This window comes from Rhodovulum sp. FJ3 (assembly GCF_032918305.1).
Lineage (GTDB): Bacteria > Pseudomonadota > Alphaproteobacteria > Rhodobacterales > Rhodobacteraceae > SAT37.
The window spans coordinates 170,549-282,374 of sequence record NZ_JAWJUU010000003.1; the positions used below are offsets into that span (position 1 = coordinate 170,549).

Genomic DNA, 111,826 nt, shown 5'->3' on the forward strand with positions numbered 1-111,826 from the left:
CATGCTATCGGGCACGGTGCCCATGACGAAACAGTTGAACAGTGTGACGCTGCGCGCGGTGCCGGCACCGGCGGTGATGCGACCTGCGGGCAGGTATTTGAAATCTTCCAAGGCCTCAAAGAACTTCGGCTCCCACGCGGCGGGGTCCTGTTCGACCTCGGCCAGCGAGCGCGCGATACGACGCCACGTGTCTTCGACCGTTTTGTCCTCGATCGTGCCATCGGCGCGTTTCAGGCGGTATTTCATGTCCCAGATGGACTCGGAAATCGGGGCGGTAAAACGCGACATCGAGAGTTCCTTCACGAAGTTCTGAAAGGGCCGCCAAGATACGAGCTTGGCTTGATCTGCGCAAGTTCTAGGTTATTTTGATCCATGTTCAACATCATCTTGGGGCAAACGTGAAAAAAAATCGACACGTTAATCTGGTCAAACTCAGCGTCGGCACCGAAAGCGTGGACGATCAAATCGCGTGGCAGACCGCGTGGCGCTTGCAGACCGGACAGGAAAATCCCCGTCATATCACACGGATGTGGCCCAAACGGGGGGACGAGTTGTTGAACGGCGGTAGCCTCTATTGGGTGATCAAGGGCGTGATCCAGTCGCGTCAGCGGGTCATCGGTCTGGATGAAATTGTGGGCGATGATGGAATCACCCGCTGTGGAATCATCCTCGACCCCGAAATCATCCGCACCACCGCCGCGCCGCGCCGTCCGTTTCAGGGCTGGCGCTATTTGAACGCGGATGACGCGCCCGCCGACCTGCCCAAAGGCCGCACGGCCGAGCCCGATCTGCCCCCCGAACTGTCCGCCGCCTTGGCCGACATCGGCGTGCTGTAAGGCGCAAGATTTTTCACACACAAACTAAAGAGAGGCGGAATCCACGGGATTCTACCCTTAAGAGTGCGCACTTATATTCTTTAGACAAATAGCCTACCCCCTCTGGAATCGACTACACTTAAAGATGTGAGTTTTCCCAGTCAGTACATCTAAAACTCACGAAAGTCGCTTTTGGTTTGGTTGCGTTTCGATGTCTACGACTTGTCTTTATCGCTATGACGGTCCGCTTGCCCAACAGGATGTGTTGGAGGGGCATCGGTTCGACACACACCACCTGACCCAAGTGCAGTATGAGGGAACGCGCGGCGGCCCATCGGGCGTGTCGGTTTCCGGTGTGCCCGTGACAGTGGCAGGTCACGGCACCCTGACGACGGGGGCCGCCGCCAATTCCCAACCCACCCTTGCGTTTCGTGATGGCAACGTCACCTACATGGCCCTGCCCGATGGCCTGGTTCAGCCCTATGCCGGTCCCCCACCCGGGGGATCGCCCGGTGGTGGCGGCGCGCCCAGCGGCGGAGGGACCACAGGCGGCCCACCCGACTCTGTTCTGGACCTGACCCCCGGCGATGTCGGCGCGCCGAACTGTTTCCTAGAGGGCACCCGCATTCGCGTCCCTCTTGGCTATGCGGCGATCGAACATCTGAGCCGTGGCGACAGCATTATCGACGTCAACGGCAAGCGTCACTCGATCCTCTATATCGCCAAGGCCGAGATCACCCTGATCCCCGGCATGGAACACCTCTATCACCGCTGGTTTCCGGTGCGCATTCCCGTCGGCACCTTTGGCGAGGGTCGCCCCTATCGCGATACCTACCTGTCCCAGCAACACCGCATTCTGGTTGATGGCCCCGAAGTCGAACTTGTCCTTGCAGAGCAGCAGGCACTCGCCCCCGCCTGCGGCTTTGTTGACTTCGGGGCCTCATTGGAAACGTCGCTGCGCAAGATCACCTACTACCACATCCTGTGCGAGGAACATGTGGTCCTGATGGCAAACGGGATGCCGTGCGAGACGTTATTCTTGGGGGATTTGTTGATGCGCGGTGCGAAAACGGCGGCCAAGGACGAGGCCCAGCATTTCTTTGGCGATCTGGTCGCGCGTATCTCGCCCGAACGGATGGCACGTATGCGCCCCGCCGCGCCCTTGCTGCGCAAGTTTGAGGTGCGCGCAGCCTATGCGCACACCCTGTGATCAGTCGTTGATCTGCAATTTGGCCGTCAGGTCGTCAAACGCACGACGCATGTTGTCGTCCCACCCCGAGCGGCGACCACGGAACAGCGTGGCTTGGCTCTTGTGCACGCAAGCATCGCCGAGGATTTTCAGGTGGTTCGCGCGCAGGGTTTCACCCGTGCTGGTGATGTCGGCAATGGCCTCGGCAGTGCGGTTTTTCACCGTGCCTTCGGTTGCGCCCTGACTGTCGACCAACTGATAGTCCGCCACACCCGCATCGCGCAGGTATTCCCGCACCAACCGGTGGTATTTCGTCGCGATCCGCAAACGGAAGCCGTGTTCGGCACGGAAGGCCGCCGCCGCCGCATCCAGATCGTCCAGTGTATCCACATCGACCCAGAACTTGGGCACGGCGATGATCAGGTCGGCATGCCCAAACCCCATCAGGGCCAGTTCGCGCACCTTGTTTTCCCAATCGGCGATCTTTTCGCGCACCAGATCGGACCCCGTCACACCCAAATGGATGCGACCGGCGGCCAGTTCGCGCGGGATTTCACCGGCGGAGAGCAGGACCAGTTCGACACCCTCAACCCCGTCCACGGCGCCCGCATATTCGCGGTCCGATCCGGTGCGGCGCAGGCCTACGCCGCGCTCGGCGAACCATTCGAATGTCTTCTCCATCAGCCGCCCCTTGGACGGCACGCCCAGTTTCAGGGTCATGACCGGGCCTCCTGCAATGTGGTGATCACCTCGGGACGGGCGACGCCGCCCACGGCGGGAATGGACCGTCCCCCGCCCAGCACACGGGTCAGCGCGTCATAGCGCCCGCCCGTCGCAACCGACGGCAGGTCGGGCCGGTCGGCGGCGTAAAAGCCGAAGACGAACCCGTCGTAGTATTCCAGCGTAGTGCGGCCATAGCTGGCCTCAAAGTCCAGCTCGGACACATCGACGCCGCGCGCCGACAGCGCGTCCAACCGGCGGCCCAACTGGGCCACGGCGGGTTCGATCGCGGGCATATCCACGGCCACATCGCGCAATTGTTCCAATGCGTTGTCCGATGTTTCGCGGATCGACAGGATGTGGTTCATGATCTCCAGCTCACCCGCGCTCAGCGGGTCTTGGGCGGCATCATCGACCAATGCGGCGACGCGGGCGGCGACGTCCTCGCGGCTGCGCAGACCGATTTCGGGACCGGCCTGATCCAAAATCGCCTCAACCCCCGAGGTCCCCACGGCCTCCAGCAGTTTCACGCGGCTTTCCGGCGCTGCACGACGTCCGCCGAACCGGTCCAGCAGCGCGCGGAACCGGCGCGGACGCCACAGATGGCGGCGCAACGCAGCGCGGCGGCGGTCGCTGGTCGACAGGCTATCGACCACGGCCAGCAGGATGCCGATATCCCCCGTCGCGGCGCGCAGGCCCAGATCAAAGGGCGACAGCGCCTTTTGGAACAGGGCGAACACCTCGGCATCGGCGGCGGCGGCATCGGTCGGATCGAACAGTTCGAACCCCACCTGCAGGTATTCGTTCGCACGGCCGGTCTCGTGATCCTGTTTGCGGAACACCTCACCCAGATAGGTATAGCGCGCGGGCTCGGCCCCCGTTTCCATGTGCATCTGCACCACGGGAACGGTGAAATCGGGGCGCATCATCAACTCGCCGCGCAGCGGATCGTTGGTCACATAGGCGCGCGCGCGGATGTCCTCACCATACAGGTCCAACAGCGTCTCGGCAGGTTGCAGGATGTCGGCCTCAACCGGCATCGCATTCGCGGCCAGAAACGGCGCGGCAATCTGTTCGGCAACCGCGCGGATCGCGGCCTTGTCCGAGGTGATCATTCCCCTGCCCCTTCGATGATGCGGCGCACCTCGGCGACCATATCGGCGCGGGCGACCTCAACCTGTGCGGGCTGGGATTTCCATTCCTCAAGCGTCGCACTGGCCGCAATTTTCGCGCCAAGCACCAGATCCTTGATCTGGACCACATCGCGCGCAGCCTCGTCGCCGCCTTGGATGATGGCCACGGGCGATTGACGTTTGTCGGCGTATTTCAACTGGTTACCGAAGTTCTTGGGATTGCCAAGGTAGACCTCGGCGCGGATGCCTGCGGTGCGCAGCTCGCCCACCATGGCTTGATAGTCGGCCATGCGGTCGCGATCCATCACGGTCACAACGACGGGGCCATCCATGGTGGCACCGGCACGCCCCTTGGCGCGCAGCGCGGCCAACAGGCGATCCACGCCAATCGACACGCCGGTCGCCGGAACGACCTGACCGGTAAAGCGTTTGACCAGATCGTCATATCGACCGCCACCAGCGACCGAACCGAACTGACGCGGGCGACCTTTTTCGTCGAGGATTTCAAAGGTCAACTCGGCCTCGAACACCGGACCGGTGTAATAGCCCAGACCACGCACGACGGACGGGTCAATTTCGATGCGATCCGAGCCGTAGCCTTGGGCGTCCAACAGCGCGGCGATCTGTTCCAGTTCGGCGACGCCTTCCTGACCCGTGGCCGAGTCCCCGACCAATTCACGCAGACGCGCACAGGTGGCCGCGCCGGTGTCGCGCTTGGCCTCCATAAAGCCCATGACGGTATCGGCTTGGGCGTCGGTCAGACCCGCGCCCTTGGTGAAATCGCCCGAGTCGTCCTTGCGCCCCTCGCCCATCAGGGCGCGCACGCCCTCAGACCCAAGACGGTCGATCTTGTCGATGGCGCGCAGCACGATACCGCGTTCCTCTTCGAACTTGGTGGGGTCAGACGGGTCCAGAACGCCCGCGACCTCCATCACGCCGTTCAGAACCTTGCGGTTGTTGACGCGCACGATGTAATCGCCGCGCGGAATGCCGACGGTCTCAAGCGCATCGGACAGCATCGCACAGATTTCCGCATCCGCCGCGACCGAGGCCGAGCCAACGGTATCTGCATCGCATTGATAGAACTGACGGAACCGCCCCGGACCGGGCTTTTCGTTGCGCCAGACGGGACCCATCGCATAGCGGCGATAGGGGTTGGGCAGGTCATTGCGGAACTGCGCGGCCACACGGGCCAAAGGCGCCGTCATGTCATAGCGCAGCGCCAGCCAATCGCCGTCGTCTTCTTCCTGCCACGCGAACACACCCGCGTTCGGGCGATCCACATCGGGCAGGAACTTGCCCAGCGCCTCAACCGTTTCCACGGCAGAGGTTTCCAGCGGGTCAAAGCCATAGCGATGATAGACCTCGGCAATCTTGTCGAGCATCTCTTTACGTTCAGTTACATCCGAACCGAAATAGTCCCGAAAGCCCTTGGGCGTCTCTGCCTTGGGGCGGGGTGCTTTCTTTTGCTTGGCCATCGCGTCTTTGTCCCTTAGGTGGGTTTGCGGGCGGCATAACGGATGCAGGTTCAAGGGGCAAGTACACCCGCCCCCAGCATGAAAGGAAATGCCATGTCAGACACGCAAGTCACACAGTTGGAAGAAAAGGTCGCGCATCTAATGGCGACGGTGGATGATCTGTCGGATGTCGTGGCGGCGCAGGCCAAGGAAATCGACGTCCTGACGCGTCGCGTTCGCATGTTGATGCAGCGCGAGGCCGAACGCGAATATGACAGCGAAAGCTCGGTCCCGCTGGCCGATCAACGCCCGCCCCATTACTGAGGCGCGCGTCCAAGGTCAGGACATCTTGCGCCCGACGAAATCCACCACGGCATAAAGGACGTCCGAGTTGTATCCCGGGCCGAATACATCGTCATAGTCGGCCACGTCCAAAACATCGAACAAGGCAAACCGCGCGTGCAAATCGGCGGTCGAAAACCCGTTCACCCCGCACCCTTGGTGGCGTTCGGACAGGCCGTGGATCATCAGCAACCCACCCTCGCGCACAAAACCCGGCAGCGTCTGCAACGCCAGATGGCGCTGTGCCGCGCTCTCGAATTCGGGGAAGACGAGCAACACCAGATCATACTCGGCCCCGCGCGACGACAGCGCCTGCATAGTTTCGTCGCGCAGCAGGCTGCACGGTGTCATCTCGCGCATGTTCAGCAGATCCACCGACAGCCCCATGTCACGCAGGCTATGCGCCACCGCAACTTCGCCAAGCACCAGAGCATTGGCAGCCCCCTTTGTCAGAAAGCCGAACTTGCGCAAAAAGCCCAAGTTGCCATTGCTGATACGGGGAAGCGCAGTCTCTGGGCGCAACGATTTCATTTCACCTCCTGCGCGGTGGGTTCATCTTTGACGTGTCGGGTATCAGGGTGCAGAGACGTGCCCAAGATATGGTCGGCACGGTGGATAACATGTTCTGCACGGCCCACAATTAAGGGATCGGGCCTACCGATAGCGTGGTGATCTTTCCCAGGGTAGTCAAGAGAATTAAGGAAATGTCTCATACACTCTAGGCGTGCACGCTTCTTGTCATTGGATTTAATGATGGTCCACGGCGCATCGGCGGTGTCGGTGTAAAAGAACATCGCCTCTTTGGCCTCGGTGTAATCGTCCCATTTATCAAGGCTGGCCTTGTCAATCGGGCTAAGCTTCCATTGCTTCAAGGGGTCGGTTTCACGCGACTTGAAACGGGCCTGCTGTTCCTCTTGGGTGACCGAGAACCAGTACTTGTAAAGATGGATGCCTGAGCGGACCAACATCTGTTCAAACAACGGGGTCTGGCGCATGAATTCCAGATATTCGTTCGGGGTACAGAACCCCATCACACGCTCCACCCCCGCGCGGTTGTACCAAGAGCGGTCATAGAACACCATTTCTCCGACGGTGGGCAGTTCGCGGATATAGCGTTGAAAGAACCATTGGCCCTTTTCTTCCCATGTGGGTTTGTTCAGGGCGACCACACGGGCCGAACGCGGGTTCAGATGCTCCATGAACCGCTTGATCGTGCCCCCCTTACCGGCGGCATCGCGGCCCTCGAACAGCAGAACAAATTTCTGTTCGGTCTCCTGTGCCCACAATTGAACCTTTAACAATTCCGCCTGCAGACGCGCCTTTTGCGCCTCATAGCTGCGGCGGGACAGTTTGCTTGTATAGGGATATTCCCCGTTCTCAAAAGCGCGCGCGATCATCTCGGGGTTCGGGGGCGTTTTCACCGCCGTGGCCGTCCCGTTTGCAACGGGGGTGGGTGTCGTCCGACTCTCTGCGCCTTGTGTCATATCTGTCCCTTTCCTGAATGGAACAATTCTATCACTTGGGCGCAGAGCCCACTTTGACACCGGTCAAGTTTAAACAGCCACCAAACCGTGCACGGGCCATTGCCCCTTGGGCGCGGTCCTGCTCTAATACGGAACCAAACCAATTATTGATCGAGCACACCCATATGTCCGACGACCTTCTTGCAGGGACCGAACCCGACGACTACGACGCCTCTTCGATTGAGGTGCTTGAAGGGCTAGAGCCCGTCCGCAAACGCCCCGGCATGTATATCGGCGGCACGGACGAGCGCGCGCTGCACCATATGGTGGCCGAGATCCTCGACAACTCGATGGATGAGGCCGTCGCGGGCCACGCCAACCGGATTGAGGTGGAACTGCACGCCGACAGCACGGTCACCATCCGCGACAACGGTCGTGGTATCCCGATTGATCCCCACCCCAAGTTTCCGGACAAATCCGCGCTTGAGGTGATCCTGTGCACGTTGCACGCGGGCGGCAAGTTCAGCGGCGAGGCCTATCAGACCTCGGGTGGTTTGCACGGCGTGGGTGCGTCGGTTGTGAACGCCCTGTCGGATTCGATGATCGTTCAGGTCGCGCGCAACAAAGAGCTGTTTGAGCAGCGCTTTTCGCGCGGCATCCCGCAAGGTCCGGTCGAAAAGGTCGGCGCCGCCCCGAACCGACGCGGCACCACCGTGTCCTTCCACGCGGACGCCCAGATTTTCGGGTCGCACAAGATGAAACCCGCCCGCCTGATGAAGATGGTCCGCTCCAAGGCGTACCTGTTCTCGGGCGTTGAAATCCGGTGGAAATCGGCAATCGACGACGGGGAAACCCCGACCGAGGCCACGTTCCATTTCCCCGGCGGTCTGGCGGATTATCTGACCGAAACCTTGGGCAAGGCCGCGACCTATTCCGACAAACCCTTTGCAGGACGCGTTGATTTCAAAGAGAAATTCAACGAACCGGGCAGCGTGGAATGGGCCATCAACTGGACGCCCTCGCGCGACGGGTTCATCCAGTCCTATTGTAACACCGTCCCCACGCCCGAGGGCGGCACCCATGAGGCCGGTTTTTGGGCCGCGATCCTGAAGGGCATCCGCGCCTATGGCGAATTGGTCAACAACCGCAAGGCCACCAATATCACGCGCGACGATCTGATCACCGGCGGCTGTGCGCTTGTGTCCTGTTTCATCCGCGAGCCCGAATTCGTCGGTCAGACCAAGGACCGTCTGGCCACCACCAACGCGCAAAAGCTGGTCGAAGGCGCGGTGCGCGATCACTTTGACAACTGGCTGGCCGCTGACACCAAATCGGCCGGTGCAATCCTTGATTTCCTTGTACTGCGTGCCGAGGAACGTCTGCGTCGCCGTCAGGAAAAGGAAACCGCCCGTAAAACCGCGACCAAACGTCTGCGCCTGCCTGGCAAGCTGGTCGATTGTTCGGCCACCAACCGCGACGGCACCGAACTGTTTCTGGTCGAAGGCGACTCGGCCGGCGGGTCGGCCAAAATGGCGCGTGATCGTCGCACACAGGCCCTGTTGCCGCTGCGCGGTAAGATCCTGAACGTGCTTGGCGCGGCAAGCTCCAAACTGGGCAGCAACGCCGAAATCAACGATCTGTCACAGGCGCTTGGCGTCGGTCTGGGCACCAAGTTCAACATCGACGATCTGCGCTATGACAAAATCATCATCATGACCGACGCGGATGTCGACGGCGCCCATATCGCCAGCCTGTTGATGACGTTCTTTTTCACCCAGATGCGCCCGATGATCGATCACGGGCACCTCTATCTGGCCTGCCCGCCCCTGTTTCGCCTGACCCAAGGCGCGAAACGCGTCTATGCGCTGGACGAGGCGGAAAAGGAAATGTGGATGGAAAAGGGTCTGGGCGGCAAAGGCAAAATCGACGTCAGCCGATTCAAGGGTCTGGGCGAGATGGACGCCAAGGACCTGAAGGACACCACGATGAACCCCGCCTCGCGCAAGTTGATCCGCGTCAGCATTGATGAGGACGAACCGGGCGAAACCGCCGATCTGGTGGAACGTCTGATGGGTAAAAAGCCCGAGATGCGGTTCCAATACATCCAGCAGAACGCGCAATTCGTGGACGAATTGGACATCTGATCAAATCCCCGGCCGGTCACACCCGCCGGGGATTTTTCTTTACTTCACCGCTTCTTCGGCAACGCTCAGGAAAATCGCGTCCAACTCGCTTGCCGCCGCCACGAGATCCGCGCCGCCCTCTTCCATATAGGGGGCAAAGACATAGGACGGGGTTTTGTAGCTGAGGAAACCGGTGCCGTCGGGCTCTTCGGTGACGTACACGCGGATCGGGGCCTCGATCATCGCGGCCGTGCTGAGCCCCAGAATGCGCACCGCATAGACGTTATTGAACAAGCCGATCACGCGGTTACCGGGGATCGTCACCCCGCGCGACGCGGCGGCACCAGTCGGGCCCGCCTGTGTGACGACGCCCAGTTTGTTGTGACCGGCGGCGGCCTTAACCGCGTCGATCAATTCGGCATAGGGCTTGTCGCTGTCCATGGTGACCCAGCCCTCGCGCGGTTCAACCGATTGGGCCCACGCGGGCGAGGTAAGTAATGTAAAAGCCAATACAAAAAGGCGGCGCATCGCATTCTCCCAACTAGATACGTGCACGCTAGCAGGGTCGTGGATCACCGGTGGTCACGTTCGCGCGAAGGCGGGGCGCGACGGCGCATTACCGCTGAATGCTCTCCAGATAATGCGCGAGCGAGACCAGAGGTTCGGGCGTCGGCGTTTGAATCCCGCCCTCATATTCGACCAGAACCGTCGGCCCGTCCAACAGCGACCCGAACTCGGGCATGACCGATCCATGCTGATCCGCGCGGGTATAGCCGTCGATGGTCGACATGACCTGTGTGAACGGGAATTCGCCGCCGTTACGCTGTGCGATCAAGGTCAGGTCCGGCGCGTTCAGGTTCAGATCGACCGACACCGGCCCGTTGCCGCGCGCATCAACGCCGTGACAGGCCGCGCAATAGGCGTCGAAATCGGCCTGCCCCGCCTGTTCCTGTGGCACACAGGCCCCCAAAACCATTGCACCTGCCAGAAGGGGAAAAAGGAATGTGCACTGCATAAGGGACCTCCGGGGACTGGTGTTTTTATCCTTGTGACACGTCACGTCGCGCTTGCCAATCGCCGACAAACCTGCCCCGATCACATCGTGTGTTTCCATTGCGTTGGAGGAGAGCCATGGACGCGACCACCCTGAAATACGCCGCCGTGATGATGGCGGCGGGCTTTGGCATTCCGATCCTTGCCGCATTGAATTCCCAGTTGGGCGGGCGTCTTGGCAATCCGGCGGCGGCGGCGTTTTGTCTGTTCATCGTCGCGTTTCTGGGCACGTCGGTGGTTCTGGCACTCACGGGGTTTTCGACCCTGTCAGGGGTGTTCGCGGCGCCGAAATACCTGTTTCTGGCAGGGTTGTTGGTGGCGTTCTATGTCCTGACGATCACGTGGATCGCGCCCAAATTCGGGGTCGGGAATGCGGTGTTCTTTGTCCTGCTCGGACAACTGATTTCCGCCGCCGCGATTGACCATTTCGGCCTGATGCGCGCCCTGCCCCAGCCGATCACCCTGACCCGCGCGGCGGGGATTGCCACCATGGCGGTCGGGGTGTTCGTAACGCTAAAGGGCTAGGGTCAGTCCAGCGGATGCAACTGTCCGGCGCGCAGTTCTACGCGGCGATCCATCTGGGCCGCCAGATCGTGGTTATGCGTCGCGATCAGGGCCGACAGACCGGTCTCCCGCACCAGTTCGACCAATGCGCCAAACACGCGGGCCGAGGTGTCGGGATCAAGGTTTCCCGTGGGTTCGTCCGCCAGCAACACCTGCGGGTTGTTGGCCAGAGCACGGCAAAAGGCGACGCGCTGTTGCTCGCCCCCTGACATGGCGGCGGGGCGGTGATCCGCGCGCTCACGCACGCCCACACGGTCCAGCAGCATCAGCGCGCGGTCCTCTGCCGCGCCCTTATCCACGCCATTGGCCAGTTGCGGCAGGACCACGTTTTCCAGCGCGCTGAACTCGGGCAGCAGATGGTGGAACTGATAGACGAACCCGATGTTGCGGCGGCGCGCGGTGGTGCGGCTGCGGTCGCTGTCACCGGAAAAGTCGCGCCCGCCGATGATGATCTGGCCGGTGTCCGGCTGATCCAACAGGCCCGCGATATGCAACAGGGTCGATTTCCCCGCCCCCGAGGGCGCGACCAATGCCGTCACCTGACCGGGCATCAGGGCCAGAGACGCCTGATCCAGAACGCGGATTTCGTTGGGACGACCCGCGTTATAGGTCTTGGAAATCCCGACCAGTTCCAATGCAGCATCGTTATTCATAGCGCAGCGCCTCAACAGGGTTCATACGGGCCGCACGGCGCGCGGGAAAAATCGTGACCCCGAACGACAGGCCAAGGGACAGCGCGACAGAGGTCAGGACATCGCTCAGTTCAAGCTTGGCCGGCAATTGATAGATGCCGCGAATGGACGGGTCCCACACCCCGCCCCCGCCGATGTAGTTCACAAAGGAAAAGATCGGATCGATATAGATCGCGAACAAACAGCCAAGGATCACGCCAAATGTCGTTCCGATCACACCGACCAGCGATCCACAGATAAAGAACACCCGCAGGATGGACCCCTCGGTCAGGCCCATGGTGCGCAGGATGCCGATGTCACGGCCCTTGTTTTTGACCAGCATGATCAGGCCCGAAATGATGTTCATCGCCGCGATCAGGACAAGGATCGACATGATGACGAACATCACGTTGTCCTCAACCGCCAGCGCCCGCAACAACGCCCCCGATGAATCCTGCCACGTCCACAGCAACGTGCGCGGCCCACCGGCGGCCAACAGGTCGATGGTCAGCCGGTCCACAGTCTCGGGATCGGTGACCATCACCTCGATCTCGTCGGCCGCGCCGTCGCGGTTGAAATAGATCTGCGCCTCGTCGAAGGGCATATAGATACGGGTGCGGTCGATGTCATAGCGCCCCGCGGTAAAGATATAGGCCACATCATAGGCCGCCACGCGCGGCGAGGTGCCAAAGGGCGTCTTGACCCCGTCGGGCGAAATTAGGCGCAGCTTGTCCCCCACCTGCACGCCCAATTCGCGCGCGATGCCAGACCCAATTGCGATGCGTTGATCGCCAAAATCATCGATGCTGCCGCGCTTGGCCTCGGGGTTGGCAATGCGGGGGATGGTTTTCAGGTCCTCGGGCGTGATGCCGAACACCTCAACCCCGCTGTTGCGCCCCTGCATGGTCGCCATGACCTGCCCCTTGACCAAGGGCGCGGCGCGGGTCACGTCGGGCAGATCGGCAATCCGGTCGGCAATGGCGCGGTAATCTGTGATGGCGCGGGTGGTCTGGCCGTCCTCGGTCACATAGACCGACGAATAGACCGTCACATGGGCGTTGGCCCCAAGGATCGTGTCCACCAGTTCCGCCCGAAAGCCCGAACGCACGGCAAGTGTCGCAATCAAGGCCATCACGGCCAAGGTGATCCCGACAAGCGAGATGATGGTCATCACACTGACCCCGCCCTCGGCACGGCGGGCGCGCAAAAAGCGCATGGCGATCATCCATTCAAAGGCCGAAAATGGCGCGGGGGTCTTGGCCACGGCTGCTCCTGTTCGTTTTGGCAAAAGTGGCCGCACACCCGCAGAAATTCAAGCGGCAAGGGCCATTCATGACGGCCCTTGCGCGGAATTCCCCGATCTTACATCCAGGTGTGGAAGGCGCGTTGCGGCATCGGTTGGGTCAGGTCGGCGCCCACATGGGGGCCATAGATGCGGGCGATTTTCTCGACGGCCATTTCCGGCGTCATCTCTTCGCTCTCGCCGGTGCGGCGGCAGGTGACTTCGACCACACCGTTTTTCAGACCACGCGGGCCAACGGTGATGCGCCACGGCAGACCGATCAGGTCCATAGTGGCGAATTTCGCGCCTGCGCTGTCCTTGCGGTCATCGAGCAGCGGCTCAAGGCCCAGCGCGGTGATCGATTTGTAGAGGGCATCGCACGCCTCATCCGCCTCGGCCACGCCGGGTTTCAGGTTGACGATCCCGCAATGGAACGGCGTGACGCCCTCGGGCCAAATGATGCCCTTGTCGTCATGGCTGGCCTCGATGATCGCGCCCAGCAGACGCGACACGCCAATCCCGTGGCTGCCCATGTGGACGGGAACGCGCACACCGTTTTCGTCGGTGACCATCGCGCCCATTTTGTCCGAATACTGGGTGCCGAAATAGAAGATCTGGCCGACCTCGATCCCGCGGGCCACGCGGCGGCGGTCCTCGGGAACTTGGGCGGTGAACTCGTCCTCGACGTGGGTTTCGTCGGTGCGGGCATAGCGCGAGGTGAATTCCTCAAGCACGGCCTGACACTGGGCCACGTCATCATAGTCGATTTCGCGGTCACCAAAGGTCAGATCGGTGATCTGGCTGTCATAAAAGACCTCGGATTCGCCGGTCTCGGCAAGGACAAGGAATTCATGCGTGTAATCGCCACCGATGGGGCCACTGTCCGCGCGCATCGGGATTGCCTGCAGGCCCATGCGTTCATAGGTGCGCAGATAGCTGACCAAGTGGCGGTTATAAGCGTGCAGCGCGTCCTCTTTGGTCAGGTCAAAGTTATACCCGTCCTTCATAAAGAACTCGCGCCCGCGCATCACACCGAAACGGGGGCGGATTTCATCGCGGAATTTCCACTGGATCTGATAGAGCGTCAGCGGCAGGTCCTTGTAGGACGTCACGTTTGAACGGAACACATCCGTGAACATTTCCTCCGCCGTGGGCGAGAACAGCATGTCACGGTCATGGCGGTCCTTCATGCGCAGCATCTCGGGACCATAGGCGTCATAGCGCCCGCTTTCGCGCCACAGATCGGCGGTTTGCAGCGTCGGCATCAGCATCGGGATATGGCCCGCGCGCTGTTGTTCCTGATGGACGATGTTTTCCAGCTTGCGCAGGATTTTGAACCCCATCGGCAGCCAAGAATAGATACCGGCCGAGGCCTGTTTGATCAGACCGGCGCGCAGCATATAGCGGTGGCTGACGATTTTCGCCTCAGAAGGGGTTTCCTTGAGAACGGGTAGAAAATAGCGGGACAGGCGCATGTGATGATTGCCTCATCAAGTGTTAGCTTTGCACCCGTCTATGACATCACGGCCCACCGCACAAGAACCGCTGCCCCTTGAAACACACGCCACGATAGGCAAAGTAACCCCCAAGCACAAAAACAGAGGTGAAAATGGCGCTGCCCGTCAAAGAGCAGGTGAAATACTGGACCGTTGCGACCGTGGTTTTCCTTGGGGCACTGTGGTTTCTGGGCGGGATGTTGTTGCCGTTCGTGTTGGGCATGGCGATTGCCTATGTTCTGGACCCCGTGGCGGACCGGCTGGAAAACATCGGGTTTTCACGAATATGGGCAACGGTCACGATCACCTTGGTGGCGGCGTTTCTGTTTATCCTATTGGCGCTGTTGGTGGTGCCCGAGGCCGTGCGCCAGATGGGGGCGTTGATCAACGTCGCGCCCGAAATGGTCGACAATTTCCAGACCTTTATCAGCGAACGTTTCCCGTCCCTGATGGCCGAGGGATCCACCTTGCGCCAATCCCTTGGCGGTGTGGCCGAGGCGATCCAGTCCAAGGGTGGCGAGCTGTTGAACGGGGTGCTGGCCAGTGCGCTGTCGCTGTTGAACGTGGTGGCCTTGATCGTGCTGGTGCCGGTGGTGACGTTTTATTTGCTGCTCGACTGGGACCGGATGGTTGGTCAGATCGACGAATTGCTGCCGCGCGATCATGCGCCGGTGATCCGCAAACTGGCCCGCCAGATCGACGAAACCCTTGCCGCGTTTATCCGTGGCCAGGGCACGGTCTGTGTGATCCTTGGCACCTATTACGCGGTTGCCTTGATGTTGACGGGCCTACAATTCGGCCTGATCGTCGGGTTTTTCGCAGGCATGGTGTCGTTCATCCCCTATGTCGGCGCGATTGGCGGCGGGGCCTTGGCCATCGGTCTGGCCCTGTTCCAGTTCTGGGGCGATTGGTGGTGGATCGGCGCGGTCGCGGGCGTGTTTTTCATCGGCCAGATCCTAGAGGGCAATGTGCTGACCCCGAACCTTGTGGGCGGCTCAGTCGGGCTGCATCCCGTGTGGTTGATCTTTGCCCTGTCGGCCTTCGGGATGATCTTTGGCTTTGTCGGGTTGCTGATCGCGGTGCCGGTCGCGGCCTCGATCGGGGTGATCGCGCGCTATGCCATCGGCCAGTACAAAGACAGCCGCCTCTATAAAGGCCAGTCGGACAAGCAAGAGGCCGAGTGATGGCAGAACAGTTGATTTTCGACCTGCCCCACCGGACCGCGCGGGGCAAGGAGAACTATTTCGTCTCGCCGGCCAATGCCATGGCCGTTGTACAGGTCGAGGACTGGCGCAACTGGCCGTCGGGCAAGATGATCCTTGTGGGCCCCGAGGCCTCGGGCAAAACCCATCTAGCGACCGTTTGGGCGGATCAGACCGGCGGACATATGATCGATGCGCGCGATGTCATCGACGCCGATATTCCGGACCTCGTCGCCCACCCCGCATTGATCGTTGAAAACGCCGACCGCATTGCCGGTGATCGTGCCGCCGAAGAGGCGCTGTTCCACCTGCATAACCTTGCGCTGGCCGAGGCGCGCCCGTTGTTGTTGTCCGCGCGCAGTGCGCCGATGCAATGGGGGCTGATCCTGCCCGATCTCCTCAGCCGGATGAGCGCGACCGCCACCGCGACCCTTGGCGCGCCAGACGATGCGTTGCTTGCGGCGCTGTTGGTGAAACAATTCGCCGACCGCCAATTGACCGTGCCGCCGCGCCTGATCCCCTATCTGGCGGGCCGGATGGAGCGCAGCTTTGCCGCCGTGAAAACAGTCGTGAACGCCCTTGATGCTGCCGCCTTGTCCACGGGACGAAAAATCGGCGAACGCCTTGCCGCCGAAGTGTTGGAGAATGCTTTCCCCCAGACGTGATTAATGCCATGATCCTGTTACATTTTCACAGCATATCACCGACATGACAAATCCCGCCGATTTCCTGAACGCCCCGTTCCCCGAACCCACCGAATTGCCCGCCACCCAGTGCACCGGCCCGAAACGGTTCGGGAACCGTGAGCTGAGCTGGCTGCAATTCAACTGGCGTGTTCTGGATGAATCCCGCAACCCGCAGGTGCCCCTGTTGGAACGTGTGCGGTTCGTGTCGATTTCGGCGACCAACCTTGACGAATTCTATACCGTGCGCGTGGCCGGTCTGCGCGAACTGGCGATCAAGGGCATCACCACCACCGCCGCCGACGGTCTGACCCCCGCCCAGCAATTGGTCCTGATCGACAAGGACGCCCGCAAATTGCTGCAGGCCCAGCAAACCGTCTGGAACCGCCTGAAACGTGAGCTTGAGGATGAGGGCATCCACATGCTGACGCGCTCAAAACTGACGAAACGCGATTTCGCCTATCTGGAGGGCGTGTTCCTCAATCAGGTGTTTCCGATCCTGTCGCCCCTTGCGATTGACCCTGCCCACCCGTTCCCGTTCATCCCGAACACGGGCTTTTGCCTTGCACTGCAACTGGAACGCGACCGCGACGGGCGTCCGTTGCAGGCGCTCTTGCCGATCCCCCACCAGATCGACCGGTTCATCCAACTGCCCGCCAAAGAAGGCGAGATGCGGTTCCTGCCGCTCGAAGAGGTTTTGCTGATCCATATCGGGTCGCTCTTCCCCGGCTATCACACCGTCGGCAGCTGTACCTTCCGTGTGCTGCGCGACAGCGATCTTGAGGTCGAGGATGAGGCCGAGGATCTGGTGCGGGAATTCGAAACGGCCCTGAAACGCCGCCGCCGTGGTGAGGTCGTGCGCATGAAGCTGTCCTCGGGCGCGCCCGAAGAGTTGCGCGCGCTGATCATGCGGGAACTCAACATCACCGAGGCCGAGGTGATTGAGGTGCGCGGATTGATCGGCGTTGCCTCCCTGTCGGAACTGGTGGTCGATAGCCGCCCCGATCTGCTCTGGCCGAATTTCACGCCCCGCATCCCCGAACGGGTGCAGGACCATGAGGGCGACATGTTCGCGGCGATCCGGCAAAAGGACATGCTGCTGCACCACCCGTATGAAACATTCGATAGCGTGATCCGGTTCCTGCAACAGGCCGCGCGCGATCCCGATGTGGTGGCGATCAAACAGACGCTCTATCGGACCTCCAAGAAAAGCCCGATCGTCGAGGCCCTGTGCGAGGCCGCCGAGGACGGGAAATCCGTCACCGCGCTGGTCGAGCTGAAGGCGCGGTTCGATGAGGCCGCCAATATTCAACAATCCCGCCGTCTGGAACGCGCGGGCGCGCATGTGGTCTATGGGTTCATCAACTACAAAACCCACGCCAAGATCAGTACCGTGGTGCGTCGTGAGGGCGATCAACTGGTGACCTATACCCATTACGGCACCGGCAACTATCACCCGATCACCGCGCGGATTTACACCGACCTCAGCCTGTTCACCTGTGACGCCGCCCTTGGGCGCGATGCGACCAAGGTGTTCAACTATATCGGCGGCTATGCCGAGCCTGAGGCGCTTGAGAACCTGTCGATCTCACCGATCACGTTGAAACCTACCCTGCTGGAACGGATCAACGCCGAGGCCGAGTTCGCCCGCCAAGGCAAGCCCGCCGAAATCTGGGCCAAGGTCAATTCCCTGATCGAACCCGATGTGATCGACGCCCTTTATGCGGCCAGCAACGCAGGCGTGAAAATCAACCTCGTCGTGCGCGGGATTTGCGGCATCCGTCCAGGCATCAAGGGCCTGTCGGAAAACATCCGTGTCAAATCCATCGTCGGGCGGTTTCTGGAACATTCGCGCATTGCCTGTTTCGGCAATGGCTCGGGCCTGCCCTCGAAAAACGCACGGGTCTATATCTCGTCTGCGGACTGGATGGGCCGGAACCTGAACCGCCGTGTCGAGACCTTGGTGGAAATCAAGAACCCGACCGTCAAGGCGCAGATCGTGGATCAGATCATGGCGGCCAACCTTGCCGATACCGCACAGAGCTGGATCATGAACCCCGACAACAGTTTTACCCGCCATGCGGTGGACAAGGGCGCATTCAATTGCCACCGCTTCTTTATGGAAAACCCGTCCCTGTCGGGTCGAGGCAGTGCGGGCGCAACGGATGTGCCGCAACTGGCCCACTCCAAGGATTGACGCCCGCGCCCGGCTGTTGTCATTGTCAGTGAATGACAAAAGGAAGGTCAATGGACGGCAACGTCGATTCCCACGCCGAAGATTGGGGGCCCTTTGGGCGCCCCCTGTTTGAAGACCCCCAAGCCCGCGCCCTGTCGCGGGTCGGTGTGGTCGATGTCGGGTCGAACTCGGTCCGGATGGTCGTCTTTGACGGCGCGGCGCGCAGTCCCGCGTATTTCTTCAACGAAAAGCTGATGTGCGGTCTGGGCGCGGGTCTGGGCGAAACCGGTCACCTGAACCCCGAGGGCCGCGCACGTGCCCTGCGCGCGTTGAAACGGTTCGCCGTTCTGGCCGAGGGCATGGGTGCAACGCCCCTGTCCGTTGTGGCCACCGCCGCCGTGCGCGACGCCAAGGACGGGCCTGAGTTTCAGGCCGAGGTCGAACGCGAAACCGGTATCAAACTGTGGGTGATCGACGGTCAGGAAGAGGCGCGCCTCTCGGCCCAAGGGGTTCTTTTGGGCTGGCCCAAGGCCAAGGGATTGATCTGCGACATTGGCGGGTCGTCCATGGAACTGGCACAACTCAAGGACGGGCGCGTTGGCCAACGGGTGACCTCGGCGCTTGGGCCGCTGAAACTGCGCGATTTGCCGGGCGGTCCCGATGCGATCAAGGACGAGATCGCCAAAACCATGGACCGTCTGGCCGACAAGGTCGGCAAGGATCACAAACGCATCTATCTGGTGGGCGGCTCATGGCGGGCCATCGCGCGTCTGGATATGGAGCGGCGCGGCTATCCGATGACCGTTCTGCACGAATACCGCATGACCACCGACAGCATCCGCGAGACCGTGGACTGGCTAGAGGGTCAGGACCTAGAGGCCCTGCGCGCACAGGTGTCGATTTCCAACGAACGCATGACCCTTGTGCCGCTGGCCGCGCAGGTTCTGAAGGCGTTCGTAAAGACGTTCAAGCCCAAGGAAATCCACATCTCCAGCTACGGCATCCGCGAGGGTCTGCTCTATGAACAGATGCCCCAGCGCCTACGCGAACGCGATCCGTTGATTGAGGCCTGCCGCTTTGCCGAGGCGACGTCGGCCCGTTTGCCGGGGTTTGGGCGCAGCCTGTATAATTTTGTCCTGCCCCTGTTTGAGGGCGCGGATGCGGACCGGACGCGCCTGATCAAGGCCGCCTGCCTGCTGCATGACACGGCGTGGCGCGCGCATCCCGATTACCGCCATGAGGTCTGTTTCGAAAACGCCACGCGCGCGAACCTTGGCGGGCTGGATCATGAGGGACGGGTCTATCTGGGTCTGGCCCTGTTGCACCGGTATAAAAACAACCGCAGCGGCAGCCGCTTTGAACCCCTGTTCGAGTTGCTCAGCGAGGAACAAATCGCCTCGGCCGAGGCCTTGGGCAAGGCGATGCGATTTGGCGCGATGTTCACCACCGACGCCCTGACCCAAACGGCCAAGTTCAAGCTGACCGATACGACCCTGCGCCTAACGCTCAAGGCCGATGCCGCAGATCTGTTTGGCGAGGTCGCCGAGGCGCGCTTGGCCTCGCTTGCGAAATCCATGAACGTCGAACCCGAGGTCCGGATCAAGGACGATTAAATCTCGATGTCTGTCTCGTCGCTGTCCGGCAGCGGGTGATCGGATTTGCGCCGGATGATGATGTCGCCGTTCGGCAAACGCTCGGGCATCTCATAGGCGTTGATGTCGTCGATCAATCCCAACAGTTCGGCAATTGCCGGTTCAACCGCCGTGGACAGATCGCGCAGGGCGGGTTCCATTTCCTCGGCCAGCCCCTTCATGAACAGGCGCGCGCCCTGCTCTAGCAGGCTCAGGCCTTCATCCATATTGCTCTCTTCGGCCTGCATCGGCAGGGCGCTGAGGCACACAATCGCAACTGACAAACAAAACCGTTTCATGCCCCTGAATATAGGCGAAATCGGCGCATTTGTAACCTTAGATCGCGATGTCCAAGGTCACCGGAAAATGGTCGGACGCATCCAGCAGCGCCTGCCGCAACTCGGGCACCGCATAGATATCGGGATCGTCAAACGGATGCCACACGCGCCACTGTCCACCGCGCGCCGCCAGATCGGGCGAGACCATGATGTAATCCAACAGTGCCGACAGGTAACTGCGCGTTTCCACGTTATAAAACCGCGCCGTGCTGATCGTCGCACTTAGGGGTGTTTGCAGGGCCTGTCGCGCATTCGGATCATAAAGCATCGCGGATTGATCCATCTCGGGCAGGCCCAGAACAATCTCGACGCCCGAATGCCCGAACAGCTTTTCATACTCGTCCAACCCCGGACCGTCGTTGAAATCGCCCAGCACAACGACCGACTCGCCCGCATCCAGATGCCCGACAATCCGGCGGCGCAGCCAGATACATTGCGCCAGTTGCTTGCGCCGGTTGTCGATGGAAATGCGCATGACCTCCTCAGGGGTGCGCGCGCCATGCGGGGCCTTGGACTTGGCGTGCACCCCGATCATCCGCAACCGCGTGCCGGTCCGCGTTTCGATGGACAGTTCCAGCGGTGGTTTACTGAACGTGACCTCTTCGGCATCCGTATCGACATCCAGATCCATCCGGAACACCCCGTCAAATCGCGGCGCGTGCGGCTCATAGATCGCGCCGACGGGATCGTGGCGCGGGGTCAATGCGTCGGGATCATACAACAGCGCGATTTCCTGCTGGGTATCGTTGGAAAACCCGATCATCGCCGCGCGGGTGCGCAGATCGAACGCCGCCGCAAAACTCTCCAACGCCGCGACGGTGGACCGCCGGTCGCTGTGATCGGGGGCCTCGATCACCATGACCGCATCGGCATCCATCGCCGTCAGCACCTTGGCTACGGCGGTCAGTTGCTGTTCGCGGGTCACATTGTATCGCTTGGACCACTCCCCATCGGCCAAGGGCCGGTCGCGTCGGTCAAACAGCGCGTTGAACCATTCCACATTATAGGTGGCGATGCGCATCCATCACGCCTGTGCGGCGGTGGCGATCTCATCCCACGCCTTGTTGATCGCGATCAGACGTTTTTCGGCCAGTTTAATCGCCTCTTCGGGCAGGCCCCGCGCCATCATCCGGTCGGGGTGGTTGTCGCGCACGGCCGCGCGCCACGCCGCACGCACCTCATCCATGGGCGCATCTGGCGCGACACCCAGAACCGCATAGGGATCGGGGTCAACATCCGGCACAAACCGCGTTTTGAGGGACCGGAAACAGGCATCCGACAGGCCAAAGATCCCCGACACTCGGGACAGGAAAATATCCTCGTTCGGGTGATATTCCCCATCCGCCATCGCGATATAGAACAGCCCCTCCAACAGGTCGGTCAGGGGGTCTGTTTCATCCCCAAACATTCGCGAAATCCGGCGCGCGTATTCCTCAAATCCCGCCACATCTTGACGGGCCAGATTGAACACTTTGGCGGCGGCGGCTGTGTCCTTTTCGGGGATGGTGAACACCTCACGGAAGGCGGCCACCTCATCGCGGGTCACCTGCCCGTCCGCCTTGGCCATCTTCGCCCCCAGCGCGATCACGGCAATGGCAAAGGCCACACTGCGTTCAGGCGGGGTGCGCAAGCGTTCAAACACCGCGGTCAGGCCTTCGCCCGCCGTCAGCGCCGCCAAAGCATCGGATATGCGGGACCAAATCGACATGGCGCCACCATATGTCGCCAAACCACCGGTGTCAGCGGCGAAATCCATACACCGGTAAAATCTTGCCTAACGAATTGAAGCGGCACAAAAATCGACCACTGGAAACGCGGCATCCATGTCTTGGACAGGCCCAACCACAGGCACCCACAATCGCGCAAAACGGCGGGCACCGCCGTTTTTCAATTCGGTTTACGTCAGAACACGCAGGCCAGCGGGCGTTTGAATTTCGGCCCGAAACGCAGGCACGTCATCCGCCACGACCTTAACACGCGGATCGGTCAGCCGCCCGTTCAACGCCGCGCGCACCGCCGCCGCCTCGGAATGGATGACCTCCAACGACACCAATCGACACCCGACATCGGGCAAGACCACAGACGGATGGCGCCCCCCGTGCCATTCAATCAACGCCGGATGCGCCCCGTCAAACGGCAATACCCCATCCGCAGGCACACCCATGGACCACTGCAAATCGCCCCGCTGAAACGCCATCGACTGTCCGGCGCCGTCCACGGACGCGGCCAGTTCCCGCTCCAGATAATCACACCGGACGATCCAGTTGCTCAGACGCGGCGCACCCGCAAACCGGTCAAGATCGAACCAGCGCGGATGATCCGGCGCGGGGGCCTCGGGGTTGATCGCGATGACCTCCAGATAGACGCCCTCCCCCAAAGACAACAACCGGTTATGCGTGCCCATCTTGTCGTGCTGCCCACCGGCGGTCAGGTCTACGCCCAACGCGGCCTCAACCGCCGCGACGCCTTCGGTCAGCGTTTCCGCAGCAACCGCAATGTGATCCAGTTCGAACATCTCTGACCCCTGCCCTGTTTCCCCGACCTTGACCGAAATCCGCGCCCGCCACAACAAACGACAAGGGCGGCGCAGGTCGCCCCACACCGCCCAATTCTCAACCGCGCAGTACAGTCTTAGCTGCGCGCCTCACGGATCAGGTTCAGGATATCCTGCGCCGCCTTGGGAATGTTCGTGCCAGGACCAAAGATCGCCTTAACCCCCGATTTGAACAGGAAATCATAATCCTGCTGCGGGATCACACCGCCGCAGACCACGATGATGTCGCCCGCACCGGCGGCCTTGAGGGCCTCAACCAGTTTCGGGGCCAGCGTCTTGTGACCAGCGGCCTGCGACGAGATGCCGATGACATGGACGTCGTTGTCCACGGCATCCTGCGCGGCTTCTTCGGGCGTCTGGAACAGCGGCCCCACATCCACGTCAAACCCGATGTCGGCAAAGGCGGTCGCGATCACCTTGGCGCCACGGTCGTGACCGTCCTGCCCCATTTTCACGACCAGCATCCGCGGGCGACGGCCCTCGGCCTCGGCGAAATCGTCGACCGATTTCTGGATCGCGGCAAAGCCCTCGTCGCCCTCATAGGCGGCGCCATAGACACCGGCCAGCGTTTTGACCTCGGCGCGGTGACGGCCGAATGCTTTTTCCATCGCCATACTGATTTCCCCTACGGTTGCACGGGCGCGCGCGGCCTCGACAGCAAAGCGCAGCAGGTTGCCCTGACCGGACGCCGCCGCCTGTTCCAGATCACCCAGCGCCTTGTCACAGGCTGCCTGATCGCGTTCTGCGCGGGTGCGCTCAATACGGGCGATCTGGCTTTCGCGGACCTTTTGGTTGTCGATCTCAAGGATGTCGATCTCATCCTCTTTTTCCAGACGGAACTTGTTCACGCCGACGATGACCTCATCGCCACGGTCAACCGACGCCTGATAGCGCGCGGCCGCCTCTTCGATGCGCAGTTTGGGCATGCCAGAGGCAACCGCCTTGGTCATGCCGCCCATCTCATCGATCTCTGTGATGATCTTCCACGCCTCTTCGGCCAGATCATTGGTCAGCTTCTCGACATAGTACGACCCCGCCAGCGGATCGACGACCTTGGTCACCTTGGTCTCGTTTTGCAGGATCAACTGGGTGTTGCGCGCGATACGGGCCGAGAATTCGGTCGGCAGCGCAATCGCCTCGTCAAACGCGTTGGTATGGAGCGACTGCGTCCCACCCAGAACCGCCGACATCGCCTCATATGCCGTGCGGACCACGTTGTTATAGGGGTCCTGTTCCTGCAGGCTAACGCCCGAGGTCTGACAGTGGGTGCGCAGCATCAGGGATTTCGAGTTCTTGGGGTTGAACTCGCTCATGATGCGGTGCCACAGGAAGCGCGCCGCGCGCAGCTTGGCGATCTCCATGAAGAAGTTCGTGCCGATCGCAAAGAAGAACGACAGACGACCCGCAAAGGCATCCACGTCCAGACCGGTTTCCAAGGCGGCCTTTACGTATTCCTTACCGTCGGCAAGGGTGAAGGCCAGTTCCTGAACAAGGTTCGCGCCCGCCTCTTGCATGTGATAGCCCGAGATCGAGATCGAGTTGAATTTCGGCATATCGGTCGAGGTGTACTCGATGATGTCCGAGATGATCCGCATCGAGGGTTCGGGCGGATAGATATAGGTGTTGCGCACCATGAACTCTTTCAGAATGTCGTTCTGAATGGTGCCCGACAGCAGCTTGCGATCGACGCCCTGCTCTTCGCCGGTGACGATAAAGTTCGCAAGGATCGGGATCACCGCGCCGTTCATGGTCATCGACACCGACACTTGGTCAAGCGGGATGCCGTCGAACAGGATTTTCATGTCCTCGACACTGTCGATGGCCACGCCCGCCTTGCCGACATCGCCCTCAACGCGTTCGTGGTCGCTGTCGTAACCACGGTGGGTCGCAAGGTCAAAGGCGACCGAGACACCCTGCTGACCGGCGGCCAGGGCCTTGCGGTAAAAGGCGTTCGATTCCTCAGCCGTGGAGAAACCGGCGTATTGGCGGATGGTCCACGGACGACCGGCGTACATGGTCGCCTTGGGGCCACGGGTGAACGGGGCAAAGCCCGGCATTTCGCCCATATGCGGCAGGTTCTGGATGTCGTCCTCGGTGTACACCGGTTTGACGGCGATGCCTTCGGGCGTGTCCCAGTTCAACGCGTCAAGCGGTTTGCCGCGCAGCTCTTTCTCGGCCAGCGCACGCCATGCCTGTGTCTTATCCGTCATGGGATCAGTCCTTTCCTAACGTCGCGTGCGGGATAAACCCGTGAACGCCTTCGCTTTTTGCGCCATGGTTCCTATATTGGATAGGGAACGGAGGACGCATGAAATCACTTGGTTTTCTCTTGATGGCCGCCTTGGCCCCGTTTTCGGGCCATGCTGCCGGTTTGGACGAAATTCCGCCCGTCGAGGTCTGGCAGGCCGCGCCGGACACGATCTTTGACGCGTCCGATGTCACACTGGATGACTTTCTCTGGACGGCGCGCCCGATTGTGGTCTTTGCCGATACGCCTGCCGATCCGCGGCTGGTGCAACAGCTTGATCTGCTGACCGAACGGATGGGCGCCTTGATCGACCGCGAGGTGGTCGTGATCGTCGATGCCGACCCGCGCAACCCGTCGCCGGTGCGCACAGAGCTGCGCGCACGCGGGTTCATGGTGGTGCTGATCGCCAAGGACGGCTCGGTCGTGTTGCGCAAACCCGATCCGTGGGATGTGCGCGAATTGTCCCGCGCCATCGACAAAATCCCCCTGCGCCAGCAAGAGCTTAAATTCCGCTGAGCCCCTCGCGGACAGGGGTTTGCCGCGCCCCACGGCCCGCACCCGATCATGGTCGCGACGGGGGTCGCAACCATGGCGGGGTCAAACCGGTATTGGGACGCGGCAAGGATCATAGGATCACTCGAATTCCATGATCACGTCATCAACGGCCAAGCTGTCCCCAGCGGCGGCGTTGATTTTGGTGACGACGGCCTTTTTCTCGGCGCGCAGGATGTTCTCCATTTTCATGGCTTCGACCGTGCACAGCGCCTGACCCTCTTGGACCTCGTCGCCGACCTCGACGTCGACCTTTACGATCAGACCGGGCATCGGGCAGAGCAACAGTTTCGAGGTATCCGGCGGCAGTTTCTCCGGCATCAGCGCGGCCAGTTCGGCCTGACGCGGGCTATAGACCTTGACGTTCAGGTCCGCGCCACGGGTGCGGATGCGGAAACCGGTCGAGTTCACATCGACCTTCAGCACCAGTTCGGTCCCGTCGATGTCGACCTTGGCAAGGCTCTGACCCGGGGTCCAATCCGAGGTGACGCGCACGCTGCCACCTTCGGCAAAGGACACGGTTGCGCCGCCATGGTCGGCGTCGATCGACACGGCGATCTGTTCGCCCTGCGCCACGACAACCCAATCCGAACCGACGGTGCGTTCGTGGTTATCCATCCGTCCCGAAACGCGGGCGCGGCGGATTTCGGTGACGCGGAACATCGCCGCGGCGGCCGCCGCTACCTTGCGCAGATCATCGGCGGGCAAGGTCACGCCGTCGAACCCGTCAGGGTATTCTTCGGCGATAAAGGCCGTGGTCATGTCGCCCGAGATGAATTTCGGGTGATCCATCACCGCCGACAGGAACGGCAGGTTGTGACCGATGCCTTCGACCTCAAAGCTGTCCAAAGCAACGCGCATTTCCTCAATCGCGGCTTCACGGGTCGGGGCCCATGTGCAGAGTTTCGCGATCATCGGGTCATAGTACATGCTGATCTCGCCGCCTTCATAGACGCCGGTATCGTTACGCACGATGCTGTCGTCGCGCACGTGCTCTTCGGGCGGACGATAGCGGGTCAGGCGACCGATCGAGGGCAGGAAGTTGCGATAGGGATCTTCGGCGTACAGACGGTTTTCAATCGCCCAACCGTTGATTTTCACATCGTCCTGCGTGATCGACAGGGGTTCACCATTGGCGACGCGGATCATCTGTTCCACAAGGTCGACACCGGTGATCAGCTCGGTCACGGGGTGTTCCACCTGCAGACGGGTGTTCATCTCGAGGAAGTAGAAGTTCTTGTCGCCATCCACGATGAATTCGACCGTACCGGCACTGGTATAGCCAACGGCCTTGGCCAACGCGACGGACTGTTCGCCCATGGCCTTGCGGGTGGCCTCATCAAGGAAGGGCGACGGGGCCTCTTCGACGACCTTTTGGTTCCGGCGCTGAATCGAGCATTCGCGCTCGTTCAGGTAGATGCCGTTGCCATGCGCGTCGCACAGGACCTGAATTTCGATGTGGCGCGGTTGGGTGACGAATTTCTCGATAAAGATACGGTCGTCGCCAAAGCTGTTCGCGGCCTCGTTCTTGGACGACTGGAACCCTTCGCGGGCCTCTTCGTCGTTCCATGCGATGCGCATACCCTTACCACCGCCACCGGCAGAGGCCTTGATCATCACCGGATAGCCGATTTCGTTGCTGATCTTGACGGCCTCGTCGGCGTCCTCGATCAGACCCATGTAACCGGGAACGGTCGACACGTCGGCCTCTTGGGCAATTTTCTTGGACGTGATTTTATCGCCCATGGCTTCAATCGCGCCTTTGGGCGGGCCGACAAAGGCCACGCCAGCGGCCTCAAGCGCCTCGGCGAACTTGCTGTTTTCCGACAGGAAACCGTAACCCGGGTGCACCGCCTCGGCGCCGGTTTCGCGGATCGCCTCCATGATCTTGTCGATCACGATATAGGACTGGTTGGCCGGCGGCGGGCCGATGTGATAGGCCTCATCCGCCATTTTCACATGCAGCGCGTTCTTGTCCGCATCCGAATAGACCGCAACCGTTTTGATACCCATTTTACGGGCTGTTTTGATAACACGGCACGCGATTTCGCCGCGGTTCGCGATCAGGATCTTGTTGAACATTATCCGTCCCTTCCCTCATTGGGTCGGGCCCGTCCGGGCCAGACCAAAGCAAACAAAAGGCCACCGGGACGACACGCCCCGATGGCCCAATTCCACACCAAACCCCGCGCGGATACGCGGTCGTTGGTCGATGTCTTAGTTACAAACCCCTGAGTCGTCGCACAGCGCGCCGCCAGCAGCACCGATCGCAGCGCCCGCAGCGACGTTTTCGTCCAGCGCATCCGCGATGAGCGCGCCCGCAGCGGCGCCCGCAAGCGCACGCTCGCCGTCGGTTTCCAAACACCCAGCCAGCGACAACGCGATGGCCGGAAGGGCAAGTAATTTGATGATTTGCATTCTGCTCTGCCTTTTGAGGGATTTTCCTGACCTTCAATATGGGCATCGCTTGGCGCAAAGAAAAGAGCATCCCGCAGACCGGCGAACCCATCGGCAAACCCTTGCCGATAAGGGGTTTCGCAGGTGCTCGCGACACCAGACCGCGACGGGAAAAAGGCTGGTCTGACCGTGGAAGAGTCAGACCAGTCATAAGGGGAAGGGTAACGGTTACGTGGGAGCGCCAAAGACCCAAACGCGGTCATCAGCGGCCACATCATCACCTTGCGACAGTTTTCAAAGGCACAACAGGGCGCAATCCCGACGAGCGGGATTTGGGCCGAATTCTGCCCACAGGAGACTGTCGCAAGCGAAATCATGCCCAGTCGTCCTCGTCATCATCATAGTCGTCGAAATCGTCCTCATCCGCGTCAAAGCCCTCTTCGTCGGGGGCAAAGGCCTCGGGGAAAGACGCCTGCGCGCGGGTCACGTCGATTTTCAACAACGCATCATAGCTTGCCGGATCGAACGGTTCCTCGGCGGGCACGACTTCGCGGCCAAACAGCCACGACAAACGCCCCGCGTCCAGATTGCCACGTTCAAACGGCTCTTCACCGAAATAGACCCACAGTTCGCGCATAAACGCGGCGTCCGCGCGCCGGTCAGGTGCACGGCGGTCGGCATAGCGTTCGCGCACAGTCAGGGGCGTTGCACCCTTCTTGTTATTGCGCCGGATGGTGAATTGATAATCGGTGCCGGTCAGACGGCTTGGAAAACCACGGTGTTTTAGCATTTCTGTCCCCTTGCCAACGCGCAAAACGTTTCGGGGGACCGGATATGGTTTTCCGGACGGGCCCGAGCAGCACTGCGCGGGCTAGACGGGGCGGGCAGGTGTGCCCGCCCCCGCCATGAATTAGTACTTGGTCGATACGGGCTCAGATACGATGGGATCCGGCTCAACGTAAACAACTTCTTCTTCAGCGGCGCATGCAGCGGTGAAGGCAACGAGGCAGATGGCGACCATCGCTTTAACAGTTTTCGACATGTTTCACTCCTGTTCCAATGTCCGAAAGGTCGTTCGGACACACACGTACCCGTAGACCAAAATTTGGTTTTCGGCCCCAAATCAACGGGGCACAGGGTGACGATAACTGAACTATATGCGGATGCACGTGAATTTTCGGGGGAATCGGCGGAAATTAGCCGCTCTCCCACGCTCGTGATCAGGTGATTTGCATACGACCCCACCATCAGAACGGGTCCCATTCACAGGTGTTGTTCTTCGGCGTGAAGGCCTCAAAAAACTGGGTGGCGTTTGGGGTGAATTCACCAAAGATCACCGGCTGATCGGACATCGAAATCACGATCTGGGTGGCGCTCAGGCCCAGTTCATCCAGTTTGGGCAGGGCATAGGTCGCACAGAGATGCGCCATATCTGCCGAGGCCTGACGTGGGGACACCAGCGGGTTGGCGCGCGCAATGGCAGGCGCAAGAAACCGGAACCGGACCACGCCCTCAGCATCCAGAGGCGCGTCGCGGATGATATCGGCCAAGGTCACCGCCTGCCCCGACGGCACATCAATCTTGGCCCCACCGAACGCCGCAGACGCGCCAATGCAGGCCGCAAAGGCCGCGCCAAACAGATGTACGCCCCCCACCCTGATCATCTTATGCGTCCGCCACTCTGGCATGGTTGCTCCAGCGCCGGATCAAATCGGGGTCCCCCAACAGTCCGGCGCTTTTCTCTTCGATCTGCGCCTTGGGATAGGCACCGCGCCCAGAAATCTGACCACCGGCGGTGACTATCAGGTGCGGGCCGTCCTCCACGACCCGCACCGCAGGACAGAACCCGCGCACGTGCCGCAGCAGGCGCCAGAGATCCTGTCGAATTTGATGGGCCAAGCGGCCCTTGCGCAGGCGGGGCATCGTCGCGCTTGCCGACACGTCAAACCGTACCGGCAGTTGGCGGGACACGGTCAGTGTCCCGTCATGGCGTTCCGTATGCCAACCCGCACCCATTCCCCTGCCTTACAGCGGAATGTTGTCGTGCTTTTTCCAGGGGTTCTGCACCTTTTTGTTGCGCAGGCTGGCAAAAGCACGGGCCACACGTTTGCGGGTGCTGCGGGGCTGAATCACCTCGTCAATGAACCCGCGCTCGGCGGCAACAAACGGGTTGGCAAAGCGCTCTTCGTACTCGGCGGTGCGGGCCGCGATCTTGTCCGCGTCACCCAGTTCCGAGCGATACAGGATTTCGGTCGCGCCTTTGGCCCCCATCACCGCGATCTGTGCGGTCGGCCAAGCGTAGTTGAAATCGCCGCGCAGGTGCTTGGACGCCATAACGTCATAGGCCCCACCGTATGCTTTGCGGGTAATGACCGTGACCTTGGGCACTGTCGCCTCACCGTATGCAAACAACAGTTTCGCACCGTGTTTGATCACGCCGCCATATTCCTGCGACGTCCCCGGCAAGAACCCCGGAACGTCGACCAGCGTCAGGATCGGGATTTCGAACGCGTCACAGAAGCGGACAAAGCGCGCGGCCTTGCGGCTGCTGTCGATGTCCAGACAACCGGCCAGAACCATCGGCTGGTTCGCGACAACGCCCACGGTCTGACCTTCGATGCGGACAAAACCGGTGATGATGTTTTTCGCGTAATCCTCTTGGATTTCGTAGAAATCGCCCTCATCGGCAACCTTCAGGATCAGCTCTTTCATATCGTAGGGCTGGTTCGGGTTGTCGGGGATCAGCGTGTCCAGCGAGTCCTCGATCCGTGCAGGCGCATCAAAGAACGGGCGCACGGGCGGCTTTTCGCGGTTGTTCAGCGGCAGAAGGTCGACCAGACGACGCACCTCGGCCAGGGCTTCGACGTCGTTTTCAAACGCGCGGTCGGCAACGGAGGACTTTTTGGTGTGGGTGCTTGCGCCGCCCAGTTCCTCGGCGGTGACGACCTCATTCGTGACGGTTTTCACAACGTCGGGGCCGGTCACGAACATATAAGAGCTGTCTTTGACCATGAAGATAAAGTCGGTCATCGCGGGCGAATACACCGCACCACCGGCACAGGGGCCCATGATCACCGAAATCTGCGGGACAACACCCGAGGCCATGATGTTGCGCTGGAACACTTCGGCATAACCAGCCAGCGAGGCAACACCCTCTTGGATCCGCGCCCCGCCCGAGTCGTTCAGACCGATAACCGGCGCGCCGTTCTGCATCGCCATGTCCATGATCTTACAGATCTTCTGGGCGTGGGTTTCCGACAGCGAACCGCCAAACACCGTAAAGTCCTGACTGAACACATAGACCAGACGACCGTTGATCGTGCCCCAGCCGGTGATCACACCGTCGCCTGCGGGACGGCTTTCCTGCATGCCGAAATCGGTACAGCGATGCGCGACGAACATGTCGAACTCTTCAAAGCTGTCCTCGTCCAGCAACAGTTCAATCCGCTCACGTGCGGTCAGTTTGCCTTTGGCGTGCTGTGCGTCGATCCGTTTCTGGCCACCGCCCAGACGGGCATCGGCGCGGCGGTCTTCGAGTTCCTGCAGGATATCTTTCATCGGCGGTGGTCCCCCTTCCGGTTTTGGGGCAACCTAGTCGAGCGGGCGATCACGACAAAGCGATTTTCGGAATATTTGCAAATTATTGGCAAGCGCACCGCGGCGAATTGCAAATTCGCAAACACAGCAAACTCCCTGCACAGACACCCCTGCACCATTACACCGTTTACCACATGGACAAAAATGGCCCTCAGACCTATCTGTGGCAAATGAACGCACAAGCTCCTGCGCGGTTTCTAGACCGCGCCACGCCACCTCATATCTCGACACTTGTTCTGATGGCCGGCATCTCCGCGCTGTCCATGAACATCTTTTTGCCGTCCCTGCCGGCAATGACCGAGCATTTCCAGACCGAGTATCACCTGATGCAATTGTCGGTCGCGCTGTATCTCGGGATGGTGGCGGTGCTGCAAATCCTGATCGGGCCAATGGCGGACAAATTCGGTCGCCGTCCGGTGGTGATCTGGTCCTCGCTGATCTTTTTGGCGGCGACACTGGGCTGTATTTTCGCGTCAAACGCCTATGTTTTCTTGGTGTTTCGCATGATCCAAGCGGCAATTTCGACGGGTCTTGTCCTGTCGCGCGCCATCATCCGCGACACCACCGACCAGAGCAACGCCGCCAGCAAGATCGGCTATGTCACGATGGGCATGGCCGTGATCCCGATGTTCAGCCCCGCGATTGGCGGCCTTTTGGATCAGGCGTTTGGCTGGCAGGCGAACTTTACCATGCTGTTCGTGTTTGGCGCGCTGGTTCTGGGTCTGGCATGGCTGGATCTGGGCGAGACCGGCACCCCCAGCACAATCACCCTGTTGGCGCAGTTCCGCCAATATCCCGACCTGATCACCTCGCGCCGGTTCTGGGGCTATAGCCTGATCGCGGCATTCTCGTCGGGGGCGTTTTTTGCCTATCTCGGCGGGGCCCCATTCGTGGGGGACTCGGTCTATGGGCTGACCTCGTTTCAGCTGGGCCTGTACTTTGGTATCACCGCGCTTGGCTATATGATCGGCAACTTTTTGTCAGGCCGCTACTCGGTGCGGGTCGGAATTGACCGAATGATTCTGATCGGATCCCTGATCATTGTGTCTGGCCTGTCGCTGTCCCTGATCGTGAACCTCTCGGGCGCACAGCATCCGATGCTGTTTTATGGGTTTATGATCTTTGTCGGGCTGGCCAATGGAATGGTCCTACCCAACGCGACCTCGGGCCTGCTGTCCGCACGCCCGCACCTGATCGCCACGGCAAGCGGCCTTGGCGGGGCGATTATGATCGGCGGCGGCGCGGCCCTATCGGCACTGGCGGGCGCGGTCTTGCAACCCGGATCGGGCGCGGCACCCCTGTTGGTGATCATGCTGGTCTCGGCGGTGGGCGGGCTGCTGTCCTATGGCTATGTCGCCTATATCAACCGCGTGGACGGGGCATTGGCCACACAGGGCGGCCACGGCTAGGGCTTGCCCTCACACCTTTGCAAAGCGATAATAGCGCCAAAGCAAAGATGCAAAGGCACACCAGATGGCCAATCAGAAACTCTATGCCGGCGTCAAGCTGCGTGAGACCCGCACGCGGCTTGGCCTGACGCAAAAGGATTTCGCCACCAAACTGGGCGTCAGCCTGCCCTATCTAAACCAGATGGAGAACAACAACCGCCCCGTTTCAACCGGTGTGGTGTTGGCCTTGGCCCAAGAGTTCGGGTTTGATGTGACCGAGCTCTCGACCGGCGACGCGGAACGTATTGTCAGCGATATGCGCGAGGCCTTGGCCGATCCGGTATTCGGCGAGAACGCTCCGCCGCTTGCAGATTTGCGACTTGCAGCATCAAACGCCCCTGCCCTTGCCCGCGCGTTTCTGGACCTGCACCGCGCCTATAGCCAAACCCACGAACGTCTTGCTTCTCTTGACGAAGCTCTGGGTCGCGAAGACGCCCGCGTACAGGCCAGCCCATGGGAAGAGGTGCGCGACTTCTTTCACTATTGCGACAATTACCTTGATGCGGTGGATCGCGCGGCCGAACGGTTCGCGACACAGGGCGGCACGCGTCTGGACCCGATGACCGTGGCGATTGCCGCGCTGAAATCGGCGGGGATTTCGGTCGAGTATGACCACGGATCGTCCCTGCGCGGCTATGATCCGGCAACCAAGGTCGTGACCCTGTCGGCCACCGCCGCGCCCGAAACCCAACGGTTCCAATTGCTGCATCAGGTCGCCCTGTTGACCCAGCCGAAACTGATCGACGCCACGCTTGATTTCGCCCGTTTCCAGAGCGACGAGGCCCGCGCGATTGCCCGCATCGGTCTGGCCAACTATTTCGCGGGCGCGGCCCTGATGCCCTATACGCGGTTTCTAGCCGCGGCTGAGGACTGCCGCCACGATCTGGAAATTCTGGCCGATCAGTTCGGCGCGTCGATCGAACAGGTCGCGCATCGCCTGTCGACCCTGCAACGTCCGGGCGCCAAGGGCGTGCCGTTCTTTTTCGTCCGCGTGGATCAGGCGGGCACGATCACCAAACGCCATTCGGCCACGCGGTTGCAATTCGCGCGCTTTGGCGGGGCGTGTCCCCTGTGGAACGTGCACCGCGCGTTTGAAACGCCGGGCCGGTTCCTGCGCCAATTGGCCGAAACCCCCGACGGGGTGCGGTATTTCTGTCTTGCGCTGGACGTCAGCAAACCGGGCGGTGCGTGGAAGGCCCCTGTGCGCCGCTTTGCCATCGGTCTGGGGTGCGAGGTGCAACACGCCGATCGTCTGGTCTATGCCGATGATCTGGACATCACCCGCGCCGCCGCGTTTGAACCGATCGGGATTTCCTGCCGGATTTGCGAACGAAAATCGTGCCATCAGCGATCCGTGCCGCCGTTGGAACGTCGCCTGACCGTGGACCCGAACCGGCGCGGCATCCTGCCCTATGAAATCGCCTGAACGAAACAGGCCGCCCACGTGGGGCGGCCGACACTGATCACTGCACACTCTCCTCCCGGCAAGGCCGTGGGATTACCCCTTGGCCGGCTCTGCCAGCATGCGCGCGATTTCGTCTTTCAACGTCATTCGCTGTTTGCGCATCTCGTTTTCGGCCAGTTGATCAACCGGCTCGACATTGGTTTCGGCGCGATGGATCGCGCGGTTTACCGTGTGGTATTCGTCGACCAGCTTGGCGAAATGCGCGTTCTCGGCCTTGAGCGCCTGAAGCGCGGCGGCTTGGTCCGGGAATTCCTCGGCCAGTTCGTGCGGGACGTGAGACATGTTTTTGCCCTCCGATGTCGTTCTCGTTGAACCAACAGTACGACGGGGGCGCGGGGCCGACTTTGACCGATGTCAAACCGGCAGGAAATTTACATCAATTCCTGCGATCCATCGCGCAAAAGGACGGGCACGATCAGGTCTTCCTCATCAATGAGGTGACGATCCAGAAAGCTTTCGAACGGCACCAGCGTGTCGCGCAAGGTGGCCGTCGTGTCGATGAAATCCGCCGCATTAGAGCGCAACATATCGTTGGTCTTATCCGCCAGATCGTTCAGATAGCCGTCCAGCATCTTGTGATCACCGTCCAGCAACTCGAACCCGTGATCCAAACGCGGCTCCATCTTGGTGAGCTTGGGGAAGTAATGCACATCCTCAATCTGATGGTGGCCGTGCAATTCGTTCAGGAAAAACCCCGCCAACCGCTGGGTATTGCGGCGATAGGCCATCGGATCGGCCTTGGCGTCCAGCGCGGTCTCGGCGTCCGATTGCAGCCGCGTCAGGGCCTGACGGAACATCAGGTGACGTTCCATCCAGAACCGCACCAGCCCGTCAAAGTTCTGGTGGGATTGCCACAAATCGCGCGGGTAATCCGCCAGCAAAATCCGCAAAGCATCGGGCAGGCCCGTGCGCATATCTAGGGTGGTCTCGTTGCTCATACGTCCGTGCTACCCCGCTGTGACGCGGCACACAAGCGCGTGATCTTGCACAGCATCTGTGCGGTTTAGCGCGCGGCGCTTGCGCGTTTTTTACGCGCCTCGCGCCATGTGATGAAGGTCACCGCCCCAAGGACAATCGCGCCCCCGATGATGACCCACGCATCGACGCCCTCACCGAAAATGGCCCAACCGATGGCGGTGGACCACACCAGTTGCAGAAACATCACCGGTTGCGTCACGGCCATGGGCGCGGCGGCAAAGGCGCGCGTCATTGTGTAATGACCCATCGTTGCAAAGCCCGCGACCAGAAACAGCCACCCCAATTGCGGCAAGGTCGGTGTGACCCAGACCGCAATCGCAAAAGGTGCCATCGCGACCGGCACCATCAGGGACAGCATCGCCACAACCACGGTCGCACTGACGTCGCGGCTGGCCTTACCGGCGATCAGATAGGACACGGCGAACAACATCGCGGTCGCAATCATTGCGATGTGACCAAGGTCAATCTCGCGAAATCCAGGGCGCAGGATGATGAACCCGCCGATCACCGCAACGCCGATGGCGGTCATCCGCGGCCATGCAAGGCGTTCCCCAAGAACCAAGGCCGCGCCAATCGTGATATAGACGGGGTTCATGTAATTCATCGCCGTGACCTCGGCCATCGGGATGCGGGTCATCGCGTAGAACCAGCAGATCACCCCCACCCCATGCGCCAAACCGCGCAACGTGAACAGCGCCCATAGCTGCCGCGTGATCCGCGCCTGACGCAGCGCACCCAGCATCGGGATCAGGAACACCAACCCCAAGATGTATCGCAAAAACGCGGCCTCGGCCGCCGGGACGCCACTGCCCACATGTTTGACTAGGGCCTGCACCATCACGAAACAGGATGACGACCCCAGCATCCACGCCATACCGACCAGTGGCGACTGGGCGGGGCGGGTTGTGACGGGGGGTGTTTCGACGGTGCTCATCCCCGGACATGATCCGATTTCCGACCATCGCACAAGGGACTGCACCCCTATATCGGCGGCAGGGGTCACGTTTTTTCGGTCGCAATCCCCGAGGCCTTGCCCATATAGACCAAAGCGCGGTATCACGTGCCGCATCAAGCGAGGCGGAAGGAGCAAAACATGCGTCGAGTGGTTGTAACAGGTCTGGGCATGGTCACACCGTTGGCAAACGGCGTCGAACACACCTGGAAACGTCTGTTGGCCGGTCAATCCGGCGCGGGTCCGATCACCCGCTTTGATACCGAAGGCTACACCACGACCTATGCCTGCGAAATTCCGTTCGGCGATGGCACCGACGGCACGTTCAACCCTGACGACACCATGTCGGGCAAAGAGCGCCGCAAGGTCGACGACTTTATCCTCTATGGGATGGCCGCCGCCGATGAGGCCGTCAAGGACGCGGGCTGGACCCCCGAAGACGACGAGGCCAAGCTGCGCACCGGCGTCATGCTGGGCTCGGGCATCGGTGGTCTGGGTACGATTGCCGACACGGCCAACCTGATTGCCGAACGCGGCCCCCGCCGCGTGTCGCCGTTCTTTATCCCTGCGGCGCTGATCAACCTGCTGTCGGGTCAGGTGTCGATCCGTTACGGGTTCAAAGGTCCGAACCATTCGGTCGTGACCGCCTGTTCGACCGGTGCCCACGCCATTGGCGACGCGGCCCGTCTGATCATGCTGGACGACGCGGATGTGATGATTGCGGGCGGCGCGGAAAACCCGATCTCGCCCATCGGCATCGCCGGTTTCAACGCCTGTAAGGCCCTGTCGACCAAACGCGCCGACGATCCCACCAAGGCCAGCCGCCCGTGGGATGAGGACCGCGACGGTTTTGTCATGGGCGAAGGCGCGGGCGTTGTCGTTCTTGAGGAATACGAACACGCCAAGGCGCGCGGCGCCAAGATTTACGGTGAGGTTCTGGGCTATGGCCTGTCGGGCGACGCCTATCACATCACCGCCCCGTCCGAGGATGGCGATGGCGGCGAACGCTCGATGCGCGCGGCCGTGAAACGCGCAGGCATTCAGGCGGGCGATATCGACTATATCAACGCGCATGGCACCTCGACCATGGCCGACACGATCGAACTGGGCGCGGTTGAGCGTATGCTGGGCAACGCGGCGGCCAAGGTCACAATGTCCTCGACCAAATCGGCCACCGGCCACCTGCTGGGCGCCGCCGGCGCGATTGAGGCGATCTTCTCGATCCTCGCAATCCGCGATCAGGTCGCCCCGCCGACCATCAACCTTGAAAACCCTGCCGTGGAACCCAAACTGTCGCTGGCCCCGAATGAGGCCCAACCGCGCGAAATCAACATCGCGCTCAGCAACTCGTTTGGCTTTGGCGGTACCAACGCGTCGGTCATCTTCGGCAAGGTCTGATCCCGATGTGGCGAAACATTGCGTCGAACGCATTGACCCTGTTCGTCGTCCTGCTGTTTCTTGCGGGCGGGGTCGTGATCTGGGCCAAGGGCCAATACACTAATCCCGGCCCCTTGGCCCAAGCGATCTGTCTGCGCGTCGAGAGCGGCTCGAACCTGCGCCGTGTGGCCGATACGCTGGCCGATCAGGGCGCGATTTCCAACGTCGCGATTTTCCGCGCCGGTGCCGATTACGCGGACAAGGCCAGCCAGCTCAAGGCCGGTAGTTTCCTGATCGCGCCGAATGCGTCCATGGAAACCATTCTGGACCAGATCACCACCGCGGGCGCCTCGACCTGTGGGACCGAGGTAAACTTTCGAATCGGCATCACCACGGCCGAGGTTCAGGTCCGCGAACTGGACCCCGCCACCAGCCGCTATGCCGAGGTTCTGGCGTTTGACCCCGGTGCCGAAGAGATCCCTGCCGAATACGCCGAGCTGACCGCGCAATCGGACATCCGCTATCGCGTGACGCTGGCCGAAGGCGTCACCAGCTGGCAGGTCATCGAAGAGCTGAAACAGGCGGAATTCCTGACCGGTGAGATCGCCGAGATCCCCGCCGAGGGATCGCTGGCCCCCGATAGCTATGAGGTCCCCCGTGGCTTTGAACGTGCTGACCTGATCGCCCAAATGGAGACCCGTCAGGACGCCATCCTGACCGAGCTCTGGGTGAACCGTCAGGACGACCTGCCGCTGGAAACACCGCAGCAGGCGCTGATCCTTGCCTCTATCGTGGAAAAGGAAACCGGCGTCCCCGAAGAGCGCCGCCAGGTCGCAAGCGTCTTTGTGAACCGCCTGAACCAAGGCATCCGCCTGCAGACAGACCCGACCGTGATCTATGGCATCACCAATGGTCAGGGCGTGCTGGGCCGTGGCATCCGCCAAAGCGAACTGCGCCGCGAAACGCCTTATAATACCTACGTTATTGACGGTTTGCCGCCAACCCCGATCGCCAATCCCGGCCGTGCCTCGATTGAGGCCGCTCTGAACCCCGACACCACCGACTACATCTTCTTTGTGGCCGATGGGACGGGTGGCCACGCCTTTGCCACCACCTTGCGTGAGCACAACGAAAACGTCGCCCGCTGGCGTCAGATCGAAGCAGAGCGCGCCAATCAATAAATCTCTTAAACGCGGCCCTTTGGGGTCGCGTTTTCATTTTGGCAAGCGGCCCACCCGCGCCACGCCACACACCCTCCCCACAACGAAAAAGGGCCGCGCAACCGCGCGACCCTCTTCCAATTCAAATCCAAATAAGAAGGCTTATTTGATTTTGCCTTCTTTGTACTCGACGTGCTTGCGCACAACCGGGTCATATTTGTTCACAACCATCTTCTCGGTCATGGTACGGGCGTTCTTTTTGGTCACGTAGAAGTGGCCGGTGCCCGCGGTCGAGTTCAGGCGGATCTTAATCGTCGTCGGCTTCGCCATTGGTATTCTCCGTCGCGAGGGCGCAATTGAACGCACCCGTAGGTAATCTTGAAGCCCGCCTTTTAAAGGTCCCGTGGCCCGAGTCAACAGCAAAGAAACGCGCGGATGGCCTATAAGCCGGATTCTGTCCCAAGACGTTGCCGCCTCGTGTATGACCATTCGTCTAAGCGGGCCGTTACCGGACCGCTTTAGCTGCCAACCCGGGTCTCTGGGGCAAAGCCACCCCTGCGGTTTCCCGCGCGAGACCCCTATTCGGCATTGCTCCTGGTGGGGCTTGCCGTGCCATCCCGGTTGCCCGGGCTGCGGTGGGCTCTTACTCCACCGTTTCACCCTTACCCGTCAGAGGTATCGACAGCGGTCGACCTGTCTGCGGGCGGTCTGTTCTCTGTGGCGCTTTCCCTCGGGTTACCCCGGCCGGGCGTTACCCGGCACCATTGCTTTGTGGAGTCCGGACTTTCCTCACGGGACGTACGTCCCCTACGGTCATCCAGCCATCCGCGCGCTGTGGGACTTACGCGCGCGTGGTCCTGCGGTCAACGGGAAAGCGGTCGGCCAGATCACGCGCCATGGCCACATCCACCGGATCAAGCGGCCCCTCGGCCCAGGGGCGGAATCGCATCCGGAAGGCCGCCAGAACGGCCTCTGGCGCCTCGCCCTCTACGGGATAGCCAAAGGCCCCTGCGGCGGCCAGAAACGCCTGCATGTCGCCCTCCCCCGCACCCGCGCCCACATCCGGCCACACGGCCAGCCCAGCGCGCGCCAGACGTGCCCAATCAAACCGCGGTCCCGGATCAGACTTGCGCGCGGGGGCCATGTCGCTGTGCCCGATGACGCGCTCGGCAGGAATGTCCCAACGGGTACAGATACCGCCAAGCAGCGTCTCTAGCGCGGCCATCTGCGGCTCAGAAAACGGATGTGCGCCGGTATTGGCCAGTTCAATCCCTACGGACGCCGAATTGACATCCCCGCACGCGCCCCACGCCCCCGCACCGGCGTGCCATGCGCGCCGCGCCTCGGGGACCAAGGCATAGACCTCACCCGTCTCGGCGATCAGGTAATGCGCCGACACCTCGGGCACGGGATCACACAGGCGATCCAGCGCGGCGCGCGGCGTCTCCATAGCGGTGTAATGCAAAACGACCATGTCCGGCGCATCGCGCCCGCGACGGGGTCCATGGTTGGGCGAGGGCCAGTCGATTATATCCATACCGGCCCCCTGCCAAAGTGCGGCGGGCTAGTTCGCGGCAATATTACGAAACGGCGTCGGGTCCCAGTAACAGGCGAACCCGTCCCCATCGGGGTCCAGACGTTTCGGATCACGCTCGGGCCCACCCGAGGCCAGAAACGCCTCTTGCGCCAGATCTGACGAGCCATAGCGCGCACAGTTGCGGGCCAGACCCTCGGCGGTGGTGTTCCCGCTGCGCCGATATACAGATTCCCCGACGGCGTTCGTCGATTGCAGGGCGTAGGTCACGATATTCGGCGCACCATCGTCCACGCGTTCTGGCACGGCGGTGGGTTCGATGAACTCATAAACCTCACGCTGCGCCTCGATACGGGCGGCGTCGCTCTGGATGCTTTCACGCTCGGACACGGCGGCAAAGGACTGTTCATCGGAAATGCCGGGGTTGTTGGTGGTGACCACCGTCTGATCCGGCACCGGATTGCCGTTTTCGTCCAGAACCGGCTCTGCCGCGGCCGCGTCATTCCCCGCCACGCCGGTCAGCTCGGCCTCACGCTGGGCCAGATAGGACGGATAACCGTCCTCAAACCCGACGCCCGCCGCAGAATCCGGAATTTCCGGATCACAGGCGGCAAGAACCAAACAGGGCACAGCAAGCAACGTCAGACGCATAGCATTTCCTCGTACGAGAGTATCCCCGCCGATTTACCACCATTTCGCGGGTTTGGAAACAAACCCGGCCGCGTTCTCAAGCGCATAGGCGGTATTCAGCAACTCATCCTCGCCCCACGGTTTGCCGATCAATTGCAGACCCATCGGCAGACCCTCTTGGGACATTTTCGTCGGCACCGAAATCCCCGGCAAACCGGCCATATTCACCGTCACGGTAAACACGTCCATCAGGTACATCTCGACCGGATCGGCCTCGGACATTTCACCCAGACCAAAGGCCGAGGACGGGGTCGCGGGCGTCAGGATCGCGTCGATACCCGAGGCAAACGCCTGTTCAAAGTCCTGCTTGATCAGGGTGCGGACCTTACGCGCGCGGTTGTAATATGCGTCATAAAAACCAGCGGACAGAACGTAGGTACCGACCATCACGCGGCGCTGAACCTCGTGACCGAACCCTTCGGCGCGGGTCTTTTCGTACATCTGAACGATGCCGTCCCCTTGGGCCAGTTGCGCGCGGTGGCCGTAACGCACACCGTCATAACGGGCGAGGTTCGACGAGGCCTCAGCCGGTGCAATCACATAATAGGCGGGCAGCGCGTATTTGGTGTGCGGCAACGAGATGTCGACCACTTCGGCACCGGCAGCGCGCAGCATTTCGGCCCCCTCTTGCCACTGCGCCTCGATCTCGGCGGGCATGCCATCGACGCGGTATTCACGCGGGATGCCGATCTTTTTACCTTTGATGTCGCCGGTCAGGGCGGCCTCAAGGTCAGGCAGCGGGAATTCGACGCTGGTCGAATCTTTGGGATCGTGGCTTGCCATGGTTTGCAGCATGATCGCCGCATCGCGCACGGTCTTGGTCATCGGACCCGCCTGATCCAGCGAGCTTGCGAACGCCACAACACCCCAGCGCGAGCAACGGCCATAGGTCGGCTTCAGGCCAACAATGCCGGTGAACGCGGCGGGCTGACGGATGGAACCACCGGTGTCGGTGCCGGTCGCGGCCAGACACAGATCGGCGGCCACAGCGGCGGCCGACCCACCGGACGAGCCACCGGGCGTCAGCAGACGGTCATCGATTTTCCACGGGTTCACGGCATTGCCATAGACCGAGGTCTCGTTCGAGCTGCCCATGGCGAATTCGTCCATGTTCAGCTTGCCCAGCATGATCGACCCGCTGTTCCACAGGTTCTGGGTCACGGTCGATTCATACTCGGGCTTGAACCCCTCAAGGATGCCACTGGCCGCTTGGCTGGGCACACCTTTGGTGCAGAACAGGTCCTTGATCCCCAAGGGAATGCCGCACATGTCGGGCGCATCACCGGCTTTGATGCGTGCATCGGCGGCGGCGGCCTGTTCCAGCGCGATCTCGGGCGTTTTGTGTACAAACGCGCCAAGGGCATCAGCGCCTTCAATCTCGGTCAGGCAGGCGTTGGTCAGTTCAACAGCCGTTACATCCCCTTTGCGCAGGGCGTCACGGGCGTCGGCAATCGTCAGTTTGGACAGTTCGGTCATTATTCAACCACCTTCGGCACAGCAAAGAACCCTTCGCGGGCATCGGGAGCGTTTTTCAGGACCTTGTCCTGCTGGTTGCCATCCGTCACCTCATCAACGCGACGTTTCAGGCGCATCGGCGTGACCGAGGTCATCGGCTCAACCCCGTCCACATCCACCTCGTTCAACTGCTCGACAAAGCCGAGGATCGCGTTGAATTCATCGGCCAGGGCCGGCAGGTCATCTTCGTTCACGGCAATGCGGGCCAGATGGGCCACGCGGCGCGCGGTATCAATGTCAATCGACATGGGCTTCTCCGTCCAAGAGGTTGCAAGGGGTTTAGCCCCGTGAACGCGCGCCTGCAAGCATCCGAACGGCAAAGTTTGCACAACAAACCGCCGATCCGCCCCCTACACCGAAATTTCACCTGACAGCGCGCGGTACAGCGGACAATCTGGGGAAAACTTTGACAGGGGAACCTCATGAAACTGATTTGGTTGGGCCACTCGGGCTTTCGTCTGGAAATCGCGGATCAGGTGTTGCTGATCGACCCGTGGATGACGGGCAATCCGATGTTTCCGGCGGATCAACGCGCCGCGGCAATCGAGGGCGCAACGGCGATCCTGTTGTCACACGGGCATGGCGATCACGCGGGTGATGCGATGAACACGGCCAAAGAGTTGGGCATTCCGGTTCTGTGCATCCATGAGTTATCCAAGCTGCTGGGCGCAGCGGGGACCGAGGTCGTCGGCTTTGGCAAGGGCGGCACGGTTTCGGTGGGCGATGTGCAGGTCAGCATGGTGCAGGCCGTCCACAGTTCATCCGTCGATTACCTAGAAGAACGCCCGATCTATGCCGGTGGCGAGGCGGGGTTCATCATCCGCGGCGAGGGGCATTCGATCTATTTCAGCGGCGACACCGATGTGATGATGGATATGGACATCATCGCCGACCGCTATCGCCCCGATATCGGTATCCTCTGCGCGGGCGGGCATTTCACTATGGACATGGCGGGCGCGGCCTATGCCGCCAACCGGTTCTTTGATTTTGACGTGGTGATCCCGTGTCACTATCGCACCTTCCCCCTGCTGGCCCAATCGGCGGAGGAACTGATCAGCAGCCTGAAAAAGGGCCGCGTGATTGAGCCCGAGGTGATGGTCGCCATCGACCTCTGATCGACAGGACGGGGTGCGGATCATCACCGCGCCTCGTCGATTCGGACCGCCGTGCAATCACGCGGAACAGGGGTGACCAAAACATACCATCGCGTATGTTTTGGCTAACAGCACCCTATGTTTTCGCACAGCGAAGAGCGGATTTTCCGCCTTGCCCCACCGAGGCCATCCCAAAATACACATTTGTTTTCAATATTTTACAGCACCCCCTTCTGATCCAATCAAAACAATACCCTAAAGTATTGACGAATACGCCGTTGGCTGACTACTGTCTCGTGGGAACAGGGAGGACGATCAGAATGACATCACTGCGTTTGCTTGATTGGCGCAGCACCGACGCGGCTGGCAGCATCGTCGAGGTATTCGAAACCCGCGCCGCCGCGCACCCCGAACGCCTGATGATCCGCGACACGCATCTGTCGGTCACTTGGGGCGATATGGCCAAGGCCCTGCGCGGCTTTGCCGGTGCCTATGGCGATCAGGTCCACGACCGCGACGTTGCGATTTTCATGAGCAACGGTGTCGATTTCTTCACAACATACCTTTCGGTACTTTTTTGCGGCGGCCGCCCTGCCCTGTTCAATGCCGCTATGCCCCGCCAGTCGGGCGCGAAACTGATGGACGACCTCAAACCCGCGCTGGTCTTTGCCGATCACGCGCTGGAGTTCCAACCCGACGCGGTTCAGGTCACGGCGGATGTCATCACCGGATGGGTTCAAAACCCCGCAGACGTCGAAAACCGCTGTACCACCGGCACGGCGCCCTCGACCTATTTCTATTCCGGCGGCACGACGGGCATCCCGAAACGGATCCTGTATACCCAAGAACAAGTGGTCAAAGCAGGCGCGCGGATGCAATTCGGCTGGCCCCTGCAAGAGGCCGAGGTGTTCCTGCTGATCGCGCCGTTCAGCCATATCTACGGCTTTCTCGCGGGGATTTGCCTGCCGCTGCAATGCGGTGGCACGGCGATCATCCCCGAACGCTTTCACCCCGCCGATGTGATCGACCTGATCGAGGGCGAAAAGGTCACCGTTCTGGGTGGCGGCCCGCCCGCGATCTATCAGGCCATCATGGCCGCCCCCGACATTGCCACCCGCGACATCAGCGCCCTGCGCGTCTGTCCGGGTGGCGGCGCGGGCTTTCCTGCCGAGGTGCACAAACGTTGGCACGAGATGACCGGCCTGCGCATCTATGAGGGTTACGGCATGACCGAAGGCGCGCCGATTGCGGTCAACACCGACGCGCACGGGATGAAGGTCGGCACGGTCGGGCGCGCGGTGCCGGATGTGTCCATCGAAATCGTAGACGTGGAAACCGGCACCAAACAGATGCCCACCGGCGAGGCAGGCGAAATCCGCATCCGTGGGCCGCATATGATGACCGGCTATTGCAACAATGCCGAGGAAACCGCGTTGGTCCTGCGCGACGGGTGGATTCACACCGGCGACATCGGGACGCTGGACGACGAGGGCTTTCTGACCATCACCGACCGGAAAAAGGACATGATCCTGCACAAGGGGTTCAACGTTTTCCCGCGTGAGGTCGAAGAGGCGTTGATCTCGCATCCCGCCGTCACCGCCGTAAGTGTCGTCGGCGCCAAGGACGAACGCGCCGGTGAAATCGTAGTCGCCTATGTCACCGTGAAGCCCGGCCAATCGCCATCCGATCAGGACCTGCACGACGCCTGTGCGCAGTATCTGGTGCGCTACAAAATGCCGGAACGCATTGAAATCATGGACGCTCTGCCGCTGACGCCTGCGGGCAAGGTGGATCGCATGGCCCTCAAGGCCCGCGCCAACCAGAGCCCCGTCATCGCCTAAATCACGTCATCAGTGTTAAAGGGAGGACATTTATATGTCGCACTGGACATCTACCCGCCGCGCAGCCCTGCGTGGTCTCTTGGCCTCGGCCGCGATCGTTACCGCCGGCCTGCCCGCCATGGCCGAGGACAGCTTGGTCCTGAACTATAACCAATGGTTCCCGAACGGGCATTGGTCTCAGGCCGAGGGCCTGCACAAATGGTTCGCCGAGATCGAAGAGGTCACCGAGGGCCGGGTTAAGGTTCAGGCCTCGGCCAAACCTCTGGCCCCGCCGAACCGCAACTATCAGGCTGTTCTGGATGGGGTCGCTGACATCGCATGGGGTCCGCATGGCTATACCCCCGGTGTATTCCCGCTGACCGAGATGGCCGAACTGCCCTTTATCACCGAGGACGCGGGCGTCTCGTCCAAGGCGTTCTGGCGTCTGTGGAAAGAGCATTTCGAACCCACCGGCATGCAATCGGATGTGGTCACACTGGCCATGCACGTCACGGCGGGCGGCAACATTTCGATGCGCGACGAGCCTGTCACCTCGATGGAGGAATTCCGCGGCAAGAAAATCCGCGTCCCCACGCCGGTCGTCGGTCGCGTTCTGCAGGAACAGGGCGTTGTGCCCGTGTCGGGGTCGCTGACCGAACTGCGCGAGATGCTGTCGCGCGGGATCGTGGACGGGACCGTGATTTCGGATGAGCTGGTCACCGGATTTAAGGTCGATGACGATGTTCATGCTGTCACGAACATACCCGGCGGTATCTTTTCCAACACCGCCTTTGTCATCATGAACAAGGACAAGTGGGATCAGATCAGCCCCGACGACCAAGCCGCGATCATGGCGATCTCGGGCGAGGCTCTGAGCGAGAAGATGGGGTCGCTTTGGCAGTCGAATGACCTGATCGCACGCGAGATGTTCAAGGAACGTCTGGGCGAGAACTATGTCACCGCCTCCGACGCGTTCATGGCCGAAATCGCCGAGGCCTTCTCCGGCGAACTGGACGCGTGGAAGGCCACGGCGGCCGACCTTGGCGTCGATGGCGCCGCTGCGGTCGAGTTCTACCAGACCCAGATCCAAGAGCTGAGCAACTAAGCAATGCGTCTTCATTCGATAATGAAGTTTCTCCAATGGCCCTTCCGCGTGATCGCGGAAGTGGCTTTGGTGGGATTGGTCGTGATCACGGCCATAGACGTTCTGGGGCGGGTCCTGTTTTCCAGCCCCCTTGGCTTTGCCTATGAACTGATCGGCGTTTTGCTGGGCGTGGCGGTCTATTCGGGCCTGATCGGGATGAACTGGACGCGCGAGCATGTGCGCATCGACCTGATCGCCAAGCAACTGCGCGCCTTTCCACGGTTCAACCGCCTGCGCGCCTATTTTGTCTGGCTGTTGGAACTGACTTTTTTCACCATCGTCGCGATCTATGTGGCCCGTCAGGCAACACAGCTTCAGCGCTGGCATGAAACGTTCATGTTCCTGCCGTCGGAAAAATGGCTGCCGCTGGCGGTGTTCGCGGTTTTTGCCGCACTGGCCGCGATTTGCACGCTTCTCTCTGTTTTTACCGCACCCAAGTCGGGTGACGAGGATCTGAAATGATTGTCACACTGGCATTTGTCGCCCTGATGGTGCTGTTGTTCCTGCGCACGCCGATTGCGGTTGCAACCGGTTTGGTCGGGCTGGCCGGTCTGGCCTATTTCCAAGGCTGGGCTGCCGCGTTTTCGCAGGTCGGCATCATCGCATCCGAAACCGTTCTGACCTATGAATTCGCGGTCATTCCCCTGTTCATCGTGATGGGCGCGTTCATCGCGCATTCCGGCATTGCCGAGGAACTGTTCCGCGCGTGCTATGCCTTGGTCGGGCATTGGCGCGGGGGTCTGGCCCTGTCGACCATCGTGGCCTGCGGCGGCTTTGGCGCGGTGTCGGGATCGTCCCTTGCGACGGCGGCTACCATGTCGCGCATCGCCTATCCGCAGATGAAGCAATACGGCTACAAGACCTCGCTTGCCACCGGATCGATTGCGGCGGGTGGGACGCTGGGCATTCTGATCCCGCCGTCAATCGCCTTGGTGTTTTACGGCATCATGACCGAAACCGACATTGGCGCGCTGTTCATGGCGGGGATCGTGCCGGGCATTCTGGGGATGTTCCTTTATGCGGCGGCGGTGTTCTGGACCGCATTGCGCGACCCGAACGCGGGTCCGGCCGGCGCGAAAATGTCGGCCTCCGAACGCCTCAAGGCCCTCAGCGGCGTCTGGTCCGTGATCCTGTTGTTCGGGATCGTTATGGGCGGCATTTACGGCGGCATCTTTTCCCCGACCGAGAGCGCGGGCATCGGCGCGTTTGGCGCGCTGGTGATTGCCGCGATGCGAGGACGCCTGACCTATGACATGCTCAAGACGTCCCTCGCGGACGGGATTTCGACCACGGTCGCCCTGATGATGATCCTGATCGGCAGCTTTCTGTTCGCCAATTTCGTCAACGTCGCCCGCCTGCCCCAAGCCCTTGTAAGCAGTATCGAATCCGCCGCCGTGCCGCCGATGCTGGTGATCTTTCTGATCATCCTGATCTACGTCGTACTGGGCTGTGTTCTGGAAAGCATCTCGATGATGTTGCTGACGGTGCCGGTGTTCTATCCGCTGATCGTATCGCTGGGCTTTGACCCGATCTGGTTCGGCGTGCTGGTCGTCGTTGTCGTGGAAATCAGCCTGATCACGCCCCCCATCGGCCTGAACGTGTTCATTTTGAACGCCGTTCTGCGCGATGTCGAATTGACCGACATTTTCCGCGGGGTCGTGCCCTTTATCGTCGCCGACGTCGCGCGGGTTCTGCTTGTCGTGTTCATTCCGGCGATCTCTCTCACTCTGCCTTATCTTCTGAACTAGGAGGCCCCCATGCTTGATACAGAAGTGCAAAATCTGACCATCACCGCCGCCGAGCACCAGACCAATGTGCACCGCGCGGGCAGTGGCGCGCCTGTGGCCCTATTGCACGGGTCCGGCGCGGGCGTGTCGGCCTGGGCCAACTGGCGCAAGGTGATCGGCCCCCTGTCGGAAAACTTTGACATCATCGCCCCCGACATCGCGGGATTTGGCGCGACCGAACTCAAGGCCGACACCAAATACAACATCATGCTGTGGGTCGAGCATTTCGTCGCCATTCTTGACGCGCTGGAGATCGAGAAAATCTCGGTCGTGGGCAACTCGTTCGGCGGGGCCTTGGGCCTGATGACGGCGATCAACCACCCCGAACGCATCGACCGTCTGGTCCTGCTTGGCACGCCCTGTGGCCGCTTCCCGCAAACCGCCGGCCTGAAGGCACAGGGCGATTTCGATGGCACGATGGACTCGATGCGCCACGCCATCAGCTTTTTCCCCTATGACGACAGCATCATCACCGAGGATCTGATCCAAGCCCGGTTCGAGGCGGCAACGCGCGACGGCGCCCTTGAGGCGTTCCGCAAGCTGATGCCCAAACCCGAGGGCGAAAATCCCGAGGTCCGTGGCATCCCCGAAAAGATGCTGCGCACCGTCAAGCACAAGACCCTGATCCTGCATGGCCGCGAGGACCGTGTGGTCCCTTATGAGCGAGCCTTGGACATGCATCAGTGGCTGGAAAACTCGGACCTGCACTCCTTTGGGAAATGCGGCCACTGGGTGCAAATCGAACGCGAGGCCGAGTTCCTGAAACTGGTCCGCGACTTTATGGGAGGCAAAGCATGAGCCGCAACACGCTGGAAAAGGTGCTGTACGATCTGTCGACCTCGGGCGCGAACAAGAAAAAGTTCGCCGAGGACCCCGACAAGTTCCTCAGCCGCTATCAACTATCCGATGACGAACGCGCCCTGATCCGCGACTATAAGGTGCGCGATCTGGCCGACCTTGGCGTCAACACCATGCTGACGTGGGGGTTCTGGCTGCAGGCGGGAAAATCCAACCGCGACTATCTGAAAATCATGAAACGCGAGGAGGCATAAATGGCCCGTATTGTTGGGGGCTTTGTCGCCCCGCATAACCCCGTCATGTACTTTAATCCCCAAGGCGCGACACAGGAACAATCCGATGCGTGCTATGGGGCCTATGCCGCCATGGCCGACCGCATCAAAGAGCTGGAGGCCGACGCCGCCATCGTGATTGGCTGTGATCATTACATACTTTTTGGTACTGAATGTTTGCCCCCCTATGTGATCTCGACGGGTGAGATCGAGGGACCCGTGGATCAACTGCCGGGCCTCAAGCGTAAACCGCTGCTGTCGCACGGCGCCTTGGGCGCGCATATCGCCGCCGAGGGTAGTCGCACAGGGTTCGATTGGACCGTCGGTCGGGCGTTGAACGTCGATCATTCGGTTGCCGTGCCCCATCACCTGATGCTGGAACCCACCGGCAAGGACATCCCGATCGTCGCGGTCATGTTGGCCTGTGGCGTGGACCCCTATCTGCCGATGGCGCGGGCATGGGCGCTTGGCGAACATATCGCCGATGCCGTGGCCAGCTTTCCCGGCGACGAGCGTATCGTCGTGATCGGGTCGGGCGGCATTTCGCACCACGTCGGGGATGAACGCATGGGCGAGGTGAACCCCGCCTTTGACCAAAAGGTTCTGGATATCGTCACCCGTGGCGACAAGGACGCGATGCTGGCCCTGACGGATGAGGAAATCCTGCGCGATGGCGGCAATGGCGCAATGGAAATCCGCACCTTTGCCTGCGCGATGGCCGCAACCCGCGCCGCCGGTGGCCGCGTGGTCGGATATGAGCCGGTCGAGGGCTGGGTCACCGGCATGGGCTTTGCCGAACTGGAGGTCGCAGCATGATGATCGAACTCTGCCCCAGCGCCGAAATCGCCGAAGGCGAGATCAAGCGCGTCGATGTCGAGGGCCTGCCCGCCGTGGCCATCGCCCGTCACGAAGGTGCGCTTTACGTCTTTCCCGACCGTTGCCCCCACGCCGACGAGAGCCTCGCCGAAGGCTGGCTTGAGGATGGGCGCGTGATCTGTGGCGTGCATTTCGCCGAATTCGATCTGGACACCGGCGAGGTGCACAACCCGCCCGTCGGCTGTCCCAACCTGTCGTTTTTTAAATGCGAGGACCGCGACGGAACGGTCTTTGCCCTGCTGACCGGAGACAATGCCAATGTGTGAAGGTGACTGCAAAGGCGCCGCAAAAGGCCGCCCGAACATGAAGCCGGTCTACCCCAAGGCCGGTAGCTATCCCGATTTCGCCAAACTGGTGGACCGCGAGAACGCACAGGTCGACCGCCGCGTCTTTACCGACGAAGAGGTCTATCAGGCCGAGTTGCGCCAGATCTTTGCCCGCTCGTGGCTGTTTCTGGCCCATGAAAGCCAGATCCCCAATCCGGGCGATTTCGTGCGCACCTCGATGGGCGAAGACGACGTCATCGTCGTGCGTCAGCGCGACGGCTCGATCAACGCGTTCCTGAACTCGTGCCCGCACCGTGGCAACCGCGTCTGCATGGTGGACGCCGGTAAAAAGGCCCGTGGGTTCATCTGCAACTATCACGGCTGGTCCTTTGGCATCGACGGTGCGCTGCGCGGCACCGATGGCAAGGTCTATGAAAAGGACGAAACCTTCGAAAAGGCACAGATCGGCCTGACGCCGGTGGCCCAAGTCGACAGCTACAAGGGCCTGATCTTTGGCACCTTCGACCCCGATGCGGTCTCGCTGCTCGAATTCTTTGGCGACTTTACCTATTACCTCGACATCATGCTGGACAATGATGAGGGCGGCACCGAATTCATCGGCGGCGCGATCAAGTCCGAGATCGACTGTAACTGGAAATTCCCTGCCGAGAACTTTGTCGGCGACATCCTGCACGCGTTCTGGACCCACCAATCGGGCGCACAGGCGATCCTTGGGGGCGGTGTCGATCTGGGCAAACGCTATGACGAGCTGGCGTTTCAGGCCTCGATCTATGGCCACGGGATCGAAACCAACCTCGACAAGGTCGGCAACACCCGCACGCTGGGCTATCCCGATCTGGTCGATTACGCGTTCGACCTGTCGGAAAAGGCCAAGGACCGTCTGGGCGACATCCGCGCCCGCGCGATCGGGGCGGTATCGTCCTGTACCGTGTTTCCGAACTTTTCCTTCCTGCCGGGTCAGAACACCTTTCGCGTCTGGCACCCGCGCGGTCCGGGCAAAATCGAACTGGTGGTGTGGACGCTGGTCAACAAAAACGCGCCCGATCACATCAAGGAACAATACCGCAAGGGCGTGATGATGACCTTTTCGCCGGGCGGTGTGTTCGAAATGGATGACGGCGAGAACTGGGAATACTCGACCCGCGTGAACCAAGGCTTCGTCACCCGTCAACAGCCGCTGCACTATGCGCTGGGGATTGAAAGCGCGGATATGGAGCGCGACCTGCCGGGCCATATCCACAAGGGATCCCTGAACGATGCGAACCAACGTCTGTTCTATACCCGCTGGGCCGAGTTCATGGAGCACGACAACTGGACCGACCTGCAAAACGGTGCGACCGCCGCGCCGAAAAAACCCGCAACTGCAGCAGAGTAAGACCCATGTTGGATATTCTCGACATTTCCAAACCCTTTGCCGATATGGATCACCCTGTCGACATCGAAACCGAACGGGCGATCACGCGGTGGCTGCACGCCGAGGTGCGGTATCTCGACGCCGAGCGTTATCAGGAGTGGCTGAACGATTTCATCGACCCCGAAATCCATTACTGGATGCCGGACATGGAAACGCGTCGCCGCGACGATCCGCGCGGGATGTTTGCCTATGGTGAATCCGCCTATTTCGATGACACGTGGTCCGAGCTGAACATCCGCGTCAAACGCTATAACGAACCCTCGGCATGGGCGGACAACCCGCAGACGCGCCATCTGCACCAGATTTCGAACATCGAAATCAATGCAACCGACGACCCCAGCCTGTTTGCGGTGCATTCCGCGTTCACCAATGTGCGCAACCGCAACGAGGCCGATCAGGACATCATCCACGGTCGCCGCGAGGATGTCTTGCGCGCGGTCGATGGTGCCTATCGCCTGCTGCGCCGTCGGGTGTTCATCGTGCAGAACGTCCTGCTGTCCAAAAACCTGAATACGTTCTTCTGATGGGACGTCTGGATGGATATGCCGCCCTTGTGACGGGCGGGGGCAAGGGGATCGGACGCGCCGTCGTCGACCGGTTCGTAGCCGAGGGCGCGCGCGTCTGTGTTCTGGTGCGCGCGCAGGCCGATCTGGACGATCTGGTGGCCACGCATGGCGATCTGGTCACCGGCGTGATCGGGGATGTGCGCAACTGGGACGACAATGTCGCAGCCGTCGCCCAAACCGTGAACCGGTTCGGCAAGCTGGACGTGCTGGTTCCCAATGCGGGCGTCTATGATTTCTCGGACCCGTTCGAGAGCATTCAGGGCGCCGACATGACCGAACGCTATCGCCAGTTGTTCGATGTGAACGTGCTGGGCTATCTGCTTGCCGCGCGGGCGGCGGTGGATGAGTTGCGCAAGGCAGAGGGGTCCATCGTGTTCACCCTGTCCTCGTCGTCCTATTACGCGGGCGGCGGCGGCACCCTGTATGTCAGTTCCAAACACGCCCTCGTCGGCACCGTGCGCCAGTTGGCCTATGAGCTGGCCCCCGAAATCCGCGTCAATGCGGTCGCACCGGGGGGGACGCGCACGGGTCTGGGCGGGCTGCCCGGGGATGAACGCGCCTTGGCCGATCTCGACGGGTTCGAGGCCATGGTCGCACGCAACGTGCCTTTGGGCTTTCTCTCGGAGCCCGAAGATCACGCCGGTCTCTACGTCACGCTGGCCAGCCGCAGCGAAAGCCGCTTTGTCACCTCGGAAATCATCCGCTCGGACGGCGGCATTCAGGTCCGTGGCCGCAGCAGAAAGAAAACAAAGACATGACAGTAAAAGACAAAGTAACCGCCCTGAAATCGCGCCTGCGGATGCCGGTCGTGGCCGCGCCGATGTTTCTGGTGTCAGGCCCCGACATGGTCATCGCCGCCGCCAAGGCGGGGATCATGGGGGCCTTTCCCGGCCCCAACGGGCGCAGTATCGACGATCTGCGTGCGTGGTTTGAAACCATTGCCGACGCGCTGGGGACGGATCGTTTGCCCTTTGCGTTCAACATGATCACCCACACTAGCTATGGCCGTTTTGATGAGGAACTGGCGCTGGTTTCCGAGTTCAAGCCCGAGATCGTGATCACCGCCCTTGGCGGTCCGCATCGCGTGACCGAGGCCGTGCATGCCTATGGCGGGATGGTCTTTGCCGACGTCAACAGCCCGACCTATGCCCGCAAGGCCATTGAAAAAGGCGCGGATGGTCTGGTTCTGGTCTGCTCCGGCGCGGGTGGTCACACAGGTCAATATGCCCTTGGTCCGTTTCTGGATGAGGTGCGGGGCTTTTTCGACGGTCCGATCGCGGTCGGTGGCGGGATTTCCACCGGTCAGGCGGTTCTGGCCGTCGAAACCTTGGGTGCGGATTTCGCCTATGTCGGCACGCGCTTCCTTGGCGCCGCCGAAAGCATGATCGGCCAAGGTTACCGCGACATGGTGATCGACAGCGGGATTGAGGATCTGATCGCGTCCAAGGCAATCACCGGCGCGCTTGGCAACTGGATGAAAGCGTCGGTTGCCGCCGCGGGTCTGGACCTGAACGACATGAAGGCCGAGGCCAAGATCGACTTTTCCGGCGACATGCATTCGGGCGCAAAGGCGTGGAAAACCGTCTGGAGCGCGGGTCAGGGCGTGGGCCACATCCACCAGATCGAACCCATGGCCCAGATCGTCAACCGCATGGCCGCTGAATACGACGCCGCGCTGGCCAAACTGGCCGCCCGCACCCAGAAACAAGGAGAACCGGCATGACACTGGACACGATTGCCACGTCGCTGCGCACGGCCGAGGCCAACAGCACCCCGATCGCGCCGATCCGTGACCAGATCACATCGGCCGCCGATGCCTATGCCATTCAGGACATCAACACCGAGGCGCGCCTTGCCGCCGGTGGTCGTCTGGTCGGGCGCAAGATCGGTCTGACCAACCCCGCCGTTCAGGCGCAGTTGGGCGTCGATCAACCCGATTACGGCATGCTGTTTGCCGATATGGACCTGCCCCACAACGGGGAACTGACATGGAACGAGGGCGCCCAATGGAAGGCCGAGGCCGAACTGGCCTTTGTCATGGGCCGCGAGTTGACCAATCCCGATTGCACCATGGCCGAGGCCATGCGCGCCGTCGAATACGTGGTGCCCGCGATTGAAATCGTCGGCTCGCGCATTGCCAACTGGGACATCCGGTTCGTGGACACGGTGGCCGACAACGCCTCCTCGGCGTTTTTCACGCTGGGAGCCTCGGCGCGCAAATTGACCGACGCGAACCTGCTGGATTGCCGCATGGAAATGCGCAGCGGCGCTGAGGTCGTGTCCCAAGGGTCGGGCCGCGCCTGTCTGGGATCGCCCCTGAACGCGCTGGTCTGGCTGGCGCGGGTGATGGCCGATGTGGGCCGTCCCCTTGGCGAGGGCGACGTGGTTCTGTCGGGCGCCCTAGGTCCCATGGTCGCGGCGGAACGCGGCGCGGGCTTCGTCGCCAGTATCGAAGGCTTTGGCGAAACCGCTATCCGGTTCGGAGAATAACCCATGGAAAAAATCAAATGTGCGATCATCGGCTCGGGCAATATCGGCACCGACCTGATGATCAAGATCATGCGCACCTCGGACGTTCTGGCGATGGGCGCAATGGTGGGGATCGACCCCAAATCCGACGGTCTGGCGCGCGCGGCCCGTCTGGGCGTTGCCACTACGCATGAGGGTCTGGAAGGGCTGCGTGCCCTGCCCGAATACGCCGACATCCGTATCGTCTTCGACGCGACCTCGGCAGGCGCGCACAAACGCCATTCCGAGGCCTTGATCGCGGATGGCAAACAGGTGATCGACCTGACCCCCGCCGCGATTGGGCCGTTCACCGTGCCCTCGGTCAACATCGACGCCCATCTGGCCGAGATGAACGTGAACATGGTCACCTGCGGCGGTCAGGCCACAATCCCTATGGTCGCCGCAGTCAACCGCGTGGCCAAGGTGCATTACGGCGAAATTGTCGCGTCGATCTCGTCGAAATCGGCGGGCCCCGGCACGCGGGCCAACATAGATGAATTCACCGAAACCACCGCCCACGCGATCCAAGAGGTCGGCGGCGCAACACGCGGCAAGGCGATCATCATCCTGAACCCCGCCGAGCCGCCCCTGATAATGCGCGACACGGTCTATTGCCTGTGCGAGGACGCCGATCCCGAGGCGATCCGCGCCTCGATCAAGGAAATGGAAAAAGAGGTACAGGGCTATGTCCCGGGCTATCGCCTGAAACAAGAGGTGCAGGTCGAGCGCGTCGGCGACAACGCCCCCCTTGTGATCCCCGAAATGGGCGGCGCGTTCACGGGCCTCAAGGTCACTGTGTTCCTCGAGGTCGAGGGCGCGGCGCATTACCTGCCGGCCTATGCGGGCAACCTCGACATCATGACCAGCGCGGCCCTGCGCACCGCAGAGCGGCTGGCGATCAAACGCAACTGGGTGCAGGAGGCCGCCTGAGATGGAAAAGATCTATATCCAAGACGTCACCCTGCGTGACGGGATGCACGCCGTGCGCCACCAGTACGATCTGGGCCATGTGCGCGCGATTGCACAGGCGCTTGACGAGGCGGGGGTCGATGCGATTGAGGTCGCCCATGGCGATGGCATCACCGGTTCAACCTTTAACTACGGGTTTGGCAAATGCACCGATGAGTCATGGATCGCCGAGGCCGCCAAGGTCATCAAGACCGCGAAACTGACCACACTGTTGTTGCCCGGGATCGGCACGATTGAGGACCTCAAGCGCGTGCGCGATCAGGGGGTTCAATCGGTCCGCGTCGCGACCCATTGCACCGAGGCCGACGTTGCCGCCCAACATATCGCGGCGGCCAAGGACATGGGCATGGACGTGTCGGGCTTTTTGATGATGTCGCACATGAACACGCCCGACGGCCTCAGCGAACAGGCCAAGCTGATGGAAAGCTATGGCGCAGATTGCGTCTATTGCACCGACAGCGGTGGTCGCCTAACGATGCAGGACGTCGAGGCGCGCATCGCCGCCTTCCAAAGCACCCTGCAACCGACCACGCAGATCGGCGCGCATATGCACGAGAACCTGTCGCTATCGGTCGCGAACTCGGTCGTGGCGGTGAAAAAGGGCGCCTATCGCGTCGATGCCTCTTTGGCCGGTATGGGCGCGGGCGCGGGCAACACCCCGATTGAAGCCTTTGTCGCCGTCGCCGACCTCTATGGGTTCAAGCACAACTGCGACCTGTTCAAACTACAGGACGCCGCCGAGGATCTGGTGCGCCCGTTGCAGGACCGTCCGGTGCGGGTTGATCGCGAGACCATGACGCTTGGCTATGCGGGGGTCTATTCGTCCTTCCTGCGCCATGCCGAACGCGCGGCCGAGATGCACGGCCTGGATACGCGCGAAATCCTTGTCGAACTGGGTACGCGTAAAATGGTCGGCGGTCAGGAAGACATGATCGTCGACGTCGCCTTGGATCTGGTGCGCCGCAAAGAGCAAGCCGCCTAAGCGCCACCCGATAACATCAACGCGGGCGGGGAACCGGTTGGACCGTCTCCTCTCTTTGGGTCAATCGTGCCCGCCCGCGTCCTTATTTGAGGAACCTGAATATGAAGAACATCGTCATCCTTGGCGCAGGACAGGCCGGTGCGGGCGCGGCGCTCAAGCTGCGGGAACTGGGGTTTGCGGGCAAGATCACCTTGCTGGGCGATGAGGCCTATGCGCCCTATGAACGCCCTGAGCTATCCAAGGCCTATGCCCTTGGCAAGATGGCGTTTTCCGCCCTGACCATCCTGACGCCCGAGGATGCGGCGGACAAGGGGATCGACATGGTTCTGGGCGTGGGCGCAACGGCGATCAACCGCGCGGCCCGCACCGTTGAAACGCCGGTTGGCGATTTTGCCTATGACGCGCTGATCCTTGCGACGGGGGGCACCGCGCGCCGCCTGCCCCTGCCGCGATCTTTACGCGCGCGCACCTATGCGATCCGCACCCGCGACGACGCCGATGCGCTGCGCGACAAGCTGCCCCTCTCGCGGTCGGTTGCGGTGATCGGCGGCGGCTGGCTGGGGACCGAAGTCGCCATTACCGCGCGCGGGCTGTGCCCCGATGTCCATTTGATTGAGGCCGCCGATCGCCTATGCGCCCGCGTTGCGCCGCAATGGCTGTCCGATCGTTTGCACGACTGTCAGGGTGAGGCGGGCGTCACCCTGCATCTGGGGTCCATGCCGACGTTTGACGAGGACGGCCTCACCATCAACGGCACCCGCGTCACCCCCGACCTGATCATCGAGGCGATCGGGATGCGCGCCAATGACGATCTGGCCGTGGCCGCGGGGATCGAGTGTGACGACGGTATTCTGGTGGAAAACGGATGCCAGAGCAGCGATCCGGCGATCTTTGCCATTGGGGATTGCGCCCGCGTGCGCGGTGGCCAACGTCGCGAAAGCTGGCAACACGCCAACCAATCCGCCGAGGATGTCGCGCGCCTGTTGGTGAATGCGTCCAAACGCACCCCCGAGGCCGATTGGTTCTGGAGCAGTCAGGGCCCCCACAAAATCCAGATGGTGGGCGATTGCCCCGATACCGCCGAGCAATGGGAACGCCGTGGCCCGCGCGGATGCAGCCGCCTGTACCTCAAAGGTGCGCGCCTGATCGGCTGTATCGCGATGGACAACCCGCGCGACATCGCCGACGCGCGCCGGATCATCGTCGCGAACCAGTCTTTGGATCAGACCAAGGCGGCGGACGCCAAAACGCCCCTGTCCAAATGCATCGCGGACGCGCGCGAGACCCTGCGCTTGCCGCACTAGATTCACCGTCACATCCGCGCAGATCGCAGTAACCTAAGGTATGGAGACGGCCCTGCGCGGGGGCAATTAGGCCTCTGCGTCGGCCTCCATCGCGGTGGCAAGGCGCATCGCCTTTTCGAAAAACTCGTCCGCGCTCATGCTGGAGATCGAGTTGTGCAGCACCGAGTCCCCCATGATCAGGCAATAGGCCAGATAGGCCCGTTTGCGCGCCTCGTCCTCGCCAAACCCCATGTCGCGAAACAGCTTGGTGATATAGTCGAACCGGATTTCATCGACCTCGGCCACGGCCTTGCGCGGCATTTCCACGCGACGGCCCCAATCGCGGATCGACGATTCAATTTGGGCGAATGCAGGCGAATTTTTGCGCCGTGGCAGTTCGAACAGGCGGCGCATCCGCTCTTTGGGGTCGACCCCGCTGATGGAAATTGACCGGATGACATTCAACGTCATCTTTTTGCGCCAATGGCTGAGCATCGCGCCAAGCAATTCGCCACGGTTGTTGAAATGCCAGTAAAAGCTACCCTTGGTCACGCCAAGCTTGGTGCAGAGCGCGTCAATCTTGATGCCGCGCACGTTCTCGTTCGTCAGAATATCCAACGCCGCCTTGACCCAGTCCTGTTCGTTCAGGGGGCTGCCTTTGTGGCGCTGTGTGGCGCGGCGCTTGGGCGTTGGAGGGACTTCGTCGCTCACCTGTGTCTCCTTTGGGTTCGCCCTACGTTAGGGTACTGTGCGCCAGAGATGAAGGGGCCAAGACGCAACCGCGCCCTATCGTGATTGCAATGTTGCCCTATCGCCGTGCGGCGAAAAACGCGCGCAGCATCTCGGCGCAACGGTTCGCGTCGATCCCGTCGTAAATCTCGGGGACATGGTGGGCCTGCGGATGGGTAAACACACGCGGACCAACCGAGACGCCGCCCGATTTCGGATCCGACGCCCCGTAATAGAGGCGCGCGATTCGCGCGTTGGCAATCGCGGCGGCGCACATCGGACAGGGTTCCAGCGTCACATACAGATCGCACCCCGTCAGACGTTCCACGCCCAACAGGTCACAGGCCGCCCGAATGGCCAGAATTTCGGCATGTGCCGTCGGATCGTTCAATTCCCGCGTCCGGTTGCCCGCCTGCGCCAAAATCGCGCCGTCAGGGCCGATTATGACTGCGCCCACAGGCACTTCGCCCCGCGCTTGGGCGGCTTCGGCCTCGACCAATGCGGTGGCCATATGGGATTTGAACGGGCTCATGCCATCCGTGATGGCGCAAAGGTGGGCCCATGCGCAAGGTGCTTTCGTCCGCGCGCATTTGGGCGTAAACGCATCACATGAGTGAAAAACCGTTTCAGGGCGATCGCATCGCCAAGGTCCTTGCCCGCGCCGGTGTCGCATCCCGCCGCGAGGCCGAACGCATGATCGAAGCAGGGCGCGTCAGCGTCAACGGCAAGGTCCAGACCAGCCCCGCCCTGAACGTGACGTCCAAGGACAAGATCCTTGTCGATGGCAAACCGGTGGCCGAGGCCGAGCCGCCGCGCCTGTGGCTCTATCACAAACCCACGGGGTTGGTGACCACGGCGCGCGACGAAAAGGGTCGTACGACGGTGTTTGACGAACTGCCCGACGGCATGCCGCGCGTGATGTCGGTGGGGCGTCTCGATTTGAATTCCGAGGGGTTGTTGTTGCTGACCAATGACGGCGAGATCAAACGCCGTCTGGAACTGCCCTCGACCGGATGGCTGCGCAAATACCGCGTGCGGGTCAAAGGCACCCCGACCGACGAGATGCTGGTCCCCCTGCGCGAAGGGATCACCATCGACGGCGAAACATTCCAAGGCATGGACGCACATCTGGACCGCCAACAGGGCGCGAACGCGTGGCTGACCATCGGTCTGCGCGAGGGCAAAAACCGAGAAATCCGCCGCGCGATGGACTATATCGGTCTGACCGTCAACCGCCTACTGCGCATCAGCTACGGCCCGTTTCAGCTAAACGATCTGAAACCCGGTGAGGTGGAAGAGGTCAAGTCGCGTGTCCTGCGCGATCAACTGGGTCTGGACAAGGATTTCGCGCCCACAGACAAACCCCGCCCCAAGGTGCGCCGTGGTGGCAAACCCGCGCCGCGCGGTGCCAAGGGCCCGCGCCCGCCGGTGGATGATCTGGACGATTTCGGGTCGAAACGCGGCCGCCGCCCACAGGGGCGTCCGAGTGGTGCCAAACCATCCCGCCCCGCGCGCGGCCCACAAGGCACAGGCAAACCCGGCGGTCCACGGGGAAAACGCTGATCCAATCCCCCCTTGTTTGCCCGTCGGGGATATGGCTTGCTGTGCACGAACGCGTGAAAGGATCTGCAAGCCATGGGCGAGATGCTGAGTTTGGGAAATCTGGTGGATTTCCTGTTGCTGTTTGTTTTGCAAACGGTTTTGACGATGGGCAACGTTCTGGGCATCGGGATTGAGGCCGGTCGCGCGCCCTTGGCCCAACAATCCGCCGTCCGGTTCTGGGGCATCGGCAGTGCGGTCATCCTGCGCATCGTGGTGTTTCTGGCGACGCTTGGCATTCTGAACGGCTTTGGCGGGGCGTTTTTGCACCTTGGCTGGGACGGGGTGATCACCGGCGGCGTCGGCCTGTCTACCCTTGCCTTTGCGGTTGGGGGCGCGATGCTGATCCTGACGGCGATCAAGGAAATCGCGCGCCTGTTGTCGGTAGAACATCTGGACAATGATCTGGACGACCGTGGCGGACGGCCCGGTTTGATGTCGCTGATCGGCATTCTGGGCCTGAACGTGGTCTATGCGTTTGAGGGCACGATTGCCGCCCTTGCCCTGACCACCTACCAGCCGGTGATTTTCGCGGCGTTTCTGCTGCCTTGGGTCGGGGTTCTGATCCTGCGCGATGAACTGACGCTGTTCCTGTCGCGCCGCCGCATGGTTGAGGTGGGTGGCCTGTTCATCCTGCTGGCCGTGGGCATTCTGGCGCTTGGCATGGCGGGGACGGCGTCCGATCCCGTCGCCCCGATCAGCATCTTTGGCATGGCCGTCACCCCGATGTCACAGGCCGCCTTTTATACCACCGTCATCGTGTTGATCGCCGTCGTCTATAGCCAGTCGAGCTTTGCCCGAAAATTGGCCGCCGCGCGAAAAGCCGCGCAAAAATAGGCGATTAGGGATTTCGGATTTGCTGCAAAGGGCTGCCTTTGCTTAACCTGACAAAAGAGTGAGATGGGGAACCGGATGTCCGGCACGGGTTTACAAAAGATTGCGTTCTTTCTGCTGATCGCGCTGGTGATCTATGCGGGTACCGGAGGGGGAGCATAATGGCCCAACGTTTTGGTGGCGCACATAGCCCCGGCGGCCCGCCCCCCGGCACATCCGCAACACGCAAAAAACACCCGTTCGAGGGGCGCAAACCGGCACGCGCGGCGGTGCGCACCAAGGTCCTGTTCATCGTGCCCCTGCACTATGCGATCCACGCCTTTCGCTCGGATGCGACGGATATGGCGATGTATCTGGTGGCGATGGGCGTCCTACTGGGCGGGGCGTGGTTAACGCGTGAGGGCGTGCGCGCGCAAGAGGCCTATGAGGCGCGCACGATCGCCCGCCGTCCTGCCGTTCCGCGCAAAATTCTGGGATCGGTCCTGACCGGTCTTGGCCTCGGCGTTGCGGGTCTGGTCGGTCATGGCGTGGTTGAGGCCGTGATTTTTGCGGTTCTCGGCGCGGGTCTGCACCTGTTTGCCTTTGGCCCCGACCCCCTGCGAGACAAGGGCGCCGAAGGCATCGACATGTTCCAACAGGACCGTGTCGCCCGCGTTGTGGATGAGGCAGAGGAACACCTTGCCGCGATGTCGGACGCGATCCTGCGGGCGCGCGACCGTCACCTGTCTGACCGCGTGGCCCAGTTTCAGGTCACCGTGCGCGACATGTTCCGCACCGTCGAACAGGATCCTCGCGACCTGACGGCGGCGCGCAAATATCTGGGTGTCTATCTGCTGGGCGCCAAGGACGCGACGGTGAAATTCGCCGACCTCTATGCGCGCACCCAAGACCAAAGCGCGCGCGCGGATTATGAGGCCTTGCTGAGCGATCTGGAGAGCAATTTCGCGGCAAAGACCCAGACGCTTCTTCTGGATGATCGCAGCGATCTGGACGTTGAAATCGAAGTGTTGCGCGACCGTCTGGCGCGCGAAGGGGTACGCCCGTAACGGGCCATTATTGGTGGGATAAAGAGATGTCAGAGACTATTCGTCAAAAGGCCGAACAAGATTTAAAAGCGGTCGAAGAAGTCACCGCGAACCTGCTGCCCGAACCCAAGGGTGAGCTGATCACGCTGGATGCGGCGGATGCCTCGACCAGTGACGAGGTCCGCAAGCGCATGGCAGAGCTGGACATGACCGACACCCAGTCGATCATCGGCTTTGGCTCGCGTGCGCAAACCGAGTTGCAGCAGATCAGCCAATCCATGCTGCAGGACGTGCGAAACAAGGACGTCGGTCCCGCCGGCGACAGCCTGCGCAGCATCGTCACCACCCTGCGCGGGTTTTCGGTCAGCGAACTAGACGTGCGCCGCGAACGTAGCTGGTGGGAGAAACTGACCGGCAAGGCCGCGCCGTTTGCCAAGTTTCTGGCGCGGTTCGAGGACGTCCAAGGCCAGATCGACAAGATCACCGACAACCTGCTGAACCATGAACACAAGCTGCTCAAGGATATCAAATCCTTGGACAAGCTCTATGAAAAGACGCTGGATTTCTATGACGAACTGGCGCTCTACATCGCGGCGGGTGAGGCCAAGCTGGCGGAACTGGACGGCGAAACCATCCCCGCCAAGGCCGCCGAGGTCGACGCCGCCCCCGAGGATCAGCAGGTGATCAAGGCACAAGAGCTGCGCGATCTGCGCGCCGCCCGCGATGATCTGGAACGCCGCGTGCATGACCTGAAACTGACCCGTCAGGTGACGATGCAATCCCTACCCTCGATCCGTCTGGTTCAGGAAAACGACAAATCGCTGGTGACCAAGATCAACTCGACCTTGGTGAACACTGTTCCCTTGTGGGAAACCCAGCTGGCCCAAGCGGTTACGATCCAACGCTCAAAAGAGGCCGCCGAGGCCGTGCGCGCCGCCTCCGATCTGACGAATGAGCTGCTAACGGCGAATGCACGGAACCTTCAGGACGCCAACCGCGTTGTCCGTCAAGAAATGGAACGCGGCATCTTCGACATTGAATCCGTCAAGGAAGCTAACGCAACTTTGATTGCAACTATCGAAGAAAGCCTGCAGATTGCCGACGAGGGAAAAGCCAAACGTGCAGCCGCCGAGGAGGAGCTCCAGAAAATGGAGTCGGAACTGCGCGATACCTTGGCTTCGGCAAAAGCACGCGGCGACGGGACCGGCACCAACACCGGCACCTCCGTACCCGCATAAAAACTGGGGGGAACAGGCAATTCTGTACCGACTGGGCGTAAAAACATGTGCGGTGATGGCGGCAATCGTCCTCGCCGCCTGCGAGATGACCACGGCACCCGAAGACGTCGTTCCCCCGCCGCACCGCCCCGATACGGCGGTGCCCGCGCCTTCCCCCGAGAGCGAGGTGATGCGCAACTATTTCAACCGCGTTCAGGCCGATCTGATCACGCGCGGGTTGATGCGCACAGATGGCGGCGGCCCCGATACACCGTTCACGCCGCAACAATTGATCGACAATTTCGTCAACATCGCTTTGTTCGACGAGTATGTGAACGTGAATGGCCGCTTGGTCCCGCGCACGACGACCAGCAGCCTGCGCCGCTGGGACAAGCCGATCCGCATGCATGTCATTTTCGGCGACACTGTTCCTCTGGAACAGCGCGTCGTGGATAAGAAAAACATCCGCAGCTATGTCCAGCGCCTGTCGGGCCTGACGGGCCTGCCGGTCTATCCGGCCTCGCCGGAAACCGCGAATTTCCACGTGCTGATGCTGAACGAAGGCGACCGACGCCACTTCGGCCCCCGCCTGCGCGAACTGGTGCCGGGGGTGGATGAAACGACCCTGCGCACCGTGATCGACATGCCGAAATCGACCTTCTGTCTGGTCTTTGCTTTTTCCCAAGGCAGTTCGTCCACCTACAGCCGCGCCGTCGCCGTGATCCGTGCCGAACACCCCGAGCGGTTGCGCAAATCCTGCATCCATGAGGAACTGGCCCAAGGTCTGGGCCTTGCCAACGACAGCCCCACCGCGCGCCCGTCGATTTTTAACGATGACGAGGAATTCGCCTATCTGACGACCCATGACGAGTTGCTGTTGAAAATGCTCTACGATCGACGCCTGACCCCCGGCATGCGCGAGGCCGAGGCGCGCCCGATCCTGCGCACCATCGTCGATGACCTCTTGGGCACGAACACGCAATCCTAGACCACGGGCCTAGACCAGCGGGACAATCCGGCGTCAATTCCCCCCAAGCGGGGAATTGGCAGCGCCCGCGCCTTGTGTTTTAACCTTAGGCAAATGTTTTCAAAGGGATGGTGCCATGGGTATCTTTGATTTCCTGTCTGGTGAATTTATCGACGTGATCCACTGGGTGGACGACACCCGCGACACGATGGTCTGGCGGTTCGAACGCGAAGGCCATGAAATCAAATACGGCGCGAAACTGACCGTGCGCGAAGGCCAATCCGCCGTCTTCGTGCATGAAGGCCAACTGGCCGATGTGTTCACGCCCGGGCTTTACATGTTGGAAACCAACAACATGCCCATCATGACCACGCTTCAGCACTGGGATCACGGGTTCCGCTCGCCGTTCAAATCCGAAATCTATTTCGTCAACACGACGCGGTTCAACAACCTGAAATGGGGCACGAAAAACCCCATCATGCTGCGCGATCCCGAATTCGGTCCGACCCGCATCCGCGCCTTTGGCACCTATTCGATCCGCGTGACCGATCCCGCCCGTTTCATGACCGAAATCGTCGGCACCGACGGCGAATTCACCATGGACGAGATCAGCTTCCAAATCCGCAACATCATCGTGCAGGAATTCTCGCGCACTATTGCCAGCAGCCAGATCCCCGTCCTCGACATGGCCGCCAACACCGCCGATCTGGGCAAGCTCATCGCCTCCGAGGTCTCGCAACCGCTGGCCGAATACGGCCTGTCGATGCCGGAATTCTACATCGAAAACATCTCGCTGCCGCCTGCGGTGGAACAGGCACTCGACAAACGCACCTCGATGGGGCTGGCGGGCGATCTGGGCAAGTTCACCCAATATTCGGCCGCCGAGGCGATGACCGCTGCCGCCCAGAACCCCAACGGTGGCGGCGGTATGGGTGCGGGTCTTGGCATGGGAATGGGCATGGCCATGGCCAACCAAATGGCCGCCGGACCGTGGGGCGCACGCCCCCAAACCCACCACGCAGGCCCCGCCGCAATGGCACCCCCGCCCCCGCCGGTCGAACACGTCTGGCACATCGCAGAAAACGGCGCGACCAAGGGCCCGTTCTCCAAAGCCGCGATGGGCCGCATGGCCACCGACGGCGCGTTGACCCGCGAGACGCTTGTCTGGACCCCAGGTCAGGACGGCTGGCTCCCCGCCGGTCAGGTCACCGAACTGGCGCAACTCTTCACCATTCTGCCCCCGCCGCCGCCTCCGCCCCCCCCCGGCGTCTAACCTCTTCATCTTGGCAAAAATACTCCCGCCGGAGGCATGAAATCCATGGCACCGCCCCCACCGCCCCCGCACACGGGCGATCATCGCTTTCCCTGTGACCAATGCGGGGCCGACCTGCGTTTTGACGCGGGGGCGAACCGCTTGGTCTGTGATTTCTGCGGCAACACCCAAGCCCTGCCCGAACGCGGCGGCGATCTGCGCGAACTGCCTTATGAACCGGGACAGGCCACCCGCCTGCCCGAGGACGCGCTGGAAAACGTCTCGGTCTCGCCCTGCCCCAACTGCGGGGCGCAGGTGCAATTCACTGGCGCGGATCACGCCACAGAATGCCCGTTCTGCTCCACCCCCGTGGTCAGCCACACAGGCGAAATGCGCCATATCAAACCCCAAGGCGTGGTGCCCTTTGCCCTTGACGAAAAGGCAGCCAAACAGGCGATGACCAACTGGCTGGGTCGTTTGTGGTTTGCCCCCAACGGGTTGCAGGAATACGCGCGCAAGGGGCGCACGATGGACGGGGTCTATGTGCCCTATTGGACCTTTGATGCGGACACGGCCAGCGCCTATGCGGGCGAGCGCGGCGATGTCTATTACGTCTCGCGCACCGTGCGCACCAATGGCAAAACCCGCACCGTGCGCGAACGCCGCGTGCGTTGGTCCCCTGCGCGGGGACGAGTGGCGCGGGCGTTTGACGACGTGCTGGTCCTTGCCTCCAAATCCCTGCCCAAGAAATTCACCGACGCGCTTGCCCCTTGGACCCTTGGCGACCTGAAACCCTATGCGCCCGAGTTCCTGTCGGGGTTCCGCGCCGAGGCCTATACGGTCGAACTGGACGACGGGTTCATCGAGGCGCGCCAGATCATGGACCGCACCATCGCCCAAGACATCCGCCGCGACATTGGCGGCGATGAACAACGTATCCACGACGTCGACACCCGCGTATGGGACGAAACGTTCAAGCATATCCTGCTGCCGGTCTGGGTCGCGGCCTATAAATTCCGTGGCAAGACCTACCGCTTTGTCGTGAACGGCCAAACCGGCGCGGTACAGGGCGAACGCCCCTATTCGCCGTGGAAAATCGCGCTGGCCGTGGTTGGCGCCGCTGTGGTTGCGGGTGCAATCGCCGTCGGGATACAATACGCGAAATAGCGCGGCCAACCGGCAATGATTGCGTTAACATCGGCGGTTAAGTACAAAACCCGCGACTCGGATACGAAGGAATGACCATGATCCTGTGCTGTGGGGAATCCCTGATCGATATGTTGCCGCGCGTGACCGGCGACGATGAACCTGCCTTTGCGCCCCATGCGGGCGGCGCGGTGTTCAACACGGCGATTGCGCTTGGCCGTTTGGGGACGCCCGTGGGGTTCGTGTCGGGCCTGTCAAACGACATGTTCGGCGACATCCTGCGCGACACCCTTGGCGCGTCAAACGTCGATCACAGCCTGACCATCACCTCGGACCGGCCAACGACGCTGGCCTTTGTGACGCTGACCAACGGTCAGGCGTCCTATGCGTTTTACGACGAAAACACCGCCGGTCGGATGCTGTCGCCCGAAGACATGCCCGCCCTGCCCGATCAGGTCGAGGCCGCGTTTTTTGGCGGCATCTCGTTGATGGTGGAACCCTGCGCCAAGGCCTATGAATCCCTGATGGCGCGCGAAAGTGCGGCGCGCGTCACCATGATCGACCCCAACATCCGCCCCAGCTTTATCAAGGACGAAACGGTTTACCGCGAACGTCTGGCGCGTCTGTTTGCCGTGTCCGACATTGTGAAACTGTCCGATGAGGATCTGTTCTGGCTAGAGGGCGAAGGCGACATCGAAACCCTTGCCCAAGGTCTGTTGGCGAAAGGGCCCAGCGTGGTTTTCATCACCGAAGGTGCCAAGGGCGCACATGCCTTTACCACCCGCGACACCGTGTTCGTCCCCGCCCAAAAGGCCGAGGTGGTCGATACCGTCGGGGCCGGTGACACGTTCAACGCGGGCGTTCTGGCCGCGCTGCATGCCGAGGGCAAGCTGAACAAATCCGCCCTATCGGCCATTGACGCGGACACGTTGCAGGTGGCCCTGACCCTTGGGGTGCGGGTCGCGGGCATTGTCGTTGCGCGCGCGGGCGCTAACCCGCCTTGGGCACAGGATCTGGCATGAGGGCGCTGATCCAACGCGTGCGACAGGCGTCGGTCACGGTCGACGGTCAGGTCATCGGTGAAATCGGCGCGGGCATGTTGATCCTTGTCTGTGCGATGGACGGCGACAGCAGCGCGCAGGTCGAAAAACTGGCCCGCAAAATCCCCAAGATGCGGATTTTCACCGATGAGAATGACAAGATGAACCTCAGCCTGCTGGACACCGGCGGGCAGGCCCTGATCGTTAGCCAGTTCACGCTGGCCGCCGATACCTCGCGCGGGAACCGTCCGGGGTTTTCGACCGCCGCCCGCCCCGAGGTCGGCAAGGCCCTGTACGAGGAATTCATCGCCGCCATGTCCGCCCAAGGGATCACCGTCGCCACAGGCGAATTCGGGGCCGATATGCAGGTCGCCCTGATTAACGATGGGCCGGTCACAATCTGGACCGAGGTGGAGTGATTAATTTTTAATCACCCGCCCCGAAATTGGGCCAAAACGCCTGCGACATTTCACACGCCTTAACGGTTCGCGTTGCGGCCCCTGAGCAAACGCATAACGTCATTCGCATGAATGAGAAAACACCGTTTTTTGACGAACTGCAAAACCCTGACGGAACCGCCCGCGCCCCCTATGCCGGGTTTGACGATTGGTTTCAGGGCCAAGACACCAAGCACCTGTTGAAAAAGTCGCAAGAGGCGGAGACGTTCTTTCGCCGGACAGGCATCACCTTTAACGTCTATGGTCAGGCCGAGGCGGATGAGCGTCTGATCCCGTTCGACATCGTGCCGCGCGTGATTTCCGCCGCTGAATGGGGCCGGTTGAAACGCGGGATCGAACAGCGGGTGCGTGCAATCAACGCCTTTCTCTATGACATTTACCACCGTCAGGAAATCATCCGCGCCGGTCGCATCCCCAAAGAGCTGATCGCGCAGAACGACGCCTTCCTGCCCCAGATGATCGGCGTCACACCGCCCGGTGGGGTCTATACGCATATCGTGGGCGTGGACCTCGTGCGCACGGGACCGGACGAGTTTTTTGTGCTGGAGGACAACGCACGCACCCCGTCGGGCGTGTCCTATATGCTGGAAAACCGCGAAACGATGCTGCAGATGTTTCCCGAGCTGTTTTCGCGCATCAAGGTCCAAGAGGTCTCGGATTATCCGGTCCGTTTACGCCGCTCTCTGGCCGCCTCTGCGCCGCCCGCAACCACGGGCAAACCGGTTGTGGGCATCCTGACGCCGGGCATCCATAACTCGGCCTATTTTGAGCACTCGTTCCTTGCCGATAACATGGGTGTGGAACTGGTCGAGGGGCATGATTGTCGTCTGGTCGACGGGCGCATCGCCATGCGCACAACCCGCGGGTACAAGGCGATTGATGTTCTCTATCGCCGCGTGGACGACGAATATCTGGACCCGCTGACGTTCAACCCGAACTCGGTTCTGGGCATTCCGGGGATCATGGATGTGTACCGGTCCGGCGGGATTACCATCGCCAATGCGCCCGGCACCGGCATCGCGGATGACAAGGCGATCTACAGCTATATGCCCGACATCGTCGAATTCTACACCGGCGAAAAGGCGATCCTGCAGAACGTGCCGACGTGGCGTTGTTCTGAGCCGGACTCGCTGGCTTATGTGCTGGACAACCTGTCCGACCTCGTCGTGAAAGAGGTTCATGGATCGGGCGGCTACGGCATGTTGGTCGGCCCCGCCGCCAGCAAGAAGGAACTGGCCGCCTTCCGCAAGAAACTGACCGCGCGTCCGGGCAACTATATCGCGCAACCGACGCTGGCCCTGTCCACCGTGCCGATCCTGACCAAGGCCGGTCTTGCGCCGCGCCACGTGGATTTGCGGCCCTTTGTCCTTGTCTCACCGGACAAGATCGACATCACGCCAGGCGGTCTGACGCGGGTGGCGTTGAAAAAGGGATCGCTGGTCGTGAACAGCAGCCAAGGCGGCGGCACCAAAGACACTTGGGTATTGGGGGAATAACCATGCTGGGCAAAACCGCAGGTGGGTTGTTCTGGATGTTCCGGTATCTTGAACGCTCGGAAAACACGGCGCGCTTGGTTGAGGCGGGATTTCGCATCGCCCTGACGCGCCCTGATAGTTCGGCCGATGAGTGGGCGTCGGTTCTGGACACGGCCGGTGTGCGTGGCCTGTTTGATATGGCGGGCGGCACCTATGATGGCGCGTCGGTGGTTGATTTTCTGCTGCGCGATCCGGCCAACCCGTCGTCGATCCTGACGTCCATCAACGCCGCGCGCAGCAACGCGCGCATGGTGCGCACCGCCCTGACCCGCGAGGTCTGGGAGGCCGTCAACGAAAGCTGGATGACGCTGACCGACACCCTGCGCCGTCCGGTGCGTGAGGCCGATTTGCCCGGTGTCCTGAGCCTGATCCGGCGCCAGAGCGCGCTGGTGCGCGGGTCGATGCATGGCTCGATGCTGCGCAATGACATCTATGACTTTGCGCGGCTGGGCACGTTTATCGAACGCGCTGACAACACCGCGCGTATTCTGGACGTGAAATACTATGTCCTGCTGCCGTCGTTCACGCAGATCGGGTCGTCTCTGGACAATGTCCAATGGGAAACCATCCTGCGCTCGGTCGCGGGTGAGCGGGCGTTTCGCTGGCTGAACGGGCCGGACATCAACCCCAAGGGGATCGCCGAGTTCCTGATCCTTGACGGGCGCATGCCGCGGTCTCTTAAATTCTGTATGTCCAAGATGTCGGACAACCTGTCCTACCTCGAACAGGACTATGGCTCTGAATTGCAGAGCCTGAAACTGGCCAAAACCCTGCGCGCCAACATGAGTAAGGGTGGCATCGACGGGATTTTCGACGAGGGCCTGCATGAATTCCTGACCCAGTTCCTGACCGACACTGCGCAATTGGGCGCATTGATCGAACAGGACTTTCGGTTTTACGGTTAGGTATCATGCGTCTGAAAATCCGACATAACACCCAATACACATATGAACGGCCCGTCACCTATGGCCTGCAACAACTGCGCCTGACGCCCAAGAACGACCACAACCAACGGGTTCTGGACTGGACCATCACGATTGAGGGCGGACAAAAGGAACTGGCCTTTCAGGACCACAACGCCAACCACGTCGACCTGATCGGGTTTAGTGGCGACGGCCACACGATTTCGATCCTCTGCGAGGGCGAGGTTGAGATCACCGACACAAGCGGCGTGGTCGGCAAACACACAAGCCCCGCGCCCTGCTGGTACTTTCAACAGGCCACCGACCTGACACGCGCGGGTAATCAGACCCGTAAGCTGATCAAGGGGCTGTCGGGCGATCACGCTCAGGCGATTGAGACGCTGCACACCCTGTCCGCCCGCATCCGCGACGCGGTCGCCTATGACACCGGCCACACCGACGCACAGAGCACCGCCGAGGACGCCCTGTCGGCCGGTCACGGGGTCTGTCAGGACCACAGCCACATCTTTATCGCGGGGGCGCGCGCCCTTGGGTTTCCGGCGCGCTATGTGTCGGGGTATCTGATGCTGAACGACCGCATCGACCAAGAGGCCAGCCACGCCTGGACCGAGGCGCATGTGGATGGAATCGGCTGGGTGGGCTTTGACATCTCGAACGGGATTTCGCCGGACGGGCGGTATGTTAGGGTTGCAACGGGCCGCGATTATCGTGAGGCCGCGCCTATTTCAGGCATACGAGTTGGTGATCACGGCACGGAACAACTTGAAGTCCATATACAGGTTCAGCAATAAGTCTGGGCTACGCCACCTGAGGACCATTCGATGACATATTGCGTTGGGCTGCGCCTGAATTCCGGTTTGCTGTTCATGTCCGACACGCGCACCAACGCGGGTTTGGATAATGTGTCGACCTTTCGCAAAATGCATGAATGGAGCGCACCGGGGAAGGCCGCGATCACGGTCATGACCGCCGGCAACCTTGCGACCACACAGGCGGTGATCAGCCTTCTGGACGAACGCTCCAAGGCGCCCAGCGAACGCGCACCCTCGATCCTGGAACAGCCGTCGATGTATCAGGTCGCGCGCCTTGTGGGCGACACCCTGCGTGAGGTCATCGCGGGCCACGCCGAAACCGGTCAGCGCGCGGATGCCGCGTTTAACGCCACGATGATCGTCGGTGGCCAGATCGGCGAAGGGGAACCGCGCCTCTTCCTTGTCTACCCCGAGGGCAATTTCATCGAGGCCAGCGAGGACACCCCGTTCTTTCAGATCGGCGAAACCAAATACGGTCGCCCGATCCTTGTGCGCGCCTTTGATCCTAACATGGGGTTTGAGGATGCGATCAAACTGTTGCTGGTCTCCTTTGACAGCACGATCAAGGCAAACCTGTCGGTGGGCCTGCCTCTGGATTTCCAGATCTATAAGGCTGGCAGTTTGACCAGCGCGCCCATCCGCCGCGTCGAACGCGATGACGCCTATTTCCAAACGATTTCGGACGGATGGGGCGATGCTCTGAAACTGGCGTTTGACAGTTTGCCCGCCTTTACCCTGCCCGACGCCTAAGACGCGCCATTTCCTGACTCAACAAATCCGAACCTGACCCGTTTCTGTTTCTGACGGGGCAGTCGTGCTTGGCATGACACTTGCTGGGTTATGCCTGACACGCGCCTGCGTTGTGTACACGTCGTGAAACCGGAACCGGCATTCAAAGGTGGATTTACATGGAAGACTTCGGCATGACCGCGCGCGCAGCCGCCGATGACCAAGATCAAGAGCGCAACAAGGCGATCACACAGGTCGCCGTTCGTGTTGGCGATCTCAGCCTGCAAATCGCAGGGGTCAGCGGGGACGTTGACGACACCGCCGCGCAGGTCGAGGCACAATCGGCCATGCTGCAGACACTGGCGGAACAGTCGGTCGAAATGGCCTCGCAAACGCGGGCCGTTCTCGATAGCGCCCAAGCCGCCCTCACCACCACCGAAGAGGCCGAGGCCAAGGCCAGCGCCACCGGCGAGCGCCTGAAAACCATCGTGTCGGATGTGGCCTATCTGGTCGAGGACGTCTCGACCGTCGGCGGTCAGCTCTCCCGCCTAGAGGAGGCCCTGAAACGCGTGGCCCAAGTGTCGCGCGAGGTGGATTCGATTTCGCGCAAGACCAACCTGTTGTCCCTGAACGCCGCGATTGAGGCCGCCCGCGCCGGCGTGCATGGTCGCGGGTTCATGGTCGTCGCCCGCGAAGTCAAGGACCTGTCCGACATGACAAGCGAGGCCACATCGGAAATCAGCGCCACCATCGAAACCCTGTCCAAAGAGCTAAAGAGCCTGATGGAACAGTCCGGCCAGACCGTGGACAAGGCCAACGGCATCAAACAGAACACCGACGGGATCGGCATCGAGATTGAGGAAATCCCGAACATCCTGCACAACGTCAGCAACGCCCAGCGCGACATCACCAGCGCCACCCAAGACATCAGTCTGGCCGTCAACCGCACGCAAGAAGAGGTCAACAACCTCAGCACCGGCGTCGGCGAAAGCGCCGAGAGCCTGAATTCCGCGCGCGACAAGCTGCTGACGATCATCGACGGGTCCGAGGTCCTGACCAGCATGACCGCGCGCTTGGGTGTGGAAACCGTAGACACCCCCTATATCGAACGCATTCAGGAACTGGCCGCCCAGATTTCCGCGCGGTTCGAAGAAGGCATCAATCGCGGTCAGATCACCGTGAACGACCTGTTTGACACCAATTATAAACCCATCCCCAACAGCGACCCCGAACAGTTCATGACCCGCTATATCCGGTTCACCGATCAGGTGCTGCCGGAGTTCCAAGAGCCGATGCTGAACTTCTCCAACAAGATCGTATTCTGCGCGGCGGTGGACACGAACGGCTTCCTGCCGACCCATAACCGCAAGTTCAGCCAACCCCAGATGCCCGGCATGTCGGAATGGAACGCCGCGAACTGTCGCAACCGGCGCCTGTTTAATGACCGCGTCGGTCTGTCCGCAGGGCAGAGCAAACGCCCCTTCCTGCTGCAGGCCTATCGCCGTGACATGGGCAATGGGAACTTTGTTCTGATGAAGGACATCTCGGCCCCGATCATGGTGCGCGGGCGCCATTGGGGCGGGATCCGTCTGGCCTATAAGGTGAATTGATCAGGCGGTGCCGAAAATCTGATCCGCGTGTTGATCCATATAGATGCGCAGCCACGGGGTGTACCGCTCGGGCCGCGCGATCAGATCGGCGCGCAGATCGGACAGGGTGATCCATGCGGTGTCCATCACCTCATCCGTGTTCGGCGCGGGGGTGACGGTCGCATCCAGACGCGCAACGAACAGATCGACCACCTCATGCTCGACCAAGCCGCCGCCGACATCGGCGCGGTATTCCACCGTGCCCGCAGGCGTGATCGGCATATCCCGCAGGCCCAGTTCCTGATCCAGCCGCCGATGAGCACAGGTCGCGGCGTTCTCTTGCCAATGGGGATGGGTGCAGCACGTGTTCGCCCACAGACCCGGCGTATGGTATTTGCCCAGCGCACGGCGCTGGATCAAAACGCGATCCCCGCACAGAACGAACACAGACACTGCCATGTGGCGCAGGCCCTGCTGATGCGCGGCCAGCTTGCCCACGGGGGTCAACACCCCGTCCACCCATGCAGGGATCAGATCATCCATCGTCCAAATCCACCCGTTTTGCGTCCGGCCCTGCCCTTACCCCGATCCGCCCGAAACTGCCAGCCCCCGCAACGGCGCACAGCCGCCTTGCGCCATTGTCCCTTGTGATGCGATCGGGCGTGGTCTAGGCCTTTACCCGCTAGCCATAAGAAAGACCCACATGCGCGCGCACCCTTGGCTTGACCGGTTCATCGGTCTGATGCTGATCACGATCACCGTTCTGATCATCCTGCGGGACTGGCATATCGCCACGTGGGCCAGCGCGGTTGCACCGATCCCTGTGGTTCTGGTGGTGGCCTTTTTCTTTTTCGAGGTCCGGTTTTCGCGCAAGATCTTTGTGCTGGTCGGGATCGGGTTGGCGATCTGGGCGGGCGCGACGCGCGAGGACTGGCGCGACATCATCCTTGGCGGTCTGGCGTCCTCGGCCTTTATCGCGGCGTTCTTTTCGGCGCTGACGACCCTGCGCAATGCCGCCGATACCTCGCCTGCGATCCGCACCTGTGGCCGGTATCTGGCCAATCAGCCGCCCGGACGGCGCTATGCTGCGCTGACCCTTGGGGGGCAGGCGTTTTCGCTGTTGCTGAACTATGGCTCAATCGTCTTGTTGGGCAGCCTGACCATGGCCAGCAAATCCAACGATCCCAACCCCGAGGTCAACGCCCACCGCGCGCGGCGCATGTTGCTGGCCATTCAACGCGGGTTTATCTCGACGCTTGCGTGGTCGCCCCTGTCTTTTGCGGTCGCGATCACCACAACCGTCATCCCCGGTGCCACATGGCCCAAGGCCGTTTTGCCCAGCCTGATGACCGGCGCAATCGTGGCGGTCGTCGGGTGGTTTATGGATACAGCGTTCAAGCCCAAATTCGCCACGCCCCCCGCCCCGCGGGAGGACAACGGCGACACGATCAAAACCGTGCTGCCGCTTGTGTTCCTGCTGGCGCTGCTGGTCGGGTCGGTAACGTTCTTCTATATCACCACGGGGTTTCGCATCACCGGTCTGGTAACGCTGATCGTGCCCGTCATCGCGGCCAGCTGGATCGCCATTCAGGCCCCGTCGGGGCGGCGTCTGACCAACCTTGGACGACGTGCGCGCGATTATACGTTCCAAGACTTACCCAACTACCGCAGCGAGTTGACCCTGTTGATCATGGCCGGGTTCATCGGATCCGTCGGCGGCGCGATGCTGGGCCCCATCGCGGCCAACAGCGGTCTGGACCTTACCCAACTGCCTACGTGGGTGATCCTTGTGGCACTGGTGTGGTTTATCCCACTGACCGGCCAATTGGGCATGAACCCCATTCTGTCCGTCGTCCTGATGGCCCCGATCCTACCCAGCCCCGCGGCCTTGGGCGTCACCCCCACCGCCGTCATGGTCGCCATCACCGCCGGCTGGACGATGAGCGGGGCAAGCTCCCCCTACACCGCCACAACGATGCTGATCGGGAACTTTGCGGGGAAATCGGCGGTGTTTGTCGGACTGCGCTGGAACGGGGTCTATACCCTGTTCACCTGTGCGGTTCTGTCGGTTTGGGTGGTTCTGTTTTCAACGCTACAGATCGGGTAATCCGCGCGGATTATTCCGAGTAGTCAAAGCCGATCTGATGGCTGGACAATTCCGACAGCAAGGCCGTGAACACGTTTCGCCGCGTCACCGCCGCCCGCATCGCGCGGTCGATCTGGGGCAACAGGGTGTCAGGGGCATCAACGTTCAAAATCACCCGCTGACGTCCGGCGTTGTCATACACCACCTGCTTGGCCCCGCGCATATCCGTGCGAAAGCCGAGAAAGTGTAAACCGTCATCGCTGTGATACGTCATTCGAAACTCTCACCAAGTGATCAATCACAAAAAATGAATGTAAGGCAGACTCGGGATTTTCCCAAAAAAGATTAAGTGATCGCGCCGGTCCCTTTGGGTTTGTGCCGCGTTTGCCACATAATTCTTAGGGGTATAATACCGCCTTTCGTCTATATAGGTGGATTTGCGGACGCAAAATTCAAGTTTGTGATTTCTCACCCCTTGACCTTCCAGTGACTGGAACCCCTATCTAGGGTGCGAGATGGAACAATGGGGGTCCCCATGTTGGACGCACAGCACATTCGCCTTGAGATTGACAATATGACCTGCGGCGGCTGCGCGGCGCGGGCGCAAAAGGCGCTGGACGGCGTTCAGACGCTGGAAAATGTGACCGTCAACCTGCCCGACAACAGTGCCCAGTTCGATGCGACATCCCCTGACGCCCTGCCCGATGCGATTGCCGCATTGGCGGCGGCGGGCTATCCGGCGAAAACGGCGACGGCCCTGTTTGACATCGAAAACATGACCTGTGGCGGCTGTGCGGCGCGGGTCGACAAGGCCCTGCGCGCCGTTCCTGGTGTCAGCGCCGTGTCGGTCAGCCTGCCCCAAACCACGGCCAGCGTCACCTATGCGCGCGGCGTGACCACCGTGTCCGATCTGTCGGCGGCGGCCACGGCGGCGGGCTATCCCGCGCATGTTCAAACCGGCGACACCCCCACCGATCACAGCGCCGAGCGCGACGCCGAATACCACGGCCTGCTGCGCCAAACGATGATCGCCGCCGCGCTGGCCCTGCCGGTGTTCCTGATGGAAATGGGCGGCCACCTGATCCCCGCGATCCATATGTTCATCGGCAATACCATCGGCCATCAGGCCAGTTGGGTGATCCAGTTCCTGTTGACCAGTGCGATCCTGATCGGACCGGGTCGGCGGTTTTATCGCCTTGGCCTGCCCGCCCTGCGCCGTGGCGCGCCCGATATGAACAGCCTCGTCGCGGTCGGCACCGGCGCGGCCTATCTGTTCTCGGTCGCGGCGACCTTTGCGCCCGCCCTTTTGCCCGCGCAATCACGGGCGGTCTATTTCGAATCCGCCGCCGTGATCGTGGTTCTGATCCTGCTCGGTCGCGCGCTTGAGGCGCGGGCCAAAGGCCGCACGGGTGCCGCGATCGAACGCCTTGTCGCCCTACGCCCGCAAACCGCAACGCGCCTGCGCAACGGCGTGCCCGAAGAGGTCGCGCTGGATCAGATCTATGCCGGTGACATCCTGTTGGTGCGGCCCGGCGAAACCCTGCCCGTGGACGGCACGGTTCTGGACGGCGAAAGCCACGTGGATGAAAGCATGCTGAGTGGTGAGCCCATTCCGATCCTGAAAACCCGTGGCGCGCCGGTGACGGGCGGCACGTTGAACGGCGCGGGCGCCCTGCGGATCGAGGCGACCCATGTGGGCGCGGACACCGCCCTGTCCCAGATCGTGCGCATGGTCCAAGAGGCACAGGGCGCACGCCTGCCGATCCAAGGTCTGGTTGACCGCATCACCCTGTGGTTCGTGCCCACGATCATGGCTCTGGCCGCGCTGACCTTTGCGGTCTGGATGGCGGTTGGGCCGGGCCTGTCGCACGCGGTTGTGGCCATGGTGTCGGTTCTGATCATCGCCTGCCCCTGTGCGATGGGTCTGGCGACGCCCACGTCCATCGTTGTGGGCACGGGGCGCGCCGCCGAGATGGGCGTCCTGTTTCGCAAGGGCGACGCCCTACAGGCGCTGAGCGGGATCAAGACCGTCGCGCTGGACAAAACCGGCACGATCACACAGGGCAAACCGGTTCTGACCGATTTTGTCCCGCTGGGAGATGGGGACCGCGACGCCCTGCTGGCGCTCTGCGCGGCGGTTGAGGTGGGATCGGAACACCCGATCGCCAAGGCCATCGTCGCGGCGGCCAAGGACGCGGGCCTGAAACGCCCGACGGTCAGCGGCATCACCGCCGTGAGTGGCGGCGGCGTGCGTGCGGAATTGGATGGCGCACCGGTTGTAATCGGCAGCCCCGCCTTTATCACCGAACAGGGCATCACCGACGCGGACGCCACCGAGCGCGCCAACCAATTGGCCGAGGCGGGCAAAACCGTTCTGATCATGGCCCATGCGGGACGCGCCGTGGCCGTGGCCGCCGTGTCCGACCCGATCAAGGACGATAGTGCCGCCGCCATCGCGGGCCTGAAACGCCTCGGCCTGCGGGTCGTGATGATCACCGGCGATAATGAGCGCACGGCCGCCAGCATCGGCGCATTGGCCGGTGTGGATGATGTCATCGCCAACGCCCGTCCTGAGGATAAGGAACGCGCGATCCGCGATCTGCAAGCGAGTGGCCCCGTGGCCTTTGTCGGGGATGGGATCAACGACGCCCCTGCCCTTGCGCGCGCCGATATCGGCATCGCGATTGGCACCGGCACCGATGTCGCCATTCAGGCCGCCGATGTGGTTCTGATGCGCGGGGCACTTGGCGGTGTGGTGGATGCGTTCGGATTGTCGCGCGCGACGCTGGCCAATATCCGGCAGAACCTGTTCTGGGCGTTTGGGTACAACGTCGTTCTGATCCCTGTGGCGGCGGGCGTTCTGTACCCGTCTGCGGGTCTCCTGTTGTCGCCGGTTTTGGCGGCGGGGGCGATGGCCCTATCGTCAGTCTTTGTCCTGAGCAACGCGCTACGCCTGCGCCGCGCCCGTATCGCATAGGGGGTCACGATGCACGCTATGTCGATCAAACAGGTGGCCGAGGCCGCCAACCTGCCCGCCAAGACGATCCGCTATTATGAGGATATCGGGCTGATCACGCCCGCGCGCGGCGACAACGGCTATCGCAGCTTTGGCGAAACGGACCTGCACAAATTACGGTTCGTCGCCCGTGCGCGGTCTTTGGGGTTTAGCGTGGATGAATGCCGCACCTTGCTTGCGATGTATGAGGACACGGATCGCGCCAGTGCGGATGTCAAAGCGTTGGCCGAGACCCACCTGACCCGCATCGACGAAAAGATCCGAGAGTTGACCGAGATGCGGCAAACCCTGTCGCATCTCGTCCATTGCTGTGCGGGGGATGACCGCCCCGGCTGTCCTATTCTGGACGATCTGGCCGGGACGGGTCGCGCGGATTAGGGAACAATCGCCGCGCGGATGATCAGGGCGACGATGGCCAATGTGCCAACCCCCGCCGCCCACAGCGCGATGAACCACAGGACCCGCCTCATGGCCTAGTGATACCCTTCTTCGGGATCGACCTTGCCGCGGAACACCCAATAGGCATAGGCGGTATAGGCAAGGATCAGCGGCACCAGAACCACCGTCCCGACCAGAGCAAAGGCAAGGCTTTCATCCGGCGCGGCGGCGTCCCAGATCGTCAGACCGGGCGGCACCATGTGGGGATAAAAGCTGATCCCGATGCCGATAAAGCTGATCACAAAGAGGGACAGCGCGGCGAGAAACGGCTGCCGGTCGCGGCCCTCTTCGGCCAGACCACGGAACAACAGGATCGACGCGCCCACCAGGATCATCGGAACGACAAAGGTATAGAGACTGCCCGGCAGGTTGAACCAGCGTTCAAAATAGACCGGATCCTGAAACGGGGTCATCAAACTGACCAGACCCACAAACCCCAAGGTACCCCAGCCCAGCGGCACCGCATACCGGCGCATTTGCGCGGCCAACTCGCCCTCGGTTTTCATGACCATCCACGTGGCCCCCAACAGGGCATAGCCGATCACAACCGCCACACCGGTCAGCACAGAGAACAGCGTCAGCCAATCCCACCAGCCACCGGCATAGGCGCGGTCCACAACGTCGATCCCTTGGACCAGCGCGCCAAGGGCCACGCCCTGCATGAACGCCGCCACGACCGAGCCGCCAAAGAACGACAGGTCCCAGACGCGCTTCCATTTCTCGGTGCGCCAGCGGTATTCGAACGCCACCCCGCGAAAGATCAGCCCCAGCAGCATCAGGATGATCGGCATATACAGCGCGGGCATCACCACCGCATAGGCCAGCGGAAACACCGCAAACAGGCCCCCGCCCCCAAGGATCAACCACGTCTCGTTCCCGTCCCACACCGGCGCGACGGAATTCATCATGACGTCGCGATGACGCTCGGTCTTGGCAAAGGGGAACAGGATCCCCACGCCCAAATCGAACCCGTCCAAAATCACATAGACCAAAACCGCAAAGGCGATGATACCGGCCCAGATAAACGCAAGATCAAATGGCATTTTCGTTTCCTCGCTTATGCGTTGGCGTCATCGGCGCGCTCTTCGGCGGCCTTGGTGGATGCAATGGGACCGGCGGCGCGCACGGGCGCCTCACGCAGGCCCAGACGTCGGGTATGCGCGGGTTTGTTCATCATGCGCAGGATGTAATAGGTGCCCGCGCCAAAGACGAAAAAGTAGACCACGATGAACATCAACAGGGATGTCGCGACCGCAGGCGCCTCGACCGGCGACAGCGAGTCCGCCGTGCGCAACAGGCCATAAACGGTGAACGGCTGACGCCCGACCTCGGTCGTGATCCAACCGGCCAGAACGGCGATGAACCCCGTCGGCGCCATCAGGATCGCGGCGCGGTGGAACAAAGGTGCCTCGTAAAGACGTCCGCGCGCCCGCAGGTACAGCCCCCACAGGCCCAGACCCAGCATGGCAAAGCCGATGGCGATCATCACGCGAAAGCTAAAGAATACGATGGTAACCGGCGGCTCATCCTCATCGGGCACGGTGTCCAGACCGTCCAAAGGCGCGTCCAGATGGTGCTTCAGGATCAGCGAGGACAGTTTCGGGATTTCGATGGCATAGTCGATGCGCTTGTCCTCGGGGTTCGGGATACCGAACAGGATCAGGGGCGCGCCATCGGGGTGGCTGTCGTAATGCCCCTCCATCGCCATGACCTTGACCGGCTGATGTTCGAGCGTGTTCAGACCATGCGCGTCGCCCGCGAAAATCTGGATCGGGGTGACGATCACCGCCATCCACATTGCCATGCTGAACATGCGCCGCGCCTCGCCATCCGTGCGGTCACGCAGCAGATGCAGCGCGCCAACCCCACCCACGACAAAGGCCGTGGTCAGATAGGCCGCCAGAACCATATGCACCAAACGATAGGGGAAGGACGGGTTGAACACGATCTGCCACCAATCCTCGGGGATGAATTGTCCCGCCTCGTTCATGCCGTACCCTGCGGGCGTCTGCATCCAGCTGTTCACGGACAAAATCCACGTGGCCGACATCAAGGTGCCAATCGCCACCATGGCCGTTGCAACCATGTGCAACTTGTCCCCGACGCGCTGACGTCCGAACAACATGATGCCAAGGAAACCCGCCTCTAGGAAAAACGCCGACAGGACCTCATAGGCCATCAACGGGCCAAGGACGGGGCCGGTTTTATCCGAGAACACCGCCCAGTTCGTGCCGAATTGATAGGACATCACGATGCCCGACACGACACCCATGCCAAAGCCGACGGCAAAGATCTTTTTCCAATAGTTGAACAGGCGCAAAAACACCTCGTCCCGCGTCATCAGCCAGCGGGCGTTCAGCACGGCCAGAAAGCTGGCCAGACCAATGGAAAAGGCAGGGAAAATAATGTGAAAGGACACGGTGAATGCAAATTGCACCCGCGCCAAGGTTTCGGCGGTTAAACTGTCGAACATCGCGGTTCCTTGTCGAACAATGCGGATCAAAACAGGCAGGGAGGACCACCCGTTGCCCAAGGCATAGTGCTGGTGATCACTGCAAAGCAACGTGACAGATGCACGTTTCTCAGGGCAATTTTGTCGCGGTTCGCCGCCCAAATCGCCCCAAAACGATATCTGATTTACCAGTTTTCCAGCCGACTGATCGCCGCATTTCCACCGGACGATTCTGACCCGATTTTCACCATCAGACGCATCGCGCCTGTGACACAGCTAGGGTGCCGTACCGCGCGATCCAACGGGGCGGGACAATCCGCCCCATGCGTCATTCGGGACGGCGCACCAAAGGCACCGCATCCACAACAGTCGGGTCCAGACCCGCACCCCCCGCACCGGTCGCATATTGGATCAGTTGGGCGCGCATGCGCGGCTCCCAGAAATCATTGATGTGATCGGCGATTTTCGCGGGCGCATCCGTGCGCGGCTGGGTCTTGAAAAAGGTCGCGATCTGGTTGGCCATCATGATCATTTTTTCGGGGGACATGTCAGACCTCACTCTGGATACGCTGGGGATGGGTGTAGATATCGAAGGCGCCGTCGCGGCAATGGGCAACGATGGACAGGCCACAGTCCTCTGCGGCGGATAGGGCAGCCGCCGTAGGGGCAGAAACGGAGATCAGCATCCCCACACCGGAAAACGCGGCCTTTTGAATCAGTTCAACCGACAGGCGTGAGGTCATCACGACCGCGCCCCGCGTCGGGTCCATATCGGCCAAGGCCATCGCGCCAAGGAGCTTATCGAGGGCGTTGTGGCGCCCGACATCCTCGCGGGTCAGGACCATGTCACCGTTGGGCGTCAGGAAACCCGCCGCGTGAACCGCGCGGGTCTGGTCCTGAAGCGGCTGGGCCGCGCGCAATTGATCGGGCGCGCCTGCGATGACGTCCACGGACATCGACCAAGCGGCGGGGGGCAATGTCGGCAGCGGGCGGATCGCCTGATCCAGACTGTCGATCCCGCACAGACCACAGCCCACGGGTCCGACCATCGCGCGGCGGCGTTCCTCAATCATTTCGGCGCGATCATTGGTCAGCCAAAACCGCGCCTCGATCCCGCCTTCATGCGGGACGACCTCGCGTTCCCGCACTTGGGCCAGAGAGGTGATCACCCCCTCACCCAACAAAAACCCGACCGCGAAATCGCCGATATCCTCGGGCGTCGCCATCATGACGGCCAAGGTCGACCCGTGCACCACGATGGCCACAGGCACCTCGGCGGGCACGGCGCGCGACGCGGACGGATCCCCCCGCCCGACACGGCGCACCGGCCATGAGGTCACAGGCGCGACCATCCCCGCGCCCTTATTCGGCGGCTGGCAGAACACGGCGCGACCGCGTGGCCATCTCGTCATAGTCCTGTTGCCACTGGCTGGGACCGTTCGATGGGCTGACCTGAACCGCCGTCACCTTGTATTCGGGACAGTTCGTGGCCCAATCCGAATAGTCGGTGGTCACGACGTTGGCTTGCGTGTCTGGGTGATGGAAGGTGGTGTAAACTACACCGGGGCTTACGCGATCAGTGATCTTGGCGCGCAGGCTGATCTCGCCCGAGCGGCTGGCCAGACGGATCCAGTCGCCATCGCGCACACCGCGCAATTCGGCGTCGTTGGGATGGATTTCCAACAGGTCCTCATCATGCCAAACGGTGTTTTCGGTGCGCCGTGTCTGTGCGCCGACGTTGTATTGCGACAGGATACGACCCGTTGTCAGCAACAATGGGAAGCGCGGACCGGTGCGTTCATCCGTGGCGACATACTCGGTGACGATGAACCGCCCCTTGCCACGCACAAACCCGTCCACATGCATCAACGGTGTCCCATCGGGCGCATCCTCGTTACAGGGCCATTGGATCGAACCGCGCTCTTCCAGCGTCGCGTAATCCACATTGGCAAAGCTGGGCGTGGTCGCGGCGATTTCATCCATGATCTGCGAGGGATGGGTATAGGTCCACCCCGCCCCCATCGCATTGGCCAACATCTGGGTCACTTCCCAGTCTTCATAGCCGTTGCGCGGGGCCATGACCTTGCGCACGCGGTTGATGCGACGTTCCGCGTTGGTGAACGTCCCGTCCTTTTCGAGGAAGGTCGAACCGGGCAGGAACACATGCGCATAATTCGCGGTTTCGTTCAGGAATAGGTCATGCACGATCACGCATTCCATCGCGGCCAGACCGGCGGACACGTGTTTGGTGTCGGGATCGGATTGCAGGATGTCCTCACCCTGACAATAGAGGCCCTTGAACGTACCCTCGACCGCGGCGTCCAGCATATTGGGGATGCGCAGACCGGGTTCAGGATCGATGGACACGCCCCAGACCTTTTCGAAAATCGCGCGCACCTCGGGCGATTTCACATGGCGATACCCGGGCAGCTCATGCGGGAAGGACCCCATGTCACAGCTACCTTGAACGTTGTTCTGACCGCGCAGGGGGTTCACGCCCACGCCGTTGCGCCCGACGTTGCCGGTCAGCATGGCAAGGTTCGCGATGCCCATCACCGTGGTCGACCCTTGGGAATGTTCGGTAACGCCCAGACCATAATAGATCGCCCCGTTGCCCCCCGTCGCGAATAGACGCGCGGCGGCGCGCAGGTCCGCCGCAGGCACACCGGTCAGCAGTTCAACCGCCTCGGGCGCATGGCGCGGATCGCGGACGAACTCGACATATTCCTGAAACTCGTCCCAATCACAGCGTTCGCGAATAAACGCCTCGTCAAACAGGCCCTCGGTCACGATCACATGCGCCAGCGCAGTCACCACGGCGACGTTCGTCCCCGGACGCAGCGGCAGGTGATGCGCAGCGCGGATATGGGGCGATTTCACCAGATCAATGCGGCGCGGGTCGATCACGATCAACTGGGCCCCTTGGCGCAGACGTTTCTTCAAACGGCTGGCAAAGACGGGATGACCATCGGTCGGGTTCGCGCCGATCACGATCACCACATCGGCGGCGGCGACACTGTCGAAATCCTGAGTGCCGGCCGAGGTGCCAAAGGTCTGCCCCAAGCCGTAACCAGTCGGCGAATGGCACACACGCGCGCAGGTGTCGGTGTTGTTGTTGCCAAACACCGCGCGGGTCAGCTTTTGCACCAGATAGGTTTCTTCGTTGGTACAGCGGCTGGACGTAATCACGCCGATGCTCTTCTGGCCGTATTTGTCCTGCAGTCCGCGCATCCGTTTCGCGGCAAAGCTCAACGCCTCATCCCAGCTAACCTCTTGCCACGGCTCATCGATGCTGTCGCGGATCATCGGGTTCAGGATGCGGTCCTGATGGGTGGCATAGCCATAGGCGAAGCGCCCTTTGACGCAGGAATGACCACGGTTGGCCTGACCGTTTTTAAACGGCACCATGCGGACCAGTTGATCACCGTTCAGTTCCGCTTTGAACGAGCAGCCCACGCCGCAATAGGCGCAGGTCGTCACGACGGACCGTTGCGGCGTGCCCAATTCGATCACCGATTTTTCCTGCAACGTCGCGGTCGGACAGGCCTGCACGCAGGCACCACAGCTGACGCAATCAGAGGACAGGAAATCATCGCCCGATGCGCCCGCCGACACGCGGCTGTCAAACCCGCGTCCCTCAATCGTCAGGGCAAAGGTGCCTTGCACCTCTTCACAGGCACGCACACAGCGCGAACAGACGATGCATTTCGCCGGATCATAGGTGAAATAGGGATTGCTGTCGTCTTTGGGGATGTATTGCGGGTTCGGCTGATCGCCCGCGCGGGTCGCGAAATGGGTCGCCATAGGCGCATCGGCGGGGGCCTCATAGCGCACATCGCGCAGACCCACGGCACCGGCCATGTCCTGCAATTCGCAATCGCCATTCGCCGCACAGGTCAGACAGTCCAGCGGGTGATCGCTGATATACAGCTCCATCACGCCGCGGCGCAGTTTCTGCAATTTGGACGTCTGTGTGTGCACCACCATCCCCGCCGAAACCGGCGTGGTACAGGACGCAGGCGTGCCGCGACGGCCCTCGATTTCCACAACGCACAGACGGCAGGACCCGAACGCCTCAACACTATCCGTCGCGCAGAGCTTTGGCACCTCGCCCCCCGCAAGCGCGGCGGCGCGCATCACGGATGTACCGGCGGGAACCGTCACCGCAACGCCGTCAATCGTCAGGTCCACAGGCGCGCCATGGGCGGCAGGCGTGCCCAGATCGCGGTCATCGCTCCAAGGGATAATCAGGTCTTTCATTCTGCGGCCTCCTGCGTTTGGGCGGCGAATTCCTCGGGGAAAGCATTCAGGGCGGACATCACCGGAAACGGCGTAAACCCGCCGAGTGCACAGAGGGAGCCGTCCCGCATCGTGTCACACAGATCGCGCAACAGCGGCACCGCCGAGGCATCCCCCGACGCGATCCGGTCGATGGTTTCGACGCCGCGCACCGCGCCGATCCGGCAGGGCGTGCATTTGCCACAGCTTTCCACGGCGCAGAATTCCATCGCGAACCGCGCAAGGCCCAGCATATCCGCGCCTTCGTCAAACACCACGACACCGGCGTGCCCGATCAGGGCGTCCTTGGCGTCGAATTCCTCATACCCGAAGGGCGTGTCGAACTTGTCCGGTGCCATATAGGCGCCCAGAGGTCCGCCGACCTGTACCGCCTTGACCGGACGACCCGAGGCCGTGCCGCCGCCAATGTCATTGACCAGATCGCCAAGGGGCATCCCGAACGCCGTTTCAAACAGACCGCCGCGCGCGACATTGCCCGCGATCTGGATCGGCATGGTGCCCCGCGACCGGCCGAGGCCGAAATCGGCATAATGCGCCGCGCCTTTTTCAAAGATCACCGGCACAGTGGCCAGCGAGATCACGTTGTTCACGACCGTCGGGCGACCCAAGAACCCCTCAAGCGCGGGCAAGGGCGGTTTGGCGCGAACGATCCCGCGACGGCCCTCTAGCGAATTGAGCAGCGAGGTTTCCTCGCCACAGACATAGGCGCCTGCGCCCGCGCGGATCTCGATGTCAAACGCGGACCCCTGCCCCAGAACAGACGCGCCAAGAACCCCCGCCACACGGGCCAGTTCGACCGCGCGGGTCATGGTCGCAATCGCATCGGGATATTCCGAGCGCAGATAGACATATCCCTTGTCCGCGCCGACGCCCAGACCCGCGATGATCATCCCCTCGATCAGGGAAAACGGATCGCCCTCCATGATCATACGGTCGGCAAAGGTGCCGCTGTCGCCCTCATCGGCGTTGCAAACGATGTATTTCTTGGGCGCATGGGCCAGACGCACCGTGTCCCATTTGATCCCCGTCGGAAAGCCCGCGCCGCCGCGACCGCGCAGGCCGGATTGCTTGACCTCATCCACGATCGCCTCGGCCCCCATGCCAAGGGCGCGCTGCAGACCGGCGAACCCGCCATGCGCGCGATAATCGTCGATCGACAGAGGGTCGATCACCCCACAACGCGCAAAGGTCAGACGGGTCTGGCGGCGCATCCAATCCAGGTCATCAGTCAGGCCCAGATAGCAATCGCATTCGGTTTCGTCACCAAACAGGTGGGGCACATCGGCGGGCGTCATCGGACCATAGGCGATGCGGCCATTCGGGCCCTCGACCTCGACCAGCGGCTCCAGCCAGATCATGCCGCGCGTGCCGTTGCGCACCAACGTGATGTCGATACCGCGCGCGGCGGCCTGTGCCTGAATTTCGGCGGCGACCGCATCGGCCCCAAGGGCCTTGGCCGCGCTATCGCAAGGGACGTAGATTTTCATGCGCCGACCTCCTGCAGGATGGTTTCGATCTTGGCCTCATCGACGCGGCCATGGACAGTTTTGTCGACCATCAACGCGGGCGCACAGGCGCACATGCCAAGGCAATACACGGGCTCGACCGTCACGGCGCCATTGGCGGTTGTCCCGCCCCAATCAAGACCCAAGAGGTCCAGAACGCGTTGACCCAGCGCGCCGCCATCCACGGCCTGACAGGCCTCGGACCGGCAGATCTTGATCACGTGACGGCCCACGGGGTTGGTGCGGAAATCGTGGTAAAAGCTGATCACGCCATGCACTTCGGCACGCCCGATGTTCAGGGTCTCGGCCAGAACCGGCACCGCCGCGTCGGGGATCAGACCGTACTGATCCTGCAGCGCGTGCAGCATCGGCAACAACGGCCCCTCAAGGTCCGTCAGAGGTGCGATGATGGTGGTGATGTCGTCTGTGCTGGGCGTGGCCTGGCGCGCGCTCATGGGTACCTCCGCATTTTCTGCGGGGGTACGCGGTTTTCAATAGCCAATCAATATCGTATTTCCGTCAATTGATAGAAATAATCTATTGGTTGACCTCTGCCGTTTCGGCCGCGGGTGTGGGGGCATCAGGGGCGTTCGCACTTGGCTCGGCGGGGGCGTCCGCATCTTCGACCCCTTGGGCAAGCGCGCGCAAGCCGGGCATGTCGATCAGGCGAATGACCCGTTTTTCCGTGACCAACAGCCCGCGCTCTTTGAGCCGCGACAGTTCCTTGTTCACCGACTGACGCGAGCATCCGACCGCATCGGCGATATAGCTCTGGTTCCGAGTGATTTCGCCATCGCGCCCCGCCAGTTGCAACAGACAGGTGCACAGACGTTGTTCCACGGTCGAAAACGTCACCATGTGTTTGGACGCATTGTCCCGCTCCAGACGGGTGTGATTGACCCGCATGATGTTGCGCAGGAACACCTTGTTCCCCACCGCCGAAAACAGCAACGGCGTCGGATAGAGCAGAACCGTCGCATCCACCGTCGCCATGCAATCCGCGACACAGGGCCGGTCCGCGATCGCCTCAACCTCGCCCATGGTTTCGCCCGGTCCTGCGTGGTGGATCACCGTCACCTCGCCATCGGGACTGGTCTGTGAAATCTGCACCAACCCGTGCGCCACAAAATAGAGACCCTCGGACCGTTCGCCCTGTCGCAGGATGAACTGACCACGCCGGAACACACGGATCGCACATTGGTCCAGAATGTCCTCACGCAGGTCAGAGGGCAGATCGCTCAGGATGTCCGAGCGCAGGATTTGCGGGAATTGTAGACTTGCTTTCATTTGGATCCAAAAATTGGCGTAACGCGACAGGATGCATCATCAGGTGCACTGCAACACTTTAACACTTGGTCAAGAGACGCCCCATATGTTGCGTCCCATTGTTCCTGAGACAAGCCATGAAGCGGCGGCATGGTGGTATTTCCGGGAAATGCACTGGCAAATGCATCAGAACCGGGCGGAGTCGTCTTGCCCGTCATAAACCGCGCCAGTTCATTACAGGTCTCGTTGACGCCGATCCGGTGGCATCCCGTGCAGGTGTTGTCGGGCAAATCGAAATGCGACAACGGCCAGCCGGAAAAGCCCGAACCCGCATCGACATGGTAATAGGGTCCCAAGGGGTTTGAGGGCACATGATCCAGAACCTGCCCGACAAATGGGCTATACATAAAGGGATCGTTGTCATGGCAATTGCCACAGCCCTCGGCCAGCACATCCGACAAATCGGCCCAGAAATCCGCCTGACCCTCGGTCGGGGACGGGACGTTTTCGCCACTGACACCGCCCGCCTCTTCGTCCTTGGCCATGAACCAGCAGGTCGCGCCGGTCTGCGGATTATGGGCGATGACGTCGATTTCGTCATAGGTGCTGGACGTCTCATCGCGGATGGTTTTCTGACGGCACATCACCGACACCTGCATCGTGTCGTTGGACAGGTTCAAAATGCGTGAATAAGGCACGCATTGCCCGTCCGAAGTGTCGCCGTTCGCCAGCAACCCGGGGCGATCACACGTCATGTCTTTGCTATAGCTGCTGGGCGTATGGCCATCGACCGTGATCGGGACCGGCACACCATCGGCGCAACTGATCGGGGGCAGATCGCCCACCGCCTGTTTACAGGCCTGCGCGTAGGTGTCGAAATCATCCGCAAACGCGGCGGGCGCAGACAGGCCCAGCGCCAATAGGATCGCAGAAACTCGCAGCATCTTATTGCCCTCCCTGCGCGGCGCTCAGGGCGTCCGACGCCACCTGATAGATCGCGTTGTAATAGCGCACGTAGCCGGTACATCGGCAGATGTGATCGCCCACCGCGTTGTTGATCAGGTCGGGCAGATCATCGACCGTGGTGGTGGTCGGGTCTAACCCGTCCAGCATCATCGTCGCCGCCATCACGAACCCCGGCGTGCAATAGCCACATTGGAACGAAAACTCGGTCAGGAACTTTTCCTGCAGCGCGGTCAGTTGCCCGTTTTCCGCGACGCCCTCAACCGTGCGAATGTCGCAATTGTTCAAGGTGCCAAGGGCGGTCGAACAGGCAATGATCGGCGTTTCCACCGGCGATCCGGGCCGTTTCATCGCCACCGTACAGGCGCGACACACCCCGATCCCACAGCACAGTTTCGTGCCCGTCAGTCCCTTGTCCACATGCAGGTAATCAATCAGGCGATCCTCGGCTTGATCATCATCAACCGTGTGAGAGGTGCCGTTAATCGTAAATGAAATCGTCATTATCCCAGCGCCTTTTTAATGTCGTCCCGTGTGATCGGCAGCGATCTGAACCGCACGCCAATCGCGTCGTAAAGGGCGTTTGCAATGGCGGGCGGGATGGAGCACATCACCGCCTCGGCGATACCGCGACCGGCGGCTTTTTCGCCCAGCAACGGCTGAACATGGATCAGTTCCTGCGCCCGCTCGCCTGCGGTGATCTGATCGCCCAGAGGCACGTCCGAGAACCGTGGAACATGGTATTGATCAAGGTTCCATTTGCCATCCGCCGGACCCTCTGGCCCCGGTTTCGCGTCCTCCATCAGGGTGTAACCGATGGCCATGGCCACGCCCCCCTGACTCTGCCCCGAGACCAGTTCGGGCACATGCAGACGTCCCGCGTTTAGCACGCTCAGGACATTTTCGACCCGCACATCATAGGTGGTCGGATCGACCGACACCGAAACGACGTTGACGCAGGGGGCCCACGTGCTGCGCGACCACCGCCCCGCGTCTGCGGGCGGTTGGACGACAGATGTGCGCCAGATTGGCTCGGGCGTCTCGTTTGCACCCGTGTAGACCGCCAGACCGTCCAGCTCAAATTCAGTGGCCTCGCCGTTGATGGTGAACGTCCCCTTGGCCCAGTCGCCTTGGAAAAACGCATGACCCAGAACACCGGTCGGCATGTTGTTTTTGTACATGACCTTGGCCAGCTCGGACATGTGCAACAGAGGCTTGACCGGATTGGTGCTGTGCAGCAGACCGTCCTGCCAATAGGCCTGATCGGGGTGGACGACCGCCATGCCCCACAGGATCGCCGCCGCAGGCAAAACCGCAATCCGCATCAGGGCCTCGGCGGTCTGTTGGGTCACGTTGACCTGATGCAGACCGGTCAGACAGGCCGAGGATGACCCGACCCCCTTGGGCGTCCATTTCGGGTTGGACCAATCCGCGACAACGCCGTCTGGTTGGTGGGTGCCCTCAAGCATCTGGGTCTTGGGGAACAGATGATAATCGCCCGGGGTCACCCGATCCGCATTCGCCCCGATGATCGGCCCGACCACTACCCCAAGGGTCGTTGCCGACCCGTTGCCCATATCAACCGCATCCGTTTCGACGGTGATGGAACCATCACGCTCAATCTTCACAGCCGCGACAACGCCATCGCCACTGGTCCCGTAGGCCTGCAGCGACATCGCCATGCCGGTGCCGTAGAGACGCCCATCGGCGGCATGGGCGCGTTTGCCCGCGCGCCGCGCCTTCCACAGGGGATGTTCCTCAGCCAGATCAAGCATATGCGACAGGCGCAGCACCTGATCAATCGGCCCGCCCACAACCGTGGTGTCGCGCATGTCCACAAGGTTCGCACGGCGCAGGTCGAACGGGTCCCAGCCTTTGCTGCTTGCGATGACATCCAGCGCGGTTTCGATTGCGAAAAACGCCTGTGGACCGCCAAAACCGCGTTGCGACCCGCCCGGAACATTCTGGGACTGATAGGCATTGGCCTTGATGTTGGCGCGGGGCACCTTGTAGCTGCCGCCGATGCACAGACCGGCAAGGTTGGCGACATAGGGGCTTAGGTTCTTACGCCCGCCCCCGTCAAAGGCCATTTTTGTGATGATGGCCTGAATTTTCTTGTCATCATCGACGTAAAGCGATCCCTCAACCTTGCACGCGTGGCGTTTCAGGCCTGTCTGGAATTGCTGATAACGGTCCAGTTCCAGACGGATCGGCTTGTCCGGCGACATCCCCGCCGCAAGGGCCAGCATCAGGGAGAACGGCGACTTGTCCCGCCCGCCAAATCCGCCACCGGGGTAACAGCTTTGCAAATTGACGGTCGCGACTTTGCTGGGGCTGTCGCTCGACCCATACATCGAGACCATATCGGCCACGTCATGATCGGGGGATTGCGTGCCCAGAACAACGTTCAACGTGCCCGTGCCCGAAGTGTCGAGAAAGGCCATACCCGTCTCAGGCTCCATGAACATCGGGTCCATCGCGGCCATCTCGCTGTCCAACGCGGCCGAGCTGATGTCGGATTGCGTGGATATCCAGCTTTGGATGTCGTCGGCCTGTGTCATCGAGTCCTGCTCATACGTGTCAGGATCGGCCGTGGCGTAGGAAAAATCGCCGTTTTTGACATAGTTCGTCAGCGGGCGGAACACCTTGCCGCCATCGGGGTTCGGACCGATTTCATCCGCGTAATTCTGAAACGCGTCATCCTGAAACTGGATCAGCTTTTTGACGGCCTTGAAGGTTTTGAAATCTTCACACACCAGCAGGGCCACTGCCTGCCCCAGAAAATCGGGCTGTGCGCCGGGTTGAACGATCAGATCAAACTCCAGACTGTCGGGGCGGTCAAATGATCCATCCCCCGAGGTCAGTTTGGCGCTCGCGGCCGCCTCTTTGGCCTCTTCTGCGGCGATCCGTTCGTCCAGATGCAAGTCGCGTCGCGCGGTCAAAACGGGCTGACGCATCGACGGGCTTAGGTCATTGCCGTAGAACAGTTGAACCTTGCTCTGGAGATCGCCCAGCATGTCCATGTTGACCGACAAAAACGGGCGCGTGGTTGAGGTGGCGTTGACGAAATACGCATAGGCGAGGCCCTTATCCTGCGGCCAGTTCGCCATGTCGCGTGGGTAAAAGTCGCGGGCAAATATCTTTTCTCCCGTGACCTTGGCCACGCCTTCAATCCGCTGTGTCGCGACACCTGCGGTGCCGAGGGTCGCCGCGCTGGCGGCTGTTGCCCCCATACCCGCACCCCGCCCAACCGGAGAAATCGTCACCGCGACCGCCCCTGCCGTCCCTTTGATGAAACTGCGGCGGCTTAGCCCACCGGCGCTAAATCCGTGGCTCATAATACCTCCCATGGATGTAGGCCGTGGCCCCACCCCGAAAAATGCATTGTCGTCAAAACGCCAGTTCACGATAGCCAGCATGACAGGTGCAAATGTCGCCTTGATTACAGAAATTGATCACCGACGCGACAATTTCATAAAAGTGTAAACAATCAGGAATTGAGATATTTGCAAATCGCCATCAAATTGGGCGATTTTTTGTCACGCGGGATGATAAAAATGAAAATCAGCGCCGTCAGACCGGAAAGCGCAGCAACTATCGCCAAGGCGACAGAAATACATCCTTTTGGATAGTACGCCAGCCTCAGTTCCAGTTTTCAGGCGTGTTTCAGTACTTGGCCTGAGCATTGAAGAGTGGACAACACCCACTCGCCCAGAGGCAGATTGTTTTTCGTAATTTTGTCAGTGAGTGACCTGCCTCTGGCATATGCTGGACATGGCCCGGACCTCGTGTTCGCTTTGACCCGATGCCACTGCCTCATCCCCAAACTGCCCAAACCTCTAGTAAAGACAAAAAAGACGGCAAGCAGCGCGGCTTGGGCCAGACGACTTTGCCAATGCCGGTGCCCGAATTGCTGACCGCGGTGGGGCTACGCCCGATCACTCGGACACTTCGATCCGAACGCGCCCTTCCAAAGTGGTTAATTTCGACCTTGATGCCGCGTCAAATTCGCCAAGCCGCACCAAGCCGCGTGAGTTGGAAAACGGTTTGTAGAAGAGCGCGAGGTTCCCCCACGGCGCGTAGGTGGTGATATCGCCGGTCGTGGGCTCATAGCTTGTGGGCGCGGCGGAGGTATCCAACTTGTGCGGGAGGTCCGCGACCTTTTCCACGCCGTGATAATCGCTGAACTCCATCTCCAACGGCAGCATCGCGGCGAATTCGCGGGCATAGGGCGTATCGTCGAGCGTGGCGTGCAGGGTTTCGGCGTCGGTGATGAAGATGATGGCGGTCATGGACGGTCCTTCGGCGACAGCGGCCTGAGCAAGGAAAAGAGCGGAGAAAAGAGTGGTTTTGAACATGGTAAACTGGTCGGGGCTATGCGCCCCGACCCTACGCACTAGGCTGCGGTCATGTCGATGACATAGCGATAGCGGGCCTTTTTGCTTGCCACCTTTTCGCAGGAGGCACCGATCTGGTCGGGGGTGATCATCTCGTAGCTGGCTGCGATCCCGTGCTTGGCGGCAAAGTCGATCACGGCCTGCGTTTCTGCGATGCCACCCGTCATGGAACCCGCCAGCCGCGTCCGACCAAAGGCCATAGCCATGCCAGAGGGACCTTCGAGCATGCCCAGCGCGCCGACGTTTACCAGCGTGCCGTCGAGTTTCAGCAGATTCAAAAACGGCTGCATCTGATATCCAACAGGCACGGTCGAGAGCATCAGATCAAAGCTACCGCGCAGCGCGCCCATGGCCTCCTCGTCCGACCACAGGTAGGCCTCGGTTGCGCCAAAGGCTTTGGCGTCTTCGATTTTGTCCTCAGAGGTGGTGAAAACGATGACCTCGGCGCCTTTGGCGGCGGCCAGCTTCACGGCCATATGGCCCAGACCACCCATGCCGATCACGCCATAGCGCTGACCCGGCTGCAAATCCCACGTGTTGATCGGGGAAAAGGTGGTGATGCCCGCGCACAGCAACGGGGCCGCCCCCGCAAGGTCCATCCCCGGCGGGATGCGCAGCACGTAATCCTCGTCCACGACGATCCGTTTGGAATAGCCGCCATAGGTCACACCGCCCGAGACCTTGTCCTCGGAACCATAGGTAAAGGTGGTACCGTTCAGACAGTATTGCTCTAGGTCAGCGACACAGTTCTCGCACGTGCCGCAACTGTCGACCATGGTGCCGACGCCTGCAATGTCGCCTTCGCGAAACTTGATGACATCCGCGCCGGTGCTGACTACGCGGCCAATCATCTCATGACCCGGCACCACAGGCTGATTCACCGCCCCCCAGTCGCCGTTGACGCTGTGGATATCGGAGTGGCAAATCGAGCTGTACATGATGTCGATCACGACGTCTTTGGGCCCCGCCGCGCGGCGATTGATGGTGAACGGGGTGAACGTCAAAGAGGTGTCGGTCGCGGCCCAAGCCTGCACATCACTTGCCGCCAAAGAGGCCGGCGCGGCTTGCGCGCGGGCGCTCGCGGGGATGATTGCGGGGGCGGCTGCGGCGGCCACACCGCCCGCAAGAAGGGCGCGGCGGCTCTGGCCATGACGGGTGAGGATTTCGGCTGTTGATGTACAAGCGTCGCACATTCTGAGGATCTCCTGTGTTTGTTGTCTCTTTCCAATGTGGTGCAAGTTGCGGCGAGGATAATCGCGAAACGCTGCACATCATTCATGAGGGCAGATCATGAATGGCGTGAGGGCATCCCCCATGATGCGGCGAGCCCCCTGCCCTAGGTCTTGGGGTGAGACGAATGACACAGCAGAGGATGACCAATGAAACACACAGTTTTCACGACCCTTGCCGCCCTTTCGATCACGGGGGCGGCCCACGCCCAATCCGTCGAAATCACCCACCATGAGGATCGCGCCGGAATGATCGGCAGTTCCGAGACCTTTACCGGCACGGCCTATGTTTCGCCGGTCTTCGCCCCCAAGATGAATGACGTAAGCGCCGGCGAAGTCACCTTTCTTCCGGGGGCGCGGTCGAACTGGCACACCCACCCCGCCGGCCAGATGCTTGTGATCACCCATGGCACGGGCTGGACCCAAGAGCGCGGCCACCCGCGTCAGGTGATCCAAGCAGGCGACGTGGTCTGGTGCCCGCCGGGTGTCGAGCACTGGCACGGGGCGACCGATACGACCTCTCTCACGCACTATGCCATTCAGGCGGGCGTTGACGGCGCGGCGGTGACTTGGGGCGGCCCTGTCTCGGACGCAGAATACCTGCAGGACTGACCTTTCATGCGTCGACTTCATAAATCCGGCCGTTATATTCGGAGCGAACACCAATGGTAACAATAGCTTCGACGGCGGCCCAGCTTATGATACGCGACAACATCAACGATCTGATTGCCTTTGCCGCCGTGGCCGAGGAACGCAGTTTCACCAAGGCTGCGGCGCGTTTGAACGTGTCGCAGTCTGCGCTTAGCCACACGATCAAATCGCTTGAGCAACGGCTTGGGTTGCGCCTGTTGACGCGCACCACGCGGACAGTTGCCCCGACACTTGAGGGCGAGGATTTGCTCGCGACCCTGTCCCCCTGCTTTGAGAAAATCGAGAACCGTCTGCAAGCGCTGAACGACAGCCAAGGCGCCCCCAAAGGCACAGTGCGCATTGCGGCGACGGAATACGCCATTGAGACGATCCTCTGGCCCAAGCTGTCGCCCGTGCTCAAGCAATATCCGATGGTTAATGTCGAGTTCGATATGGACTATGGCTATACCGATCTGGCGTCCTCGCAATGCGATGCGGGGGTGCGATACGGGGATCAGGTCAGCGACGGGATGATTGCCACGCGCATCGGCCCGGATGAGCGGATGATTTGCGTTGGCGCGCCGTCCTACTTTGACGCGAATGGTACGCCCGCGCATCCCAAAGATCTGGTCGATCATCGCTGCATCAACCTGCGCCTTTCGAACCATGGCGCGCTTTATGCGTGGGAGTTCGAAGAGGAGGACGGGACCGAGATCAACGTCAAGGTCACTGGGCAGGCGTGCTTTAACACCATCAACCCTGTGCTGCGCGCGGCCGTGGATGGGCATGGCTTGGCGCTTGTGCCGGAGCGGCTTGCGCAGGCCCATCTCGACGCAGGGCAACTGACCCTGTGTTTGGGCGAGTTTTCCCCTTATTTTGCGGGGTTTCACCTGTTTTATCCCAGCCGCCAGAGACCATCGTCCGCCTTCACCGTGGTGCTCGACGCACTGCGTGAACGCGCTTAATCACAACGATTAATGCAAGTGGCTCATATGTGGGGTGATCAATTCGGGCATTAACTGTTCCTGCGGTCGGGCCCATCTGTTGTTTAACACAGCAACAGGAGCCCATGATGAAAACCGCAGCAACAGCCGCAGCATTCGCCGTTCTGAGCACGTCCGCCTTTGCACAAGACCTCTCTGCCAGCCTGCCCGAAAGCGTCGGGAAAGTGGCGCCCGCGCTTGAGGCCTATGTCGGCGACGCCCTGTTTAACGATGAGTGGTCAAACGATACGCTGGCCCCGCGCGACCGTGCGCTTGTGACCTTTGCCGCCGCGCTGACCCGCCATGAAACCGAGGCGTTGGAACGGTATCTGACGCTTGCCTTGGATGCCGGTGTCACCGCGTCCGAACTGTCTGAAACCATCACCCATCTGGCCTTTTACACGGGCCTAGAAAATGCCGTTGCGGCCGCTGAGGCCGCTGCGCAGGTCTTTGCCGCACGCGGGATTTCAACAGCCGACCTGCCCGGCGCAACGACCGATCTTTTGCCCCTGAATGAAGAGGCCGAGGCCGCGCGTGAATCCCTCGTCCAAGGCAATTATGGCGACGTCAGCCAAGGCGTCGTGGACCACACCCGCGATGTGCTGTTCCGTGATCTCTGGCTGCGCGCGGATCTGGCGGCGCGTGACCGCTCGCTCATTACCGTGGCGGCCTTGATCGCGGCAGGTCAGCCCGAGCAAATGAGCTTTCATCTGAACCGCGCCATGGACAATGGCCTTAGCCAGGCAGAGGCAAGCGGTATGCTATCGCATCTTGCGTTCTACACGGGCTGGCCCAAAGTCTTCTCGGCGCTGCCTGTCGCCAAACAGGTCTTCGAGAGCCGAAACTAAGGAGACACGGGATGAAACTGGCCATTCTTGGCTCTGGCCTGATGGGGGCAAAGCTTGGCGCGATCTGGGCGCAGTGCGGACATGATGTGTGTTTTGCCTATGCGCGATCAGACTCCAACTTGGAACGTCTCGCCCGTGATGCGGGCGCCCGTTGGGGCAGCGTCGCCGACGCACTGAACGGTGCGGACGCGGCCCTGTTGGCCGTTCATTGGTCGCGGGTCGAGGACGTGCTTGATCAGGCGGGCGACCTGGATGGTTTGCCGGTCTTGAACTGCTCGTTGCCTCTCAACGACGCCAACTCGCAATTGGTCATCGGCACCACGGACTCGGGCGCGGAAACACTTGCCCGTCTCCGCCCCAAGGCCCGCTGGGTGTCGTGTTTCAACACCAACCCGTCAGAGAGCTTTCACCCCGCCTTTGCCCTCAAGGGCACGGGCGAACCGCCCCAGACCTTTACCTATGGCGATGACCAACAGGCCAAAGAGATCGCGGGCGAATTGATCCGCGATATCGGCTTTGAGCCGCTGGAGACAGGCGGGCTTGGCAATGCGCGGTTCATCGAACCCTTTGCCATGGCGACCGTTGAACTGGCCTATGTCCAACCGGGCGGTGCGGCCCTGACATACCGATTTGAAAAACTACGCGGCTGAGCGCCGCAGACGACCGAAAGGAACGACCGATGAAAATCACCCGAGCAGGCTCAAACCCCTCCATGAAGGGTCCCGAAGACTGGTTCACCGGCACCGTCCGTGTGGACCCCGTGTTCCAGACCGAAGCGCCCTCCACCGTATCGGGCTCTCACGTCACGTTTGAACCCGGCGCGCGCACCGCATGGCACACGCATCCGGCGGGCCAAACCATCGTGATCACCTTTGGCAAAGGCCGCGTTCAGCGCGAAGGCGGCCCCGTCGAAGAGGTCACCGCAGGCGACACCGTCTGGTTCCCCGCAGGCGAAAAGCACTGGCACGGCGCGTCCCCCGACACCGCCATGAGCCACTACGCCATTCAGGAAGCCGTCAACGGCGAGGCTGTGTCGTGGCTCGAAAAGGTCACGGACGAAGATTACGCCGGCTGATCCATTTATGGCCCCTCTTCATGAGTGGCATCAATTTTACACCAATTATCCAGCGCGCCTGCCGTCCCTAAATCGACGGCGAGGCCGCAACCGCGGTGAGACGCAAAAGGAAAGACAATGCTGAACGAAACATACACCCTCGAAAACGGCGTGAAGATCCCGAAACTGGGCTACGGCACGTGGATGATCGAAGACGACAAGGCCGCCGATGCGGTCAAAAAAGCCATCGCTCTGGGCTATCGTCACATCGACACTGCACAGGCCTACGCGAACGAGCGCGGCGTTGGCGAAGGCGTCCGCGAGTGCGGCGTAGATCGTAGCGAGATCTTCGTGACCACCAAGCTGGCCGCCGAGATCAAATCCTACGAAGAGGCCAAAGCCGCCATCGACGGCTCGCTGGACCTGATGGGTCTGGATTACATCGACCTGATCATCATCCACAGCCCGAAACCGTGGGAAGAGTTCCACGGCGACGACGACTATGCCGAAGGCAACCTCGCCGCGTGGAAAGCGCTGGAAGAGGCCTACGAGGCGGGCAAGCTCAAGGCCATTGGCGTGTCCAACTTTGAGAAAACCGATCTCGACAACCTGATCGAAAACGGCACCGTCAAACCGATGGTCAACCAGATCCTCGCCCACATCTCGAACACACCGTTTGAGCTGATCGACTATTGTCAGGACAAGGGCATCGTGGTTGAGGCCTATTCCCCCATGGGCCATGGCGAGCTGATGAAGAACGAAGCGGTCGCCAAGATGGCCGAAAGCTATGGCGTCTCGGTCCCGCAACTGGCGATCCGCTACTGCCTCCAGCTTGGCCTTGTGCCGCTGCCGAAAACCCAGACCCCGTCGCATATGGAAAGCAACGCGGCAGTGGATTTCGTGATCTCGGACGAGGATATGGAAACACTCAAATCCGCCGAAAAGATCAAGGACTACGGCGAATTCAGCATCTTCCCTGTCTACCAGACCACGGCCTAAGCCAGCCGGAACAAACGCAAAAGGGGCGGCGCCACACGGCGACCGCCCCTTTTCATTTGCGTTCCGATATGAACCGGAACACCGCAAGGCGGTCCGACGCATTTTCACAAACATTGATCAATTCTACGGGGGAATTTGTCAGGGAAGAACAGCGCGCTGGAACAGCTATTCTTCAGACCTATCAGCCATCTAAATGAGATAAGTGGCGGAGACGAAGGGATTCGAACCCTCGAGACGGTTTCCCGCCTACTCCCTTAGCAGGGGAGCGCCTTCGACCACTCGGCCACGTCTCCGCCGCCGGTACTATCGGCTAGTTTTCGGGGACACAAGCCGTTTTTCGTTCGGGAATGGAATTTGTCGACGGATTTTGTGGCGCAACCAAATCCACAACAAAAAACGGCCCGTTGCGACGGGCCGTTTTCCAGAACTCTGTAATGCGGATCAGGCGTTAAAGAGGAAGTGCATGACGTCACCGTCCTTGACGACATAGCCCTTGCCCTCGGCGCGCATCTTGCCCGCGTCTTTGGCGCCGGTCTCACCGCCATTGGCGACGAAGTCGTCAAAGGCAATGGTTTCGGCACGGATAAAGCCGCGTTCGAAATCGCCGTGGATGACTCCTGCGGCCTGCGGGGCATAGCATCCGGTCGGGATGGTCCATGCGCGGGCCTCTTTCGGGCCAACGGTGAAATAGGTTTGCAGGTCCAGCAGGGTATAGCCCGCGCGGATCAGACGATCCAAACCGGCCTCTTCCAGACCCAGCTCGCCGAGGAACATCTCGGCCTCTTCGCCGTCCAACTGGCTGATCTCTTCTTCGATCTTGGCGGAAATCACCACTGCGGCGGCACCCTGTTCGGCGGCCATTTTGGCGACCGCGGCGGAATGCTCATTACCCTCAGCGGCCTCATCCTCGGCGACGTTACAGACATAAAGGATGGGTTTTGACGTCAGCAGCTGCAGCATCTCCCACGCCTTTTGGTCGTCCTCGGACACCTCAACCACGCGGGCGGGCTTGCCACCTTCAAGGGTTTCGAGGGCCAGTTTCAACAGGCGCTCTTGCTGCACCGCCTCCTTGTCACCGCCACGCACCTTGCGCACGATGTTCTGCAGACGCTTTTCGATGCTTTCCATATCGGCCAGCATCAATTCGGTCTCAATCGTTTCGGCGTCGGCCACCGGATCGACGCGGCCCTCAACGTGGGTCACATCGCCATCCTCGAAACAGCGCAGCACATGGGCAATCGCGTCGCATTCACGGATGTTGGCCAGAAACTGGTTGCCCAGACCTTCACCCTTGGAGGCGCCTTTGACCAGACCGGCGATGTCCACAAACGTCATGCGCGCGGGAATGATCTGTTTCGAACCGGCGATTTCGGCCAGTTGATAGAGACGCGGGTCTGGCACGGCCACGTCGCCAACGTTCGGCTCAATCGTGCAGAACGGAAAGTTCGCCGCCTGAGCAGCCGCGGTTTTGGTCAGCGCGTTAAACAGCGTCGATTTTCCAACGTTGGGCAGACCAACGATACCTGTCTTGAACCCCATGAGGAGACCCTTTTTCCTGTGCTTGGCGCTTGATAGGCGGGGGCGGGCCGCTGTGCAAGGTGCTTGCGCGGGGGACGCGACCAACAAACGCACGCGAAACGGCCCTGATCCGTGCAGAAACCGTTGCAAACCGCCGCTGTTTGCGCGAAACCCGCTTGGACCAATCGCAGAGGACGCCATGACACGCATTGACGCCAAATTCGCCGAACTCAAAGCCGCAGGCAAAAAAGCCTTTGTGTCCTATGTGATGGCGGGCGATCCGGATTTCGACACCTCGCTGGAAATCGTCAAGGGTCTGCCGGCCGCAGGTGTGGACGTGATCGAACTGGGCCTGCCGTTTACCGATCCGATGGCCGATGGCCCGACCATTCAGCTGGCCGGTCAACGCGCGCTGGACGGGGGCATGACGCTGGAACGCACGCTAGAGATCGCGCGCCGGTTCCGCGAAACCGATGACACGACGCCGATCGTTCTGATGGGGTATTACAACCCGATCTATAACCGTGGCGTGGACCAGTTCCTGATCGACGCCAAAGAGGCCGGTATCGACGGTCTGATCGTTGTTGACCTGCCGCCTGAAGAGGACGACGAGCTGTGCATTCCCGCGTCCAAGGCGGGTATGAACTTTATCCGTCTGGCCACCCCGACGACGGACGACAAACGCCTGCCCAAGGTTTTGGAAAACACCTCGGGCTTTGTTTATTACGTCTCGATCACCGGCATCACCGGCGCGGCGGCGGCCAAACCGTCGGACGTCGCCCCCGAAGTGGCCCGCATCAAGGCCAGCACGGATCTGCCGATCATCGTTGGCTTTGGCATCCGCACGCCCGACGCGGCGCGTGATATCGCCGCCGTTGCCGATGGCACCGTGGTCGGATCGGCCATCGTCAAGTTGATTGAGGAAAAACAACCGGTTGCGGATATTCTGGCCTATGTGAAATCGCTGGCCGACGGCGCGCACAGCGCCTGATCCCCACCGAATACCAGACCTTACAAGGGGTCGGATGCCACCGCATCCGGCCCTTTTTCTTTGGCCGCACTACCGCCTTTGGCCGGTCAACCTGACCAATTTGCAGGTTTTGATTGCGAAGAATGAACTTCATTGGTAACAAATCCTCACCAATACGCCGAGGAACGACAACATGCCCGTCATCACCTGTATCGAAGACCTGCGCCGCATCTATGAACGCCGCGTGCCCAAGATGTTCTACGATTATGCCGAGACCGGCAGTTGGACCGAACAGACCTTTCGCGAGAACACCACCGATTTCGCGGACATCAAGCTGCGCCAACGTGTGGCCGTCGATATGGAAGGTCGCAGCACCGCAACCCAGATGATCGGACAGGATGTGGCGATGCCGGTCGCCCTTGCCCCCGTTGGCCTAACGGGGATGCAATGCGCGGATGGCGAGATCAAAGCCGCCCGCGCCGCCGGTAAATTCGGCGTGCCCTACACCCTGTCCACGATGTCGATCTGTTCGATCGAAGATGTGGCGGAAAACACCGAAAAACCGTTTTGGTTTCAGCTCTATGTCATGCGGGATGAGGATTACATCGCCCGCCTGATCCAGCGCGCCAAGGATGCCAAATGCTCGGCCATGGTTCTGACGCTGGATCTGCAGATCCTTGGCCAACGCCACAAGGACCTGAAAAACGGTCTATCCACGCCGCCCAAACCCACTCTGCGCAACATGATCAACCTGTCCACCAAATGGCAGTGGGGCATGGGCATGCTGGGCACCAAGCGCCGTCAGTTCGGCAATATCGTCGGTCATGCCAAGGATGTGGCGGATATGTCGTCGCTGATGGATTGGACCGCGAAACAGTTCGACCCGCGTCTGGATTGGGAAAAGGTCAAGGAATACAAGCGTCAATGGGGCGGCAAGCTGATCCTCAAGGGGATTTTGGACGCCGAGGACGCGCGCATGGCCCTGAGTGTCGGCGCGGATGCGATCGTTGTCTCGAACCACGGCGGGCGGCAGTTGGACGGCGCATTGTCAGCGATCCGCGCCCTGCCCGAGATCATGGATGCGGTCGGCGACAAGATCGAGGTGCATCTGGACAGCGGCATCCGCAGCGGTCAGGACGTCCTCAAGGCACTGGCGATGGGCGCAACCGGCACGTTCATCGGGCGCGCCTATATCTATGGCCTTGGCGCGATGGGCGAACAGGGTGTGACCCGCGCACTTGAGGTGATTCACAAGGAACTGGACACCTCGATGGCGCTGTGTGGCCGCAAGTCGGTGCGCGATCTGGACCGCGATATCCTGCTGATCCCCAAAGGGTTCAGCGGCGAGTGGGAATAAAACCACCCGCAAACCCCGGTTTCATGGCCCCAAACCCTGTAAAACAGGTGTTTTGGGGCTTTTCTTTTGGGGGAAAGTGACCTATACGCGCGGCTTCAATCGGGCATACACCCTTGGAGGATGCCCCTAACATATGGAGAATTAACATGGCTGGTCAGATTCCTGATCTTATTGCCACGGAACGCGCGGGGACAGGCAAGGGGGCCGCTCGCCAAGCACGCCGTGAGAACCTGGTACCTGGTGTCGTTTATGGTGGTGGCGCAGACCCCATCGCGATCAACATCAAGTTCAACGAACTGCTGAAGCGCCTGAAAGCTGGCCGCTTCCTGTCGACCCTGTTCAACCTGCAGGTTGAAGGCCACGAAGACGTGCGCGTGATCTGCCGCGGCGTTCAGCGTGACGTTGTCAAAGACCTTCCGATCCACGTGGACCTGATGCGTCTGCGCCGCACCTCGCGCGTCAACCTGTTCATCCCCGTTGAGTTCATCAACGACGAAGCGGCACCGGGCATCAAGCGCGGTGGCGTTCTGACCGTTGTCCGTCCCGAGGTTGAGCTGGAAGTGACCGCCGGCGACATCCCCGAGAAGATCACCGTTGATCTGGCTGGCCTGAACATCGGCGACATCGTCCACATCTCGGACGTGACCCTGCCCGAAGGCGCCAAGCCGACCATCCGTGACCGTGACTTCGTCATCGCGAACATCTCGGCCCCGTCGGGTCTGCGTTCGGCCGACGCGGAAGAAGAAGGCGAAGAAGAAGCAGCCGAATAATCGGCGCTCTTTTAGCTTACGAATTGAAAAACGCAGGGTGTCAAAACCCTGCGTTTTTTGTTGTCTCGCGATGTGGCGGGTTGGCCTATTCGGCCTCGTCCATCGGGGCGGCGTTCAACAGGGCATAGTTTTCCGGCCCCACACGCTCCATCAGTGCCAGTTGCGTCTCTAGGAAATCAACGTGGCCCTCTTCGTCCGTGATCAGATCCTCAAACAGGTTCTTGGACACGGTGTCGCCCACGCTCTCGCAGTAATCGCGGGCCTCACGATAGAGGGTCAGCGCGTCATGCTCGCCCGCCAGATCGCATTCCAGCGTCTCTTTGGGGCCTTCGCCGATTCGCAGAGGGTCCAGCTTTTGCAGGTTCGGATGCCCCTCAAGGAACAGGATCCGCGCGATCAATTTGTCGGCGTGGTTCATTTCCTCAATGGATTCTTCGCGGGACTTCTTGGCCATTTTCGCAAGGCCCCAGTCCTCTTGCATACGGTAATGCAACCAGTACTGGGACACCGCGGTCAGTTCGCTGCGCAATGCGGCGTTCAGAAATTCGATAACTTTTGGATCACCCTGCATTGATTTTTCCTTTGCTTGCGGTGGCTTGCCGAAGTCCCCTCAGTTCGACCGGTACTTCTAGGTTAGTATTTTTGCGCATGGTGGAAAGGAAAAGTGACATACACGACCCGCAATCGGGCGACTTCCCCAAGGCCCGATAGACCTTTCGCGGGGTGATAATCGCCTTGGCGTCCGCCTCGCGCATCCAGTTGATCGCCCCGTGGATGTCGCGGTCGGTGATGTGTTGGCAATGACAGACGATCACGTGCGGTCCTTTCGGTTTGGCTGGCAAATCCTGATCATTTCACTAAGGAATGACAAGCCTGTGTGTTTTTGTCAACTTTTCTGTCGCGCAAATCCCTTTCGCCCTGACGCGGGATCGCCTATGCACAAAGAGGAAAAGGAGCCGCCACATGCGATTGTTCGTCGGATTGGGAAACCCCGGTGCGAAATACGCCCAGAACCGCCACAACATCGGCTTTATGGCCGTGGATCAGATTGCGTCGGACCACGGGTTCGCGCCGTGGCGGGCCAAGTTTCAGGCACAGGTATCCGAGGGCCGTTTGGGCAGTGAAAAGGTTGTCCTGCTGAAACCCGAAACCTTCATGAACCTGTCCGGTCAATCCGTGGGCGAGGCGATGCGGTTTTACAAACTGACGCCTGACGATGTCGTTGTGTTTCACGACGAACTGGACATCGCGCCCGGCAAATGCCGCGTAAAAACCGGTGGCGGGCATGCGGGGCACAACGGCTTGCGCTCAATCCATGCGCATATCGGCGCGGACTATCACCGCGTCCGTCTGGGCATCGGCCATCCGGGGCACAAGGACCGCGTGGCGGGCTATGTTCTGGGGGATTTCGCCAAGGCCGATCAGGACTGGCTGGACGATCTGCTGCGTGGGATTGGCGACGGGGCCCCTGCCCTTGCGACTGGCGATACCGGCAAGTTCACCAATGCCGTGGCCCTGCGCGTGGCCCCGCCGCGCTCATCCACGGGCACCGCTGGCCCCAAAGGCGCCCCCAAGGGTGAGGCGGCCAAACCGAAACCCGAACCCGCAGCCGCGCCCGAACCCGAGGACACCCGCAGCCCTCTGGAAAGACTGGTCGACAAATTCCGCAGCTAGAAAGGTCCCCCATGGAAAAGGATGAGGCAATCAACGTGTTGGACGGGCCTTTGGCGCTGTGCTCATCCGATCCGGTCACGGGGTTCTTTCGCGACGGGCATTGCAACACCTGCGCCGCCGACGCGGGCAGCCACACGGTCTGCGCCGTGATGACGGCGGAATTTCTGGCCTATTCGAAATACGTCGGAAATGACCTCAGCACGCCGCAACCGGCCTTTGGCTTTGCTGGCCTGAAACCCGGGGATCAATGGTGTCTGTGCGCCGCGCGGTTCCTACAGGCCCATGATGAGGGCTGTGCCCCGCGCGTCCACCTTGAGGCGACGCATAAACGCGCGCTGGAGATCGTACCGCTATCCATCCTGCGTCAGCACGCACTTTAATCGGCGGCCAACGCCACGGGCGGCTCGGCCTCGGACAGTTGATCAGGGGCCGGTGCGTCGATCAGATCCTCGATAAACAGGCCCAGCAACTGTGCCCGCCCGTTCACCCCAGCCTTGCGATAGATGGCGTTGGTTTGGGCCTTGACCGTGCCCTCGGACGTATTGCGAAAGCCCGCGATTTCCTGTGTCGAAAACCCCTTGATCGAGAACATCGCGACGTCTTTTTCCGCTGGCGTCAGACCCCATTCATCAAACCGCTGATGCAAGAGATCCATAAAGGCGCTGGACACGGCCTGTAGCTTTTCGCGTGCCACGGCGGTTTCACGCAAACTGCGCCGCAGGGCGATTGCGCCCAAAACAACACCAAGGATCAGGCCCAAAGACGCGCCGATTTCCAACAGTTCGCGCACCTCCCAATTGATCGGACGCACGCGGATACCCAGCAGGGTAAAGACGATATCGGACACAAAGAACACCGCGCACAGAAACTGAACGACCAAAATCGCGATAATCGTCAGCGGTGCGCGCACGCCATGTCCTCCCTTCGTTTAAACATCCGGTCTAGTTGCCGGACTTAATCCCGATCCCTGTCGCGATCCTCACGGTCCTCGCGGTCGTCGTCGCGATCCTCACGATCATCGCGCCGGTCATCGCGTTCATCTTCGCGGTCGTCGCGGGCGTCCTCCCAATCGTCCAGCGCATCGTCCAATTCGTCGTAATCCGAACTGCCGCTTCCGCTACCACTGTTGCTGCTACCGCTGTTGCTTGAGTCAAACGGGTTCAACAACGTCAAGCCCTCGCCCGACGAATTGGTCGACCAGAAATCGCGCAGGATTTCGCCAGTGACAGGGTTGTAGATAATTTCACGCTCAATCCCTGGCCCTTTGGCGCGAATGCGCACACGGCCAAGGAATGTCTTGGACATCCGAACCTCGGTAAATCCTTGTTCAGAGAGCTGTTGGGCAAGGCTTTCGACACCCGTCATGGCCAAGGCCGGAAAGGCCGCCAAGACAAAGGCACCCGCCAGACAGGCCGCGCGTAGTGCTTTGCGTCGCATTTTTACATCCTCACCAAAAAGGGCGTCCCCCAAGATACTGGGGATATCATGGGGGACAAGACCATAGTTTTGCAAGCGCTTGGGGATTAGTCGCGGTCGCGGCCACCACGGTCGTCACGGTCATCGCGATCGTCACGATCATCATCGCGATCGTCGCGGTCATCGTCGCGGTCATCACGGTCGTCGTCTCGGTCATCACGGTCGTCGTCGCGGTCATCGCGATCATCATCACGGTCATCGAAATGATCATCATCGTCACGACCACTGCGGCGATCATCATCGTCACCGCGGCGTTTCAGCGACCTTTCGGTCTTGATGACATTGCCATCCTTGTCATAGGTCGTTTCGGTCTCGATCCGGCCTTCGGTAACTTCGGATTTGCGCAGGTTGCCGTCGCGGTCATAGGTCAGCTCGGCCTCACTGCCCAGCGTCTTGCCCTCGACCTTGATCCCGCGGCGCGAGACCTCGACTTCAATGTTGGTATAGCCCTGCGCCTGCAGATCAGAGACCGCGCCCTGCACGATTTCCTGAACGGTCGGCGGGGTGGGTTCGGGCTCGGGCTCTGTGGTTTGTGCAAGAGCGACAGAAGCAGTCAGGGCACAGGCCATACCGGTGGTAACAATGTAACGGCGGATCATGGTGGCTTTCCTCGATTTAATAGTCTGGGTCTCCAAGGCACGTCCGGTGCCTGTGATCATCAAAACGACGTACCACGCCGAGAAACCATTCAACCTCGGTTTAAAAACGCCCCAATCTTCCCCCCGTTTAGGCCCGTAAACTGAGGTTTATGGCCCGATTCAGCCCTTAACGCGGGTGCGCCGCCACCCGCGCACGCAAAACGGGCGCCCCAATGGGACGCCCGTGAAATCTCGGCAAACGGTGGTGTCGGCGCTTAGGCCTCGACCCCCATGTCAAAGCCCAGATGGCGCGCGACGGTAAAGATGTCCTTGTCGCCACGGCCACACATGTTCATGCAGATGATGTAATCCTTGGGCAATTCCGGTGCGATCTTCAACACATGCGCAAGAGCGTGGCTGGGTTCCAGCGCGGGAATAATGCCCTCGGACTCACAGCAGACCTGAAACGCGGCCAGCGCCTCTTTGTCGGTGATCGACACATATTCCGCACGCCCCGTGTCGTGCAGCCATGCGTGCTCGGGCCCGATCCCCGGATAATCCAGGCCGGCCGAGATCGAGAACCCTTCAAGGATCTGACCATCGTCGTCCTGCAACAGATAGGTGCGGTTGCCGTGCAAAACCCCCGGACGGCCGCCGGTCAGGGAGGCACAGTGCTCCATCTTTTCGTTGACGCCTTTGCCGCCGGCCTCAACCCCGATGATGCGCACGTCCTTGTCGTCGAGGAACGGATAGAACAGGCCCATCGCGTTCGAGCCACCGCCAATCGCCGCGACCAGCGCGTCGGGCAGACGACCTTCGGCCTCAAGCATCTGCTCTTTGGCCTCTTTGCCGATGATGGCTTGGAAATCGCGCACCATCGCGGGGTACGGGTGCGGACCGGCCACGGTGCCGATGCAGTAGAACGTGTCGCGCACATTGGTCACCCAATCGCGCAGCGCGTCGTTCATTGCGTCCTTCAGCGTGCCACGACCCGACGTCACCGGCACAACCTCGGCACCCAACAGACGCATACGGAACACGTTCGGGGCCTGACGTTCAACGTCATGCGCGCCCATATAGACCACGCATTTCAGACCGAATTTCGCACAGACCGTCGCCGTCGCCACGCCATGCTGACCCGCGCCGGTTTCGGCGATGATGCGGGTTTTGCCCATGCGGCGCGCCAGAATGATCTGGCCCAGCACGTTGTTGATCTTGTGCGCGCCGGTGTGGTTCAGCTCATCCCGCTTGAAATACACCTTGGCCCCGCCAAGGCGTTCGCTGAGGCGTTCGGCATGATACAGGGGCGACGGACGACCGACGTAATGCTTCCACAGGAAATCCATTTCCGACCAGAAACTGGCATCCGTTTTGGCGTGCTCGTACTGGGCCTCAAGCTCGAGGATCAGAGGCATCAGCGTCTCGCTGACAAAGCGGCCACCGAAATCGCCGAACCGGCCCTTTTCATCAGGCCCGGTCATGAAAGAGTTAAACAGATCGTTCATCGCGGTGCTCCCTAGCGTTGCCAAAGGGTGTAGCTCAGCGATGGGGGGCCGACAAGGCAATGGGGCCCGAACGCGCCAGAATTTCGCACCCTAACCGGCGGATCGCACCGCCTCAAAGAAAGCGCGGATCTTGGCGGGGTCCTTGACGCCCGGCGCGCTTTCGACACCCGAGGACAGGTCCAGCTGTTTCGCGCCCGTACGCAGGATCGCAAGGGCCGCGTTTTCCGGCGTCAACCCACCGGCCAGCATCCACGGCACGGTCCAGTATTTCTTGTCCCGCACCAATTGCCAGTCAAACGCCAACCCGTTCCCACCGGGCAGATCGGCCCCTTTGGGCGGCTTGGCGTCGATCAGCAACTGATCGGCCACGCGGGCGTAGACGTCGATCTGATCCATGTCGGAGGCGTCCGCGATGCCCACGGCCTTCATCACTGGCAGGCCATAGCGCGCCTTGACCTCGAGCACACGCTCGGGGCTTTCCGATCCGTGCAACTGGATGATGTCGATCGGAACGGCGTTCAGGATTGCGTCCAACCCCGCGTCATCCATGTTCACCGTCAGCGCGACCTTGGCCACACCGGGGGGCACCATCGCGGCCAGATGCGCGGCCTGTTCGACCGTCACATTGCGCGGGGATTTGGGGAAAAAGACAAAGCCGACATAGTTCGCGCCGGCCTCAACCGCCGCGTTCAGGCCCACCTCATCGCGCAGGCCACAGATTTTGACCCGAATGTCTGAGTGTTGCATGGGTTCAGGCGGCCTTGTCGCCGGTCCCGTTCAACAGGGCAAGGACGTCGTCCTCTTCTTCGCCACTATCGGATTTCAGGCGCTTGACCTCACGTTCCAGCGACTTGGCCTCGCGCTTGGCGCGGGTGGCGGCGGCGCGGTGACGTGCCTCGCGCAGCCATTCCCAGACAAAGCCGATCAACAGACCCGCAATGATCCCACCGAACACCACCACAAACAGCGGCAGTTCGACAGTGAAAGAGACACCCGCGAATTCCGAGATTTCTTGCGGCAACAAGCGCAGCAGAACCGTATCGCGGTTCGCAAGGGCCACAATGATCAAGCAAAGCCCCAACAGGGCCATGAACGCATATCGCAGGTATCGAAACATATTTGGTATCCGGTTATTTGCCGTTCAGACGGTCGCGCAGCAACTTACCCGTCTTAAAGAACGGAACGCTCTTGGCTTCAACCTCTACCGATTCACCCGTGCGCGGATTCCGGCCGGTACGCGCATCACGCGATTTAACCGAGAACGCGCCAAAGCCCCGCAGTTCAACCCGATCCCCACGGGCCATAGCATCAATAATCTCTTCGAAAATCGTGTTCACGATGCGTTCAACATCG

General features: G+C 61.2%; 118 protein-coding genes, 1 tRNA gene and 1 other RNA gene (2 of these 120 cut by a window edge). 59 read left to right on the plus strand and 61 right to left on the minus strand.

Annotated elements, in window-relative coordinates; translation table 11 throughout:
* Nucleotides 1-288, minus strand: the 5' end (the start) of a protein-coding gene (locus R1W00_RS09860; RefSeq protein WP_317262570.1) for an adenosylcobalamin-dependent ribonucleoside-diphosphate reductase. 2,013 nt of this gene lie to the left of the window's left edge; the window shows 288 of its 2,301 coding nt (coding positions 1-288); its start codon is at nt 286-288; the stop codon falls past the left edge of the window.
* 110 nt (nt 289-398) lie between these two features.
* On the opposite strand from R1W00_RS09860, the gene R1W00_RS09865 reads away from it, so the two are divergent.
* Nucleotides 399-836, plus strand: a complete 438-nt coding sequence (locus R1W00_RS09865; protein ID WP_317262571.1) for a DUF1489 domain-containing protein — start codon at nt 399-401, stop codon at nt 834-836.
* Nucleotides 837-1,026: 190 nt separating this feature from the next.
* Nucleotides 1,027-2,025, plus strand: a complete 999-nt coding sequence (locus R1W00_RS09870) for a Hint domain-containing protein (RefSeq protein WP_317262572.1) — start codon at nt 1,027-1,029, stop codon at nt 2,023-2,025.
* On the opposite strand, the gene hisG is transcribed toward R1W00_RS09870, so the two are convergent.
* Genes hisG through hisS form a run of 3 tightly spaced genes read right to left on the minus strand, consistent with a single transcriptional unit; the run spans nt 2,026 to nt 5,335 of the window.
* Nucleotides 2,026-2,724, minus strand: coding sequence for an ATP phosphoribosyltransferase (hisG, locus tag R1W00_RS09875; RefSeq protein WP_317262573.1), 699 nt, complete (start codon nt 2,722-2,724; stop codon nt 2,026-2,028). It lies immediately after the preceding gene.
* Entirely contained in the window at nt 2,721-3,839 is a 1,119-nt protein-coding gene (locus tag R1W00_RS09880) for an ATP phosphoribosyltransferase regulatory subunit (protein WP_317262574.1), read from the minus strand. Before R1W00_RS09880 ends, hisG begins: the two co-directional genes overlap by 4 nt.
* Nucleotides 3,836-5,335 (minus strand): histidine--tRNA ligase, encoded by a 1,500-nt coding sequence (gene hisS / locus R1W00_RS09885; RefSeq protein ID WP_317262575.1) that lies wholly within the window; start codon nt 5,333-5,335, stop codon nt 3,836-3,838. The genes R1W00_RS09880 and hisS overlap by 4 nt, the downstream gene beginning before the upstream one ends.
* A 93-nt stretch (nt 5,336-5,428) precedes the next feature.
* Here hisS and R1W00_RS09890 point away from each other — a divergent pair, with 93 nt between their 5' ends.
* Complete coding sequence (locus tag R1W00_RS09890; RefSeq protein WP_317262576.1) at nt 5,429-5,638, plus strand: SlyX family protein; 210 nt, start codon at nt 5,429-5,431, stop codon at nt 5,636-5,638.
* Between the two features lie 15 nt (nt 5,639-5,653).
* Here R1W00_RS09890 and R1W00_RS09895 read toward each other — a convergent pair whose 3' ends face one another.
* Both R1W00_RS09895 and ppk2 read right to left on the minus strand, forming a co-directional pair.
* On the minus strand, nt 5,654-6,187 hold the full coding sequence (locus R1W00_RS09895; protein ID WP_317262577.1) for a hypothetical protein: 534 nt from the start codon (nt 6,185-6,187) through the stop codon (nt 5,654-5,656).
* Nucleotides 6,184-7,140 (minus strand): polyphosphate kinase 2, encoded by a 957-nt coding sequence (gene ppk2 / locus R1W00_RS09900; protein WP_317262578.1) that lies wholly within the window; start codon nt 7,138-7,140, stop codon nt 6,184-6,186. The genes R1W00_RS09895 and ppk2 overlap by 4 nt, the downstream gene beginning before the upstream one ends.
* Nucleotides 7,141-7,304: 164 nt before the next feature.
* Here ppk2 and parE point away from each other — a divergent pair, with 164 nt between their 5' ends.
* Nucleotides 7,305-9,263: a DNA topoisomerase IV subunit B gene (gene parE / locus R1W00_RS09905; RefSeq protein WP_317262579.1), complete on the plus strand. Its 1,959-nt coding sequence runs from the start codon at nt 7,305-7,307 to the stop codon at nt 9,261-9,263.
* A gap of 39 nt (nt 9,264-9,302) precedes the next feature.
* Here the strand turns inward: parE and R1W00_RS09910 are convergent, their stop codons facing one another.
* Entirely contained in the window at nt 9,303-9,770 is a 468-nt protein-coding gene (locus R1W00_RS09910) for a DUF302 domain-containing protein (protein ID WP_317262580.1), read from the minus strand.
* Nucleotides 9,771-9,858: 88 nt separating this feature from the next.
* Nucleotides 9,859-10,257, minus strand: coding sequence for a c-type cytochrome (locus tag R1W00_RS09915; RefSeq protein ID WP_317262581.1), 399 nt, complete (start codon nt 10,255-10,257; stop codon nt 9,859-9,861).
* A 116-nt stretch (nt 10,258-10,373) separates the two neighbouring features.
* Here R1W00_RS09915 and R1W00_RS09920 point away from each other — a divergent pair, with 116 nt between their 5' ends.
* Nucleotides 10,374-10,820, plus strand: a complete 447-nt coding sequence (locus R1W00_RS09920; RefSeq protein WP_317262582.1) for a DMT family transporter — start codon at nt 10,374-10,376, stop codon at nt 10,818-10,820.
* A 2-nt stretch (nt 10,821-10,822) separates the two neighbouring features.
* Here the strand turns inward: R1W00_RS09920 and R1W00_RS09925 are convergent, their stop codons facing one another.
* From R1W00_RS09925 to proS, 3 genes are all read right to left on the minus strand, one after another.
* Complete coding sequence (locus R1W00_RS09925) at nt 10,823-11,512, minus strand: ABC transporter ATP-binding protein (RefSeq protein WP_317262583.1); 690 nt, start codon at nt 11,510-11,512, stop codon at nt 10,823-10,825.
* The gene (locus tag R1W00_RS09930; RefSeq protein ID WP_317262584.1) at nt 11,505-12,794 is read right to left on the minus strand and encodes a lipoprotein-releasing ABC transporter permease subunit; all 1,290 of its coding nucleotides are present in this window, start codon (nt 12,792-12,794) and stop codon (nt 11,505-11,507) included. The genes R1W00_RS09925 and R1W00_RS09930 overlap by 8 nt, the downstream gene beginning before the upstream one ends.
* A 98-nt stretch (nt 12,795-12,892) precedes the next feature.
* Entirely contained in the window at nt 12,893-14,287 is a 1,395-nt protein-coding gene (gene proS, locus R1W00_RS09935; RefSeq protein WP_317262585.1) for a proline--tRNA ligase, read from the minus strand.
* A gap of 134 nt (nt 14,288-14,421) precedes the next feature.
* Between proS and R1W00_RS09940 the strand changes: the two genes are divergently transcribed.
* From R1W00_RS09940 to R1W00_RS09955, 4 genes are read left to right on the plus strand one after another with little or no spacing between them, the layout of a single operon-like run.
* A complete protein-coding gene (locus R1W00_RS09940; protein ID WP_317262586.1) occupies nt 14,422-15,492 on the plus strand; it encodes an AI-2E family transporter in 1,071 nt (356 codons plus the stop codon).
* Nucleotides 15,492-16,175: a DnaA ATPase domain-containing protein gene (locus R1W00_RS09945; RefSeq protein WP_317262587.1), complete on the plus strand. Its 684-nt coding sequence runs from the start codon at nt 15,492-15,494 to the stop codon at nt 16,173-16,175. Before R1W00_RS09940 ends, R1W00_RS09945 begins: the two co-directional genes overlap by 1 nt.
* Before the next feature lie 43 nt (nt 16,176-16,218).
* The gene (locus tag R1W00_RS09950) at nt 16,219-18,390 is read left to right on the plus strand and encodes an RNA degradosome polyphosphate kinase (RefSeq protein ID WP_317262588.1); all 2,172 of its coding nucleotides are present in this window, start codon (nt 16,219-16,221) and stop codon (nt 18,388-18,390) included.
* Between the two features lie 50 nt (nt 18,391-18,440).
* Nucleotides 18,441-19,982: a Ppx/GppA family phosphatase gene (locus tag R1W00_RS09955; RefSeq protein WP_317262589.1), complete on the plus strand. Its 1,542-nt coding sequence runs from the start codon at nt 18,441-18,443 to the stop codon at nt 19,980-19,982.
* Here the strand turns inward: R1W00_RS09955 and R1W00_RS09960 are convergent.
* From R1W00_RS09960 to scpA, 5 genes are all read right to left on the minus strand, one after another.
* Nucleotides 19,979-20,299, minus strand: coding sequence for an AAA+ family ATPase (locus R1W00_RS09960; RefSeq protein ID WP_317262590.1), 321 nt, complete (start codon nt 20,297-20,299; stop codon nt 19,979-19,981). The two genes, R1W00_RS09955 and R1W00_RS09960, sit on opposite strands and share 4 nt — an antisense overlap.
* 37 nt (nt 20,300-20,336) lie before the next feature.
* A complete protein-coding gene (locus R1W00_RS09965) occupies nt 20,337-21,359 on the minus strand; it encodes an endonuclease/exonuclease/phosphatase family protein (RefSeq protein WP_317262591.1) in 1,023 nt (340 codons plus the stop codon).
* 3 nt (nt 21,360-21,362) lie between these two features.
* Nucleotides 21,363-22,046 (minus strand): molecular chaperone DjiA, encoded by a 684-nt coding sequence (locus R1W00_RS09970; protein WP_317262917.1) that lies wholly within the window; start codon nt 22,044-22,046, stop codon nt 21,363-21,365.
* A gap of 189 nt (nt 22,047-22,235) precedes the next feature.
* Entirely contained in the window at nt 22,236-22,853 is a 618-nt protein-coding gene (locus R1W00_RS09975) for a VOC family protein (RefSeq protein WP_317262592.1), read from the minus strand.
* Nucleotides 22,854-22,969: 116 nt separating this feature from the next.
* A complete protein-coding gene (scpA, locus tag R1W00_RS09980) occupies nt 22,970-25,102 on the minus strand; it encodes a methylmalonyl-CoA mutase (RefSeq protein ID WP_317262593.1) in 2,133 nt (710 codons plus the stop codon).
* 98 nt (nt 25,103-25,200) lie between these two features.
* Here scpA and R1W00_RS09985 point away from each other — a divergent pair, with 98 nt between their 5' ends.
* Entirely contained in the window at nt 25,201-25,656 is a 456-nt protein-coding gene (locus tag R1W00_RS09985; RefSeq protein WP_317262594.1) for a DUF4174 domain-containing protein, read from the plus strand.
* A 117-nt stretch (nt 25,657-25,773) separates the two neighbouring features.
* Here the strand turns inward: R1W00_RS09985 and R1W00_RS09990 are convergent, their stop codons facing one another.
* The 7 genes from R1W00_RS09990 to R1W00_RS10020 form a co-directional block, all read right to left on the minus strand.
* Complete coding sequence (locus R1W00_RS09990; protein WP_317262595.1) at nt 25,774-27,774, minus strand: acetyl/propionyl/methylcrotonyl-CoA carboxylase subunit alpha; 2,001 nt, start codon at nt 27,772-27,774, stop codon at nt 25,774-25,776.
* Nucleotides 27,775-27,909: 135 nt separating this feature from the next.
* Nucleotides 27,910-28,110, minus strand: a complete 201-nt coding sequence (locus R1W00_RS09995) for a hypothetical protein (RefSeq protein ID WP_317262596.1) — start codon at nt 28,108-28,110, stop codon at nt 27,910-27,912.
* Nucleotides 28,111-28,462: 352 nt separating this feature from the next.
* Complete coding sequence (locus tag R1W00_RS10000) at nt 28,463-28,879, minus strand: hypothetical protein (protein ID WP_317262597.1); 417 nt, start codon at nt 28,877-28,879, stop codon at nt 28,463-28,465.
* A gap of 120 nt (nt 28,880-28,999) precedes the next feature.
* On the minus strand, nt 29,000-29,131 hold the full coding sequence (locus R1W00_RS10005) for a hypothetical protein (protein ID WP_317262598.1): 132 nt from the start codon (nt 29,129-29,131) through the stop codon (nt 29,000-29,002).
* 205 nt (nt 29,132-29,336) lie between these two features.
* Entirely contained in the window at nt 29,337-29,753 is a 417-nt protein-coding gene (locus R1W00_RS10010) for a DUF6497 family protein (protein ID WP_317262599.1), read from the minus strand.
* A gap of 1 nt (nt 29,754) precedes the next feature.
* Nucleotides 29,755-30,105: a hypothetical protein gene (locus R1W00_RS10015; protein WP_317262600.1), complete on the minus strand. Its 351-nt coding sequence runs from the start codon at nt 30,103-30,105 to the stop codon at nt 29,755-29,757.
* Between the two features lie 9 nt (nt 30,106-30,114).
* Nucleotides 30,115-31,647, minus strand: coding sequence for an acyl-CoA carboxylase subunit beta (locus R1W00_RS10020; protein ID WP_317262601.1), 1,533 nt, complete (start codon nt 31,645-31,647; stop codon nt 30,115-30,117).
* A 209-nt stretch (nt 31,648-31,856) separates the two neighbouring features.
* Between R1W00_RS10020 and R1W00_RS10025 the strand changes: the two genes are divergently transcribed.
* A complete protein-coding gene (locus tag R1W00_RS10025; protein WP_317262602.1) occupies nt 31,857-33,095 on the plus strand; it encodes a multidrug effflux MFS transporter in 1,239 nt (412 codons plus the stop codon).
* 64 nt (nt 33,096-33,159) lie between these two features.
* On the plus strand, nt 33,160-34,560 hold the full coding sequence (locus tag R1W00_RS10030) for a short-chain fatty acyl-CoA regulator family protein (protein WP_317262603.1): 1,401 nt from the start codon (nt 33,160-33,162) through the stop codon (nt 34,558-34,560).
* Between the two features lie 72 nt (nt 34,561-34,632).
* Here the strand turns inward: R1W00_RS10030 and R1W00_RS10035 are convergent, their stop codons facing one another.
* From R1W00_RS10035 to R1W00_RS10045, 3 genes are all read right to left on the minus strand, one after another.
* Nucleotides 34,633-34,881, minus strand: coding sequence for a YdcH family protein (locus R1W00_RS10035; protein WP_317262604.1), 249 nt, complete (start codon nt 34,879-34,881; stop codon nt 34,633-34,635).
* Nucleotides 34,882-34,970: 89 nt separating this feature from the next.
* Complete coding sequence (locus R1W00_RS10040; RefSeq protein WP_317262605.1) at nt 34,971-35,537, minus strand: hemerythrin domain-containing protein; 567 nt, start codon at nt 35,535-35,537, stop codon at nt 34,971-34,973.
* Nucleotides 35,538-35,602: 65 nt separating this feature from the next.
* On the minus strand, nt 35,603-36,511 hold the full coding sequence (locus R1W00_RS10045; RefSeq protein WP_317262606.1) for a DMT family transporter: 909 nt from the start codon (nt 36,509-36,511) through the stop codon (nt 35,603-35,605).
* Nucleotides 36,512-36,670: 159 nt separating this feature from the next.
* Between R1W00_RS10045 and fabF the strand changes: the two genes are divergently transcribed.
* Together fabF and mltG are read left to right on the plus strand one after the other, a co-directional pair.
* Entirely contained in the window at nt 36,671-37,927 is a 1,257-nt protein-coding gene (fabF, locus tag R1W00_RS10050) for a beta-ketoacyl-ACP synthase II (RefSeq protein WP_317262607.1), read from the plus strand.
* 5 nt (nt 37,928-37,932) lie between these two features.
* On the plus strand, nt 37,933-39,087 hold the full coding sequence (gene mltG / locus R1W00_RS10055) for an endolytic transglycosylase MltG (RefSeq protein ID WP_317262608.1): 1,155 nt from the start codon (nt 37,933-37,935) through the stop codon (nt 39,085-39,087).
* 141 nt (nt 39,088-39,228) lie between these two features.
* On the opposite strand, the gene rpmG is transcribed toward mltG, so the two are convergent.
* From rpmG to gatC, 6 genes are all read right to left on the minus strand, one after another.
* Complete coding sequence (rpmG, locus tag R1W00_RS10060; RefSeq protein ID WP_009159342.1) at nt 39,229-39,396, minus strand: 50S ribosomal protein L33; 168 nt, start codon at nt 39,394-39,396, stop codon at nt 39,229-39,231.
* Nucleotides 39,397-39,493: 97 nt separating this feature from the next.
* Nucleotides 39,494-39,895: RNase P RNA component class A (gene rnpB, locus R1W00_RS10065), an RNA gene on the minus strand.
* A 12-nt stretch (nt 39,896-39,907) separates the two neighbouring features.
* Nucleotides 39,908-40,603, minus strand: coding sequence for an N-acetylmuramoyl-L-alanine amidase (locus tag R1W00_RS10070; RefSeq protein ID WP_317262609.1), 696 nt, complete (start codon nt 40,601-40,603; stop codon nt 39,908-39,910).
* Nucleotides 40,604-40,630: 27 nt separating this feature from the next.
* On the minus strand, nt 40,631-41,251 hold the full coding sequence (locus R1W00_RS10075) for a hypothetical protein (protein WP_317262610.1): 621 nt from the start codon (nt 41,249-41,251) through the stop codon (nt 40,631-40,633).
* Between the two features lie 33 nt (nt 41,252-41,284).
* Entirely contained in the window at nt 41,285-42,766 is a 1,482-nt protein-coding gene (gene gatA / locus R1W00_RS10080; RefSeq protein WP_317262611.1) for an Asp-tRNA(Asn)/Glu-tRNA(Gln) amidotransferase subunit GatA, read from the minus strand.
* Nucleotides 42,766-43,053, minus strand: a complete 288-nt coding sequence (gene gatC, locus R1W00_RS10085; protein WP_317262612.1) for an Asp-tRNA(Asn)/Glu-tRNA(Gln) amidotransferase subunit GatC — start codon at nt 43,051-43,053, stop codon at nt 42,766-42,768. The genes gatA and gatC overlap by 1 nt, the downstream gene beginning before the upstream one ends.
* A 174-nt stretch (nt 43,054-43,227) precedes the next feature.
* Here gatC and R1W00_RS10090 point away from each other — a divergent pair, with 174 nt between their 5' ends.
* The 17 genes from R1W00_RS10090 (at nt 43,228) to R1W00_RS10170 (ending at nt 58,626) form a co-directional block, all read left to right on the plus strand.
* On the plus strand, nt 43,228-43,920 hold the full coding sequence (locus R1W00_RS10090; RefSeq protein ID WP_317262613.1) for a metal-dependent hydrolase: 693 nt from the start codon (nt 43,228-43,230) through the stop codon (nt 43,918-43,920).
* A gap of 299 nt (nt 43,921-44,219) precedes the next feature.
* Nucleotides 44,220-45,740, plus strand: coding sequence for a class I adenylate-forming enzyme family protein (locus tag R1W00_RS10095; RefSeq protein WP_317262614.1), 1,521 nt, complete (start codon nt 44,220-44,222; stop codon nt 45,738-45,740).
* A gap of 34 nt (nt 45,741-45,774) precedes the next feature.
* On the plus strand, nt 45,775-46,824 hold the full coding sequence (locus tag R1W00_RS10100) for a TRAP transporter substrate-binding protein (protein WP_317262615.1): 1,050 nt from the start codon (nt 45,775-45,777) through the stop codon (nt 46,822-46,824).
* A 21-nt stretch (nt 46,825-46,845) separates the two neighbouring features.
* Complete coding sequence (locus R1W00_RS10105; protein WP_317262616.1) at nt 46,846-47,325, plus strand: TRAP transporter small permease; 480 nt, start codon at nt 46,846-46,848, stop codon at nt 47,323-47,325.
* Nucleotides 47,322-48,611, plus strand: a complete 1,290-nt coding sequence (locus R1W00_RS10110) for a TRAP transporter large permease (protein WP_317262617.1) — start codon at nt 47,322-47,324, stop codon at nt 48,609-48,611. The genes R1W00_RS10105 and R1W00_RS10110 overlap by 4 nt, the downstream gene beginning before the upstream one ends.
* A gap of 9 nt (nt 48,612-48,620) precedes the next feature.
* Entirely contained in the window at nt 48,621-49,448 is an 828-nt protein-coding gene (locus R1W00_RS10115) for an alpha/beta hydrolase (RefSeq protein WP_317262618.1), read from the plus strand.
* Nucleotides 49,445-49,702, plus strand: coding sequence for a hypothetical protein (locus tag R1W00_RS10120; RefSeq protein ID WP_317262619.1), 258 nt, complete (start codon nt 49,445-49,447; stop codon nt 49,700-49,702). Before R1W00_RS10115 ends, R1W00_RS10120 begins: the two co-directional genes overlap by 4 nt.
* The gene (locus R1W00_RS10125) at nt 49,703-50,536 is read left to right on the plus strand and encodes a hypothetical protein (RefSeq protein ID WP_317262620.1); all 834 of its coding nucleotides are present in this window, start codon (nt 49,703-49,705) and stop codon (nt 50,534-50,536) included.
* Nucleotides 50,533-50,862 (plus strand): Rieske (2Fe-2S) protein, encoded by a 330-nt coding sequence (locus R1W00_RS10130; protein WP_317262621.1) that lies wholly within the window; start codon nt 50,533-50,535, stop codon nt 50,860-50,862. Before R1W00_RS10125 ends, R1W00_RS10130 begins: the two co-directional genes overlap by 4 nt.
* Before the next feature lie 37 nt (nt 50,863-50,899).
* Nucleotides 50,900-52,258, plus strand: a complete 1,359-nt coding sequence (locus R1W00_RS10135) for an aromatic ring-hydroxylating oxygenase subunit alpha (RefSeq protein WP_317262622.1) — start codon at nt 50,900-50,902, stop codon at nt 52,256-52,258.
* A gap of 5 nt (nt 52,259-52,263) precedes the next feature.
* A complete protein-coding gene (locus tag R1W00_RS10140) occupies nt 52,264-52,821 on the plus strand; it encodes a 3-phenylpropionate/cinnamic acid dioxygenase subunit beta (RefSeq protein WP_317262623.1) in 558 nt (185 codons plus the stop codon).
* Nucleotides 52,821-53,621 (plus strand): 3-(cis-5,6-dihydroxycyclohexa-1,3-dien-1-yl)propanoate dehydrogenase, encoded by an 801-nt coding sequence (hcaB, locus tag R1W00_RS10145; RefSeq protein WP_317262624.1) that lies wholly within the window; start codon nt 52,821-52,823, stop codon nt 53,619-53,621. Before R1W00_RS10140 ends, hcaB begins: the two co-directional genes overlap by 1 nt.
* Nucleotides 53,618-54,586: a nitronate monooxygenase gene (locus R1W00_RS10150; RefSeq protein WP_317262625.1), complete on the plus strand. Its 969-nt coding sequence runs from the start codon at nt 53,618-53,620 to the stop codon at nt 54,584-54,586. Before hcaB ends, R1W00_RS10150 begins: the two co-directional genes overlap by 4 nt.
* Nucleotides 54,583-55,353: a 2-keto-4-pentenoate hydratase gene (locus R1W00_RS10155; protein WP_317262626.1), complete on the plus strand. Its 771-nt coding sequence runs from the start codon at nt 54,583-54,585 to the stop codon at nt 55,351-55,353. The genes R1W00_RS10150 and R1W00_RS10155 overlap by 4 nt, the downstream gene beginning before the upstream one ends.
* Nucleotides 55,354-55,356: 3 nt before the next feature.
* Entirely contained in the window at nt 55,357-56,301 is a 945-nt protein-coding gene (locus R1W00_RS10160) for an acetaldehyde dehydrogenase (acetylating) (RefSeq protein ID WP_317262627.1), read from the plus strand.
* Nucleotide 56,302: 1 nt separating this feature from the next.
* Nucleotides 56,303-57,322 (plus strand): 4-hydroxy-2-oxovalerate aldolase, encoded by a 1,020-nt coding sequence (gene dmpG, locus R1W00_RS10165; RefSeq protein ID WP_317262628.1) that lies wholly within the window; start codon nt 56,303-56,305, stop codon nt 57,320-57,322.
* Between the two features lie 101 nt (nt 57,323-57,423).
* Entirely contained in the window at nt 57,424-58,626 is a 1,203-nt protein-coding gene (locus R1W00_RS10170) for an NAD(P)/FAD-dependent oxidoreductase (protein WP_317262629.1), read from the plus strand.
* Between the two features lie 66 nt (nt 58,627-58,692).
* Here the strand turns inward: R1W00_RS10170 and R1W00_RS10175 are convergent, their stop codons facing one another.
* Nucleotides 58,693-59,316, minus strand: a complete 624-nt coding sequence (locus R1W00_RS10175) for a TetR/AcrR family transcriptional regulator (RefSeq protein ID WP_317262630.1) — start codon at nt 59,314-59,316, stop codon at nt 58,693-58,695.
* Between the two features lie 97 nt (nt 59,317-59,413).
* Entirely contained in the window at nt 59,414-59,866 is a 453-nt protein-coding gene (locus R1W00_RS10180) for a nucleoside deaminase (RefSeq protein WP_317262631.1), read from the minus strand.
* A gap of 77 nt (nt 59,867-59,943) precedes the next feature.
* Here R1W00_RS10180 and R1W00_RS10185 point away from each other — a divergent pair, with 77 nt between their 5' ends.
* From R1W00_RS10185 to R1W00_RS10250, 14 genes are all read left to right on the plus strand, one after another.
* Nucleotides 59,944-60,897: a pseudouridine synthase gene (locus tag R1W00_RS10185; RefSeq protein ID WP_317262632.1), complete on the plus strand. Its 954-nt coding sequence runs from the start codon at nt 59,944-59,946 to the stop codon at nt 60,895-60,897.
* 72 nt (nt 60,898-60,969) lie between these two features.
* Nucleotides 60,970-61,770, plus strand: coding sequence for a TerC family protein (locus R1W00_RS10190; RefSeq protein ID WP_317262633.1), 801 nt, complete (start codon nt 60,970-60,972; stop codon nt 61,768-61,770).
* Nucleotides 61,771-61,928: 158 nt separating this feature from the next.
* Nucleotides 61,929-62,813 (plus strand): 5-bromo-4-chloroindolyl phosphate hydrolysis family protein, encoded by an 885-nt coding sequence (locus R1W00_RS10195; protein ID WP_317262634.1) that lies wholly within the window; start codon nt 61,929-61,931, stop codon nt 62,811-62,813.
* 26 nt (nt 62,814-62,839) lie between these two features.
* Complete coding sequence (locus R1W00_RS10200) at nt 62,840-64,030, plus strand: toxic anion resistance protein (RefSeq protein ID WP_317262635.1); 1,191 nt, start codon at nt 62,840-62,842, stop codon at nt 64,028-64,030.
* Between the two features lie 55 nt (nt 64,031-64,085).
* Entirely contained in the window at nt 64,086-64,997 is a 912-nt protein-coding gene (locus R1W00_RS10205; RefSeq protein WP_317262636.1) for a DUF2927 domain-containing protein, read from the plus strand.
* A 115-nt stretch (nt 64,998-65,112) separates the two neighbouring features.
* Nucleotides 65,113-66,249 (plus strand): SPFH domain-containing protein, encoded by a 1,137-nt coding sequence (locus R1W00_RS10210; protein WP_317262637.1) that lies wholly within the window; start codon nt 65,113-65,115, stop codon nt 66,247-66,249.
* A 36-nt stretch (nt 66,250-66,285) separates the two neighbouring features.
* Nucleotides 66,286-67,395 (plus strand): primosomal protein N' (replication factor Y) - superfamily II helicase, encoded by a 1,110-nt coding sequence (locus R1W00_RS10215; protein WP_317262638.1) that lies wholly within the window; start codon nt 66,286-66,288, stop codon nt 67,393-67,395.
* A gap of 77 nt (nt 67,396-67,472) precedes the next feature.
* Nucleotides 67,473-68,396: a carbohydrate kinase gene (locus R1W00_RS10220; RefSeq protein WP_317262918.1), complete on the plus strand. Its 924-nt coding sequence runs from the start codon at nt 67,473-67,475 to the stop codon at nt 68,394-68,396.
* Nucleotides 68,393-68,833 (plus strand): D-aminoacyl-tRNA deacylase, encoded by a 441-nt coding sequence (gene dtd, locus R1W00_RS10225; RefSeq protein WP_317262639.1) that lies wholly within the window; start codon nt 68,393-68,395, stop codon nt 68,831-68,833. The genes R1W00_RS10220 and dtd overlap by 4 nt, the downstream gene beginning before the upstream one ends.
* A 107-nt stretch (nt 68,834-68,940) precedes the next feature.
* Entirely contained in the window at nt 68,941-70,368 is a 1,428-nt protein-coding gene (locus R1W00_RS10230) for a circularly permuted type 2 ATP-grasp protein (RefSeq protein ID WP_317262640.1), read from the plus strand.
* A gap of 2 nt (nt 70,369-70,370) precedes the next feature.
* A complete protein-coding gene (locus tag R1W00_RS10235) occupies nt 70,371-71,312 on the plus strand; it encodes an alpha-E domain-containing protein (RefSeq protein WP_317262641.1) in 942 nt (313 codons plus the stop codon).
* Nucleotides 71,313-71,317: 5 nt separating this feature from the next.
* On the plus strand, nt 71,318-72,121 hold the full coding sequence (locus R1W00_RS10240) for a transglutaminase family protein (protein WP_317262642.1): 804 nt from the start codon (nt 71,318-71,320) through the stop codon (nt 72,119-72,121).
* A 30-nt stretch (nt 72,122-72,151) separates the two neighbouring features.
* Entirely contained in the window at nt 72,152-72,892 is a 741-nt protein-coding gene (locus R1W00_RS10245) for a proteasome-type protease (RefSeq protein WP_317262643.1), read from the plus strand.
* A gap of 158 nt (nt 72,893-73,050) precedes the next feature.
* Complete coding sequence (locus tag R1W00_RS10250; RefSeq protein WP_317262644.1) at nt 73,051-74,481, plus strand: methyl-accepting chemotaxis protein; 1,431 nt, start codon at nt 73,051-73,053, stop codon at nt 74,479-74,481.
* Here R1W00_RS10250 and idi read toward each other — a convergent pair whose 3' ends face one another.
* A complete protein-coding gene (idi, locus tag R1W00_RS10255) occupies nt 74,482-75,003 on the minus strand; it encodes an isopentenyl-diphosphate Delta-isomerase (protein WP_317262645.1) in 522 nt (173 codons plus the stop codon). It lies immediately after the preceding gene.
* A 160-nt stretch (nt 75,004-75,163) separates the two neighbouring features.
* Between idi and R1W00_RS10260 the strand changes: the two genes are divergently transcribed.
* On the plus strand, nt 75,164-76,567 hold the full coding sequence (locus tag R1W00_RS10260) for a hypothetical protein (protein ID WP_317262646.1): 1,404 nt from the start codon (nt 75,164-75,166) through the stop codon (nt 76,565-76,567).
* Between the two features lie 10 nt (nt 76,568-76,577).
* Here R1W00_RS10260 and R1W00_RS10265 read toward each other — a convergent pair whose 3' ends face one another.
* Entirely contained in the window at nt 76,578-76,820 is a 243-nt protein-coding gene (locus R1W00_RS10265; protein ID WP_317262647.1) for a hypothetical protein, read from the minus strand.
* Between the two features lie 261 nt (nt 76,821-77,081).
* Between R1W00_RS10265 and R1W00_RS10270 the strand changes: the two genes are divergently transcribed.
* Nucleotides 77,082-79,523 carry a heavy metal translocating P-type ATPase gene (locus tag R1W00_RS10270; RefSeq protein ID WP_317262648.1) on the plus strand — a complete coding sequence of 814 codons (2,442 nt, stop codon included), beginning with the start codon at nt 77,082-77,084 and terminating at the stop codon, nt 79,521-79,523.
* Nucleotides 79,524-79,541: 18 nt separating this feature from the next.
* Nucleotides 79,542-79,940, plus strand: a complete 399-nt coding sequence (cueR, locus tag R1W00_RS10275) for a Cu(I)-responsive transcriptional regulator (RefSeq protein WP_317262919.1) — start codon at nt 79,542-79,544, stop codon at nt 79,938-79,940.
* Here the strand turns inward: cueR and R1W00_RS10280 are convergent.
* From R1W00_RS10280 to R1W00_RS10345, 14 genes are all read right to left on the minus strand, one after another.
* Complete coding sequence (locus R1W00_RS10280; protein WP_317262649.1) at nt 79,937-80,032, minus strand: DUF2474 domain-containing protein; 96 nt, start codon at nt 80,030-80,032, stop codon at nt 79,937-79,939. The genes cueR and R1W00_RS10280 overlap by 4 nt on opposite strands.
* Before the next feature lie 3 nt (nt 80,033-80,035).
* Nucleotides 80,036-81,043 carry a cytochrome d ubiquinol oxidase subunit II gene (cydB, locus tag R1W00_RS10285; protein WP_317262650.1) on the minus strand — a complete coding sequence of 336 codons (1,008 nt, stop codon included), beginning with the start codon at nt 81,041-81,043 and terminating at the stop codon, nt 80,036-80,038.
* 14 nt (nt 81,044-81,057) lie between these two features.
* Nucleotides 81,058-82,473, minus strand: coding sequence for a cytochrome ubiquinol oxidase subunit I (locus tag R1W00_RS10290; protein WP_317262651.1), 1,416 nt, complete (start codon nt 82,471-82,473; stop codon nt 81,058-81,060).
* A gap of 307 nt (nt 82,474-82,780) precedes the next feature.
* Entirely contained in the window at nt 82,781-82,999 is a 219-nt protein-coding gene (locus R1W00_RS10295; protein ID WP_317262652.1) for a formate dehydrogenase subunit delta, read from the minus strand.
* A gap of 1 nt (nt 83,000) precedes the next feature.
* Entirely contained in the window at nt 83,001-83,864 is an 864-nt protein-coding gene (fdhD, locus tag R1W00_RS10300; RefSeq protein ID WP_317262653.1) for a formate dehydrogenase accessory sulfurtransferase FdhD, read from the minus strand.
* Nucleotides 83,815-86,712, minus strand: a complete 2,898-nt coding sequence (fdhF, locus tag R1W00_RS10305) for a formate dehydrogenase subunit alpha (RefSeq protein ID WP_317262654.1) — start codon at nt 86,710-86,712, stop codon at nt 83,815-83,817. The genes fdhD and fdhF overlap by 50 nt, the downstream gene beginning before the upstream one ends.
* Nucleotides 86,709-88,238, minus strand: a complete 1,530-nt coding sequence (locus tag R1W00_RS10310; protein ID WP_317262655.1) for a formate dehydrogenase beta subunit — start codon at nt 88,236-88,238, stop codon at nt 86,709-86,711. The genes fdhF and R1W00_RS10310 overlap by 4 nt, the downstream gene beginning before the upstream one ends.
* Nucleotides 88,235-88,711, minus strand: a complete 477-nt coding sequence (locus R1W00_RS10315; protein ID WP_317262656.1) for a formate dehydrogenase subunit gamma — start codon at nt 88,709-88,711, stop codon at nt 88,235-88,237. The genes R1W00_RS10310 and R1W00_RS10315 overlap by 4 nt, the downstream gene beginning before the upstream one ends.
* Before the next feature lie 82 nt (nt 88,712-88,793).
* The gene (locus R1W00_RS10320) at nt 88,794-89,543 is read right to left on the minus strand and encodes a Crp/Fnr family transcriptional regulator (RefSeq protein WP_317262657.1); all 750 of its coding nucleotides are present in this window, start codon (nt 89,541-89,543) and stop codon (nt 88,794-88,796) included.
* A complete protein-coding gene (locus R1W00_RS10325) occupies nt 89,540-90,466 on the minus strand; it encodes a hypothetical protein (protein ID WP_317262658.1) in 927 nt (308 codons plus the stop codon). Before R1W00_RS10325 ends, R1W00_RS10320 begins: the two co-directional genes overlap by 4 nt.
* A gap of 1 nt (nt 90,467) precedes the next feature.
* Nucleotides 90,468-90,989, minus strand: a complete 522-nt coding sequence (locus R1W00_RS10330; protein ID WP_317262659.1) for a (2Fe-2S)-binding protein — start codon at nt 90,987-90,989, stop codon at nt 90,468-90,470.
* Complete coding sequence (locus R1W00_RS10335) at nt 90,989-93,823, minus strand: xanthine dehydrogenase family protein molybdopterin-binding subunit (protein ID WP_317262660.1); 2,835 nt, start codon at nt 93,821-93,823, stop codon at nt 90,989-90,991. The genes R1W00_RS10330 and R1W00_RS10335 overlap by 1 nt, the downstream gene beginning before the upstream one ends.
* Nucleotides 93,824-94,423: 600 nt before the next feature.
* On the minus strand, nt 94,424-94,777 hold the full coding sequence (locus tag R1W00_RS10340) for a cyclophilin-like fold protein (protein WP_317262661.1): 354 nt from the start codon (nt 94,775-94,777) through the stop codon (nt 94,424-94,426).
* 104 nt (nt 94,778-94,881) lie between these two features.
* Nucleotides 94,882-96,075, minus strand: coding sequence for an NAD(P)-dependent alcohol dehydrogenase (locus tag R1W00_RS10345; RefSeq protein WP_317262662.1), 1,194 nt, complete (start codon nt 96,073-96,075; stop codon nt 94,882-94,884).
* A gap of 186 nt (nt 96,076-96,261) precedes the next feature.
* Between R1W00_RS10345 and R1W00_RS10350 the strand changes: the two genes are divergently transcribed.
* From R1W00_RS10350 to R1W00_RS10375, 6 genes are all read left to right on the plus strand, one after another.
* Nucleotides 96,262-96,723, plus strand: a complete 462-nt coding sequence (locus R1W00_RS10350; protein WP_317262663.1) for a cupin domain-containing protein — start codon at nt 96,262-96,264, stop codon at nt 96,721-96,723.
* Between the two features lie 53 nt (nt 96,724-96,776).
* On the plus strand, nt 96,777-97,706 hold the full coding sequence (locus tag R1W00_RS10355) for a LysR substrate-binding domain-containing protein (RefSeq protein WP_317262664.1): 930 nt from the start codon (nt 96,777-96,779) through the stop codon (nt 97,704-97,706).
* A gap of 107 nt (nt 97,707-97,813) precedes the next feature.
* Entirely contained in the window at nt 97,814-98,572 is a 759-nt protein-coding gene (locus R1W00_RS10360) for a carboxymuconolactone decarboxylase family protein (RefSeq protein WP_317262665.1), read from the plus strand.
* A gap of 11 nt (nt 98,573-98,583) precedes the next feature.
* Nucleotides 98,584-99,222 (plus strand): NADPH-dependent F420 reductase, encoded by a 639-nt coding sequence (locus tag R1W00_RS10365; protein WP_317262666.1) that lies wholly within the window; start codon nt 98,584-98,586, stop codon nt 99,220-99,222.
* A gap of 29 nt (nt 99,223-99,251) precedes the next feature.
* Nucleotides 99,252-99,647 carry a cupin domain-containing protein gene (locus R1W00_RS10370; protein ID WP_317262667.1) on the plus strand — a complete coding sequence of 132 codons (396 nt, stop codon included), beginning with the start codon at nt 99,252-99,254 and terminating at the stop codon, nt 99,645-99,647.
* Between the two features lie 117 nt (nt 99,648-99,764).
* Entirely contained in the window at nt 99,765-100,625 is an 861-nt protein-coding gene (locus R1W00_RS10375) for an aldo/keto reductase (protein ID WP_317262668.1), read from the plus strand.
* Nucleotides 100,626-100,828: 203 nt separating this feature from the next.
* Here the strand turns inward: R1W00_RS10375 and R1W00_RS10380 are convergent.
* Both R1W00_RS10380 and ychF read right to left on the minus strand, forming a co-directional pair.
* Nucleotides 100,829-100,918: transfer RNA gene (locus tag R1W00_RS10380), tRNA-Ser, on the minus strand.
* Between the two features lie 148 nt (nt 100,919-101,066).
* Nucleotides 101,067-102,164 (minus strand): redox-regulated ATPase YchF, encoded by a 1,098-nt coding sequence (gene ychF, locus R1W00_RS10385; RefSeq protein ID WP_317262669.1) that lies wholly within the window; start codon nt 102,162-102,164, stop codon nt 101,067-101,069.
* Nucleotides 102,165-102,342: 178 nt separating this feature from the next.
* Between ychF and trpA the strand changes: the two genes are divergently transcribed.
* From trpA to R1W00_RS10400, 3 genes are all read left to right on the plus strand, one after another.
* Nucleotides 102,343-103,134 carry a tryptophan synthase subunit alpha gene (gene trpA, locus R1W00_RS10390; protein ID WP_317262670.1) on the plus strand — a complete coding sequence of 264 codons (792 nt, stop codon included), beginning with the start codon at nt 102,343-102,345 and terminating at the stop codon, nt 103,132-103,134.
* Nucleotides 103,135-103,306: 172 nt separating this feature from the next.
* Nucleotides 103,307-104,470, plus strand: coding sequence for an alpha-hydroxy acid oxidase (locus tag R1W00_RS10395; RefSeq protein WP_317262671.1), 1,164 nt, complete (start codon nt 103,307-103,309; stop codon nt 104,468-104,470).
* A 146-nt stretch (nt 104,471-104,616) separates the two neighbouring features.
* On the plus strand, nt 104,617-105,240 hold the full coding sequence (locus R1W00_RS10400) for a 50S ribosomal protein L25/general stress protein Ctc (RefSeq protein ID WP_317262672.1): 624 nt from the start codon (nt 104,617-104,619) through the stop codon (nt 105,238-105,240).
* A gap of 85 nt (nt 105,241-105,325) precedes the next feature.
* On the opposite strand, the gene bfr is transcribed toward R1W00_RS10400, so the two are convergent.
* Nucleotides 105,326-105,811, minus strand: a complete 486-nt coding sequence (bfr, locus tag R1W00_RS10405; protein WP_317262673.1) for a bacterioferritin — start codon at nt 105,809-105,811, stop codon at nt 105,326-105,328.
* A complete protein-coding gene (locus R1W00_RS10410) occupies nt 105,801-106,055 on the minus strand; it encodes a bacterioferritin-associated ferredoxin (protein ID WP_317262920.1) in 255 nt (84 codons plus the stop codon). Before R1W00_RS10410 ends, bfr begins: the two co-directional genes overlap by 11 nt.
* A 148-nt stretch (nt 106,056-106,203) precedes the next feature.
* Here R1W00_RS10410 and pth point away from each other — a divergent pair, with 148 nt between their 5' ends.
* Together pth and R1W00_RS10420 are read left to right on the plus strand one after the other, a co-directional pair.
* Nucleotides 106,204-106,914: an aminoacyl-tRNA hydrolase gene (gene pth, locus R1W00_RS10415; protein ID WP_317262674.1), complete on the plus strand. Its 711-nt coding sequence runs from the start codon at nt 106,204-106,206 to the stop codon at nt 106,912-106,914.
* 11 nt (nt 106,915-106,925) lie between these two features.
* Nucleotides 106,926-107,294: a DUF2237 domain-containing protein gene (locus tag R1W00_RS10420; RefSeq protein ID WP_317262675.1), complete on the plus strand. Its 369-nt coding sequence runs from the start codon at nt 106,926-106,928 to the stop codon at nt 107,292-107,294.
* On the opposite strand, the gene R1W00_RS10425 is transcribed toward R1W00_RS10420, so the two are convergent.
* The 7 genes from R1W00_RS10425 to ihfB all read right to left on the minus strand — a co-directional run.
* Nucleotides 107,291-107,824, minus strand: coding sequence for a helix-turn-helix transcriptional regulator (locus R1W00_RS10425; RefSeq protein ID WP_317262676.1), 534 nt, complete (start codon nt 107,822-107,824; stop codon nt 107,291-107,293). The genes R1W00_RS10420 and R1W00_RS10425 overlap by 4 nt on opposite strands.
* A gap of 44 nt (nt 107,825-107,868) precedes the next feature.
* A complete protein-coding gene (locus R1W00_RS10430; protein WP_317262677.1) occupies nt 107,869-108,351 on the minus strand; it encodes a hypothetical protein in 483 nt (160 codons plus the stop codon).
* 86 nt (nt 108,352-108,437) lie between these two features.
* Nucleotides 108,438-108,989 (minus strand): hypothetical protein, encoded by a 552-nt coding sequence (locus R1W00_RS10435; RefSeq protein ID WP_317262678.1) that lies wholly within the window; start codon nt 108,987-108,989, stop codon nt 108,438-108,440.
* A 254-nt stretch (nt 108,990-109,243) separates the two neighbouring features.
* On the minus strand, nt 109,244-110,473 hold the full coding sequence (gene trpB, locus R1W00_RS10440; protein ID WP_317262679.1) for a tryptophan synthase subunit beta: 1,230 nt from the start codon (nt 110,471-110,473) through the stop codon (nt 109,244-109,246).
* 90 nt (nt 110,474-110,563) lie between these two features.
* Nucleotides 110,564-111,220, minus strand: a complete 657-nt coding sequence (locus tag R1W00_RS10445) for a phosphoribosylanthranilate isomerase (protein ID WP_317262680.1) — start codon at nt 111,218-111,220, stop codon at nt 110,564-110,566.
* Between the two features lie 4 nt (nt 111,221-111,224).
* A complete protein-coding gene (locus R1W00_RS10450) occupies nt 111,225-111,590 on the minus strand; it encodes a lipopolysaccharide assembly protein LapA domain-containing protein (protein ID WP_317262681.1) in 366 nt (121 codons plus the stop codon).
* A 13-nt stretch (nt 111,591-111,603) separates the two neighbouring features.
* Nucleotides 111,604-111,826, minus strand: partial view of an integration host factor subunit beta gene (gene ihfB / locus R1W00_RS10455; protein ID WP_317262682.1) — the 3' portion only. 59 nt of this gene lie beyond the right edge of the window; 223 of the gene's 282 nt are visible here — the last part of the coding sequence; the start codon falls outside the window, past its right edge — the gene reads right to left on this strand; it ends in the stop codon at nt 111,604-111,606.

Coding starts and splice junctions, on each gene's coding strand:
- R1W00_RS09870 (WP_317262572.1), top strand. CDS start 1,027: ATGTCTACGACTTGTCTTTATCGCTATGACGGTCCGCTTGCCCAACAG.
- hisG (WP_317262573.1), bottom strand. CDS start 2,724: ATGACCCTGAAACTGGGCGTGCCGTCCAAGGGGCGGCTGATGGAGAAG.
- R1W00_RS09880 (WP_317262574.1), bottom strand. CDS start 3,839: ATGATCACCTCGGACAAGGCCGCGATCCGCGCGGTTGCCGAACAGATT.
- hisS (WP_317262575.1), bottom strand. CDS start 5,335: ATGGCCAAGCAAAAGAAAGCACCCCGCCCCAAGGCAGAGACGCCCAAG.
- R1W00_RS09890 (WP_317262576.1), top strand. CDS start 5,429: ATGTCAGACACGCAAGTCACACAGTTGGAAGAAAAGGTCGCGCATCTA.
- R1W00_RS09895 (WP_317262577.1), bottom strand. CDS start 6,187: ATGAAATCGTTGCGCCCAGAGACTGCGCTTCCCCGTATCAGCAATGGC.
- ppk2 (WP_317262578.1), bottom strand. CDS start 7,140: ATGACACAAGGCGCAGAGAGTCGGACGACACCCACCCCCGTTGCAAAC.
- parE (WP_317262579.1), top strand. CDS start 7,305: ATGTCCGACGACCTTCTTGCAGGGACCGAACCCGACGACTACGACGCC.
- R1W00_RS09910 (WP_317262580.1), bottom strand. CDS start 9,770: ATGCGCCGCCTTTTTGTATTGGCTTTTACATTACTTACCTCGCCCGCG.
- R1W00_RS09915 (WP_317262581.1), bottom strand. CDS start 10,257: ATGCAGTGCACATTCCTTTTTCCCCTTCTGGCAGGTGCAATGGTTTTG.
- R1W00_RS09920 (WP_317262582.1), top strand. CDS start 10,374: ATGGACGCGACCACCCTGAAATACGCCGCCGTGATGATGGCGGCGGGC.
- R1W00_RS09925 (WP_317262583.1), bottom strand. CDS start 11,512: ATGAATAACGATGCTGCATTGGAACTGGTCGGGATTTCCAAGACCTAT.
- proS (WP_317262585.1), bottom strand. CDS start 14,287: ATGCGCCTGTCCCGCTATTTTCTACCCGTTCTCAAGGAAACCCCTTCT.
- R1W00_RS09940 (WP_317262586.1), top strand. CDS start 14,422: ATGGCGCTGCCCGTCAAAGAGCAGGTGAAATACTGGACCGTTGCGACC.
- R1W00_RS09945 (WP_317262587.1), top strand. CDS start 15,492: ATGGCAGAACAGTTGATTTTCGACCTGCCCCACCGGACCGCGCGGGGC.
- R1W00_RS09950 (WP_317262588.1), top strand. CDS start 16,219: ATGACAAATCCCGCCGATTTCCTGAACGCCCCGTTCCCCGAACCCACC.
- R1W00_RS09955 (WP_317262589.1), top strand. CDS start 18,441: ATGGACGGCAACGTCGATTCCCACGCCGAAGATTGGGGGCCCTTTGGG.
- R1W00_RS09960 (WP_317262590.1), bottom strand. CDS start 20,299: ATGAAACGGTTTTGTTTGTCAGTTGCGATTGTGTGCCTCAGCGCCCTG.
- R1W00_RS09965 (WP_317262591.1), bottom strand. CDS start 21,359: ATGCGCATCGCCACCTATAATGTGGAATGGTTCAACGCGCTGTTTGAC.
- R1W00_RS09970 (WP_317262917.1), bottom strand. CDS start 22,046: ATGTCGATTTGGTCCCGCATATCCGATGCTTTGGCGGCGCTGACGGCG.
- R1W00_RS09975 (WP_317262592.1), bottom strand. CDS start 22,853: ATGTTCGAACTGGATCACATTGCGGTTGCTGCGGAAACGCTGACCGAA.
- scpA (WP_317262593.1), bottom strand. CDS start 25,102: ATGACGGATAAGACACAGGCATGGCGTGCGCTGGCCGAGAAAGAGCTG.
- R1W00_RS09985 (WP_317262594.1), top strand. CDS start 25,201: ATGAAATCACTTGGTTTTCTCTTGATGGCCGCCTTGGCCCCGTTTTCG.
- R1W00_RS09990 (WP_317262595.1), bottom strand. CDS start 27,774: ATGTTCAACAAGATCCTGATCGCGAACCGCGGCGAAATCGCGTGCCGT.
- R1W00_RS09995 (WP_317262596.1), bottom strand. CDS start 28,110: ATGCAAATCATCAAATTACTTGCCCTTCCGGCCATCGCGTTGTCGCTG.
- R1W00_RS10000 (WP_317262597.1), bottom strand. CDS start 28,879: ATGCTAAAACACCGTGGTTTTCCAAGCCGTCTGACCGGCACCGATTAT.
- R1W00_RS10005 (WP_317262598.1), bottom strand. CDS start 29,131: ATGTCGAAAACTGTTAAAGCGATGGTCGCCATCTGCCTCGTTGCCTTC.
- R1W00_RS10010 (WP_317262599.1), bottom strand. CDS start 29,753: ATGATCAGGGTGGGGGGCGTACATCTGTTTGGCGCGGCCTTTGCGGCC.
- R1W00_RS10015 (WP_317262600.1), bottom strand. CDS start 30,105: ATGGGTGCGGGTTGGCATACGGAACGCCATGACGGGACACTGACCGTG.
- R1W00_RS10020 (WP_317262601.1), bottom strand. CDS start 31,647: ATGAAAGATATCCTGCAGGAACTCGAAGACCGCCGCGCCGATGCCCGT.
- R1W00_RS10025 (WP_317262602.1), top strand. CDS start 31,857: ATGAACGCACAAGCTCCTGCGCGGTTTCTAGACCGCGCCACGCCACCT.
- R1W00_RS10030 (WP_317262603.1), top strand. CDS start 33,160: ATGGCCAATCAGAAACTCTATGCCGGCGTCAAGCTGCGTGAGACCCGC.
- R1W00_RS10035 (WP_317262604.1), bottom strand. CDS start 34,881: ATGTCTCACGTCCCGCACGAACTGGCCGAGGAATTCCCGGACCAAGCC.
- R1W00_RS10040 (WP_317262605.1), bottom strand. CDS start 35,537: ATGAGCAACGAGACCACCCTAGATATGCGCACGGGCCTGCCCGATGCT.
- R1W00_RS10045 (WP_317262606.1), bottom strand. CDS start 36,511: ATGAGCACCGTCGAAACACCCCCCGTCACAACCCGCCCCGCCCAGTCG.
- fabF (WP_317262607.1), top strand. CDS start 36,671: ATGCGTCGAGTGGTTGTAACAGGTCTGGGCATGGTCACACCGTTGGCA.
- mltG (WP_317262608.1), top strand. CDS start 37,933: ATGTGGCGAAACATTGCGTCGAACGCATTGACCCTGTTCGTCGTCCTG.
- rpmG (WP_009159342.1), bottom strand. CDS start 39,396: ATGGCGAAGCCGACGACGATTAAGATCCGCCTGAACTCGACCGCGGGC.
- R1W00_RS10070 (WP_317262609.1), bottom strand. CDS start 40,603: ATGGATATAATCGACTGGCCCTCGCCCAACCATGGACCCCGTCGCGGG.
- R1W00_RS10075 (WP_317262610.1), bottom strand. CDS start 41,251: ATGCGTCTGACGTTGCTTGCTGTGCCCTGTTTGGTTCTTGCCGCCTGT.
- gatA (WP_317262611.1), bottom strand. CDS start 42,766: ATGACCGAACTGTCCAAACTGACGATTGCCGACGCCCGTGACGCCCTG.
- gatC (WP_317262612.1), bottom strand. CDS start 43,053: ATGTCGATTGACATTGATACCGCGCGCCGCGTGGCCCATCTGGCCCGC.
- R1W00_RS10090 (WP_317262613.1), top strand. CDS start 43,228: ATGAAACTGATTTGGTTGGGCCACTCGGGCTTTCGTCTGGAAATCGCG.
- R1W00_RS10095 (WP_317262614.1), top strand. CDS start 44,220: ATGACATCACTGCGTTTGCTTGATTGGCGCAGCACCGACGCGGCTGGC.
- R1W00_RS10100 (WP_317262615.1), top strand. CDS start 45,775: ATGTCGCACTGGACATCTACCCGCCGCGCAGCCCTGCGTGGTCTCTTG.
- R1W00_RS10105 (WP_317262616.1), top strand. CDS start 46,846: ATGAAGTTTCTCCAATGGCCCTTCCGCGTGATCGCGGAAGTGGCTTTG.
- R1W00_RS10110 (WP_317262617.1), top strand. CDS start 47,322: ATGATTGTCACACTGGCATTTGTCGCCCTGATGGTGCTGTTGTTCCTG.
- R1W00_RS10115 (WP_317262618.1), top strand. CDS start 48,621: ATGCTTGATACAGAAGTGCAAAATCTGACCATCACCGCCGCCGAGCAC.
- R1W00_RS10120 (WP_317262619.1), top strand. CDS start 49,445: ATGAGCCGCAACACGCTGGAAAAGGTGCTGTACGATCTGTCGACCTCG.
- R1W00_RS10125 (WP_317262620.1), top strand. CDS start 49,703: ATGGCCCGTATTGTTGGGGGCTTTGTCGCCCCGCATAACCCCGTCATG.
- R1W00_RS10130 (WP_317262621.1), top strand. CDS start 50,533: ATGATGATCGAACTCTGCCCCAGCGCCGAAATCGCCGAAGGCGAGATC.
- R1W00_RS10135 (WP_317262622.1), top strand. CDS start 50,900: ATGAAGCCGGTCTACCCCAAGGCCGGTAGCTATCCCGATTTCGCCAAA.
- R1W00_RS10140 (WP_317262623.1), top strand. CDS start 52,264: ATGTTGGATATTCTCGACATTTCCAAACCCTTTGCCGATATGGATCAC.
- hcaB (WP_317262624.1), top strand. CDS start 52,821: ATGGGACGTCTGGATGGATATGCCGCCCTTGTGACGGGCGGGGGCAAG.
- R1W00_RS10150 (WP_317262625.1), top strand. CDS start 53,618: ATGACAGTAAAAGACAAAGTAACCGCCCTGAAATCGCGCCTGCGGATG.
- R1W00_RS10155 (WP_317262626.1), top strand. CDS start 54,583: ATGACACTGGACACGATTGCCACGTCGCTGCGCACGGCCGAGGCCAAC.
- R1W00_RS10160 (WP_317262627.1), top strand. CDS start 55,357: ATGGAAAAAATCAAATGTGCGATCATCGGCTCGGGCAATATCGGCACC.
- dmpG (WP_317262628.1), top strand. CDS start 56,303: ATGGAAAAGATCTATATCCAAGACGTCACCCTGCGTGACGGGATGCAC.
- R1W00_RS10170 (WP_317262629.1), top strand. CDS start 57,424: ATGAAGAACATCGTCATCCTTGGCGCAGGACAGGCCGGTGCGGGCGCG.
- R1W00_RS10180 (WP_317262631.1), bottom strand. CDS start 59,866: ATGAGCCCGTTCAAATCCCATATGGCCACCGCATTGGTCGAGGCCGAA.
- R1W00_RS10185 (WP_317262632.1), top strand. CDS start 59,944: ATGAGTGAAAAACCGTTTCAGGGCGATCGCATCGCCAAGGTCCTTGCC.
- R1W00_RS10190 (WP_317262633.1), top strand. CDS start 60,970: ATGGGCGAGATGCTGAGTTTGGGAAATCTGGTGGATTTCCTGTTGCTG.
- R1W00_RS10195 (WP_317262634.1), top strand. CDS start 61,929: ATGGCCCAACGTTTTGGTGGCGCACATAGCCCCGGCGGCCCGCCCCCC.
- R1W00_RS10200 (WP_317262635.1), top strand. CDS start 62,840: ATGTCAGAGACTATTCGTCAAAAGGCCGAACAAGATTTAAAAGCGGTC.
- R1W00_RS10205 (WP_317262636.1), top strand. CDS start 64,086: ATGGCGGCAATCGTCCTCGCCGCCTGCGAGATGACCACGGCACCCGAA.
- R1W00_RS10210 (WP_317262637.1), top strand. CDS start 65,113: ATGGGTATCTTTGATTTCCTGTCTGGTGAATTTATCGACGTGATCCAC.
- R1W00_RS10215 (WP_317262638.1), top strand. CDS start 66,286: ATGAAATCCATGGCACCGCCCCCACCGCCCCCGCACACGGGCGATCAT.
- R1W00_RS10220 (WP_317262918.1), top strand. CDS start 67,473: ATGATCCTGTGCTGTGGGGAATCCCTGATCGATATGTTGCCGCGCGTG.
- dtd (WP_317262639.1), top strand. CDS start 68,393: ATGAGGGCGCTGATCCAACGCGTGCGACAGGCGTCGGTCACGGTCGAC.
- R1W00_RS10230 (WP_317262640.1), top strand. CDS start 68,941: ATGAATGAGAAAACACCGTTTTTTGACGAACTGCAAAACCCTGACGGA.
- R1W00_RS10235 (WP_317262641.1), top strand. CDS start 70,371: ATGCTGGGCAAAACCGCAGGTGGGTTGTTCTGGATGTTCCGGTATCTT.
- R1W00_RS10240 (WP_317262642.1), top strand. CDS start 71,318: ATGCGTCTGAAAATCCGACATAACACCCAATACACATATGAACGGCCC.
- R1W00_RS10245 (WP_317262643.1), top strand. CDS start 72,152: ATGACATATTGCGTTGGGCTGCGCCTGAATTCCGGTTTGCTGTTCATG.
- R1W00_RS10250 (WP_317262644.1), top strand. CDS start 73,051: ATGGAAGACTTCGGCATGACCGCGCGCGCAGCCGCCGATGACCAAGAT.
- idi (WP_317262645.1), bottom strand. CDS start 75,003: ATGGATGATCTGATCCCTGCATGGGTGGACGGGGTGTTGACCCCCGTG.
- R1W00_RS10260 (WP_317262646.1), top strand. CDS start 75,164: ATGCGCGCGCACCCTTGGCTTGACCGGTTCATCGGTCTGATGCTGATC.
- R1W00_RS10265 (WP_317262647.1), bottom strand. CDS start 76,820: ATGACGTATCACAGCGATGACGGTTTACACTTTCTCGGCTTTCGCACG.
- R1W00_RS10270 (WP_317262648.1), top strand. CDS start 77,082: ATGTTGGACGCACAGCACATTCGCCTTGAGATTGACAATATGACCTGC.
- cueR (WP_317262919.1), top strand. CDS start 79,542: ATGTCGATCAAACAGGTGGCCGAGGCCGCCAACCTGCCCGCCAAGACG.
- R1W00_RS10280 (WP_317262649.1), bottom strand. CDS start 80,032: ATGAGGCGGGTCCTGTGGTTCATCGCGCTGTGGGCGGCGGGGGTTGGC.
- cydB (WP_317262650.1), bottom strand. CDS start 81,043: ATGCCATTTGATCTTGCGTTTATCTGGGCCGGTATCATCGCCTTTGCG.
- R1W00_RS10290 (WP_317262651.1), bottom strand. CDS start 82,473: ATGTTCGACAGTTTAACCGCCGAAACCTTGGCGCGGGTGCAATTTGCA.
- R1W00_RS10295 (WP_317262652.1), bottom strand. CDS start 82,999: ATGTCCCCCGAAAAAATGATCATGATGGCCAACCAGATCGCGACCTTT.
- fdhD (WP_317262653.1), bottom strand. CDS start 83,864: ATGACGAGATGGCCACGCGGTCGCGCCGTGTTCTGCCAGCCGCCGAAT.
- fdhF (WP_317262654.1), bottom strand. CDS start 86,712: ATGAAAGACCTGATTATCCCTTGGAGCGATGACCGCGATCTGGGCACG.
- R1W00_RS10310 (WP_317262655.1), bottom strand. CDS start 88,238: ATGAAAATCTACGTCCCTTGCGATAGCGCGGCCAAGGCCCTTGGGGCC.
- R1W00_RS10315 (WP_317262656.1), bottom strand. CDS start 88,711: ATGAGCGCGCGCCAGGCCACGCCCAGCACAGACGACATCACCACCATC.
- R1W00_RS10320 (WP_317262657.1), bottom strand. CDS start 89,543: ATGAAAGCAAGTCTACAATTCCCGCAAATCCTGCGCTCGGACATCCTG.
- R1W00_RS10325 (WP_317262658.1), bottom strand. CDS start 90,466: ATGCTGCGAGTTTCTGCGATCCTATTGGCGCTGGGCCTGTCTGCGCCC.
- R1W00_RS10330 (WP_317262659.1), bottom strand. CDS start 90,989: ATGACGATTTCATTTACGATTAACGGCACCTCTCACACGGTTGATGAT.
- R1W00_RS10335 (WP_317262660.1), bottom strand. CDS start 93,823: ATGAGCCACGGATTTAGCGCCGGTGGGCTAAGCCGCCGCAGTTTCATC.
- R1W00_RS10340 (WP_317262661.1), bottom strand. CDS start 94,777: ATGACCGCCATCATCTTCATCACCGACGCCGAAACCCTGCACGCCACG.
- R1W00_RS10345 (WP_317262662.1), bottom strand. CDS start 96,075: ATGTGCGACGCTTGTACATCAACAGCCGAAATCCTCACCCGTCATGGC.
- R1W00_RS10350 (WP_317262663.1), top strand. CDS start 96,262: ATGAAACACACAGTTTTCACGACCCTTGCCGCCCTTTCGATCACGGGG.
- R1W00_RS10355 (WP_317262664.1), top strand. CDS start 96,777: ATGGTAACAATAGCTTCGACGGCGGCCCAGCTTATGATACGCGACAAC.
- R1W00_RS10360 (WP_317262665.1), top strand. CDS start 97,814: ATGAAAACCGCAGCAACAGCCGCAGCATTCGCCGTTCTGAGCACGTCC.
- R1W00_RS10365 (WP_317262666.1), top strand. CDS start 98,584: ATGAAACTGGCCATTCTTGGCTCTGGCCTGATGGGGGCAAAGCTTGGC.
- R1W00_RS10370 (WP_317262667.1), top strand. CDS start 99,252: ATGAAAATCACCCGAGCAGGCTCAAACCCCTCCATGAAGGGTCCCGAA.
- R1W00_RS10375 (WP_317262668.1), top strand. CDS start 99,765: ATGCTGAACGAAACATACACCCTCGAAAACGGCGTGAAGATCCCGAAA.
- ychF (WP_317262669.1), bottom strand. CDS start 102,164: ATGGGGTTCAAGACAGGTATCGTTGGTCTGCCCAACGTTGGAAAATCG.
- trpA (WP_317262670.1), top strand. CDS start 102,343: ATGACACGCATTGACGCCAAATTCGCCGAACTCAAAGCCGCAGGCAAA.
- R1W00_RS10395 (WP_317262671.1), top strand. CDS start 103,307: ATGCCCGTCATCACCTGTATCGAAGACCTGCGCCGCATCTATGAACGC.
- R1W00_RS10400 (WP_317262672.1), top strand. CDS start 104,617: ATGGCTGGTCAGATTCCTGATCTTATTGCCACGGAACGCGCGGGGACA.
- bfr (WP_317262673.1), bottom strand. CDS start 105,811: ATGCAGGGTGATCCAAAAGTTATCGAATTTCTGAACGCCGCATTGCGC.
- pth (WP_317262674.1), top strand. CDS start 106,204: ATGCGATTGTTCGTCGGATTGGGAAACCCCGGTGCGAAATACGCCCAG.
- R1W00_RS10420 (WP_317262675.1), top strand. CDS start 106,926: ATGGAAAAGGATGAGGCAATCAACGTGTTGGACGGGCCTTTGGCGCTG.
- R1W00_RS10430 (WP_317262677.1), bottom strand. CDS start 108,351: ATGCGACGCAAAGCACTACGCGCGGCCTGTCTGGCGGGTGCCTTTGTC.
- R1W00_RS10435 (WP_317262678.1), bottom strand. CDS start 108,989: ATGATCCGCCGTTACATTGTTACCACCGGTATGGCCTGTGCCCTGACT.
- trpB (WP_317262679.1), bottom strand. CDS start 110,473: ATGAACGATCTGTTTAACTCTTTCATGACCGGGCCTGATGAAAAGGGC.
- R1W00_RS10445 (WP_317262680.1), bottom strand. CDS start 111,220: ATGCAACACTCAGACATTCGGGTCAAAATCTGTGGCCTGCGCGATGAG.
- R1W00_RS10450 (WP_317262681.1), bottom strand. CDS start 111,590: ATGTTTCGATACCTGCGATATGCGTTCATGGCCCTGTTGGGGCTTTGC.